This is a genomic window from Maribellus sp. CM-23, from assembly GCF_021354595.1.
Taxonomy (GTDB): domain Bacteria; phylum Bacteroidota; class Bacteroidia; order Bacteroidales; family Prolixibacteraceae; genus Draconibacterium.
This window is the reverse complement of record NZ_JADWYJ010000002.1, coordinates 633,151-748,493: the sequence shown is the minus strand read 5'-3', so window position 1 is coordinate 748,493 and position 115,343 is coordinate 633,151. Positions and strand designations below refer to the sequence as shown.

General features: G+C 41.5%; 77 protein-coding genes and 1 tRNA gene (1 of these 78 running past the window's edge). 66 read left to right on the top strand and 12 right to left on the bottom strand.

The annotated features are described in order from the left end of the window. The 3 genes in view from INQ51_RS10345 to INQ51_RS10335 are tightly spaced (at most 20 nt apart) and all read right to left on the bottom strand, a layout consistent with a single transcriptional unit that may run on beyond the window. On the bottom strand, positions 1-441 hold the 5' end (the start) of the coding sequence (locus INQ51_RS10345; RefSeq protein ID WP_233377899.1) for a phage tail sheath family protein. It extends 1,221 nt beyond the left edge of the window; 441 of the gene's 1,662 nt are visible here — the first part of the coding sequence; it begins with the start codon at positions 439-441; the stop codon falls past the left edge of the window. Between the two features lie 20 nt (positions 442-461). Further along, positions 462-1,478, bottom strand: coding sequence for a hypothetical protein (locus tag INQ51_RS10340; protein ID WP_233377898.1), 1,017 nt, complete (start codon positions 1,476-1,478; stop codon positions 462-464). Between the two features lie 7 nt (positions 1,479-1,485). Continuing rightward, a complete protein-coding gene (locus INQ51_RS10335; RefSeq protein WP_233377897.1) occupies positions 1,486-2,052 on the bottom strand; it encodes a DUF4255 domain-containing protein in 567 nt (188 codons plus the stop codon). A 438-nt stretch (positions 2,053-2,490) separates the two neighbouring features. Here INQ51_RS10335 and INQ51_RS10330 point away from each other — a divergent pair, with 438 nt between their 5' ends. After that, positions 2,491-2,721, top strand: coding sequence for a hypothetical protein (locus tag INQ51_RS10330; protein ID WP_233377896.1), 231 nt, complete (start codon positions 2,491-2,493; stop codon positions 2,719-2,721). 12 nt (positions 2,722-2,733) lie between these two features. Here the strand turns inward: INQ51_RS10330 and INQ51_RS10325 are convergent, their stop codons facing one another. Next, the gene (locus tag INQ51_RS10325) at positions 2,734-4,083 is read right to left on the bottom strand and encodes an ATP-binding protein (RefSeq protein ID WP_233377895.1); all 1,350 of its coding nucleotides are present in this window, start codon (positions 4,081-4,083) and stop codon (positions 2,734-2,736) included. A gap of 401 nt (positions 4,084-4,484) precedes the next feature. On the opposite strand from INQ51_RS10325, the gene INQ51_RS10320 reads away from it, so the two are divergent. The 8 genes from INQ51_RS10320 (at position 4,485) to INQ51_RS10285 (ending at position 19,206) form a co-directional block, all read left to right on the top strand. Further along, complete coding sequence (locus INQ51_RS10320) at positions 4,485-6,050, top strand: glycerol-3-phosphate dehydrogenase/oxidase (protein ID WP_233377894.1); 1,566 nt, start codon at positions 4,485-4,487, stop codon at positions 6,048-6,050. An 81-nt stretch (positions 6,051-6,131) separates the two neighbouring features. Then, positions 6,132-7,034, top strand: a complete 903-nt coding sequence (locus INQ51_RS10315; RefSeq protein ID WP_233377893.1) for a glycerophosphodiester phosphodiesterase family protein — start codon at positions 6,132-6,134, stop codon at positions 7,032-7,034. Between the two features lie 150 nt (positions 7,035-7,184). After that, positions 7,185-8,675: a hypothetical protein gene (locus INQ51_RS10310; protein WP_233377892.1), complete on the top strand. Its 1,491-nt coding sequence runs from the start codon at positions 7,185-7,187 to the stop codon at positions 8,673-8,675. A 36-nt stretch (positions 8,676-8,711) separates the two neighbouring features. Then, entirely contained in the window at positions 8,712-11,990 is a 3,279-nt protein-coding gene (locus tag INQ51_RS10305; RefSeq protein WP_233377891.1) for a SusC/RagA family TonB-linked outer membrane protein, read from the top strand. A gap of 11 nt (positions 11,991-12,001) precedes the next feature. Then, a complete protein-coding gene (locus INQ51_RS10300; protein WP_233377890.1) occupies positions 12,002-13,774 on the top strand; it encodes a RagB/SusD family nutrient uptake outer membrane protein in 1,773 nt (590 codons plus the stop codon). A gap of 189 nt (positions 13,775-13,963) precedes the next feature. Continuing rightward, positions 13,964-16,276: a hypothetical protein gene (locus INQ51_RS10295; protein WP_233377889.1), complete on the top strand. Its 2,313-nt coding sequence runs from the start codon at positions 13,964-13,966 to the stop codon at positions 16,274-16,276. 35 nt (positions 16,277-16,311) lie between these two features. Next, positions 16,312-17,865, top strand: a complete 1,554-nt coding sequence (locus tag INQ51_RS10290) for a calcineurin-like phosphoesterase C-terminal domain-containing protein (RefSeq protein ID WP_233377888.1) — start codon at positions 16,312-16,314, stop codon at positions 17,863-17,865. A 21-nt stretch (positions 17,866-17,886) separates the two neighbouring features. Further along, positions 17,887-19,206 carry an Ig domain-containing protein gene (locus INQ51_RS10285; RefSeq protein WP_233377887.1) on the top strand — a complete coding sequence of 440 codons (1,320 nt, stop codon included), beginning with the start codon at positions 17,887-17,889 and terminating at the stop codon, positions 19,204-19,206. Positions 19,207-19,423: 217 nt separating this feature from the next. On the opposite strand, the gene INQ51_RS10280 is transcribed toward INQ51_RS10285, so the two are convergent. Then, complete coding sequence (locus INQ51_RS10280) at positions 19,424-20,188, bottom strand: DeoR/GlpR family DNA-binding transcription regulator (protein ID WP_233377886.1); 765 nt, start codon at positions 20,186-20,188, stop codon at positions 19,424-19,426. Between the two features lie 353 nt (positions 20,189-20,541). On the opposite strand from INQ51_RS10280, the gene INQ51_RS10275 reads away from it, so the two are divergent. The 43 genes from INQ51_RS10275 to INQ51_RS10065 all read left to right on the top strand — a co-directional run bounded on the left by INQ51_RS10275 (position 20,542) and on the right by INQ51_RS10065 (position 86,587). Further along, on the top strand, positions 20,542-21,777 hold the full coding sequence (locus INQ51_RS10275; RefSeq protein ID WP_233377885.1) for an MFS transporter: 1,236 nt from the start codon (positions 20,542-20,544) through the stop codon (positions 21,775-21,777). 19 nt (positions 21,778-21,796) lie between these two features. After that, positions 21,797-23,113: a sn-glycerol-1-phosphate dehydrogenase gene (locus INQ51_RS10270; RefSeq protein ID WP_233377884.1), complete on the top strand. Its 1,317-nt coding sequence runs from the start codon at positions 21,797-21,799 to the stop codon at positions 23,111-23,113. 5 nt (positions 23,114-23,118) lie between these two features. Further along, positions 23,119-23,991 (top strand): HAD-IIA family hydrolase, encoded by an 873-nt coding sequence (locus tag INQ51_RS10265; protein WP_233377883.1) that lies wholly within the window; start codon positions 23,119-23,121, stop codon positions 23,989-23,991. Positions 23,992-24,027: 36 nt separating this feature from the next. Continuing rightward, positions 24,028-25,365 carry an MFS transporter gene (locus INQ51_RS10260; RefSeq protein WP_233377882.1) on the top strand — a complete coding sequence of 446 codons (1,338 nt, stop codon included), beginning with the start codon at positions 24,028-24,030 and terminating at the stop codon, positions 25,363-25,365. Between the two features lie 35 nt (positions 25,366-25,400). Further along, positions 25,401-26,078: an SGNH/GDSL hydrolase family protein gene (locus tag INQ51_RS10255; RefSeq protein WP_233377881.1), complete on the top strand. Its 678-nt coding sequence runs from the start codon at positions 25,401-25,403 to the stop codon at positions 26,076-26,078. 722 nt (positions 26,079-26,800) lie between these two features. Next, a complete protein-coding gene (locus tag INQ51_RS10250; protein WP_233377880.1) occupies positions 26,801-28,855 on the top strand; it encodes a DUF2264 domain-containing protein in 2,055 nt (684 codons plus the stop codon). 236 nt (positions 28,856-29,091) lie between these two features. Next, the gene (locus tag INQ51_RS10245; protein WP_233377879.1) at positions 29,092-29,679 is read left to right on the top strand and encodes an RNA polymerase sigma factor; all 588 of its coding nucleotides are present in this window, start codon (positions 29,092-29,094) and stop codon (positions 29,677-29,679) included. Positions 29,680-29,833: 154 nt separating this feature from the next. Then, positions 29,834-30,901 carry a FecR family protein gene (locus tag INQ51_RS10240; RefSeq protein ID WP_233377878.1) on the top strand — a complete coding sequence of 356 codons (1,068 nt, stop codon included), beginning with the start codon at positions 29,834-29,836 and terminating at the stop codon, positions 30,899-30,901. A gap of 209 nt (positions 30,902-31,110) precedes the next feature. Next, the gene (locus tag INQ51_RS10235; RefSeq protein WP_233377877.1) at positions 31,111-34,425 is read left to right on the top strand and encodes a TonB-dependent receptor; all 3,315 of its coding nucleotides are present in this window, start codon (positions 31,111-31,113) and stop codon (positions 34,423-34,425) included. A gap of 11 nt (positions 34,426-34,436) precedes the next feature. Then, the gene (locus INQ51_RS10230; protein WP_233377876.1) at positions 34,437-36,248 is read left to right on the top strand and encodes a RagB/SusD family nutrient uptake outer membrane protein; all 1,812 of its coding nucleotides are present in this window, start codon (positions 34,437-34,439) and stop codon (positions 36,246-36,248) included. A gap of 268 nt (positions 36,249-36,516) precedes the next feature. Further along, entirely contained in the window at positions 36,517-38,052 is a 1,536-nt protein-coding gene (locus INQ51_RS10225) for a hypothetical protein (RefSeq protein WP_233377875.1), read from the top strand. A 44-nt stretch (positions 38,053-38,096) separates the two neighbouring features. After that, positions 38,097-39,659, top strand: a complete 1,563-nt coding sequence (locus tag INQ51_RS10220) for a hypothetical protein (RefSeq protein WP_233377874.1) — start codon at positions 38,097-38,099, stop codon at positions 39,657-39,659. Positions 39,660-39,899: 240 nt separating this feature from the next. Further along, entirely contained in the window at positions 39,900-41,231 is a 1,332-nt protein-coding gene (locus INQ51_RS10215; RefSeq protein WP_233377873.1) for a hypothetical protein, read from the top strand. Between the two features lie 21 nt (positions 41,232-41,252). Next, a complete protein-coding gene (locus tag INQ51_RS10210; RefSeq protein WP_233377872.1) occupies positions 41,253-42,674 on the top strand; it encodes a sialate O-acetylesterase in 1,422 nt (473 codons plus the stop codon). Positions 42,675-42,759: 85 nt separating this feature from the next. After that, the gene (locus INQ51_RS10205; protein ID WP_233377871.1) at positions 42,760-45,273 is read left to right on the top strand and encodes a family 78 glycoside hydrolase catalytic domain; all 2,514 of its coding nucleotides are present in this window, start codon (positions 42,760-42,762) and stop codon (positions 45,271-45,273) included. Between the two features lie 393 nt (positions 45,274-45,666). Then, on the top strand, positions 45,667-46,308 hold the full coding sequence (locus tag INQ51_RS10200; protein WP_233377870.1) for an RNA polymerase sigma-70 factor: 642 nt from the start codon (positions 45,667-45,669) through the stop codon (positions 46,306-46,308). Positions 46,309-46,435: 127 nt separating this feature from the next. Next, positions 46,436-47,506: a FecR family protein gene (locus INQ51_RS10195; protein WP_233377869.1), complete on the top strand. Its 1,071-nt coding sequence runs from the start codon at positions 46,436-46,438 to the stop codon at positions 47,504-47,506. A gap of 207 nt (positions 47,507-47,713) precedes the next feature. Further along, complete coding sequence (locus INQ51_RS10190; protein ID WP_233377868.1) at positions 47,714-51,244, top strand: TonB-dependent receptor; 3,531 nt, start codon at positions 47,714-47,716, stop codon at positions 51,242-51,244. Between the two features lie 10 nt (positions 51,245-51,254). Continuing rightward, entirely contained in the window at positions 51,255-53,015 is a 1,761-nt protein-coding gene (locus INQ51_RS10185; RefSeq protein WP_233377867.1) for a RagB/SusD family nutrient uptake outer membrane protein, read from the top strand. 518 nt (positions 53,016-53,533) lie between these two features. Then, positions 53,534-54,106: an RNA polymerase sigma-70 factor gene (locus INQ51_RS10180; protein ID WP_233377866.1), complete on the top strand. Its 573-nt coding sequence runs from the start codon at positions 53,534-53,536 to the stop codon at positions 54,104-54,106. A gap of 137 nt (positions 54,107-54,243) precedes the next feature. After that, positions 54,244-55,254, top strand: coding sequence for a FecR family protein (locus INQ51_RS10175; protein ID WP_233377865.1), 1,011 nt, complete (start codon positions 54,244-54,246; stop codon positions 55,252-55,254). Between the two features lie 147 nt (positions 55,255-55,401). Continuing rightward, positions 55,402-58,725 (top strand): TonB-dependent receptor, encoded by a 3,324-nt coding sequence (locus INQ51_RS10170; RefSeq protein ID WP_233377864.1) that lies wholly within the window; start codon positions 55,402-55,404, stop codon positions 58,723-58,725. Positions 58,726-58,737: 12 nt separating this feature from the next. Beyond that, on the top strand, positions 58,738-60,435 hold the full coding sequence (locus INQ51_RS10165) for a RagB/SusD family nutrient uptake outer membrane protein (protein ID WP_233377863.1): 1,698 nt from the start codon (positions 58,738-58,740) through the stop codon (positions 60,433-60,435). 145 nt (positions 60,436-60,580) lie between these two features. Beyond that, the gene (locus INQ51_RS10160; RefSeq protein ID WP_233377862.1) at positions 60,581-62,083 is read left to right on the top strand and encodes a calcineurin-like phosphoesterase C-terminal domain-containing protein; all 1,503 of its coding nucleotides are present in this window, start codon (positions 60,581-60,583) and stop codon (positions 62,081-62,083) included. A 277-nt stretch (positions 62,084-62,360) separates the two neighbouring features. Beyond that, on the top strand, positions 62,361-63,605 hold the full coding sequence (locus INQ51_RS10155) for an MFS transporter (protein ID WP_233377861.1): 1,245 nt from the start codon (positions 62,361-62,363) through the stop codon (positions 63,603-63,605). 26 nt (positions 63,606-63,631) lie between these two features. Further along, the gene (locus INQ51_RS10150) at positions 63,632-64,591 is read left to right on the top strand and encodes a metallophosphoesterase family protein (protein WP_317207956.1); all 960 of its coding nucleotides are present in this window, start codon (positions 63,632-63,634) and stop codon (positions 64,589-64,591) included. Between the two features lie 5 nt (positions 64,592-64,596). Further along, the gene (locus tag INQ51_RS10145; RefSeq protein WP_233377859.1) at positions 64,597-65,976 is read left to right on the top strand and encodes an FAD-dependent oxidoreductase; all 1,380 of its coding nucleotides are present in this window, start codon (positions 64,597-64,599) and stop codon (positions 65,974-65,976) included. Between the two features lie 16 nt (positions 65,977-65,992). Beyond that, a complete protein-coding gene (locus INQ51_RS10140) occupies positions 65,993-66,877 on the top strand; it encodes an endonuclease/exonuclease/phosphatase family protein (protein WP_233377858.1) in 885 nt (294 codons plus the stop codon). A gap of 102 nt (positions 66,878-66,979) precedes the next feature. After that, positions 66,980-68,296, top strand: a complete 1,317-nt coding sequence (locus INQ51_RS10135) for a sn-glycerol-1-phosphate dehydrogenase (protein ID WP_233377857.1) — start codon at positions 66,980-66,982, stop codon at positions 68,294-68,296. Between the two features lie 2 nt (positions 68,297-68,298). Then, entirely contained in the window at positions 68,299-69,171 is an 873-nt protein-coding gene (locus tag INQ51_RS10130) for an HAD-IIA family hydrolase (protein ID WP_233377856.1), read from the top strand. A gap of 43 nt (positions 69,172-69,214) precedes the next feature. Beyond that, the gene (locus tag INQ51_RS10125) at positions 69,215-70,885 is read left to right on the top strand and encodes a ribulokinase (RefSeq protein WP_233377855.1); all 1,671 of its coding nucleotides are present in this window, start codon (positions 69,215-69,217) and stop codon (positions 70,883-70,885) included. 1,111 nt (positions 70,886-71,996) lie between these two features. Further along, a complete protein-coding gene (locus INQ51_RS10120) occupies positions 71,997-73,655 on the top strand; it encodes a tetratricopeptide repeat protein (RefSeq protein ID WP_233377854.1) in 1,659 nt (552 codons plus the stop codon). A gap of 207 nt (positions 73,656-73,862) precedes the next feature. Next, positions 73,863-74,261 (top strand): DUF3244 domain-containing protein, encoded by a 399-nt coding sequence (locus INQ51_RS10115; protein ID WP_233377853.1) that lies wholly within the window; start codon positions 73,863-73,865, stop codon positions 74,259-74,261. Between the two features lie 171 nt (positions 74,262-74,432). Beyond that, positions 74,433-75,065 (top strand): tail fiber domain-containing protein, encoded by a 633-nt coding sequence (locus INQ51_RS10110; RefSeq protein WP_233377852.1) that lies wholly within the window; start codon positions 74,433-74,435, stop codon positions 75,063-75,065. 12 nt (positions 75,066-75,077) lie between these two features. Further along, the gene (locus INQ51_RS10105) at positions 75,078-75,533 is read left to right on the top strand and encodes a T9SS type A sorting domain-containing protein (RefSeq protein WP_233377851.1); all 456 of its coding nucleotides are present in this window, start codon (positions 75,078-75,080) and stop codon (positions 75,531-75,533) included. Between the two features lie 28 nt (positions 75,534-75,561). Continuing rightward, positions 75,562-81,606 carry an FG-GAP-like repeat-containing protein gene (locus INQ51_RS10100; RefSeq protein ID WP_233377850.1) on the top strand — a complete coding sequence of 2,015 codons (6,045 nt, stop codon included), beginning with the start codon at positions 75,562-75,564 and terminating at the stop codon, positions 81,604-81,606. A 5-nt stretch (positions 81,607-81,611) separates the two neighbouring features. After that, positions 81,612-82,013: a DUF4279 domain-containing protein gene (locus INQ51_RS10095; protein WP_233377849.1), complete on the top strand. Its 402-nt coding sequence runs from the start codon at positions 81,612-81,614 to the stop codon at positions 82,011-82,013. Between the two features lie 525 nt (positions 82,014-82,538). Beyond that, positions 82,539-83,213, top strand: coding sequence for a HEAT repeat domain-containing protein (locus INQ51_RS10090; protein ID WP_233377848.1), 675 nt, complete (start codon positions 82,539-82,541; stop codon positions 83,211-83,213). 729 nt (positions 83,214-83,942) lie between these two features. After that, a complete protein-coding gene (locus INQ51_RS10085; protein ID WP_233377847.1) occupies positions 83,943-84,362 on the top strand; it encodes a hypothetical protein in 420 nt (139 codons plus the stop codon). Continuing rightward, positions 84,363-84,764, top strand: coding sequence for a TNT domain-containing protein (locus tag INQ51_RS10080; protein ID WP_233377846.1), 402 nt, complete (start codon positions 84,363-84,365; stop codon positions 84,762-84,764). It abuts the gene before it with no gap. A gap of 6 nt (positions 84,765-84,770) precedes the next feature. Continuing rightward, positions 84,771-85,058 carry a hypothetical protein gene (locus tag INQ51_RS10075; RefSeq protein WP_233377845.1) on the top strand — a complete coding sequence of 96 codons (288 nt, stop codon included), beginning with the start codon at positions 84,771-84,773 and terminating at the stop codon, positions 85,056-85,058. 339 nt (positions 85,059-85,397) lie between these two features. Continuing rightward, complete coding sequence (locus tag INQ51_RS10070; protein WP_233377844.1) at positions 85,398-85,778, top strand: hypothetical protein; 381 nt, start codon at positions 85,398-85,400, stop codon at positions 85,776-85,778. Between the two features lie 104 nt (positions 85,779-85,882). After that, entirely contained in the window at positions 85,883-86,587 is a 705-nt protein-coding gene (locus tag INQ51_RS10065; RefSeq protein WP_233377843.1) for an autotransporter outer membrane beta-barrel domain-containing protein, read from the top strand. A 413-nt stretch (positions 86,588-87,000) separates the two neighbouring features. Here INQ51_RS10065 and INQ51_RS10060 read toward each other — a convergent pair whose 3' ends face one another. The 3 genes from INQ51_RS10060 to INQ51_RS10050 all read right to left on the bottom strand — a co-directional run bounded on the left by INQ51_RS10060 (position 87,001) and on the right by INQ51_RS10050 (position 89,014). Continuing rightward, positions 87,001-88,224: a site-specific integrase gene (locus tag INQ51_RS10060; RefSeq protein ID WP_233377842.1), complete on the bottom strand. Its 1,224-nt coding sequence runs from the start codon at positions 88,222-88,224 to the stop codon at positions 87,001-87,003. A gap of 289 nt (positions 88,225-88,513) precedes the next feature. Beyond that, positions 88,514-88,599 (bottom strand) — tRNA-Leu (locus tag INQ51_RS10055). An 88-nt stretch (positions 88,600-88,687) separates the two neighbouring features. Next, the gene (locus INQ51_RS10050; RefSeq protein ID WP_233377841.1) at positions 88,688-89,014 is read right to left on the bottom strand and encodes a hypothetical protein; all 327 of its coding nucleotides are present in this window, start codon (positions 89,012-89,014) and stop codon (positions 88,688-88,690) included. 185 nt (positions 89,015-89,199) lie between these two features. Between INQ51_RS10050 and purL the strand changes: the two genes are divergently transcribed. Next, positions 89,200-92,889 carry a phosphoribosylformylglycinamidine synthase gene (gene purL, locus INQ51_RS10045; protein ID WP_233377840.1) on the top strand — a complete coding sequence of 1,230 codons (3,690 nt, stop codon included), beginning with the start codon at positions 89,200-89,202 and terminating at the stop codon, positions 92,887-92,889. Between the two features lie 177 nt (positions 92,890-93,066). On the opposite strand, the gene INQ51_RS10040 is transcribed toward purL, so the two are convergent. Then, positions 93,067-93,615: a DJ-1 family glyoxalase III gene (locus INQ51_RS10040; protein WP_233377839.1), complete on the bottom strand. Its 549-nt coding sequence runs from the start codon at positions 93,613-93,615 to the stop codon at positions 93,067-93,069. 167 nt (positions 93,616-93,782) lie between these two features. After that, positions 93,783-94,292, bottom strand: a complete 510-nt coding sequence (locus tag INQ51_RS10035) for an RNA polymerase sigma factor (protein WP_119436029.1) — start codon at positions 94,290-94,292, stop codon at positions 93,783-93,785. A gap of 241 nt (positions 94,293-94,533) precedes the next feature. On the opposite strand from INQ51_RS10035, the gene INQ51_RS10030 reads away from it, so the two are divergent. Together INQ51_RS10030 and INQ51_RS10025 are read left to right on the top strand one after the other, a co-directional pair. Beyond that, positions 94,534-96,585 carry a TonB-dependent receptor plug domain-containing protein gene (locus tag INQ51_RS10030; protein ID WP_233377838.1) on the top strand — a complete coding sequence of 684 codons (2,052 nt, stop codon included), beginning with the start codon at positions 94,534-94,536 and terminating at the stop codon, positions 96,583-96,585. A gap of 135 nt (positions 96,586-96,720) precedes the next feature. After that, on the top strand, positions 96,721-97,140 hold the full coding sequence (locus INQ51_RS10025; protein ID WP_233377837.1) for a DUF5606 domain-containing protein: 420 nt from the start codon (positions 96,721-96,723) through the stop codon (positions 97,138-97,140). A 10-nt stretch (positions 97,141-97,150) separates the two neighbouring features. Here the strand turns inward: INQ51_RS10025 and INQ51_RS10020 are convergent, their stop codons facing one another. Further along, positions 97,151-97,690 carry a PolC-type DNA polymerase III gene (locus tag INQ51_RS10020; protein WP_233377836.1) on the bottom strand — a complete coding sequence of 180 codons (540 nt, stop codon included), beginning with the start codon at positions 97,688-97,690 and terminating at the stop codon, positions 97,151-97,153. A 160-nt stretch (positions 97,691-97,850) separates the two neighbouring features. Between INQ51_RS10020 and INQ51_RS10015 the strand changes: the two genes are divergently transcribed. The 8 genes from INQ51_RS10015 to INQ51_RS09980 all read left to right on the top strand — a co-directional run bounded on the left by INQ51_RS10015 (position 97,851) and on the right by INQ51_RS09980 (position 110,738). After that, a complete protein-coding gene (locus INQ51_RS10015) occupies positions 97,851-99,149 on the top strand; it encodes an OmpA family protein (protein WP_233377835.1) in 1,299 nt (432 codons plus the stop codon). A gap of 118 nt (positions 99,150-99,267) precedes the next feature. Next, positions 99,268-101,058 (top strand): arginine--tRNA ligase, encoded by a 1,791-nt coding sequence (argS, locus tag INQ51_RS10010; protein ID WP_233377834.1) that lies wholly within the window; start codon positions 99,268-99,270, stop codon positions 101,056-101,058. A 247-nt stretch (positions 101,059-101,305) separates the two neighbouring features. After that, positions 101,306-101,857, top strand: coding sequence for an RNA polymerase sigma-70 factor (locus tag INQ51_RS10005; protein WP_119436035.1), 552 nt, complete (start codon positions 101,306-101,308; stop codon positions 101,855-101,857). 159 nt (positions 101,858-102,016) lie between these two features. Next, positions 102,017-103,108 carry a FecR family protein gene (locus INQ51_RS10000; protein ID WP_233377833.1) on the top strand — a complete coding sequence of 364 codons (1,092 nt, stop codon included), beginning with the start codon at positions 102,017-102,019 and terminating at the stop codon, positions 103,106-103,108. Between the two features lie 116 nt (positions 103,109-103,224). Beyond that, positions 103,225-106,572 (top strand): SusC/RagA family TonB-linked outer membrane protein, encoded by a 3,348-nt coding sequence (locus INQ51_RS09995; RefSeq protein WP_233377832.1) that lies wholly within the window; start codon positions 103,225-103,227, stop codon positions 106,570-106,572. Between the two features lie 4 nt (positions 106,573-106,576). Further along, the gene (locus INQ51_RS09990; protein WP_233377831.1) at positions 106,577-108,067 is read left to right on the top strand and encodes a SusD/RagB family nutrient-binding outer membrane lipoprotein; all 1,491 of its coding nucleotides are present in this window, start codon (positions 106,577-106,579) and stop codon (positions 108,065-108,067) included. A 43-nt stretch (positions 108,068-108,110) separates the two neighbouring features. After that, the gene (locus INQ51_RS09985) at positions 108,111-109,037 is read left to right on the top strand and encodes a PKD domain-containing protein (protein WP_233377830.1); all 927 of its coding nucleotides are present in this window, start codon (positions 108,111-108,113) and stop codon (positions 109,035-109,037) included. A gap of 81 nt (positions 109,038-109,118) precedes the next feature. Next, positions 109,119-110,738, top strand: coding sequence for a cellulase family glycosylhydrolase (locus INQ51_RS09980; protein ID WP_233377829.1), 1,620 nt, complete (start codon positions 109,119-109,121; stop codon positions 110,736-110,738). A 139-nt stretch (positions 110,739-110,877) separates the two neighbouring features. Here INQ51_RS09980 and INQ51_RS09975 read toward each other — a convergent pair whose 3' ends face one another. After that, positions 110,878-111,903: a LacI family DNA-binding transcriptional regulator gene (locus tag INQ51_RS09975; protein ID WP_233377828.1), complete on the bottom strand. Its 1,026-nt coding sequence runs from the start codon at positions 111,901-111,903 to the stop codon at positions 110,878-110,880. Positions 111,904-112,093: 190 nt separating this feature from the next. On the opposite strand from INQ51_RS09975, the gene kduI reads away from it, so the two are divergent. From kduI to ffh, 3 genes are all read left to right on the top strand, one after another. Continuing rightward, positions 112,094-112,936: a 5-dehydro-4-deoxy-D-glucuronate isomerase gene (gene kduI / locus INQ51_RS09970; protein WP_233377827.1), complete on the top strand. Its 843-nt coding sequence runs from the start codon at positions 112,094-112,096 to the stop codon at positions 112,934-112,936. Positions 112,937-112,998: 62 nt separating this feature from the next. After that, entirely contained in the window at positions 112,999-113,796 is a 798-nt protein-coding gene (locus INQ51_RS09965; RefSeq protein ID WP_233377826.1) for a gluconate 5-dehydrogenase, read from the top strand. 165 nt (positions 113,797-113,961) lie between these two features. Further along, positions 113,962-115,299 (top strand): signal recognition particle protein, encoded by a 1,338-nt coding sequence (ffh, locus tag INQ51_RS09960; RefSeq protein WP_233377825.1) that lies wholly within the window; start codon positions 113,962-113,964, stop codon positions 115,297-115,299. Positions 115,300-115,343 lie beyond the last annotated feature (44 nt).

Here is a 115,343-nt window from a genome sequence, read left to right as displayed (position 1 = left end):
TAGCAAAGTGTCGATTCCCTCTACCAGTTCTTCTTTTTTTACATCCTGCATGGTTTTGTAGGTGCCTACCGAAACCACATAGCAGGCTCCGCCGCCGTTGTCGAAAAACAACTGCATGGCCCGGTACAAGTACAAACCTTCACCTTTGGTTTGTTTGATCTCTTTGGTATTGTCGCCAATCGTGATCTCGTGCATTGCCAGTTCTCCTTCACCTACATCAGCAAGCTCGAATAGTGTCTCAGCGGGGCCGCCGAACCACTGCCTGTATTCTGATAATGAAGTAATCCTGGTGGGCATCTTTGAGATAGACTTTCCATTTCTGGAGGCTTTCTGTGTATACCCAATAAATGCAGGAATGGCTGTCGCTACTTCAACGACAGAACCGGGAAACGCATTGATTTCTTCAATGTAAACTCCCGGAGTCATTAATTTTTGTGCCATAATCTTACTACTTTAATGGTTTATATATAAATATGAGAATATTGAATTTCAGTCAATTGCTTTTCGTCGTTGTATATAAAGTCGGGGCTTGCGTTGCGTAGTCTTTTGATCACAATCCGTCCTTTTTTCAGTGTTGGTTCTTCTGCCTCTATAAGCTGGAATGAGTCGTCCAGAAGTTCGGCAATAGGAAGTTTTTCTTTCGATTCAAACACCCAGGCTTCGGTATTTTCGTGTACGGTTTGTTTTTGCGGGTCGTTAAAAACCTGTTCTTTCTTTTTATTGATGATGGCGAGGTTTTGAAACTTCTGGTAAACCGGGTTTACGATGAAGTATTTCCAAACCGTGGATCGGTTGTTAAATTTGATGCTATAATTGATCTTTCCGTTTTCCGTAAAATGCCTGTGTAGCTCGTCCGGAAAGATTTCGAGTATCCCCAACGGCTTTTTCCACATTGCTTCGCCGGTGTAATAAATCTTATGTGCTTCACTTGGCTTGAGTTGTACATTGATAATTCCTTCCGGTAAATCAGCAAACTGGTAGGCTGTTCCTGACGGAGATTGGTTGGATTTCCAGGGAGCTATTGGTGTTCCCCTGGCATCTTTAAAATTAACTTCTCCTTCCTTTTCCTTCGTTTGGATGGTTTGGGAGGCAATCGCAACAATGTCGTTTACGGATACATATTTTTCAGCGTGTAAAAACAATGTATCGGGAGTTTCGGGGCGGGGAGCGAGGTTGTTAAAGTAGAAAAGATGGTTTCTCAGGTCGAACCGGGGTAGGTCAGAGTAATTTATAAAATACGCGTCGCTACAAGTAAACCTGAATTTGAGTGATGCAGATTCTTTATCTGATTGTAGCAGGTCCGGATCGGTTGTCAGCAGGTGAAATCCTCCCGGAAATGGTTTGATGATGATTTCGTAGTTCTTGAGTAATTGGCTGGTTGGGGCGTCGTAGCTTATTTGAATGGGTTTAAACTTATTGTCATGAAAGTAACTGTGGTCAAATTGAACGGTGAGTATGTGTGTAAAGCTTTGTTTCATGACCTGTTCAATTAGCTGTTTCGGGCTTGCTGACTGCCGGCGTAATTTTCTGAATCGAGATATCATCGTGCATCACAACTCCGGCTTTGTATAAAACCGATGGCATAAGTTTGCTGCCAATTGCCGACCACAGGTGGCTAAGTTCGTCGTAACCCAGGCTACACAGCTCAAAACTGATGTATTTGGGACTGTTAGAGTTGGGAATATCGAGAGGAATGCGTTTGTTGGCATGAAAAAACCTGACAAGGGCAGACAAATAGCTTAGTCCTTCGATGTAAATATTGCTGTCGAAGTTGGAGCAAAAAAGCAATCTCAGGTTAACAGGTAAAGAGGAGCTTCGGTATGCGTAGGCTCCTCCGCCGGAATGTTGGTTGCGGTTAATGCTGTTTTTTAGGGTAGATTCTTCTTCCAGCCCCACGAGAAAAAAAACGATTTTCCCGCTTACATTTTGAGCCTCGGAACCATCCGGTTTAACAATGTTCGAAAGAACCACTTTGTTTTCCGAGATGGAGAATTCATTCCTAAAATGTTCATTCAACAGGTCTCTAATATACGTTAGCGTAACATCTATCATGTTCCACAAGGATTAATGCCCAAATGTTGTGAGAATCAAGAAATGGATTGATTTAATGGTCTATTGTCTTGATTGTCAATTAAGTGTAGTCGAGCGTGACTCGGTTCTACTTTTCAATAAGTTGAAGTAAGTTACAGAAAATATATATTAAAACCTATATGAGGATATAATTATCTTTTTTAATTAGCATTATGTATCTGTTTTGCTTTTGATCATTTTATGGGTTAACTTACATACCGCTTTTTAAGAGAAATGCTGATTATATATTTGATAAATGTTCAATACCTGATTACAATGACGACGCTTGCTTTTTTTACTACAGATGTGTTATTGGTATTGATAATCTCAGTGCTTGTAACAATAGTTGTCGCGACGGTGTTTTGGCTTCGGCTTAAAGCTGTGATCAACTATTCTTTTAAGTGGAAAGAATTGGAAATTATGTTAAATAGGCTAAATGTACGGTTTAAAGAAATTCAGGATGAAATTGTTGCTCTTGAAACCAGTATAGATAAAGGACAGGACAACCAACAGGAATTTCAGAAAAAGCTGTTGGAGTTGGAAGCCCGCTTAAAAGCCTTGGAAGAGAAAAGCTCCACTTTGCCAGGAGAAAAAAACGATGACAAACAAGATATTGTAGTGGAGTATTACATGAGCAATGCAGATTCCTGATGTCCGAAAGAACTAAACAATGCTTTTGCCTTCTTTCATTTTTTCCATTTTTAAACCCGCCTGTATGTCTTGCCAGCGAATGAGTTTGTCTTTTCTGCGCATGCATTTCAGAATACAATAATGTAACACGTTAATAATGGATGCGGCACTTAGCTCATGCTGTTCAGCTAAATTATCGATATTGATGTCTTTATCGTAGGCAAAATCAGAGGTGGTTGACTTTTCCCAGAGCTGGTGACGGAGATAAACATCCGGAATTTCAAAATCCAGAATTAGCTGGAAGCGCCTGAAAAATGCTTCATCGATGTTCTTTTTGAAGTTGGAGCAAAGAATAACCAAGCCGTCGTAATCTTCCATGCGCTGAAGTAGAAATGAAACTTCTTGGTTGGCGTATCTGTCGTGGGAATCAGAAGTATTGCTTCGTTTGCCAAACAAAGCATCGGCTTCATCAAAAAACAGGATCCAGTCTTTCGATTCTGCCAGGTCAAAAATGCGGGAAAGGTTTTTTTCTGTTTCGCCGACATATTTTGACACTACCATTGACAAGTCTACTTTGTAAACGTCCATGTTGAATTGTTTTCCAAGCAGGCTGGCTGTCAGTGTTTTTCCTGTTCCCGGAGGACCCGTGAACAAAACTTTGAACCCCGGTTTGATCTTTTTGCCAAAACTGAAATTGTTTTTCAGGTCTTTGCCGTGTTCGATGTAATCTTTTATTTCTTCCAAGCCTTGCAATAAGTTTCCCGGCAAAACAAGATCACTCCATTCCTGGCTGGTGGTAATCCTTTTGGCCGGAAAATCGGCATTAAAATCCGGCTTGTATTTTTCACCGGTGGTACAATAATACAAATACTCGGGTGTAACAGACAAAAGGCCGGAAGCCATCGGAGCATTGCTCGATCTTTTTTCGAGGTTAATAATGCCGTGCTTTCTCAGGTAATGTTCTTTGTCTAATAAATGAAGCAGATCGAACCGCTTTCCCAAATCGTGTCCTGCCAATAAGAAAAGTGCTGTTTCACCTGTCGGCAGATATCCTTTAAAGTTTTCGTTTCGTACCCCGCCAAACTCGGTAAAAGGAATGTCGTATAACTCGTTTTTCATATGCAGCAAGTCGAGCAACGATGGTTTTATGTGTGGAATTAATGCCAAAACAAGAATCAGCCTTTCTTCCATCCTCATGCCATGTTTTTTTATCAGGTCGGTATAGGGGCACATGTGTTTTTCGGCTGATGGTAAGGGGAGATTTGCAATGGCCGTTTCGTTTGCCGATCGTTCAAACGTTATTTTTCCCCGCAGCATTATAAGGTCTTGAAACCATTGAAGCTCCTGTTCAATAAAAGCTGCATTGATTGATTTAATGGTCATGTGTAAAAACGGATAAGTTCGTGTTTATTCGACGTAAATTACGGATTTCATCAGGAAAAGTCAAACCTGAAATATTGCATTCTGTTGTTTCCTCACAGTTGTTTTCTCTATAAATCATTTTTAAGTGGAGATGTTTTATCAATAAACCAATATCCTGCTTTCTTTTTCTGTTTTCAAATAAGGGGTTGTTATTTGTTTGTTTTGAGTAAATGGGGTGTTTCGATTTGTGTTGTAAATTAAATTAAAATAGAAAAAGAAGAAAAAAATAGAATAAATTATATTCTTTATTATTCCTTTTGTGTATGTTTGTTTTGTTTTTGAGCAATAAAAGAAAGAAAAGGAAAAATAAAGATATATTTTGTTTCGTTTTGGGATATTTTACTTGAAAAAATACAGTGAGCATGAAAAGAGAGGGCTTAGCCGAAAAGATTGGTTCCGGAAAGTATGAGAGTGATATTTTGGTGATCGGTGGGGGAGCTACCGGTTTGGGGATAGCAGTTGATGCAGCCGCGCGTGGATATCGTGTTGTATTGCTTGAGCAGGATGATTTTTCAAAAGGCACATCAAGCCGAAGTACGAAGCTTGTTCATGGCGGAGTGCGCTATCTTGCGCAGGGCGATGTTCGTATGGTGATTGAAGCCCTGCGGGAGCGCGGTCGTATGCGCCGCAATGCGCCTCACCTGGTTCGCGACATGCGTTTTATTATTGGTAACTACAAGTGGTGGGAGCGCTCGTTTTATACGGTTGGTCTGACCTGTTACGATTTGCTGGCCGGAAAGCTGGGGTTGGGGCGTTCTCTGCCGCTTTCAAGCTCACGCATAAAAAAAGAAATCCCGGGATTGAAACAGGACGGATTGATGGGCGGCGTAGTTTATCATGACGGCCAGTTTGACGATTCGCGGATGGCCATCACTTTGGCGCAGACAGCTTTTGATCATGGAGGTGTTTGTCTGAATTATGCTCGTGTTAACGGGTTGGAAAAAGACCGAAGTGGCCGGGTTTGTGGCGTTCGTGCAGTGGATTTGCTGAGTGACGATGAATTTACGGTCAACAGCCGGGTGGTAGTCAATGCTACGGGTGTTTTTATTGACGATGTGATGGGTATGGACAGCCGTCAGGCGAATAAGAAAGTACGTCCGAGTCAGGGAGTTCACCTGGTTGTTGACCGAAAGTTTCTGGGAGGCGATTCAGCGCTGATGATCCCGAAAACAAGGGACGGACGAGTGTTGTTTGGCGTTCCGTGGCACGACAAAGTGGTGTTGGGAACGACGGATACTCCTTTGAACGAGGCATCGCTGGAACCCTGTGCGTTGGAGGAAGAAGTTGATTTTATTCTGGATCAGGCAGGGCAGTACCTGGCCAAACAGCCAACGCGCTCCGATGTGCTCTCTGTTTTTGCCGGTCTTCGTCCGTTGGCAGCTCCTACAAACGGAGATGGTCAGAAAACGAAAGAAATCTCCCGAAGTCATAAGATTTACCAGGCTGATTCAGGTCTTTTGACCATCACCGGAGGGAAATGGACCACCTATCGCGAAATGGCCGAAGAAGTGGTTGATCGCGCGATTGGCATCGGTGGGCTTTCGCGGCGCAAGTGTGTTACGGCCAATATGAAACTGCATGGTTATGCGGTTCAGGAGCCGGAGAGTGGCTGGGATTACGTTTACGGAAGCGACCGGGAAAAGCTGCGCCAGCTGGAGCAGAATGATGCTGCCAATAAAGAATTATTGCACCCTGAATACAGTTTCCGGGTTTCGCATGTGTTGTGGGCAGTGAGGGAAGAGATGGCACAAACGGTGGAAGATGTGTTGGCGCGGCGCGTGAGAGCATTGTTTTTGGATGCGCGTGCTGCCATAGAGATGGCTCCCCGTGTTGCTTCAATTCTGGCGAAAGAATTGGGTAAAAACAATGAATGGGCCCGTGAGCAGGTTGCTGTATTTAACCAGCTCGCAAAATGTTATCTTATTTAAGCTTTTTTTATTCCAGTTTTAATGGAAGTGTAATGAATCGAAACTATTATTGCAACTTGAAACCAAAAAAAGTAATCAGAAATGAAAATAGTAAACAGTAAAGCTTTTCTTTCAAAGATGTTTGTTGTGAGCATTTTGTTGCTGGCGGGATGTTCAGCTACAGAGCGTCCGGTTAAGCACAATTATCTTGAGTTCAAATCGGCAAAAGAGATCCAGGAGTTTTTCCGCTACAAAGAAGGCGGTTCAATTATTGTGAGCGGGCATCGTGGAGGGCGCGAAAAACATTTCCCTGAAAACAGTATTGAGGGCTTTCAGAATGTATTGGAGCACATGCCTGCATTTTTTGAAATTGATCCCCGACTGACAAAAGACAGCGTTATTGTTTTGATGCATGACGTTACGCTGGACCGCACGACAAATGCAACAGGCCGGCTGGCAGACTACACCTGGGAGGAATTGCAGGATGTCCGTTTAAAAGATAGTGAAGGCAATGTTACTGACTGCCGCATCCCGACCCTGGAGGAGGTGATTGTGTGGAGTAAGGGAAAAACGGTTGTTAACCTGGATAAAAAAGATGTGCCTTTGGAAATGATTGCGGAGTTGATCGAAAAACACCGTGCCGAAACTCATGTGATGCTAACGGTGCATAACGGCGAGCAGGCAAGGTTTTACTACGATCGTTTCCCCACAATCATGTTTTCTGCTTTTTCCCGAAATGAAAAAGAGTTTGAAGACATGATGGCTTCGGGTGTTCCGGCAAGTAATATGATTGCTTATGTGGGGCGTACAATTGATGAGTCCAATAACGAAATTGTAGAAAAGTTGCGTGCAAAAGGAATTCGTTGCATGGTTTCGTATTCTCCAACTCATGATAAACTGAAAACAGCCGAAGAGCGCAAGCAGGCGTATATGGAATCGTTAAAAGCCAATCCTGATATTGTGGAATCAGATTTTCCGACTGAAGTGTTTGGGTTGCTTAAGTAAGCGATTATTGGATTGTATACCGGTAGATAAAAAAATATAGACTTCCCAGGCGAATAAGTATTAGAGATTAACGTCGACTAAGTAGGGATGTTGTTCGGGAAACAGCATCCAGGTATTCTATTGACTAATAAAAATTAAATCTGAACTTTTATGAAGAGAGCATTTATGTTAATTCTATTAGCTACAGCCTTGCTGTATTATGCTTGCGATAATTTTGATGATCCGGCAATTCCGGAAATCAATAATTGCAGCTTGTCTTTGACAAATGCGGAAGGAATTCCGTTGTCGAATGTGTGGGTAAAGGTTTATTATTCTGATAATAAGCCTGATTTCGTAGTTGATTCTACATTTACGTCGGTTCTTGGCAAAGCTAGTCTTCAAAGCCTGGAGCCAAGAGATTATATTCTGAAAGCGTTTAGAGAAAATGGAGAGGAGCTGGGGGCAACAGAAATAGTTGTTACCAGTGATAATGCCTCGAATAATGTTGAATGGGCGCTCGATGTTTTTGTCGACAATTACACTTTCACCGTAATGTTGGTTGATAATAAAGATAAACCGATTGTTGGCCGTAAAGTGGAATTGTTAACGATGGACGGAGGTGATCCTGTTTCATTAAAAGAGGGGCTTTCCGATGCTGAGGGAAAAGTCGCGTTTGCGAAAACAGTTGCCGGAACCTATAATGTATATGTTTACGACGATAATAATATCTCGGTTTTTGCCCAGGCAGTTTCAACTGTAGGAGCAGGCGAAAGCAATTCGGAAACCTTCCTGATTCAGAAGATCTATCATAATTCAGACATTGTTATTACTGGTTTTGTGCATGACCCGAGAGGATCGGATAGTCCGGTAACCGGTGCGGTTTCAGGAGATGGTCTTGTTCATCCGGGACAGTATGAATATGTACAGCTTATGGCTTTAAAAGACATTAATTTTGCTGAAACTAATTACAGTGTGGTATTTACCAATACTACATCGCCAACTGAATACGGATGGGCTGAAGGCTTGTATGATGAAGCAAGTAAAAAAGTGTACCAGATAAACCTGACAACTGGCTCGGTGAGTAAAGGGCAGTATTTCTATGTAGGAGGTAGTGCGCGTGCTATTTGTAGCTACTATCAGTTAACGGTTAGTCCTCAGTTAGATCCGGGTATTTTCTGGGGAGTTGATTATGCTGCTCAGGCCGGAGGAAATGGTAACGGCGCTGCGAAAAGTGGAAGCGGGCTTTTGGGCAATGGCAGTGGAAAATCACAATCTTCGGTTACGAAAAGTGCTCCGGATGGAATCGCTGTTTTCAAAGGAATAAATGTGGATGAAAATACAGTTCCAACTGATGCGATTTTCTTTGGAACGTCTGTTACTTATCAGGCTTACCAAATGCCCGACAATGATGTTTATAGTCGGACAAACTCAGACACCGGTGAACAACAGGCTTTATTTGGCGAGGGTACGAATACTTACTTGTTCCCGGTTGGCGCTCAGGATGTAGGTACTTTTATTAAGCTTGGTGGAAAGGTTACATCAACTGAATGGCTTACCCCAAGAAGTGGAACCGTTTTCTTGTTCAACATGAAAGATTACCCGGGGGCATCTACTGCCGATATTGAGAATTCAGCAGACTGTACAGTGTTTGTAGATAAGTAGTATCAATAAATTCTATTTTTTAACATCATGAAATTAGTGAGTAAAATAAATAATATAATAGTTGGTTCAGCTATCTTCATCTTACTGACAGGGAGTTTGACGCTCCGTGCCGAAGAGAATGGATATTCTGATCCGTCGACGGCTGTAGCTCAGCAAAACCTAACAGTATCAGGTGTTGTTGCGGATGATAAGGGAGAACCTCTTGTGGGGGCATCTATTCAGATTGTAGGCACCAGCATTGGTGCGGTTACCGATTTGGAGGGAAAATATAGTATTCAGGTTCCTGATAAAAATTCAAAGTTGTCTTTTTCGTATATCGGTTATAAAACAGTTACGATTGATGTAGCTGGTCGTTCCTCGCTTAACGTGACACTTGAAAGTGCATTGTCTGATATCGATGAGGTAGTTGTAATTGGTTATGGTACAGCCAAAAAAAGGGATTTGATTGGTGCGGTTGATCAGATTACTTCAGAAGCTTTGGAAAATCGTTCAACACCGAGTATAACCCGTAGTTTGCAAGGGCAGATTCCGAACCTTAATATTACGATGAGAGACGGAAAGCCCAACAGGGAAACGAGTTACAATATTCGGGGGGAGACTTCGATCGGAGCTGGTGGTAGTGCTTTGATTTTGATTGATGGCGTTGAAGGAGACCCAAGTACATTGAACCCTCAGGATGTTGAAAGTGTATCGGTACTAAAAGATGCATCCTCTGCAGCTGTTTACGGAGCGCGGGGTACGTTTGGGGTTGTTCTTATAACGACCAAAAAAGCAAACAAGGGAGTGCTAAAAGTGAACTACGATGGCAGTGCATCTTTCCTGACAAGAACGGTAGAGCCTTCATTTGTAACAAATGGATATGAGTGGACGACCTCGTTTTTAAATGCTTATTATGGCTATAATGACTATTCTGCTTCTGATCCAACTTCCATTAATAACGTTTTTCCTTTTACCCGTTCGTGGTACGAAGAATTGAAAAGGAGAAATGATAATCCGGAGCTTCCCCGCGTGAGGGTAAACAGTGACGGAGAATACGAGTATTTTGGAAATACTGACTGGAATCAGCTACTCTACAAAGACTGGACCCAGGGGACTGATCACAAACTGAGTATTAATGGCGGAAGCGATGTGGCAAGTTATTATGTGTCGGGAAGATATTTTGCACAGGATGGTATTTATCGCTATAACTCCGACGATATGAAAAGGTACAATTTTAGGGCGAAAGGACAGATCAAGGTAAGCCCGAAATTGACCATTGACAATAACTTCTCGATGGATTATAACAAATATCATTATCCGCTGATGTCTTATGCCGATGAGTTGGTGCAGCGAAATCTTGAACACCAGGGGTATCCTATGGCGTTAATGTTTAATCCGGATGGATCCTATACATACTCTTCTATTTATAACGGGGTAGGTGATTTTCATAATAAAACTTCTTTTCAGGATGATAATACATTGAATGTGAGAAATACAGTAGGTGCTACTTATATGCCGGTGAAAGATGTGTTAACGTTCAAAGGAGATTTCACCTATAGCTATAAAGATTATCAGCGTACCCGGGTTAACCGGTATGCCCCGTACAGTGAAGGTCCTGAGCTTTTTGCAGAAAAGGGACAGTCGCTAAGAAGGATGTGGAACCAGGAAACAAATTATTTTGCTTCGAACCTGACAGGTAACTATACCCCGAATTTGGGGGAAGATCATTCCTTGAATATTTTGGTGGGAGGAAACGTTGAGTCCTCGAAAAGAAGAAACCTGTACAACAGGCGTGATGGATATTTGTATCCCGATAAACCTAATTTTATTTTAATGGACGGGATAAATTATGTGATGGAAGAAAGAAGTGTTGACTGGGCTTTCATCGGTTTATTCTTCAGAGCAAATTATGCTTATAAAGGAAAATATTTGTTTGAGGTTAGCAGCCGTTATGACGGTTCTTCCAAATTCCCTTCCAATGAGCAGTGGGGTATTTTCCCGTCAGCATCTTTTGGCTGGCGCATTTCTGACGAAGGTTTTATGGAAGGAACCAAGAGCTGGCTAGATAACCTGAAACTAAGAGCTTCGGCCGGTACATTAGGAAACGGTAATGTGAACCCGTATTCTTATCTAGAATTAATGAATGTGGGAAAAACTTCGTTGTTGCTGAATGGGGGCTTCCAGACATTCACTGAATTGCCAACGCTTATTCCGGACAACCTGACATGGGAAAAAGCAACAACTTACGACATTGGTCTTGATGCCGATCTTTTTAAGGGAAAATTAAATGTAGGTTTCGATTGGTATCGGAGAAATACTACGGATATGTATGTTACCGGTCCTGATCTTCCGCAGGTGTTGGGGGCAAGTGCTCCGAAAGGAAACTACGCCGACCTGAAAACACTGGGATGGGAATTGACGGTAGGATGGAAAGACCGGTTTGCTTTGGCCGGAAGTGACTTTTCATACAACGTGAAGTTTATGCTTTGGGATAGTCAGAGCTGGATTACTAAATACCTGGGGAATGAAAACATGTTGCTCAGTTCTTATTATGAAGGTCAGAAACTGGGCGATATTTGGGGCTATACCGTTGAAGGTTTGTTTACAAGTCTCGAAGAGATTGCAGCCCATGCCGATCAGTCAAAAATTCCGGTGTCAAAAGGTAAAATGCTTCTTCCCGGCGATTTGAAATTCAAAAACCTGGATAATGATGATATTATTTACAGGGGAGCCAATACTCTGAATGATCATGGTGATTTAAGTATTATTGGAAATGATCAGGCACGTTATCAGTTTGGGTTTAATATGGGAGCCAATTATCGTGGATTTGGAGTGAGCGCATTCTTCCAGGGAGTTGGCAAAAAAGACTGGTATCCTGACATTGAATCCGGATATTTTTGGGGACAATACAACCGTCAGTACGGGTATTATCCAACTGACCAGGTTGGAAATATGTGGATTGAAGGCGTGAATGAAGATCCTAATGCCTATTGGCCAAGGTTGAGAGCGTATATGTCTAATTCAACCAGCAAGCCAATGGGGGTTAAGAATACCAGGTACTTGCAGGACGCGGCATACGTGCGCTTAAAAGCTGTCACTTTTGATTATACTTTGCCGGCCGATTTAGTCTCTAAAATGAAACTTACAGCTGTGAAATTTTATGTGACAGGTGAAAATCTATGGACCTGGACAGGTTTGACAAAACATACCACCAATTTTGACCCGGAAGTAATTGAATCCGGTGACCCGGATCAGGCAAGTAATACAAATACTGAAAATGGTTACAGCTATCCAATGCTGAAGAGTGTTACTGTTGGAGTTAATATCACATTCTAAATAAAAGACTTATGAAAAAAGTATTATATATATTGGTTGCCATAAGCACTGTTTTTACTGCTTGTGAGGATATGTTGGAAAAGGAACCAATACATCAGTTAAATGCTTCTACATTTTTTAGTTCTGAAAATGATCTGAAAATATATTCTTATTCATTTTACGAAGATAACCTGCCTTCGGCCAATGATATTGCACGGGGCGACGGAACTTCGGATTATGCTGCAATTAATAGTCCTTCCACCTTTCTTACCGGCGACTGGAGTTCGATAGATCAGTCGGGATGGGGAGTTAGTAACTGGAGCGCCTTGCGAAACATTAACTATTTTCTGGAAAATGCATCTGAGGCTCCTGTTTCTGAAGATGTGCTGAATCATTACATTGGCCTGGCAAGGTATTGGCGTGCTGTATTTTACCTGGATAAAGTTCAGACTTTTGGTGCCGTTCCTTGGTACGAGAATGCATTGGATCCCGATGATCCTGAATTAAATAAGGCACGGGATAGTCGTGAGTTTGTAATGGGAAAAGTATTGGAAGACATTACTTTCGCTGCCACGCATATGAAGGAGACCAAAGATACCTACAGCAGTTTGGTAAACAGGTTTACTGCTTTGGCCATGAAATCGAGAATATGCCTCTATGAAGGTACTTACAGAAAGTATCATGCCGAGCTTGGGCTTTCGGATGCAAATACCTGGTTGCGGGAAGCTGCCAGTGCTGCGAAAGAATTGATTGATTCGGACCAGTATGGCTTGTACAATACCGGGAACCCCGAGAGTGATTACCGTGACTTATTTGTTGCAGAAGATTTGGCAGGAATGCCTAAGATTGCAAGGGAAGTAATCCTGGCCAGAGTGATGAATACCGAATCAAGGGTATGGCACGATCTTACATGGAACTTCAATTCGCCTACAAATGGTAGCCGGTGGTCGCTGATCAAGCAGTTTGTTGATACCTATCTTATGCGCGATGGAAGCAGGTTTACTGATAAGGCAAATTATAGCGAAATCGAATTCTACGATGAAATGAAAAATCGGGATTATCGCCTGAGTCAATCGATACGTACCGAAGGATATTACAGGGCAGATGGTACGGTTGCTCCTCCCGATTTTGCCGTAACACTGACGGGATATCATATTAAAAAGTGGAGTCTTGATGATTCGTGGCACGATGGACAGGGGCAGTGTACAAACAGCATTCCTGTTATCAGATATGCCGAGGTGTTGTTGAATTATGCAGAAGCCAAAGCAGAGCTTGGTGAATTTGGTTCAGGAGAATGGAACCAAACGATAAAGCTCTTGAGAGATCGTGCAGGAGTGGCAAGTGCAGAACCTAAAGAGGCCGATAGCTATTTGCAAAGTATGTTTTTCCCCGGTATTTCAGATAAATACTTGTTGGAGATCAGAAGGGAGAGAGGAATTGAACTGTGCTTCGAAGGCCTGCGTTATCAAGATTTAATGAGATGGAAAAAAGGAGATTTACTTACATCGGCGAATATGCCCTGGAAGGGGATATACATCCCGGCAAAAGACGTTAATTATGATTTGAACGGCGATGGCAAGCCTGATGTTTGTATTGTTGATGCCAAGCCTTCTCCCACGGTAAGTGGGGTGAAATATGTCATCCTCGGAACAAATATTAAATTGTCCGAAGGAGATAAAGGGCATCTGATTTGGGCATGGGGAGTTGCCCGGAATTGGTCGGACAAGCAATACTTAAGGCCTGTTCCGCAAACCGCGATTACATTGAATCCGAATCTTTTGCCTCAAAATGAGGGATGGGAGTAATCTTGAAAAAGTTAGAGTACGCTATATGTTTTAGACGCTTTCAAGGAAGTCAGGTAATTAAGCTTGACTTTGAGAGGTAGTAATTAGTTTTTGAGAAGAAGGGGGATTTCTCCTTCTTCTCTCTTGCATTTAACGATATCAGATAATAACCAGTGTGCAACACTGAAGTCAGAATAAACCTAACACGATATGATTAAACCGATAAAAGATTACATGGTGCTCATGGGCTGTTTTTTGCTGCTGATCAATAATATCAGCTTGGCACGAAATGTTCAGGGATCGGACGGATCTCGTTTTTTTCAAAAAGCTGTTCCGGTTTGGGTAGATAGCCGAAATGTGAAAAACAACAAAGGAGTATATGTTTTAACCTCTTCGGGAAGACACAATTCAAAGCAGCAGGAAGAAAACCTAACAGTCAGCTTCAGGGCTAAGTTTGAAATAGAAGATTTTTTTGATGTAAGATTGAAGCTGGCAGCCTCTTCGCGTTACCGGGTATTTATCAATGGTGAGTTTTTGGGACATGGTCCCTGTGTGGCTGGTCATGGTTATTATCGGGTTGATGAGTACAATTTGAAGGATAAACTGCATTTGGGGGATAACACTGTTGCGATTGAGGTTGTTGGTTACAATGTCGACAGCTATTTTCAGATCAATCAACCAGCCTTTTTACAAGCTGAGCTAACCAGTAACAATCGGGTTATTGCTTATACCAGCACGGAAAATAGGGAGGAATTGTTTGAGGCTGCCATTTTGCAGCAGCGTAAGCAGGATGTGCCTCGTTATAGCTTTCAGCGTGCCCACGCAGAGGCTTACCTGTTAGCTCCTGATTTTCAGGCATGGACAAAAAGCGGGGATGATACCGATTTTCGGGCTTTGAAGCTGGAAAAAACAGCTGCTAAAAAATTGATTGAACGACGTGTTAAGTATCCCGATTATTCTATTCGGAAATCTCAGCATCAGGTCAATGACAGTATCTATAAGTTTGAATGCAATTCAACCGGTTTTATCGGAGCTCAGGTTGTGGCGAATACCCCTCTAAGGTTACGTTTCTTTTGGGACGAGATTTTGAATGGTGACGGAGATATTCACCCTTACCGGTTGGGATGTCAAAATGAAATTAGTTACGAACTGAAACCGGGGACCTATCATCTTGAATCTTTCGAACCATACACTTTGCAATACTTGAAAGTGAGAATTGAATCGGGTGATGGAGTCGTCAGCGAACCTTATATTCGGCAATATGTGAACGGGGATGTTGCTCGGGCAAGTTTTGTATGCAGTGATACTTCTATGAACCGAATTTTTGATGCCGCTCTGGAAACATACAAGCAGAATGCCCTGGATATTTTTATGGACTGCCCGCATCGGGAGCGGGCCGGATGGTTGTGCGATAGCTATTTCACCGCTCGCGTGGCCTTTAATTTCTCCGGGAATACATTGATTGAAACGAATTTTCTGGAGAATTTTCTGTTGCCTGGAAGCTTTGAGTTTTTGCCCAAAGGTATGTTGCCAATGTGTTACCCGGCTGATCATTCCAATGCAAACTACATCCCCAACTGGGCGATGTGGTATATTTTGCAGCTGGAGGAATATGTGAAGCGAAGTGGCGATCACCAGATGATTGTTGAATCTCGTCAGCGCGTGGTTGATCTGCTTGATTTTTTTGTTCCGTATGAGAATGAATTCGGCTTGTTGGAAAGTTTGGAAAAGTGGGTTTTTGTTGAATGGTCAAAAGCCAACAAGTTTGTTCAGGATGTGAATTATCCGACAAATATGTTATATGCCTCCATGCTCGAAACGGCTGGTTGCTTATATAATTGGCCTCAGCTTGTGGAAAAAGCAAATCGAATTAGAAGGGTTATCCGGGAACACGCTTTTGACGGGCAGTTCTTTATTGATAATGCTGTTAGGGTTGATGGAGTGCTTGTTCCTCAGCCGGAAAACCGAACAGAAACGTGTCAGTATTATGCATTCTTTTTCGAAACGGCAAGCCCTGAAAACTATCCGGAATTGTGGAAGACCTTGGTTGGTGATTTTGGGCCTGAGCGGGAGGATAAGAATCTCTATGAAGAAATTTATCCTTCGAATGCCTTTATCGGAAATTACTTAAGACTTGAGTTGCTCTCTCGTTATGGTGAGGCGGATCAGATGGTGCGTGAGTCGGTGAAGTACTTCGAGCCGATGGCTCAGCTCACCGGAACGCTGTGGGAGAATGTTCATACCCGGGCAAGTTTGAATCATGGTTTTGCTTCACATATTGCACATGCTTATTACCGGGATGTATTGGGTGTAAAAGATGTGGACTTGGAGAATAAGCGAATTTGTGTTGAGTTGAATGAAGTTGACCTTGTCTGGTGTGAGGGAAGTATGCCCCTGGAGAAAGGTGCTTTTCATCTTCGTTGGAAGAAAAAAGGAAATCGCCTGATTTATCATTATGAAGCTCCGGCAGATTACGATGTGTATGTGAAGAATAATACTGATTTGCGATTGGTGGAGGAATAGAATGGTCTTGATATAAAGATTTTAAAATACGAGAAATGAATAACGATAGAAAAGTAGGAGATCTGGTCCGGATGTTTTTGGGCTTATGGGTGTTGGCATTTGTATTTTGGAGTTGTGGCGAGAGCGCTACGGGTATTCCTGAAGACTCAGAGCCACCCGAAACTGAAATTACCCCCGCTGCGGGAATGGACTTGTATGGGCTAATAACGGATGATGCCGGAAATCCGGTTTCGAATGTGGTTGTAAGTGATGGTTACTCGTGTACCTTAACCGATTCTGACGGAGTATACCAGATGAAAAAAAATGCCGCCGCGCAATTTGTATATTATTCAACACCGGAAGAGTTTGCTGTAAATACTTCGGGAGAGTCAGGAAATATGGCATCATTTTATTCTGAGATAGGTACAGGTAAGAGATTTGATTTTGAATTGAAAAGGCTTGTCAGTGCTGAGTCAGGTTTTACTTTGATTTGTGTCGGGGACCCGCAGGTAACCAATATGGATGAATTCAATCGGTTTAAAACGGAAACCATGGAGGATATAAAGATGCAGGTAGGAGCAGAATCGTCTCCTTGTTACGGATTGTTAATGGGCGACGTGGTAGGAGATAAACCTGCATTTTTCAGTCAAATGAAAATATTGGCTGGTTCAAGCCCGATGCCCGTGTTTACAACAATTGGAAATCACGATAAAGTGGCTGGAGTGGATAAAAATTTACCGCGGACAGCCGAGGCCTTCTCCAAAGTTTTCGGGCCATTGAATTATTCGTTCAACAGGGGCGAAGTTCATTTTGTTTGCCTGGATAATATCATTTTTGAAAATGCCTCAGATTATTCCGGAGGATTTACCGATCAGCAAATGGAGTGGCTGAAAAAAGATCTGAGCTATGTTCCTAAAAGCAAAATGGTAATTGTTTATTATCACATTCCGATCAGGGGTGCAAGCAGCATTAAAAACAGGGCAAAGCTTTTTGAGGTTGTTAAAGGGTTTGCTGAAGTGCATCTGATGTGTGGACATACTCATTACAGTGAGAATTATATTCATACTTCATCCGACAATATTTACGAACATGTGCATGCCGCTGCTTGCGGTTCGTGGTGGCGGTCAACTATTAACGGGGATGGAACACCCAATGGTTATGCAGTTTACCGGGTCAATGGAAACACTATTTCTGATTGGTTTTATAAACCAACGAGGATGACTGCTGATTTTCAGATACGTTTACACAAGGGAGATGTTGCTTTTGGCGGGCAATACGGATATTATAGCTTCAACCAAAGCGAAAATGCAATTATCGCGAATGTGTGGAATGCTGATAGTAACTGGAAAGTAGAAGCTTACGAAGACGGGGTTAAGGTGGCTGACCTGGAGCCTTTGTCTAAGTCATTGAAAGATGCGTGGTCGCTTGGATACCATATTGGGGTCTTGAACCGAAATCCCGATAATTACAGCCCGGCCTGCAAGCACTTGTATCTTTATCTGCCTCAAAATTCAAATGCATCCATTGAAATACGGGCTACTGATGGATTTGGGAATGTTTATAAGCAGGATCAAATTGTGTCGGGTTTCGAAACAGCCCAGGCTTATTAATTTTAAAAGTATTTCGGGGTTATGATTAAAAATAGTATTGGTTTTGTTTTGTGTGTTTTGCTGTGTTGGCTGCTGGTTTCTTGTGGTAAGGGGGAGGATTCTGGTATCGATTCTTTAAGTTTTGCAAGGGAAACGTGGGCTTTAAGCGAAGGGGAGACTTTGCAGCTTGAGTTGTCTAAGCCCATTCCGGCTGATGTTGACTTGACCTGGAGATCCATGGATGAGTCGGTACTCGCAGTCGATCAAAAGGGCCTTGTTTCTGCCCGAAAAGGAGGAAGTGCCGAAGTCGTTGTTCAGCTGGCAGGCAGCACCATATCAGCCACGGCCAAAATACATGTGCTAATTAAAGGGTTGAGGGAGTTGGAAGCTCAGTTGTCGAACGAATTAATTTATAGTAAGGGAATATATCTTGTCCGTAACACCGTGATTCAGTGTTTTGATGTTGCATCGGACGGAACCATCTTTTATGACCAGCTCGGTGGTGGTTTGCCGCACGTGATTTTTGTTGTAAGAGGCGCGGCTAATCAGCCTTATCTCGATTACATGCAATTGAAATATTTTGGGCATGGAACCAATATGGCTATAGAGGAGCAAGGAAATGAGGTGTATCTCTGGATAAATAGTAATGCGACAAAAGGTAGTGATGGTTCATATGGAAGCAATCAAACATTTTCCAGATTGAAATATGTTCCGGGAGGGATAGTTGAGAAATTTAGCGGGGAAAGTTTCTACTTGCCCGGAAAAACGAATATTCATCCGGCCATTGATGCCGAAAACGATATACTTGCTGTTACTACGTCAGGAGGGGGAGATCCTTTCCGGTATTTTTATTTTTATAAGTTAAGCGAAGCCAGAGCTCTGTCAGAAGAGCAGGTTACTTTATCTTCGATCACATACGGCGGAGAAGAGGCTGGCGGCCCTCTTGAGCAAACAGAAAACAGAACCATACGAGTTAAAAATCTTGGAAAGCTTACTCCGGTAAATTCTTTTAAGGTTGCACAAACGGTTGATCCCGCCAGGATTGGTTATTATGCTTTTCAGGGTTTCGATGTTGCTGGTGGGTATTTGTATTTTTATGAAGGAGAAGGAAATGAAAATTCTGTTTCCAGCGGAGCTTCAAATGCTTACGTGTCGGTATTTGATACGAACGGAACCATTGTAAAAGAAAAAACAAAAGTTCGGGCCATTTCGAACCTGGACGATTTGAGCAGTTATGGGATTACCAATACCGGTTACATGGAAGCTGAAGGTATCAAAATAAAGAATGGAGCCATTTACCTGGGATTTGCTTCAAAATCAACAGATGAAAAGCGAAGAGCAAATATTCTTGTTTACAGGTAAGAGTTGTTTTCGCTGTTAAGTTGTTTTGGTCTGCTGAGTCCTGCAAATTCTTTAATGCATGCGGATGTTCAATAAGAAATTCCCGGCTTGGCATTCATTTGTTTTTCCGCAAAAACATCAGGAAATCAATTTCTTCAGCAAGAAAAAAATTAGCAGTTGCTCAGCATCGGTGGGAGACTTCTTCCGGAATGAGAGCAATGCTTATTTTCCCCCAATTTTATACAATAATCAACTCAATCCCCATTTCTTCAATGGCAGTAGCTGTGTGCTGCGCAATTCCTGAATCGGTAATTATAACATCGATTTGGTCGAGGTTGCAGATTTTGCCAAATCCTCTTCTTCCAAATTTAGACGAGTCGGAAATAATGATGGTTCTTAGGGCAGATTTCATCATCTTTTTATTCAGAATGGCTTCTTCTATATTTGAGTTGGTGATCCCGTTATCAAAGTCAATACCGTCAACACCAAGGAATAGTTTTGAGCAGGTCATGTCATCGAAGGGTTTGATGGCAAAGTCGCCCACCACCGAGAACGAGTTTTTCCGCACAATTCCGCCAAGTTGAATCACTTCAATGTTTTGCTTGCCGCTAAGTAATAACGATGTTTTGAGTGAAGCACTAACTACCGTCAGGTTTCCCTGAGGATTGAGCTCCTGCGCAAAAGTATGAGCTGTTGAGCCGGAAGCTATGATGATCGAGTCATTTTCTTCAATCAGTTGACAGGCAGCCAATGCAATCCGCTGTTTCTCTGAAATTTTCATTTTCTCCTTCTCCTGTAGGTCGATATCAGCAGTGTGCGGATTCACCGGGCTGGCACTTCCGTGTGTGCGGTACAGAAGCTTTTTTTCTTCCAGGTATTTCAGGTCCTTTCGTATAGTAACGGGTGTTACATCAAGTTCGCGCGAAATGTCAGAAACTTTGATAAAACCGTTTTTATTGAGCATGTCCAGAATGTACTTGTGTCTTTCAGCAATACTTAGCATGGCATTTTTTTATTAGTATTTGTGCAAATATAGGCTTTTCGGAGATGCTTTGTGCATTTGGTAAGATGTGTTTTGTTTCATATCATAATTTTTCATGATTGTTTTGTAGTTATTGGATAAAAAAGAATAAAAACAATTGTTGTTATTTTCTTTTTGTGTATGTTTGTTTCATATTGGATGGTGAAAGGAAAGAAAAAGAAAATATATTAAAAAAATAGTTTCGTTTTTGATTAGATGAGAGATGGCATACAAAAGACAGCCAGAGTAGAAGTATCGGTCGTAGAAAAGTGGTTATGTTTGATTCTCTCGCAAAATAGTGTCTTAATAAAAGGAAATCCAACCAGAACTAAACGATGAAAAACAGATCAAGCGCTTTTTTTAGTCATGCCGGCTTACCCAAACATCTATCATGGGGATACCTCGGAGTGTTAATTTTCATGATGGGAGATGGGATTGAGCAAGGATGGCTAAGCCCTTATTTAATTGAGAGGGGACTGAGCCTGGAGGCTTCAGCTGCTTTATTTACGGTGTATGGAATTACAATTGCCATTTCGTCCTGGTTTTCGGGCGTGCTAGCTGAAACATATGGAGCCCGAAAAACGATGTTTTACGGGCTGCTGCTATACTTATTGGGAACTGTCGGATTTGTTGGACTGGGAATTCCGGATTTGAATTATCCGGTGATGCTGGTAACCTATGCTGTTCGTGGTTTTGGCTACCCGCTGTTTGCTTATGCCTTTTTGGTGTGGATCACCTACAGCACTCCCAAAGAACAACTGGGACGAGCGGTTGGATGGTTCTGGTTTGTGTTTACCGGTGGTCTTAATGTGCTTGGAGCTTACTACTCGAGTTGGGCCATCATTCAATTTGGTCACATTTCAACTTTATGGACGAGTGTGTTCTGGGCTTTGATTGGGGCGCTGTTTGCCCTGGTGCTGAATAAGTACACGAAACTGGAACGAAAAGGCGCAGAATCGAAAATGAAAGACCTGATGAAGGGAATCACCATTATGCGTGACGAGCCCAAAGTTTTGCTGGGCGGGATCGTTCGGGTGATTAATACTACCGCGCAATTTGCATTTCCCGTCTTTTTGCCTTTGTACATGGCTGAACATGGATTTAACACAACAGAATGGTTGCAGATATGGGGAACCATTTTTACAGGTAATATTATTTTCAACCTGATTTTCGGATTTGTTGGCGACCGCGTTGGCTGGCGCAATACCGTAATTTGGTTTGGAGGTGTTGGTTGCGCAATAAGCACGCTGTTGTTTTATTATTCCCCGGTGTTTGGCAACAGTAATTTCTGGATTGTGATGGCTGCCGGAACCTTGTGGGGAGCCTTGCTGGCAGGCTATGTGCCATTGTCGGCTTTGGTACCTTCACTGGTGAAAGAAGACAAAGGCGCCGCAATGGCTGTTTTAAACCTGGGGGCCGGGCTTCCGGTGTTCGTCGGTCCGTTGCTGGTGGGTGTTTTTTATCAGTTAATCGGAAGTGAAGGAGTAATTTGGTTGCTTGCCGGACTTTATTTGGTAAGTGCCTTGCTCACTCGTTTTATTACCCTTCCGAACAATGCAAAAACAATGTAATACAAATTAGATATTTCAGATGAAGTTGAATGTAAAAGAAGCACTGGATTCGGCTCGGGATACGCGGGCTTTGCTGATAGACAGGAATATTTTAGAACAGGTTTCCGGTTTGTTTAAGGCCAATTTTGAAGGACGAAAAGCCGTTGTAGTGTGTGATGAGACTACCTGGAAGGTAGCAGGAGAAAAGGTATACGAGTGTTTGAAGAAAGAGGGAATGACCGAGATGGAGCCCTTCGTTTATGACGAACCTAAGCCGTATGCCGAATTTGGAAATGTAGAGAAGCTGGAAGCGTCTTTAAAAAAACATAATGCCATTCCTGTGGTGGTTGGGGCCGGAACTTTGAACGACCTGACAAAACTGGCAGCAGCGCGAGCCGACAGACCGTATATGTGTGTGGCAACAGCTGCGTCTATGGATGGATACACAGCTTTTGGTGCTTCTATTACATTTCAGGGAGCCAAGCAAACTTTTTCATGTCCGGCCCCCCAGGCTGTTTTGGCTGATGTCGAAATCATCAGGCAGGCTCCTCCGTTGATGACCGCTTCAGGATATGCCGATCTTTTTGCAAAAGTAACCGCTGGTGCCGACTGGATCATTTCAGATGTGTTGGAGGTGGAGCCGATTGATCCGCGGGCGTGGTCAATTGTTCAGGATGGATTAAAGGAGGCCCTGGCCGATCCGGAAGGAGCTAAGAATGGCGAATTAACGGCAATTACTCCTTTGGTGGAAGGATTGATTTTAGGCGGTTTTGCCATGCAGTGGTCGCAAACCAGCCGTCCGGCTTCCGGGGCCGAACATCAGTTCAGCCACCTATGGAACATGGAGCATCATATTTATGAAGGGGAAACGCCATCGCATGGTTTTCAGGTGGGAATTGCCACTTTAGCTGTTACCCGTTTATATGAAAAAATGCTTCAAACCCCATTGGATTTGCTGGATGTGGAAGCTTGTTGCGAGCAGTGGGATGAATGGCCCGTGTGGGAACAAAAAATAAAAGAGAAATTTCAGAATACCGACTTTCTGGAAACCGCATTGACACAGACTCAGCATAAGTACATTGGTAAAGATGCGTTGAGGGAACAGCTGCTAAAACTAAAAACAACCTGGCCGGTATTGAAAGCCCGACTGACCGAACAGCTGGTTCCTTCAGAAGAGGTCGAAAAAAGATTAGTGGCTGTTGGAGCTCCGGTTGAGTCCGAGCAAATTGGTATTTCCCGCGAGCGCCTGAAAGAATCGTTTTACCGGGCTTCATATATCCGTTCCCGTTTTACGGTTCTGGATATTGCTTTGAGAACGGGTTACCTGGACCAATGGTTGAACGAAATATTTGAATAGAAGTTATGTTGGACGAGAATGTGTTTTTATCATCCTTCCCGGATGAGCAGGCTTTGTACAACCATTTGCAAAAGATCAGGCATGTGGCGCTGGATATGGATGGCACCATTTACAGGGGAAATACCTTGTTCCCTTATACCGGGCAATTTCTGGCCGATCTGAAAGCAATGGGAATCGGCTATTCATTTTTAACGAATAACCCCTCGAAAAGTAATGCAGATTACCTGAAGCATTTGCGAAAAATGGGGATAGTAGCTGCAAAAAACGAGTTATACACCACTGCCCAGGCCACAATTGATTATTTACAGAAAAATCACCCGGGAGTAAAACGCTTGTTTATTCTGGGAACTGCAAGTATGATTCATGAGTTTGAGTTGGCGGGATTTGAATCTGTTCCAGACGATCCGCAGGAGGAGCCGGATGCCGTTGTGGTTGGTTTTGATTTAACGCTGGCATACGATCGCCTGTCGCGTGCTGCCTGGTGGGTTTCACACAAAAAACTGTATGTGGCCACCAACCCCGATTATGTTTGTCCGACAGACGAACCGGTGGTATTGGTCGACTGCGGTTCCATTTGTGCGGCGATTGAAAAGGCGGTTGGGCGCGAGCCTGATGTTGTTTTAGGAAAACCTCAACCCGAAATGCTGAACGGTATTTTAGAGCAACACAATCTGAAAAGCGATGAAGTTGCCATGGTTGGTGACCGGATTTACACCGATATTTTGATGGCGCATCGAGCCAATTGTTTAGGAGTGCTGGTATTGTCGGGTGAGGCAACAAGGGAAGATGCTGAAAAAGCAGTGCCAAAACCCAGTTTGGTGACGCCTACTATCGAAACATTTGGCAAATTATTAAAGCTCTCGTGGACAAATCATTAAAAGCGACTGAACCATATAGAACTACAAATTAAAACGATGACGAATATATTGAGTTTTCTTCGGCCGGCTCCGGAAGCAGAGCAGACCATTACTGATAAGAGTGAGTTGAATGCCAAATACAAGTATTGGCGGACCCGGGTGTTGTACACGACCATGATTGGCTATGTGATGTTTTATTTTGTTCGGAAAAACATCTCGATTGCAATGCCTGCCATTGAAGCGGATTTGGGAATCTCGAAGGCTGACCTGGGACTTTTCCTGACACTGCATGGAGTGGTGTACGGGATTTCGAAATTTGTGAACGGCTTTTTTGGAGACCAAACCAACCCGCGTTACTTTATGGCGCTGGGCTTGTTCTTTTCGGCTTCCATGAGTTTACTTTTTGGCCTTAGTAGCGGTGTGTTGGCTTTTGGTATTTTCTGGTTGCTGAATGGCTGGTTTCAGGGCATGGGTTTTCCTCCCTGCGCCAACAGTTTAACCAACTGGTTCGCCCCTTCCGAGCGGGGTGTTAAATTCGCGATCTGGAATACTTCACACTCCATTGGGGCTGCATTGGTTTTAGTGCTAAACAGCTTTTTGGTGGTATACGACTGGCGGTACTGTTTTATTGTGCCGGCTGCTTTGGCATTTGTGGGGGTGCTGTTTCTTTTGAATCGTCATCGCGACAGACCTGAGTCGTTGGGGCTTCCATCGGTTGAAGAGTATAAAAACGAAGAAGCAGAAGTGAAGCCGGAAGAGGGCGAGAAAAAGAAAGGCGATTTCAAACGCTTCATCCGGAAACATGTTTTTGGTAACCCGGCCATTTGGTTTCTTTGTTTGGCTAACTTCTTTTTGTACACCATCCGCTATGCCATTTTGGATTGGGGGCCAACTTTTCTAACCGAAATGAAGGATGTAGAGCTGCAGAAAGCCGGTTGGCTGGTGGCTGGTTACGAAGGATTTGGGATACTGGGAATGCTTTCGAGCGGCTGGATGATGGACAAAGTTTTTAAAGGCCGCGGAGGACGTGCTGCCCTTATTTATATGTTGATCTGTTCAATCGCCGTTTTCTTCTTCTGGAAATTGCCAAACGAAAGTCCGTTCTTTTACGGTGTTCTGCTTTGTATTGTGGGCTTCTTTATTTACGGGCCGCAGGCACTGGTTGGAATTATTGCTGCCAACCTGGCTACAAAAAAAGCCGCGGCTACGGCCATCGGGCTTACCGGTTTGTTTGCCTACTTAAGTACCGTATTGTCGGGCTGGGGACTTGGTTACCTGGTAACCCACTATGGTTGGTCTCTGGGCTTTCTCATTCTGGTAGTTTCCGGTATTGCTGCTACCATTTTCTTCGCTTTTACCTGGAATTCTGGTTATATCGAAGAAAAAAAAGCATGATCAGAATAACGATTATTCACTAAAAACGAAGAAAAATGAAGCAAAGACTTATTCGACTACTGATCATTATTATAGCCTTTTCAGGGGTGAAAGCGTCGTTGGCACAGGAGCGAAAGTATTCCGTTTACTGGGAGCGCCGGGCCAGCTTGTTTGAAAACCTGCCAACCAGCAAGAAGGATATTATTTTTCTGGGAAACAGCATCACGGACGGGGCTGAATGGGCTGAGCTTTTTGATAATCCCCGGGTAAAAAACAGGGGAATCAGTGGCGATATTACGCAGGGAGTATTAGATCGTCTGGATCCTATTGTAGAAGGAAAGCCGGCCAAGCTTTTCCTGTTAATCGGAATTAACGATGTTTCGCGTGGTATTTCGGCCGATTCCATTGTGGGCAACATTCGTTCAATCATTGAACGCTTTCAGCAGGAAAGTCCTAAAACGCGCATTTACCTGCAAAGCGTGTTGCCTGTTAACGATGCGTTTGATAATTATAAAAAACATGTTTCGCGATGGGAGATGGTGCCCGGGATAAATGAAAAACTGAAGGCGCTTGCCTCGGACAAAAATATTACTTACATCGACCTTTTCAGTCATTTTACCGACGAGTCAGAGGTGAAATTAAATCCTGACTACACAAACGACGGATTGCATTTGATGGGCGAAGGGTATTTAAAATGGAAAGAATTAGTTGAGCCACATGTAAATAATAAGTAATTAGTTTTTAACAGTTTGAATTAACGGGTTATTTGCACTGGTTGCAGGTAGCCCGTTTTGTTTTATGTTAGTTCTCCAGTCGGAGAGCTTCCCACTCTCTCTAACCCTGGGTTCCGATTCAAGGATCGATAAAAATAGGCCATCGGCGTTGAAGCAGTGAACGTGAAATTTGGCCTCGGGCGGTGAGCCGAAAAACAAGTGAAGTCGACGTTAAAAGAGTTCGGTTGTTTGAGGAGGTACGACGAGTTCAGAACTCTTAGTCGATAACACGTAGCTTTTTCGAGCGAAGCGGACGCAGCCTAGGCTTTTGTGTTTACTATTTGTGTCATGACAAATAGTAAAATCCGGCTGATAAGCCAAAGTTTAGCAAAGGTAAAAGCATCTTATTTCTCTGAAGAACCTGCTACCGCAAGTCGGTTGGGTACGAAATTTTATTGAATATTATTGTAACGGAGATATATTGCTTGGCTGATTTTAACTTTTTGGCTGAAAATCACTCCGTTTCCTCTTTTGCGTATTTGATGTAGAGGGAAATTCTTCTGTCTTCTCTTCAAAAATACTTACAGTATTCCCGCAAACATAGTATTTCTACATGCAAACTAAGTACTAGTGAGAGACGAAAACTTGGTCTATTTTTGAATGTGTTAAAACGATTGAAAAGATAGGTCCTGTATTATTTTCAGGACGACAATAATCCGTTAGGAACCTGTAATAGTAAGATTATGCAAAACGCATTTAAAGTAAAAGACCCCGATTTTGAATTGAGCCCACTTACGGGAATGACCAAACAGCATTATATTGATTTGGCCAAATACATGCTGGAAAGGGCTTTTACGCATATCGACAGTATTGAAACACCGCTGAATTTTCCCATTATTCCGGGCAAAACCTATCCGCAACCCAATGCGCCTGATTGGCGTTACCGTTCGGCAGAGTTTGAAGTGCTGGAAAGAACCTTTACCTTGGCTGGGCCGCTTATTCATGTCGATCCCGAAACGACCATCAACGGAATCAACCTAAGGGATTATTATTGCTTACAGTTGTACCGGGCTTTCACTCCCGGAAACGTAAATTCCTTGCCATTTCCGGAAGATCTGCCCGATTCAAATTACCAGTTTACCTGCGAGTTTGGAGGGCTGTTTAAAACGTTGCTTCTGATGCCCGACACCGTCTGGAATCATTTTACCGAAGAGCAGAAAGCCGAAATGATCCCGACTATTTCGAAATGGGCACACCACCGGACTACCCAAAATAACTGGCGTATTTTTAACATTGTTACTTTGTCGTTCCTGAAGAAATACGGCTATGAAATCGACGACGATTTACTGAAAAGCCATTTAATGTGGGTGGCATCGTATCATTCAGGTGATGGTTGGTACCTCGAACAAACCTATAATTACTACTCCATAAGTTTGTTTATCGTTTATACCACTATCTGGAACCGGACTTTTGGGGATGAATATTACCCCGAAATTGCCGGGATTATTGAGAATTCAGCCAAGAAACTGATGGAATCGATTACCAGCTTTTTCGGCCGCGATGGTTACATCAATATGTGGTCGCGAAGCATTTGTTACCGGACCTGGGTTTCTGGAGCTTTTCCGGTAGCCTTTATGCTGAAGGAAAAAACAACGCTCGATGCGGGGTGGGCACGTCGTTTATGTTCGGGATCGTTGTTGCAGTTTGTAACGCGCGAAGAGTTTTTCTGCAACGATGTTCCAAGTCTAGGGTTCTACGGGCAGAAAGAATACATGGTTCAAAATTACAGTTGTGCAGGCAGCCCGTTTTTAATGTTCTTGCCGTTTATTTGCCTGGCTTTGCCCGACGATTCTCCATTCTGGACAGCCAAAGAAAACGAGGGTATGTGGGAAACGCTGGGCGGTGCTTCGCATAAAGTTGTTTTGGAAAGTCCGGGGCTTGTATTGGTAAATCACGGGAAAACCGGCGCTTCTGAGATTATTCCGGGCAAGGTTTATTACGACGATCCCAACTATTCAAAATTGGTCTACAACACACATTTTCCCTGGGAAGATCACGACCCGCAAGGGGGAACATCGATGGAATACAGTTACCGAAGCCAGGACCCGAGGGACGTTCGCGGCGACGATGTAAACTTCTATTTAACCGGTTTGACGGTGGCAAACGATTCGGAAAAGAACCGGGCTTTCACGATTTCTCAAAGCATGTTTTTTAATGGGGTGGAAGAAGGCGTTTTATACAGGCAGGCCATTATGCGCAAACCACCCAACAACGGGGTTGGCTACATCATCGATCTTGCTGAAATAACGCTTCCGGGTGGACTTATCCGCGTAGACCGCTCGCGCCTGGCTTTTGAATACGAACTTACTTTGGGGCATTTTGGCCTTCCGCATTTAAACGGAAAGCAGGCTGAAGTAAAACAATTTGAACTGAACGGACGCAAGATTATAACCGCGAAGATCGAAGGACGACAAGTGGCTCTGATCTGTTATTCGGGCTGGGATAGTTTGCATTCGCTGGTCCATGCCAACTGCAATGCCGAAGCTGAGGAAAGCACCGTGATTTATGCCCGGAAAAAGCGAATGGAGAAAAATCCATCCATGGAGCTGATGATTGTGGCCATGCTTCACAAAACGGATGACAGCGAATGGACGGAGGAAGAACTGTCGCCCGTAAAAGAGCTGGATATTATGGACATCACTCCGGGACTGGCACCGCTGGGAGCTTCCATTACCCTAAATAATGGAGAAAAATACCTGGTCGATTTTAAAAACATTGACGGCAAGCGTTCGTGCTAGTGAGAGAGTATTAGGAATAGCTGATTAATAGTTTTCAGCATTTGATATAAAAATAAAAAGCGTTTAGAACGTTAGTTTTAAACGCTTTTTGTTGTTGCTCTTTCGTCGTTTCAGTGTTTTTGAGAATGGTTTGTTTTCGAATGTTTCGGGGACAGAAAAAAGAGTGTAAATTCTTTTAACTATTGATTTTTATGTTTGATTCGATACCTTTGCTTCGTTTGTAATTCTGTCAGTTTTTGAAGGGGAATAGACCAAATAGCGAACTAGTTAAACTTCTGAAGAAGGGAGATGTAGTGGCATTCGATGCTATTTACAACAAGTATTGCCGTAAACTGCATGGTTTCGTATTGATGTATTTAAAGCAGGAAGAGGATGCTGAAGAAATTGTGCAGGAGGTTTTTATAAAAATCTGGAATTCCAGGGATAAAATGGATGTTTACGCATCCTTTGAATCCTTTTTGTTCACCATTGCCTACAATGCAACCATGAGTCTGCTTAGGAAAAGGATGACCGAGGCCAAATCAAGGGAGTATCTGAAATCGGTTCAGCAAATAGAAGGAGCAGAAGAGGTCATTGATGAATTGCAATTCAAAGAACTAAATGATCAGTTAAAGTCGTTGCTGGAGCGGTTAACTCCCCGTCAGAAAGAGATTTTTGAGTTAAGCCGGGAAGACGGGTTGACACATGCTGAAATAGCCCAAAAATTGAATATTTCAGAAAGTACAGTAAATAATCACCTGGTAACTATCTTGAAATTCTTAAAAAATAATATTGATAGTGGTTTGGTTGTCAGTGTGTTATTCTTCTTTTTGTTTTTGTCTTGAAAAAAAAGACATTTTTTCCTTAGTTATCTTCTTTTAGTTGTGCGTACTATTATTAAACCCGATTGGATATTATGTTCTAAATTCACGGGTTTAGTTAGATTAGTTAGTGTTTTAGTACCTCCCGGTTTAGGGGAGGTACAAAGTTAAAGTGGCAATGAATAAGGAAATCCTAATAAAATATTTGAATAATAAATGCTCTGACCAAGAGTTCGAAGAGATCGCCAGGTGGATGGAAGAACAATCGGGAGAGCAGGAACGCAAAAAATGGATTTCTGACCATTGGCGTGAGTTTGAGCCCGTACCGAACACGCAAGATGAAAAAAAGTACAGAGCACTGCTTGATCGGATTCACCACGAGATTAATCTTCAAAATCAAAGAAGCGCACAAAGTAGAACTGTTACCTTTTCAAAAGTGGCAAAGTGGTTTAGCCGGGCGGCGGCAATTTTGTTTGTTCCGCTGTTAGGCATTGTGCTTTACTTGTTTTCAACCAATGATTTTCATTTACATAAATTTGCCGATTTAGCGGTAGATTCTCTTGAAGTTATTGCCCCCATCGGATCCCAAACAGTTGTTCAGCTTTCTGACGGAACAGAAGTAAGCCTCAATTATGGAAGCCGGATTAAATATCCCCGAAGTTTCAATGGCGACTCGCGGGAAATTAGCTTGTCGGGGGAAGGGTATTTTGATGTAGCTCATAATCCTGACCAACCATTTATTGTTAAAACCGGGAAGTTAAATATAAAGGCACTCGGAACAGAGTTCAACGTACAGGCCTATTCCGGCGATAATACTATTTCAACAACACTTGTAGAGGGAAAAGTTGTAATTGAAAAAATGTTGCCGGATGAAAAAATCGAGTCGGTTGGTACAATGGTTCCCGGCCAGCATGTTATTTATAATCTGAATTCAGGAGAAACGACTTCTTTCAAAGGGAACACAGGTAAGTACGTAGCCTGGAAGGATGGGAAAATGGTGTTTGATAATACTCCAATAACTTTGGTAGCAAAGGAACTTAGCCGCAAGTTTAATGTGGATATTGAAGTTGCCGACGACGTGAAGGAGTTAACTTATACCGTTACGTTTATGAATGATCCGCTCTTTCTTATTCTTGATCTGATGACAGAAACAACGCCGATAACTTACAAGCGGCTCCCAAGGATCAAATTGCCTGATGGTAGTTTCTCAAAACAAAAAATAGAAATAGAAAAGCGTAAATCTTAAATAAAAAGCGATCAGCCTATGAAACAATGAATTAAAACTATTTTGACCAAAGCAACAAGGAAGTGCGCCAACACCTCCTTGAATGTTAAAAATTTACCCGCAGAGTCGAATCAAACGGGATTTTCAAATCTTAACAATACAAAACTATGAAAAAAAATGTTTGTTTTTTTCGAGAGACGTATCCTCGAATACAAAAACTACTAAACGTAATGAAACTAACTATCTTTTTACTGCTAATTTCAGTTATTAGCGTATTTGCTAGCAAAACCTATTCACAAACAAAAGTGCTTAATATCAACAAGAAAAGCAGTACAGTAAAAGAGGTGCTGCAAAGTATTGAAAATCAGAGTGAGTTTTATTTCATGTACAGTGAAAAGCTGATTGATGTAAAACGCGAGATTTCGGTTAATTTAAAAAACAAAAGAATTGAAGAAGTTCTTGATGAGTTATTTGCAGGAACGAATGTAAGTTACAAGGTAAAGGACCGTTTTATTTTACTTACCACGCCTGATATAAGTAGCGATGTTGCTGCTTTGCAGAATAAAACAATTTCGGGCAAAGTAACCGATCCTGATGGTTTGCCACTACCCGGTGTTACTGTGGTAGTGAAAGGTACTGCTCATGGTACAACTACCGATTCTGACGGTAACTACTCATTATCAAATGTTGACGTAAGTGTTACTTTGCAGTTTTCATTTGTTGGTATGCTCTCTCAGGAAATAAAGGTGGCAAATCAAACTAATATTGATGTAACAATGAAATCGGATGCCATCGGCATTGAAGAAGTGGTCGCAGTAGGATATGGGATACAGAGGAAGGTAAATATAACAGGATCTATAGCGAGTATTCAAGCCGATGATTTAGAAAAAGTACCAGTCGCTTCATCTAGCAATGCTTTAACTGGTAGATTACCTGGGTTAATTGCCCAGCAAGCAAGTGGTCAGCCAGGACGAGATGCTGCCAACTTAAGTATTCGGGGATTTGGCAATGCTTTAATTATTGTCGACGGTATCGAATCTGATTTCAATAATATTGATGCCAGTCAGATTGAAAGTGTAACTATACTAAAAGACGGGGCAGCTTCAATTTATGGGGCAAGAGCTGGAAATGGCGTGATTCTGGTGACAACCAAAAGAGGAGAAGAGGGAAAGCCAACTATAACGGTGAATGGTACTTACACTCTACAACGACCAACTTATTTTCAGGAGCCACTTAATTCTGGGCAGTATACTACTTTAATTGCTGAGCAACATTTGCAGTCAGGACAACCAGAAGAAACAGTTCCTTACACACCGGAGCAGATTGAAAAGTATTACGAGGCAAGGGAGCCAGGATTCTATAATACTGATTGGGCAGGTAAAATATTACGGGATTATGCTCCTATGCAACATTATAATTTATCCTTGCGGGGTGGATCAGAGGCTGTAAAATACTATGCATTTCTAGGAACAATGAATCAGGAATCTTTTTGGAAAAAGAACGGAGGAGATTACAACAGGTATAACTTTCAGACAAACCTTGATGCAAAAGTGACTGATAATTTATCTATGGGCCTTACCTTGTCATACATTGTTGATGATATAAATTCGACACATCGGCCGCAAAACGGGGGCGGTTATTTATTCGCTGATTTATATAATAATAAGCCAATGTACCCTGATAACTTACCCGATCCTACAAAAATACCTTATTCTGGATCTCAGACAGGGGGAGCCCTTGTTCAGTCAAATAGGGAGTTGGGAGGCTATACTGACGATGATTTTCAGACTTTTACAGGTTCTGTTCAGTTGAATTATGATGTTAAGGCAGTAAAAGGTCTTTCGCTTAAAGCATTTGGGAACTACAAACAAATTGCTCATCAGTTAAAATCTTTTGCAAGGCCTGTTAATTTGTATACCTATAATACCGATACAGAAGCGTATACTCTTGCTTCGCAATTTAACCCTGATTCTCCTCTATTTCAGCAAAAGGCAGAAACTATCTCTATGAACGGTCAGTTTTCGATAAGTTATAAGAATACTTTTAATGAGGAACATGATGTAAGTGTAATTGCACTTTACGAGACCTTTTCTACCAAGTATAATTATATTTCAGCACGAAGATCTGATTTTTCATTTCCTACTTTAGATCAAATGTTCGCAGGTAGCTCAAGTACCCAAAGTAACGATGGATCTGCGAGTGAGATGGGACGTGTAAGCTATGTTGGTCGATTAAATTATGGATACAAACAGAAATACCTGGCAGAGATAATTTTACGTGCAGATGCATCTGCTAAGTTTTCCCCAGAGTCGCGTTGGGGCTATTTCCCCAGCGTATCATTTGGATGGCGCATGAGTGAAGAGGGCTTCATGGCAGAAATGAGTAGTCTGGATAATTTAAAGCTTAGAATAAGTTATGGAAAGTCGGGTAACGATCGAATTGGTGATTTTCAATACATAGCTGGCTATACCAATACCTTAATGCCCGCTCTTTGGGGAGGCGTACCGGTTATGGGGATTACGGCCAGAGGCCTTGCTGATGGAGCATTCTCTTGGGAAGAAATGGCTATATATAATGCCGGTCTTGATTACTCTTTCTTTAATCGTAAACTCTTTGGAGAGGTGGATGTGTTTTTCCGTGAAAGAACGGGTATGCTTGCAAGAAGAACAGTCAGCTTACCATCTACATTTGGGATTGAACTACCCTTAGAAAATTTGAATAGCCAAAATAGTAGAGGCTTTGAAATAAAGGTTGGAACTTCTGGTAAACACAATCAGCTAAAGTGGGATGTGGTTGCAAATATTGGTTGGCAAAGGGCGAAGTGGGATCACGTTGAAGAGATAGAGTATACCGATCCGGACAGTAAGAGAATTAGACAATTGTCTGGACAGTGGGTGGATCGTACATTTGGTTACATTACCGATGGATTATTTACAAGCCAGGAACAAATTGATAATTTGACTTTCTCATATCCCGGAGATCCGGTGTTGAAACCGGGCGATGTAAAATTTGTAGATACCAATACTGATGGAGTGCTAGACTGGAAAGACCAGGTAGAAATTGGTAAAAGTCAGATTCCAAACTGGACAGCTGGGGTAAGTATGAATTTTGCATATAATAATTTTGACTTGTCGGCATTAATTCAAGGTGCATTTGGTTTCTATAAGCAAGTTTCTTTGACATCCTTTTCTAAAACCTTTTTTGAAAATAGGTGGACTCAGGAGAACAATAATGCTGATGCTTTAATTCCAAGACTTGGAGGCGCCGGTCCTAATTATATATCCGATCGTAATTTTATTAAAGGTGACTATGTAAGATTGAAAAACTTTACCATCGGTTATACTCTGTCAACATCTTTGACACAAAAAGTAAACATCCAAAGTGCTAGATTCTTTATTGGGGGGACAAATCTTTTGACATTGTCAAAGTTGAATAAGTATGATATAGATGCAGAAGCGCCTTTTGCTGTTCAGGATGGACAGCCAACTACTTCGTATTATCCTCAGCAGAAGACTATTATGGCTGGCGTAAGTTTGAAATTTTAAAAATGATTAAGATGAAGAATATAGTTTTTCTTTTTTTAGCAGGTTTACTAGTTTTTAGCGCCTGTCAGGATGATATTCTGGATAAAGAACCCTTAAATATTATTGGCGATAATATTGTATGGTCTGATATAAAGGCTATTGAAGCTCATTTAGCTGGCTCTTATAGTATGATGAGTATTTTTGAGAATGAAACACCAGATAAATATGTTGGTATTCGTTCGGGAGTGGGGTGGACTATAGAAGCTCAGGTGGGAGCTTCTCTAATAAACAATATTTCGGATGAAGGAACATGGGGATTTTATAACAGTTGGTCTAACTATCGGTTTGGTGGAATTACTGTTAATGGCGGATTATTGGAATGGTGGGAGAATGCGTATGTAATTATACGCCAGTTAAATGATTTTATTGAGAACGTACCCAATTCTCCTTTAAGCGATGAACAAAAAAGTAGGCTGGTTGCGGAAGCCCGATTTTTAAGAGCCTATAATTATTTTTCGATGGTAAGAAGATATGGCGGTGTACCGCTCATTATAAAGGCACAAACACTGTCAGATACCGAGGAAAGTTTACACCCTAAGAGAAACTCAGAAAAAGAGTCGTATGACTTTGTAATTTCCGAAATAGATGATGTTTATAATGACTTACCTGAAGTTGCAGAGTCCGGGAGGGCTTCTATGTATGCAGCACTTACCTTGAAATCACGGGCAGCTTTGTATGCAGGTAGCATTGCGGAATATGGTAATGTGCAGTTAGATGGGTTACTTGGTATTCCTGCAAGTGAGGCTCAATCATATTATCAGAAAAGTTATGATGCATCAAAAATGATTATAGATGATGGCATTCACAACCTTTACGATGTTGACCCTGATAAGGTGAAAAATTTCAGAGACGTTTTTATGATTAAAGGTAATCCTGAAGCTATTTTCGTTGCGGCGCATGATACTAAGGATATGATATTTGCTGGTGGAAATGGTTGGTATTGGGATTTTATGCAGGCTCCAATGCCTCATGGATGGAGTAATGGCAATCAAAATCAACCTTACTTGTCATTTATTGCCTCCACATTTGAGAAGTCGGATGGTACTGCTCCTGATTTATCCAAGGAGACTTTGGAAGGAAAGTTATGGGATGATAATGAAATTTGGCAAGAAATGGAGCCTCGCTTTTTGGGAACAATTTATACTCATGGCACACCATGGCAGGGAGGAAAAATCGACTGGCACCAGGCATTAATAGTTGATGGAGCCGAACTAAATGACCCAAATGGGGCATACCTTGGCATTACACATAAAGGTATGCAGGCACTTAAAAATGGACCATACACTAGCTTTGGCTTGTTAAAATACCTGGATGAAGGTCGCAATAATCTTGCTTATGGTTTTGATTCAAAGCAAGATTGGCAAATCTTCAGGTTTGCAGAAGTATTACTAAATTATGCAGAAGCTGCATTTAAACTGAATAAACCTGGCGAAGCATTAAGTGCTATTAATGCGATACGCAACAGGGCTGGTGTGGCTCCAAGGGGGGATATCTCGTTTGAACTAATAAAAAAAGAACGAAAGGTAGAACTGGCGTTCGAAGGACATCGATACTGGGATCTCAGGCGTTGGCGGATTGCCGAAACCGAAATTATCAAACGGCAAACCGGATTAAGGTATGTTCGTGATTATGCTTCGGGAAAGCTCCAACTACAAGTGATCGAGAATATTGATGGGGGACCCAATGTTACTCCTGTTTTTGAGTCCCACTACTATTATTTGCCCATTACCAAAACACGCACACAGCAAAATTCTAATTTGATTGAGAACCCTGGCTATGAATAGTGAGGCGATTAGAAAATGATCAATTTCTAATTTGCATAATTGGCAGTTCTTACAAAATAGCAGAAACTGAGAGATAAATTTAGATGAAGGGGAAGTACTCTTTCTCCTTTATCTAATCTCTTATGTTTCTATCATAGAGAGGAATGAGTGTAGTTGTTTGGTCGTCATGTGGTTATAGGTGTGTTATGGGTTGCCCGGATTTTAGTTTCTGGAATAAAAAGGGCAAGGTGTATAGATTTTTGAACAATCAATTTTTAAACATAGAATGATGAAAAGACTATATATTTTATTGGTAGCAGTTCTTATTTTTTCGGGTTGTAATAAGGAAGATGATTCAATAAAACAGGATGAGATTGTCATCGGGGACAACTCTGAAAATATGTTGAAATCGGGCACTATTGATTGTGATTGGGGGTTTGAGTATGTTGACAATTTTAATGGTGCTGACGTTTCAAACAATTATGGGCTAAATGATCATTTGGCGTACAGACAATTATACGGACCATGGAAAAATACCAATTGGATAAGAAAAGAAGGGACTTGGTATGCAAAAATAATTCAGCCATGGTTTTCCCAGGTAAATCATCCGTTTAATCCCAATGCTCTGTCCTTTCATTTAGAGCATTCTGCTGTCATGTTAAATAAGCAGATTGCTGCAGGTCCTGCGACAAGGTATCGAGCGAGTTTTTCAACAGATCCAGTAAAAGGGGATGTAAGTAATAGTAGCTGGACTTCATTTATGTTGGATGGGAATTCTTCAAAAAAAGGATATGCAACTGAAACTGAGTTTGCTTTTATTATTGGCTCTAATGGTAGTGTTCAGGTTTTTCAAAATGGGAATTCAAAAAGTGTCAACGGGATAGTAACACCGGCAGCAGAATATAAAGTTGTTTTAGATATCATGCCCAACCAATTAGTTGCCACAATTAACGGTATTCAAGTAACAGCGGTTTTAGATGAGTCCTTACCTGCTTTTGCTTATGTGTTTTTAGGTGCGTATATCGAAAATCAAAGTGGGCATGTTTCATGGTTTGACGATCTGGTAATTAACACTCAACATAGTACTACAGAAGGTCATGTTAAACATTACGGATATTACTGGGCTTCTGGAGCCTATGGCGAACATTTAAGTGAGGTAGAAGATTACACTAATTTTAATTTCATAGCATCAATAACATCAAGTACACCAAATACAAGGACACATGTCTTGCAAGCAAGGTGGCAGTTTTGGGCAGATTCAAGTGGAAATCTTAGACCAGATTGGTTAACTCAATGGAATCTTCTTTTGGCGGATATTAATCAGAATATTGATAAAATAAAGGCATTGTATGTTGTAGATGAGCCATTTTGGGCCGTGAATGTAGGCCTTTCCGACTATAATACGGTGTTGAATCAGATAAAATCAGATTTACCCAATATGCCAGTGATTGCTGTATTTGCATATCCTACAGTGGAAGATATTAATGACACTCGTATTGCAGGAATAAACAGTAGCATTGATTGGGTTGGAGCTGATAAATATGTTGCTATTGACAATTTTAATCAGGTTGTCAATATGAATAATCTTTTAATGAATATCAGGCCAGATAATGATATCTTTCTAATCCCTCAAACTCATTTTGAAGGTACGCTTTCCGATGCTGAAGTTGCTGAGATAAACTGGAAGTTTTACAACGCGGCATTAGGTAATAATAAAGTAAGAGGTCTTTGGAATTTTGGTTTATGGTCACATCAACAGCCTTCTGAAGTCCCTTTGACTCTTGAAGTACAAAAATTAATCGGGAAGGCAATAGTCCTTTATTAAGCCTTCAGAAAAATCAATCAATGGATTATAGAAAAGAATAATAAATGAAAAATATAAATAGAAGATTATACTATCTGTTTCTTTTGGTCAGTATTTTTGGCTGTAGTGAGGAATCTGATGATATTCCGCAACAAGAATTACCAACGGAAGATAATGGCTGTGCTGAGAGAATTATTGATGAAATAGTACCCAATGCGAGTTCTTATGATTGGGAATTTAAACTTATTGAAACTTTTGATGATGCAGATGTAACTACCCCGGAAACGGGGTTAAACGATAATTTGGAAAACAGGCGACTGCATGGTGCATTAAAAAGTAGCTTGTGGACAAGAAAAGAGGGGGAAGAAGTTGAAAAACATCCTTCTCAATGGTATTCTCAAGTAAATCATCCCGCAAAGCCCAATGCTATCTCTTTTCATGTCGAAAATGCAGCTGTAATGTTGCTTGACCCAATAGAATCAGGTTCTGATGATGGGTATAAAGTAAGTTTTGTTACAAATCCAATAAAAGAAGACAGAGAAAGTGATAGTTGGACTTCATTTATGTTGGATGCAGTTACTGGAAAAAAAGGGTATGTAAAAGCAACTCAGTTTGGGTTCTCAATCGCTTCTAATGGCGAGGTAAAAGTATATCAGAATGGAAATCAAAAAACAGTTACAGGAACAGTTTCTGACGCAGATGAATATGAGGTAATGTTAATCATAACCCCTGGACAATTAGTTGGACATATTAATGGTCAGGAAATCTCGGCAGTTTTAGACGAAGACCTGCCTAAAACAGCTTATCTATTCTTGGGAGCTGAGATCGAAAAGGAAAGCGGAAATGTATCCTGGATTGATGAGGTGATTGTTTCTACAAGATTCAGTCAAAGCGAAAGCCACTTGCTTTATTATGGATATTATTGGGCTTCTGGTTATTATGGGGAACATTTAACAGAAGTATCGGCTTATACCAACTTCAATTTTATCGAGAAAATTAGAAATGATCTGCCAAATGAAAAAAAGCATGTATTACAGGCTAGGTGGGAGTTTTGGGGAGGCTCAGATGGTGCACTTAATTCCAATTGGCAGGCATTATGGGCTGAAAAACTTGTTCATATTAAAGCCAATATCGACAAAATAAGGGCTATCTATCTAGTAGATGAGCCGTTTTGGGCCGCCAATATAAATGTGGATGATTACAACATGGTTTTGGATCAGATACGAGCTGATTTACCGAATATGCCAATTATTACTGTTTTTGCATATCCTACCATTGAAGATACTGAAGACACTCGCATTTCTGATATTAATTGTAATATTGATTGGGTAGGAGCAGATAAATATGTGGCACTAAATAAATTTGACCAGATTGAAAATATGAATAATCTTTTGATGCAGGCTCAGCCTGAAAAAGATATATTTCTGGTCCCTCAAACATTTTTTCAAGGAACAGAAACTGATGCCGAAGTTGCTGAAATGAATTGGAAATTTTACAACTACGCTCTTCAAAATAATAAAATCAAAGGCATTTGGAATTTTGGACTATGGACACATCAACAGCCTGATCAATTGCCTCTTTCGCTAAAAGTCCAGAAAATAATAGGTAACGCAATCGTTAATAATTGATTTAGTAAGGTCGATGCAGTAGGTCTTTGTTCTAATTATTTTTTTGGAAGATAAAATGTCTATATAAGATATAGGCTAACTGAATAAGAGATACTCTGCGTGAAAATCAGTTAATAGAAAAGATAATGCTATTGGCTACACTTTTTAGACTTTTGAGTGCCTTTTATATATGATCATTCGAATAACGGTGATAGACCATTAGTAAAGAATCAATTTAGATAAACCATTAAATTTTTGTATATGACAACCAAAATATTACCCTTGATAGGCTTCTTGCTGCTTGGGTTTGTTCCGATTGATAAGAAAAAAGAAGTTCGATTTGAGCAAGATCGTTTTGTAATTAGTTTTTGGTATGATCCTCCTGTTGATGATAAAATGGATATTCGTTATAAAGAAATTGCTGATGCTCATTTTAACGTTGTTATGGGAGGATTTGGTGCTAATACTGAGGCCAATGTGAGAAAACAATTAGAGCTTTGCAAAAAATATGGAATGGCTGCTATTGTTTCTCTTCCTGGTTTTGTTAAAGGAGCTACGGAAGGGAGAAAGGCAAGCGCAGAAGTAATGCGGCACGAAAGTTTTCCGGATTATGATGCTTGTTGGGGCTATATGCTTAGAGATGAACCTAGTTCGAAAGACTTTCCAAATCTAAGTTATATGGTCAACTATTTGAAAACGAATCGGCCAGGAAAGCTAGCTTTTATAAATCTTTTCCCTAATTATGCCTCTTCTGAACAATTGGGAACCGCAAGTTATGAAGAACATGTTACTCGTTTTGTAAATGAGGTAAATCCCGAAGTTCTCTGCATGGATCATTATCCATATATGGAGCCAGATATATCTGCATTAAACCTTGATCATACGAGTGACTGGGTACTGGATAAGGAGAATCCTTTAATAGAAAAAATTTCAAGAACAGGATATTGTGAAAACCTGGAAGTACTTCGAGAAGTTTCTATGAAAAAAGGAATACCATTTTGGAACTTTTTCAATGTTATGCCATTCGGACAGCATTCTGATCCAACAGAGGCTCAACTTCGTTGGCAGGTGTATACATCAATTGCATATGGGGCTAAGGGGATACTTTATTTCTGTTATCAAAGTCCATCTGGCTCACATGGAAGTATCTTTGAAAAAGGGGGAGCTATTCTTACCGTTGATGGGAGAAAAACAAGACACTACGAAGAAGCAAAGCGCATCAATCTTGGCATTAAAAATCTTGGAAATGTCCTAATGAACTTGGAAAGTACTGGAGTTTATCGGGTTTCCAGAAATGATAATCCAAATAAGATTCTTAAAGGAACTTGTATTACAGAACTGACAGAGGGAGATTATTTAATAGGTGAGTTTATTCATTCAGATGGACGAAGAGCAGTGCTTATCAATAATTATAGCTATGCTTATACTGCTTGGCCAACAGTTGTTTTTGATGCGAATCCGGAGGAGATAATTGAGATCGATCAAAATTCTGGATTAGAGACCACCATTATTGATGACAGCCCAGATATGGACGGATTACAGATTTCCTTAAATTCTGGCGCAGGGCGGTTATTTCTATTACCTCGAAAATAAATATGTTAAAAGGAATAAGTTATGCATAAAATAACAATTTTCATTTTAGTCATTTCATTTTCAATTTCGCTGTCGGCACAAATCTCATTGCCCAGATTATTTGCTGATGGCATGGTCTTGCAGCAACAAACAGACGTGGCTGTTTGGGGTAAAGCAGCACCCGGACAAAAGGTTGAAATTTTAGTATCCTGGTCTGATACGACTTATTTAAATATTGCATCAAAAGACAGCACGTGGCAGATTAAAATAAAAACACCTGAGGCATCATATGAGAAACATAATCTGACAGTTTCATCTGGTAAAGAGATGCAGTCACTTAATCATATATTAATAGGTGAAGTTTGGTTGTGCAGTGGGCAAAGCAATATGGCATTTCCATTGAGGGGAGCACCTAATCAGGGAGTTGATGGATCGCTTGATGCCATTGTTAATTCGGAAAACGATTATGTGAGATATTTTGGCGTTCAACAATTGAGTACACTCGAGGAACAAGATGAAGTGCAAGGCATCTGGCAAATAGCATCACCAAATACAACAGGCAGTTTTTCTGCAGTTGCTTATTTCTTCGCCCGAAAACTTCAGAAGACCTTAAATGTTCCCATCGGTATAATTGTTAGTGCGTGGGGAGGATCAAGAATAGAAGCATGGATGTCTAAAGAGTCCCTAACTCCATTCCGTTTTATTAAGCTGCCAGAAAATGAAGAGGACAATAAAGTGAAAATGCAAACTCCCACAGTTCTTTTTAATGGGATGCTCAATGGAATTACAGGATATGGTATAAAAGGTGTTTTGTGGTATCAGGGAGAATCAAACCGCGATATCTACAAACAGTATCCAGACCTTTTTAAAGCGATGCATAACGATTGGATAAAAAGATGGGACATAGGAGATTTTCCAATCTATTTTGCACAGATTGCTCCTTTCGCTTATGAAAATATGGATAAAGCACCTCATAGTGCATTGATGAGAGAAGCCCAATTAAAGATAGCAAGCAAACAGCCAAACACTGGCATGGTCGTTTTGTTAGATGTTGGTGATTCGCTTTGCATTCATCCTCCGAAAAAAAGAGAAGTTGGGGAGCGCTTTGCCTATTTGGCCCTGGGAAAAACCTATGGAATGGATTTTCTTGAATATCAGTCACCACAATACAAAAGCATTGAAATCAAGCAGGATAAGATACTTGTTTCTTTTGATTCTCCTATGGGAGTGGCATTTAATGAGAATGAAAGAACAGGGTTTGAAATTGCCGGATCCGACAAAAAGTTTTACCCCGCAGAAGTGCAATTTGATGTTCATTTCGATAACGTAGTTACTCTAACATCAGAAAAAGTGTCAGAGCCTGTTGCTATACGTTATGGGTGGAAAAATTATTTTAAGGCAACATTATTTGGTACAAATGGTTTGCCTGTATCATCTTTCAGAACAGATTCTTGGGACAATTAGTACAGGTTGTGTTTTTATTAGAGCATTTTATGTTAATTATTTTCCACGTATTTTTTGACCTGGAAGCCAAATTAAAGATTTAAGAATGAAGTTTTTAGTCATAGTTTTTTTCATCGCCTCGATTTTGTGTGTAAATAAAGGCGTAGCGCAAAAAGTAAACAGTTTAGAGAATGCTTGCTGGATTGGAGATGAGAAAGAGGAACCTAAATGTGATTCACTTTTGTATAGTGATGATCCAGCTCCGTTGTTTCGTAACGAATTTACTGTTAAAAATGGTATAAAAACCGCCAAGCTATTAGTTACGGCTGCTGGTTATTATCAAGCTTCTTTAAACGGTATTGATATTATGAATGGGGTTTATTGCGACCCGGCATGGACTGATTTTCGGAAAAGAATATATTATTCGGAATATGATATTTCAAAAGAACTGCAAGAAGGCATCAATTGTGTTGGAATTTCACTCGGAAATGGCTTTTATAATTCTCTTCCAATGAAGTTCTGGGGGAAATACAATCTCCGGGATTATCTGGCAACAGGAAGACCTGTACTTATTGCAAAAATAATAGTGGAGTATACCAGTGGTGAGGTTGAAGAATTTATTTCCGATAAAAGATGGAAATATAATTATGGGCCAGTTATCCGAAATAATGTTTATCTGGGAGAGGTTTATGATGCCCGAAAAGAGATATGTGGATGGAATCGGCCCGGTTACGATGATTCTTCTTGGAATAGTGCTGTTGTAAAAGAAGGACCAGGAGGAATTCTGCAAAAAACATTTTTTCCTCCTATTCAGTTGATAGGTATTAAAAAGCCTATAAAGATTATAGAATCCTCAAAAAATGTATTCCTAGTTGACATGGGAGAAAACTTTACAGGAACTTTTAAAATCAGAATGCATGGAGAATATGGAGATTCTATTTCATTTCGCTTTGGAGAAAGAATTTATGATGATAATACATTAAATCCGATGACAGCTGTTGCAGGTCAGATAAAGTCAAAAGGGATAGGTGGTGCAGGGGCCCCGGAAGTGGCTTATCAGGGGGGAATGTTTGTCTTTGGAGCTCAAAATAATATTGAATATTCTCCAATTTTTTCTTACCGGGTATTCCGTTATATTGAGATTTCCGGGTTGAAAAAAGCACCTCTCTTTGAGGATATTAGCGGATTAGTATTGGGGACAAATGTTATTAATGGGAATTACCTGACGACCTCAAATAATCTTATTAATTCAATACAGGAAGCAACCGTGCGAACATTTCTTAGCAATTTGATGAGTGTACAATCAGACTGTCCCGGGCGCGAGAAATTTGGTTATGGTGGAGATTTAATGGTTACAAGTGAGGCATTTGTGTGTAATTTTGAAATGGCAGATTTTTACCGTAAAGTTCTTTATGACTGGGTTGACGCCTGGCGTGATTCTGTTTTTATAGATGCAGCTCCTTATGTCGGATTACAGTATTGCGGATTAAATTATGAAGCTTCATTTTTCGAGCTGCAAAATAATCTTTTTATCTATTATGGAGATACTGCAATAATAAGAGATTTCTATGATTTTAATTTACAATGGATGGAAAAGGCTTCCCGTATTCATGCTAATGGAATAGTTGATAGAGGAATCAGCGACCATGAATCTTTGGTTAATGTACCGATACAACTATTAGGGACATGTGTGTATTTAAAGACTGCACAAACAATGAAAAAATTTGCCGCAATTATGGATGATCGCGAGAATAAAAAACGGTTTGCAAAGTTGGAAAATGAAATTAGAAACAAGCTAAGACATATGTATTGGGATGGCGGATTGAAAGAGGATATGATAATTAGACAATCGTACGAGGCTTCTATGTCCTATATTAATACATTGCCAGAAGAAGAAAGAGTTAGAGCGATTGAGAAATTAGATGATTCAAATGAGAAATACAATAAACAAACGTTTTATACACTGCTTTTAGAATGTGATATAATTCCGGAGGAGGATAAAGAGCAAGCAGTTTTCGAACTTATAAAGACTATTGATGATGCACCTTCCAAACACTTAACAACAGGAATTTTTGGAACGAAATATATTTTAGAGGTACTGTCTGAGTTGGGGTATGCTGATCGGGTATTTGATATTATCAATAGTACTGAGTTTCCCGGCTGGGGGTATATGATAAAACAAGGAGCAACAACTTTATGGGAGACATGGGAAGAAAGTGATGACATATATTCTAACTGTCATCCTATGTTTGGTTCTGTTTCTGCATGGTTTTATAGATATTTGATAGGAGTTCGTCCAGATCCTGATTCCCCGGGATTTAAAAAATTTGTTTTAAATCCACTTTTCCCAAAAGATATTCACTTTGTAAACTGTACCTACAATTCTCCTTTCGGGGAAATAGTTATTGGGTGGAAAAAGGACGATAGGCAATCTCTGTCTATGGAGATTACGGTTCCCAAAGGAACTACAGCAACACTAAGGTTACGGGAAGAGTATTTGAAAGGGATGAAAGTATATCAAAGGACGGAAGGCCATATGAGGAAGATGCAGCCAGAGCGCTGTTCTGTAAATGATATAGAGTTGCCAGAAGGCGAATTTTTAATTAAAATAACCTTATGAATAGAACGATGAAAGTTCAAAAGTTTCATCGTATCGAAGTTAAACTATACCAATAAAAAGGAGTTCAGAACCGGCAAATTTTAAGACTGATCGCCATTATTGATTAAAATAAGTCTGTTTTATCAGGTTAATTGGATATTTTCAACATCTTTAATAAGTATTCTTCAATTAGGAGATGGTTTTTGACAGTATTGAAGAAGTTGAATATTTAGTATTTCTTTTCATTCTACACCCCAAATCGTAAATATTCCAAGAGGGAGAAATCACTGATAAAAAAGAAATCTGTATTTTCGTGTTGGTCGGCTCTGCTGAAATTAGAATGATTCCTTTGATTCTGTTGGTACATGGCTCTGATAGACAGAGATGGATTTAATGCCACAGTAAAACGAGGGAATGCATTTTTTTAGTCGGCATTTTTGTGATTTAAACAAATATGTGATTGAGTTGAGGGAATATAACGAACATAACCTTAAGGCAATTAATCGTTTGAAAGAAGGTGACCTGCTTGCTTTCGACGAGATTTATTTACGTTATAGTAACCGACTGTTCTGCTTTGTTTTAAAGTTGATTAAACAGGAACAGGATGCCGAAGAAATAGTTCAGGAAGTTTTTTTAAAACTATGGCGGTCAAGAGACAAAATAGAGTTGCACACTTCTTTTGATTCTTTCTTATTTACCATTGCCTATAACCATACAATGAGTATGCTCCGAAAACGTATGAATGAGCAAAAATACCTTGATCATTTGGCTGGTTTGCAACATATTCCCGAAACAGATGACATCATCGATGAATTAACCTTTCAGGAAATTCAGGGCCGCTATCTTCACTTGCTCGAACGGTTGAGCCCACGGCAGCGGGAAGTATTTTTACTGAGCAGGGACGAAAAACTTACCTACAAAGAGATTGCCGGGAGGCTTAATATTTCTGTCAATACGGTAGAAATCCACATGAACAAGGCGCTTCGGTTTATGAAAGATAACATGGGAAAGTCGCTGGTGGCTAATTCATTATTCATTAGTCTTTTTATTTATTAAAAAATCTGCTCTTCGAATAGGGGTATTTCTTTTCTCAAGCGTATCACTTAAAAAGTAAGCCAAAAGATTGCACCGTTTGGGGCAGCCGGATGGGAATCTTTGGTAGTCGGAGTACCTTTTTAAGAAAATGAGAAAAGAATTATTACACAAGTTTTTAAATGATCAATGCACTTCTGCCGAATTAAAAGAAGTAATTGATTGGCTGAAGTCGAAAGGATGGAGTGTTGCCGTCGAACAGGAGTTGTATAACGAATGGAAAAATACGGACAACACCACTTCGAACCAAAATGCAAATGAACGTTTTAATCGTTTGCTCGACAAAATTCATCACAATATCAATATTGAACGTGCCACCTCCGTTCGCAAAACGAAGCGGAAAAAAGTGCTTAACTGGATTACGCAGGTCGCTGCAATAGCTATGCTTCCTATGTTGGCGTTTTTGCTGTACACTTTCTCGCAGCATAATTTTGAAATTAGCTCGTTGGTTGCGATGCAAACTGATACGCTGGAGATTATCGCACCTGTCGGATCAAAAACAAATTTTGTTCTTCCCGATGGGTCTCGGGTATTCTTGAATAATGGAAGTAAGCTTCGTTACCCGCTACGATTCATGGATAATAAGAGAGATATTTATTTAAGTGGAGAGGCTTATTTTGTTGTGGCTCATGACGAGGAACGGCCATTCAGGGTGAAAACGCGGGATTTAAACATAACTGCACTCGGAACGGAATTTAATGTATCTGCTTATACGGATGAAGTAAGCACCGAAGCAACATTGGTGGAGGGTAGCGTAGCGGTTGAGAAAGTACTATCGTCAGGAGAAACACAGTTTATCGGAGAAATGGAGCCAAATGAACAGATTAGTTATAACCGGGTAACGGATAAGGTGTATTCCCACCGTGGCGATATTGATAAATACATTGCATGGAAAGAAGGAAAACTGATCTTCAAAAACGAGAGCATCGAAGAAATCGCACATCGTCTGAGTCGTTGGTACAATGTGGATATTGAATTGACTGACAATCGGGTAAGGCAGTTTACTTACACGGCTACTTTGATCGATGAAACACTGCCGCAAGTACTGGAGTTACTTGAGATAGCTACACCGATCAGTTATACTATCCATCCCCGGAAAGAATTGCCTGACGGTACATTTATAAAACAGAAAGTAACCATCGGATTCAAAGAAAGAAAATAAAGCTTATTAACCTAACTTAATTGCCTATGTAAAATCTTCGCTAAAAAAAGGACAGGGCAATGCGCCAACACTGCCCTGTCAAGCATTAAAAAATCCCTCGCCAAAGGGAAGTTTCTAAACTTAAATCACGTCAAAAGTATGAAAAAAAATGAATTAGATTCGGTTTGGGAAGTTCTTAACTCCCAAGCACTAAAACTGTTGAAGATAATGAGACTAACTGTATTTTTTCTTCTGGTTTCAGCGCTAAGTGTTATTGCCGGAGAAACCTATTCGCAAACTAAACGGCTAAGCTTAGAGATGGATCAAGCTTCTATAAAAGATGTTCTTACAGAGATTGAAGAGCAAAGCGAGTTCTATTTTCTTTATAGTGAAAAGATGATCGATGTCGACCGAAAAGTTTCTGTTGATATTGATAATCAGGATATAAAATCTACGTTGAACATTTTGTTTGCCGGAACCAATGTGAAACATGTCGTGAAAGACCGGATCATTGTTCTTTCTTCAAAAGACATGTTGGGAGAGAGTGAAGCTTTGCTCCCTCAGGAAAATGTTGTACGGGGAAAAGTAAATGATTCGGGCGGACAACCAATGCCGGGGGTTACGGTAATGGTCAAGAACACAACGCGCGGAACAATTACGAATGCCGACGGGGAATATGTGTTGGCGGATATACCTGACGATGCCGTACTTGTATTTTCGTTTGTAGGTATGAGGACCCAGGAGATTCCTTTTGCCGGAAAGGCAAACATTACGGTTACGATGGCGGAAGAATCAATCGGGTTGGAAGAAGTAGTAGCCATCGGTTACGGTACACAAAAGCGGGTAAACCTGACCGGGGCAGTGGAGCAGGTAACCAGCGAAGTATTGGATAACCGGCCTTTGGCCAATGCTACGCAGGGTTTACAGGGGGCTGTACCCAACCTCAACATATCTCTTACGGATGGAAAACCAATGCGTTCGGCTCAGTTTAATATTCGCGGAACTACTTCTATCGGACAAGGTGGAAGTGCATTGGTGTTGATTGATGGAGTAGAAGGCGACCCGGCTATGTTGAATCCGAACGACATTGCCAGTGTTTCGGTATTGAAAGATGCGGCATCAGCAGCTATTTACGGGGCACGGGGCGCTTTTGGAGTGGTGCTCATCACCACAAAAAGAACCGATAAGCAGAGAACATCTGTTACATATAGCGGTAATTTTTCGGTAAAATCACCTACGGTTGTCCCTGAAATGGTGACCGATGCCTATGATTATGCTACCCGTTTTGTAGAAGCTTATTCAGCTTATTACGATTATGCCCGTACTCCTTCATCTTTTCATAAAGCAGTAAAATATTCGCAGGAGTGGTACGATAATATGGCCAATCACAGGCCAGGTTCGGGGCTCCCTGATGTGGAGGTTGGCAGCAACGGTGCATATCAGTATTATGCCAATACTGATTGGTACGATCTGCTTTACAAGGACCATACTTTTGCGACAGAACATAATGTGACCATGCAGGGAGGAGGTGAAAAATTCGATTTCATGGCTTCCGGACGATACTATGACCAGGGCGGTATATTCAACTACAACAGCGACGATTACAAAATGTATAATATGCGCTCCAAAGGGTCTGGCCAGCTGTATCAATGGTTGACGGTAGAAAACAATATGGAGTTTTCTCAAATGAACTATCACAACCCGCTTACGGTGGCTGATGGAAATGTTTGGTATGGACTGGAAAGCGAGGCTGAACCAATGAGTCCGATGTTTAATCCCGACGGAAGCTTAACAATGGCTGCCGCTTACAGTGTGGGAGATTTGTGGTATGGCAAAAATGGATCGGATACTGAAAAACGGGTATTACGGAATACAACTTCTTTCAAAACTACGTTTTTCGACAATACCTTGCGAATCAACGGAGATTTCACCTATGCAAATACCGACAGGGAAGAAAAAAGACGCAGGGTTCAGGTTCCCTACAGTTCCATTCAGGGAGTGACTGCTTATCTTGGATCTTCTACCAATGATTTTAGTAAAGCAACCTCTACTACCAAATATTTGGCTACCAACGTTTACCTGGAATACGAGAAGACCTGGAATGAGGCTCATTACGTGAAAGCAATGGTGGGGTATAACTACGAACAATCGGTATACGACTACCTGCGTACAAAAAGAAACGGGCTGATCTTTGAAGATGCAAACAACCTGAATTTAGCCAACGGAAACGGGATTGAAATTGCTTCCGACTATGAAAAATGGCGTATTGCCGGTGGTTTTTTCAGGGTAAACTACGCTTTCAAAGATCGTTATTTGCTGGAAGTGAACGGTCGTTTAGACGGATCTACCAAATTCCCGACCGATCAGCAATGGGCTTTTTTCCCGTCGGTTTCAGCGGGTTGGCGCATTTCAGAAGAGCCTTTCTGGAAGGTTAACAAGAAGCTTTTTTCCGATATGAAATTCCGCGTTTCCTACGGCTCGCTGGGTAACGGAAATGTGGCTTCTTATGCTTACCGCGAGTTGTTTTCAATTTCGCAGATGAGCCACCTCATGAACGGTATATTGAATCAACAAACCTCCTCTCCATCGATTATCCCCGACGGGTTGACATGGGAAACGGTTACCATGGCCAATATTGGCTTGGACTTTGGATCGTTTAATGGCCGGTTGCGTTTTTCCGGCGATGGATATATTCGCAAAACGGTTGATATGTTTACTGTGGGGCCGGAACTTCCCGCCTTGTTTGGGGCCACGGTTCCCTATGGAAACTATGCTGATATGACTACCAAAGGTTGGGAATTGTCGCTTTCGTGGCGCGATAAGTTCGTTGTTGCCGGAAGTCCGTTAAATTACGATGTACGGTTCACGATGGCCGATCATACTTCGAAAATTGACAAATACAATAACCCGGAAAAAAACCTTGGTAATTACAACGATGCCCGTACAAACTATTACGAGGGAATGACCATTGGCGAAATATGGGGATATGTAACCGAAGGATTTTTTACTTCGGAGGAGGACGTCGCAAACCATGCATCGCAGAAGCTTTATTTTGCATCCAACTCAGGCAAATGGCTGCCGGGCGATATAAAGTTTAAAAATCTGAACGATGATGATGTAATTAGTTACGGTACCAACAAAGTAAAAGACCCGGGTGATCGGAAAATAATTGGTAACTCAACTCCGCGTTATACCTACAGTTTGAATTTGGGAGCTGACTGGAAAGGCATTTTTGTTTCGGCATTTTTCCAGGGAGTGGGTAAGCAGGATTGGTGGCCTGGAACCGACAATGCGTTGTTCTGGGGGCAATATAACCGTCCGTATAACAATATCCCAAAATCAATGTTGGGTGAAATCTGGTCTGAAGATAATCCCAATACTTATTTCCCGCGCTACAGAGGATATGTTGCTTTGCAGGGTACCCGCGAACTTTCGGTGGTTCAAACACGGTATTTGCAGAATGTGGCTTACATCCGTCTGAAAAATCTTCAGATAGGATACAGTTTACCCAAAGATTTGATTGCTCCAGTAGGTATGCAGGCTGCCCGACTTTATCTTTCTGCTGAAAATCTATGGTGCTGGTCTCCGTTGTACAAGCGCACCAAAAACTTTGATGTTGCCAATATCTATGGAGAAGACAGAGAGGCCAAATCGGCAGCTAATGATGGAGGTAAGAATTCGATCATAAGCAATGGCGGACAAGCGTATAATTATCCTGTGCTAAAAGGTATCAGTTTAGGATTATCATTAACATTCTAAATTTAAACACATGAAAAAAATACTATATACAATATTAGCCTGTGCTGTTTTATGGGCATGCAATATGGAAGAAATTCCTGAAGCACAGATCTCCGTAGAACCTGTATTTGGAAGTGAAACGGGACTTGAGATGTATACCAATTCCTTTTACGAGGTTCTTCCGACCAGAACAACCCAATATACGAATTCGTATTATATCGCTGTGAACTCGGTGATCAAATATCTGACTGAGAATGGTTTTAGTGCGCAGGAGAGCAGTGGCTGGAATTGGCGGACATTACGCAATATCAATTATTTTATTGCCAATTGCGACAACGAATCGGTTCCTGTTGCCACGCGAAATAATTACCTGGGTATCGCCCGTTTTTTCAGGGCTTACTTCTATTTCGACATGATGAAGAGGTTTGGCGATCTTCCCTGGGTAGGCCATCCACTGGATGTTAATGACCCTTTGCTTTACAGTGCAAGAGATTCCCGTGCGCTGATTGCCGATTCGATCAAAGCCGACCTGAATTTTGCGATTGCACATATCAGTACAGAGAAAGATGCTACCTGCTCAACAATTACCAAAACGGTTGCTGCTGCCCTGAAATCCAGGGTTTGCCTTTGGGAAGGAACGTACCGGAAATATCAGAGTGAAGCCGGTTTGCAGTCAACGGCCAATCAGTGGCTTCAGGAAGCTGCCGATGCTGCACAGATCGTGATGGACGAAGGTTACTCACTTTATACTGGCGGTGGTGTTGAGAATTCTTACCGGGCTTTATTTGTCGCAAAAACTCCTCTCTCTTCTGAGGTGCTTTATGCCGTGACATTTGATAGTGATTTGGGAGTGGTTCATTCGGGCAACCGGCAATGGACATCAGTAACGTTTGGATCTTGCCCCAGTTTGGTGCGTCCTTTTGTTCATACCTATCTAAAACTGGATGGCACACCTTTTACAAACGATGCCGATTATGCAACTAAATCCTTTGTGGAAGAATGTGAAAATCGTGATTATCGTTTGTCTCAGACAATTCGCACTCCCGGTTTTACACGTGTATCCGGTGGGGCAGTTGTTCCCACGGCGCCGGATTATGCATATGCAATTACCGGGTACCAAACCAGCAAATTTACGCTGGATGACACCCAATACGACAATGTGGATGTTTGTGATAACAATGTTATTCTGTTTCGCTATGCCGAAGTGCTGTTAAACTATGCCGAGGCGAAAGCCGAACTGGGAACACTTTCAGACGGGGATTGGGCCCAAACGGTTGGTGCTTTGCGTGCCCGGGCAGGAATAACAGGCGGGCTTACAACAAAACCCAAAACGGTAGATCCGTATTTGCAGGGCGAATTTTTCCCCGGAATAACAAATCCTGAAATACTGGAAATCCGGAGAGAAAGAGGTATTGAGCTTTCTTTTGAAGGATTTGAATGGTCGGACGTATGTCGGTGGGGAATAGGTGAGCAACTAACAAAAGATTGGGAAGGTATTTATATTCCTGAATTTGAGGTTCCCTATGATATGAACAGCGACGGAAAGCTGGATGTTTGTTTCACAAAACAATTAAATCCAACTGATAAGGTTGCCGGGGTTTATTATCTCTACGTGGGAGAAAAACTCGCTAACGGAGCAAATAACAACTCCCAGATTGCGGACGACGGGCATACCCTGGTTTTTATGAAAGACCAAAAAAGGACCTGGCATAACAAACTTTATTTTTATCCGATTCCGGCCAACGATTTGGTGATGAACCCCAATTTAGGGCAGAATCCAGGCTGGGAATAAAGCTTTCGGTTTGAATGTCTGATTCTAAAGCCAATGTCTGACAGTTTATGAGATGTGGCTTAGCATAAAAAAAAGCGCTTAAAACATTTGTTTTAAGCGCTTTTTATGTGCCCAGGACGGGACGATTTTGTATTTTCTTTTGCACTTTAAATCAGTTTCTTACACGTGTCTTAAATTTTTGTTCTCGATAAAGTCTCTCTTTAATTTCAACATAACAATATTCTGAATCAAAGATATGAAATTTGAAATAGAATTGTAATTGTAGAGAGATTCGAGCCTGTTCCCATTAAGATTTTTATATCAGCGATTCACTGAATTCGGATTTTACGGGTCCTTGTTTAGTTCACAACTAAAGAAGTTTTTTTTACTCATATAAAAGTAGATAAAATTGAAAGTAAGAACAACGAGTTCTTGAAAGGAGTAATTACTCATTATTGTAGTCCTTTTATTTAACACAATAGATTGTCTATATTTGTTTTGTCCAATTAAGCAACATTGATAAAACAGCATTAAGTAATATGAGCTTGTTTGATCAAATATTTCAGAGATACTATCAGCCCCTGTTATTGTATGGTTTAAAGTTCGTTGATGATGAAAACGAAGTGCACGATATTTTACAGGAAGTATTTACGATGGTATGGGAAAATCAGAAGCACAAGCTCAATGAAACACATCTTAAACCCTATCTCTACAATGCTGTCCGAAATGGGTGCCTGAATTACCTGCGCCATAAATTGGTCGTTAGTAAGCACATTGAAAAACAGCAAATTACTTTACCATTATTGGAACTCGAGTTCTACAAAAGCGGAGAAAAATCACTGATCGAGAAACAAGACCTTGAAATAATAAATAAGGCTATCGGTTCGTTAACACCTGAATACAGAGAAGTTATTGAGCTGAGTCGGTTTGAGGGATTGAAGAACAGAGAGATTGCCGAAAAATTACAAATCCCTGAAAGAACGGTTGAAACAAGACTTTACCGTGCCTTGTCTACACTGCGAAAAAAATTAACCAAGAATCAGGTTTTTGTCCTCATGAACATGATCTTTCAGACAACAGAAAAGCAGACTGTATACCTTATTGAACAATAAGTTCTATCTCTCCATCACTTTTTATCTAAGATCGAATCCATTCAACGATATATTTTTTGTGAAAAAAGATAAAAAAACTCTTCCTCGTGACGTAGTTTTTGCACTTTAGGTGTATTAGTATTATAGGAAGAGAAAAAATGAATCATAAAACGGATATAGAACCGATCATCTCTCGTTACTTAAATGGGGAATATAGCCAAGCTGACCGACAAGATCTTAATCGCTGGCTGACGGAATCGGAAGAGAACAGCAGAACATTTTTTGAAATCAAAGATGTTTGGGACGCCTCGTTAAAAAAAGAAGATAGTACAAAAGAAGCCTTGTTGTCCTTTTATAGAGAGAAAGCTTCAAATAGTAAACCATTAGTTAGTTTAGTTAGGCAATGGAAAGCTGCTGCAGGAATTGCAGCAGCTTTAACCATTGGCTTGTTTACCATGCTTATACTGAATATGACAAGAAATAGTATTCCTGATGTTCAGCACAAACAAGCAATGGTGACGGTTAATGTACCGCTGGGCTCAAAATCGCGGGTGACATTGGCCGATAGTACTATTGTTTTTTTGAATTCTGGCTCAGAACTGCAATATCCTTCCGTTTTTGTTGAAGGGAAACGTGAAGTATCACTGATTGGAGAAGCCTTTTTTAACGTAAAATCAGATACAGCTAATCCTTTTACCGTAAAAACCAACGATTATGATATTCTGGTTACCGGTACACAATTTAATGTATGTGCGTATGGGGATGACCCGTTTTCTAAAGTGTCGCTTAAGGAAGGCAAGGTTGGTATCTTGTTCACTGGAAAAAGTGAGCCTGTGGGTATTGTTCCCGGTCAGCAAATTTATTTGAATAGGGTAGAGAGGAAGTATCAGGTTAAAGAGAGTGATGCAGAAGTGGAATCTTCATGGAAAGAAGGGGAATTCAGGTATAAAGAAATTTCATTCCCTGAATTGATCAAAAGACTGGAGCGTTGGTACAATGTAACCCTGACCTATTCTTTGCCTCAGCTGGATGAAATGCGTTATAGTGGAAACTTCAAAAACCAGGAAACCATTTGGCAAGTACTGGACGGACTGAAGCTTACTACGCCAATAGACTATAAAAAGAAGGGATTTAGGGAGTTTGAAATAATATACAAGCCTATGAAATAACCAAGAAGGTGGCTGTCGGCCAGGACAAACCACCTTTAGTAATCAATAATAATTAAATCATTGTATTAACATGTCAAATTTATGAAAAAAAAACTAAACAGGGGGAGTAGTTGGCAGTTTGACACCCTCCCAAAATTTTTAAGGGTTATGAAACTAATCGGAGTGTTTATGTTTGTTGCATTGCTACAGGTTTCAGCCTCCAGCTATTCGCAAACTAAAGAACTAACAATTAAAGGGAATCATCTGACACTTGAAGAATTGTTTGAAATGATTGAAAATCAATCGGAGTTCTCCTTTATGTACAACCTTAAGCAAATTGATTTAAGCAAAAAGGTGGATGTGGATATTGAGAATCAGACCGTGGATAAAATGCTTTACCAGGTTTTGAAGGGTACAGGCATCACCTATACTATCAATAACAGGCTAATTGTAATCCATAAGCAGAGCGACATGGCACTAGAGGAGAGACTAGCTGAAAATCAACAACGAAATATTTCAGGAAAGGTAACTGATTCTTCAGGAGCATCTCTTCCTGGTGTAACCGTTGTGATAAAAGGCACCACTCAGGGTACAATTACCGATGCTGATGGTGGGTATATTTTTCCTAATATTCCAGAGGACGCCACCTTGGTTTTCTCATTTGTAGGAATGAAAACACAGGAGATTTCAGTTTCCGGGAAAACCAAGATTAATATTATGATGGAAGAGGAAGCTATTGGATTGGAAGAAGTAGTTGCAATTGGTTATGGTACCATGAAGAAAAAGGACCTGACTGGATCAATTTCGACAGTTGCCGGGGAGAGAATCGCTGAACGGCAGACCACTCAATTGTCACAGGCACTTCAGGGGGCTATGCCCGGTGTTACGGTTACCCGTAGCAATTCAGAGCCTGGTGCTAGTGCAACCATTCGCGTTCGGGGGATTACGACTATTGGTGACAGCGACCCCCTAATTATTGTTGATGGGGTACCGGTGAGCAATATTAACGATGTTAATTCAAATGATATTCAGGATATCTCGGTTTTGAAAGATGCTGCATCAGCATCCATTTATGGGGCAAGAGCGGCAGCTGGAGTGGTATTGATCACGACCAAACGAGCAAAGGCCGGACAGATAAATATGGAATATAATGCCAGTTTTGGGATTGAAAAACCAACCGATTTCCCTAAAGTGGTAGGAGCGCAACGCTATTTGGAGATGTCAAATGAGCAAACATGGAACGATGCAGGCAACAATCCTGGAGGTGAATATTCCGTTTATTCCAAGGAGGAAGTGGATAACTGGATCGAATGGAATAAAACTAACCCCGACCGTTATCCCGTCACTGATTGGGTTGACCTATTGATAAACGATTATGCCCCCCGTCAAAACCATCAGTTTTCTGTTACCTATGGAGGTGATAAAATCAAATCGAAAGCATCGGTTAACTACGAAAAGATTGGGGCATTGTATGATCACAAAGATTATGAACGAATTTCATCACGAGTGAATAATAATATAGAAATCAATAATTACTTATCCGCAAATCTTGATTTTTCATTCAATTCATCCCTTTCTAGTAGCCCGGTGGACAATCCTGTTTACGATGCGATTCGGTATGCTCCAGTGTATGCCGCTTTATGGGAGGATGGACGAATTGCAGAAGGTAAAGCCGGGTCAAATGAATATGCCCGTTTACATTATGGAGGCTTCAGTGACAGCCGGAATAATAAATTTATGGGGAAGGCTTCTCTCGAATTTAAGCCCATTAAAGGACTGACAATAACCGGTGTTCTGTCTCCCTATCTTCACTTTGCAAAAAGTAAAAAATTCGTAAAAAAAATTCCTTACTACAGTGCCGAAGACCCGACTGTATTTTCAGGATACATTGCCGGACATGAAAGCACTTCTTTGTTTGAAGGGCGAAATGAAGCCAAAACCCTTACCAAACAGTTCCTAGCCAATTATGTCAAGACAATAAGAGACATTCACTCGCTAAATTTGATGGGGGGCTATGAAGATTTTTCATCTTTTAACGAATCGCTGGACGCTTCGCGTGAGAACTATGTGTTGTCGAATTTTCCCTACTTGAATCTTGGGCCACTTGATTACCGGGATAACGCTGGTTCAGCAACAGAGTCAGCCTATCGTTCGTTCTTCGGTAGAATTATTTACGATTACAAAAACAAATATTTCTTGCAAGCCAACATTCGTTACGACGGTTCTTCTCGTTTTCATCCCGATTACCGTTGGGCTTCTTTCCCTTCTGTTTCGGCAGGATGGGCTATTTCAGAAGAATCGTTTATGCAAAATATACCTGCATTGTCTTTTATGAAGATAAGAGCTTCGTGGGGAACTTTGGGCAATGAACGGATTGGGAATTATCCATACCAATCATCCATAGGCTTCTCCAACGCTCTCTTTTACCAGGGAGATCAGATCGTTTCGGGAATAACAGCCGCTCAATTTCAATATGCTATCGAAGATATTACCTGGGAAACAACCGAAACCTGGGATGTTGGGGTAGATGCCAATTTCTTCCACAACCGCTTAATGTTTACCGGCGACTATTACAAGAAGAAAACACGTGACATGTTGCTGGCATTAGAAATACCTGACTTCATGGGCTTTGAAAATCCAGATCAGAACACCGGCATTATGAATACAAACGGATGGGAAGTACAACTTTCGTGGAAAGATAAAATAGGAGAACTGAATTATTCTGCCTCATTTAACCTATCAGATTACAAAACAGTAATGGGAGATTTGGGCGGTATCGTTTTTCTTGGAAGCCAGATAAAGCAAGAAGGTAGTGAATTTAATGAATGGTATGGATACAAATCAGATGGTCTTTTCCAAACGCAGGAAGAGGTTGATAATTCTCCTTTGTTGTACCAATCACTAAAACCCGGTGATATAAAATATGTTGATATAAGTGGACCCGATGGTGTTCCCGACGGGAAGATCACTCCCGATTACGACCGGGTTTTGCTGGGAGGATCAATGCCTCGCTTCCTCTTCGGCGGGAATATCAGTGTGAGTTACAAGGGTTTTGATCTGTCCTTGGTATTTCAAGGGGTGGGCAAGCAAAACAGTAGGATCGTTCCTCAAATGGTACAACCCTTTTTCAGCGGATGGACCAACGCTCCTGAGATTATTGATGGAAACTATTGGAGTACTTACAATACAGCAGAGGAAAATCTGAATGCAAAATATCCTCGCTTATCTTATGTCGGAGCTGAAAATAACAATTATGAGATGTCTGATTACTGGTTGTTCAACGGAGCTTATTTCCGATTGAAAAACATTACTCTTGGATATACTTTACCAAAAACACTTGTTGAAAAGATGCGTCTTAAAGGTGTTCGGATTTACGCGTCAGCAAATGATCTGTTCTCACTCGATCATTATCCCAAAGGATGGGACCCGGAAGTGTCTTATAATTCTTACATCTCAAAATCATTCAATGTTGGGCTTTCCGTTAAATTTTAAAATTTGATGAAAATGAAGAATAAAATATTTATAGCTTTTTTAAGCATTGTACTTTTGGCCTCTTGTGCTGAACTTGACCTAAATCCACTGTCAGAAGGTTCCAGTGAAAACTGGTATGCGGACGAAACAGAAATTAATATGTCTTTGAATGATTTGTATCGGGAGTATCTTTGGGACCGGGAATCAAATTTTGAGATGGACAGAATGACCGATGACTGGACTCAACGACAGGCGGTTAATTCTTTTGTGGAAGGCACAATTACAAGTGAATGGAGTGTTGGGAGAGATCTTTGGCTGAATACGTACAAGGGAATTACAAGGGCGAATACCGTTCTTAACAATCTTCACAAAGTGGAAGGAGAGATTTCTCAAAAGAAATATGAACAGTTTGCCGGAGAAGCGTATTTCATGAGGGCTGCTTTGTATGCTCGTTTAATATTTCATTTTGGAGATGTTCCTTATTATACCGAAGCGCCAACTATTGATGAAGCATTTAAAATGGGGCGAACAAACAAGGAGTTTATCCTTGAAAAGGTATACGAAGATTTTGATCTGGCAATTCAATATCTACCTGAAAAATATAGCAACAATGACTTGAACAGGGCAACCAAAGGCGCGGGCATGGCTTTTAAAGCCCGTACAGCTCTATATTTTTCCGATTGGGAAATTGTACGCGATGCAGCTAAAGCATGTATTGAATTGGGACTTTATTCTCTGCACACTAGTTTTTCTGAGTATTTTCTTTCCAAAACAAAAAATTCAAATGAGACGATATTTGCCCTGCCTCGTTCATTCGAGTTAGGATCATCCTGGAAAGCAAAAAATTTCTTTACCCGCACTGCCGGGGGGTCTGCCGTTGCACAGCCATCATGGGATTTATTGTGTAGCTTCCTCTGTACCGACGGGCTTCCGATCGACGAATCACCCTTGTATGACCCTCGTGAACCCTTTAAAAACCGCGACCCTCGTTGTGCCATGACCATTGTGGAATTTGGAACGGAGCATTTGGGGTATATTTATGACCCGAATCCTTATACTACAAAAGTGTTGAATGTTGCTACTGGAACGCTGGTGAATAATAAGGCAAATAGAGCTGTAGACCGATATGCTCCATACAATGGGCTGGAGTTGAAGAAATGGGTTGATGAAGACTGGTCGGATGATTATGAAACAGATTTTGATATTATCATTATGCGATATGCAGACGTTCTGTTGATGTATGCCGAAGCAAAAATTGAATTGAATGAAATCGATGATTTAGCTATTGATGCTATCAACCAGGTGCGCGCACGCGCTTATGGAGTTAAGTCCTTAGAAACAGGGAGCTATCCGGCTGTAACGATTGCCAGTCAGGAAAAACTAAGGAGTATTATACGAGTAGAACGACGCAGCGAATTTGGTTGGGAAAACCGAAGATATTATGATCTTATTCGTTGGAGAATAGCAGAGAAAGCTTTGACCAGACCTATCTATGGGCTACTTGATGTGACTGATCTAAAGAAAAAAGTAGTGGACAAAGGTTTGTGGTTTTTTCCTGAGACTCCGCAAATTGATGAAAACGGTATTCCCGACCTGGAACCAATGTACAATGCAGGGCTCATTAAACTGTTGGTCGAACGTAATTTCGATAAAACCAGACAGTATCTCTGGCCTATCCCATCTAAAGAAATTCTGATTAACGATAATCTGGAGCAAAACCCTGGTTATTAATCGTAGCTAGTTTCAGTATTGCACGTTCATTTGAATCACCTCGGGCTTAGCCCGGGGTGAATCCGGGATAATATTCTTAAAATTTCACGGAACAAAAACAGAGATGGTCTGGAATTTCTATGCCATTAAATAAAAAATTCAACGAATGATGATCAGAAGAACTTTCTTAACCGTATTAGGACAACTTTTGTCCATTGCGTTTTTTTTAACTGGAAACCTCGTCTTTTCGGGATGCTCCATTAAAACAGAAAAGGCTACTATCTCAGGGCGGGTCGCTGATGACGAAAAAGGCATTGCAGGTGTAGTTGTGAGCGACGGTTATGAAACCACACTTACCGACCAGCAGGGGAATTATCATCTTCCCATTCATCCGGAGGCCGAATTTGTATTCATTTCATTGCCTTCAGGATATAAAATTCCACATACTGGGGGAATTGCTAAATTCTTCGAACCTCTGGACTTCAGCAAACAGAAACAGAAAATGAATTTCAGATTACAGGAAAACGAGCTCGACGATATGCATCACGCGTTTGTTGTTTGGGCCGACCCGCAGGTAAAAACAGAATCCGACGTTAGTCGAATGATGAACGAACCTGTGCCTGACGTGGCTGCACATCTTAAGACATTGGGAAATGTTCCTGTACATGGTATCACTTGTGGTGACATCGTGTTTGACCAATTTCACCTCTATCCTGAGTACAAAATGGCAGTCAGCCAGATGAAAATGCCTTTTTTTCAGGTTGTCGGAAATCACGATATTGATTATACTGCGCCATCACGAAAAAATTCTACGAAACAATTCAAAGAGGCATTCGGCCCCACATATTATTCTTTTAACAGGGGAAAGATTCATTATGTGGTACTGAACGATGTGTTATTTAAAGGAGACGACGAAGCTTACAAAGATAAACGAAGAAAATACATCGGACACGTCTCTGCAGAACAGCTGCAATGGCTGAAAAAAGATATGCAATATATCCCCGCAGGAAGTACAGTGATTGTGGCTTTGCATATTCCAACATATGAAATTACTTTCTTGAAAAGTGCAGTCAGAACCGAGTTTGAAACCGCAACCGTGGGCAATCGCGATGAACTGTATAAATTACTTGAACCCTACCGTGTACATATAGTATCGGGACATACACATTATAACGAGACGGCAGAGCATGGTAATCGAATGGAACATAACCATGCGTCGGTGTGCAATGCTTGGTGGATAGGTAATATTTGTACCGACGGAACTCCTGGGGGATACGGCTTATACGAGGTAAATGGCGATAGTATTAGGTGGTATTACAAGCCAACGGGATTTGAGCCTTCTTATCAGTTTCGGGTCTACCCGCAGGGGTGTAGTCCTGAACGTCCTGATGAAATAGTTGCCAACGTTTGGAATTATGACACGGGTTGTAAAGTGGTGTGGTATGAAGATGGAGCTTCCAAAGGAGAGATGAAACGTTATCTGGGATACGACCCGTTAGCGTATGAAAATATGTTTGGAGAAGATGTGCCGGACGAAAAAGGTAGCTTGGAGCCTACGCGCACTGAGCATCTTTTTTCCGCTAAACCTTCCGCAATTGCAAATGAAATTAAAGTAGAAGTAACGGACAGGTTTGGTAATGTTTATGAAAATACTATAAAACTAAAATAGAAGGAGAGGAAGAACATCAGGGAGTAACGACCAGACACGGTAATAGAGCCGTTTCTAAGTAATCAAACACTACGGGTAAAAACATTTGATTAGCGAAAATGGGATACGGACTATCCTGAAAGAAGGGGTAATTTTTTACTAAGCTTCTACAGCTAATTTTAAAAACAATGAAAGGTGCTTTTTACAGAACGTGTATTGAACTCAAGGCTAATTTTTAGTAAACCTTAAAGAGAATAAATTACCAAATATTCAATTATTAATCAATCAACAACAGAATATGTCATCATTTTTAAATCCCAACAGAAGACGATGGTTTATTGTCGCAATCATTTTTGTAATTACTGTTTTCAGTTATGTCGACAGGCAGGTTGTCTCGATCCTGAAGCCCATTTTAAAGGAAGAATTTTCACTTGACGATGTTGGGTATGCTTTAATCATCAATGTTTTTACAATTTGCTATGCTTTGATGTATCCGATTTCGGGTTGGCTGGTTGATAAGTTCGGTGCTAGAAAGATCATGTTCTGGGGGGTAATTACCTGGTCACTCAGTTCAATCGGAAGTGGGCTTGCAAGGACATTATTCCCATTCACTTTTTTCAGAAGCCTGCTTGGATTGGCAGAACCAACTACCTATCCGGCACAGATTAAAGTTGTAACTAAGTGGTTTTCAGGGAAGTTGAGGGCTACGGCTAATAGTATTTCTGTAGCTGGTGGAACCATCGGATCGGTAATTGCACCGCCCCTAATAGCCTGGTTAGTGCTCACTTTCACTTGGCATGCTGCATTTATTATTCCTGGAATTGTAGGAATTGTGGTGGCGCTGGTATGGTTATTTCTATATAAAGAACCACCTCAGGGGTATGTTCAAGACACAGTTTCGTCAGAAGGTATTTCCGGTGAATCTCCCACTTTTACTTGGGGACAACTGTGGACCCGCAAAAGCTTATGGGGTATTGTGTTGATTCGGTTTATCACTGATCCGGTATGGTATTTCATTTTGTTTTGGCTCCCTGGCTTTCTGATGGAAGAATCGGGCTTGAGTCTTTCTCAGCTGGGGATGGTCGGTTGGATTCCTTTTTTGGCAGCAAGCTTGGGTGGAATTGCCTCATCGGCCTGGTCTGATTGGATGGTTCGGAGAGGAAAACCTGCCCTACGTTCCCGTAAAGTAATGTTGAGTTATGTGGCTTTTCTTGCCCCTGTGATCTTGATTCCTGATAGTCTGGGGGTGACCGTAACGATCATCAAGTTCAGCGTTTTGGCGGCAGTCGCACTTAGTTGGATTTACACGGAAAGCGTGTTAATTGCAGAAACGTTCCCAATCAACAACGTAGCCAGTGTGCTGGGTATTGCTGGAGGGTTCGGAGCTGCCGGCGCAGTTATTTTTAATTACCTGATCGGACAATTTATGGGAAGTGTGGGGACCACCTGGATTTTCATGGTAATGGCAGTTTTACATCCGCTTACTCTATTTATCCTGTGGAAAATGATACGTCCGGAAATTCCCAAGGAATCGAATTCTTAGTCTTAAACCAACAAAGTATAATAGATATGATCAAATTACATTCAAAAACAAAATTTCTAGTATTCTGCCTTTTTATGTTGTTTGTAGGAACAACTTCGGCACAAAAGGATACTTTGTCGTTTCTACATATTACTGACCTACACACGATGTTCAATTTGGAAAATTATAACCCCGAGATTGTTAAGCATCGTGAATATACAAGGGGCTATAAGAATGCAAACTCTTTTTTTGAGCAGTTCATACAGAGTATTCCCGAAAAAACCAACGCTGATCTGGTGATCGCGACCGGTGATATGATCGATTTTTTTGACGCAAAGACACCAAGTGGAAGAACCCTCGAATTTCAGGTTGAACAGTTTGCGCGTCTTTTGGACGGTTATCATTTTCCTATATTTCTGACATTAGGAAACCATGACATTTTTTCCTACAGCTGGGGAAAAGATAAGGTGATACCTGATCAGCTACAAACTGGGTGTGCGAAGGCAACATGGATTAGAAACTTTGACTGTTTCAGGAAGGGGACTTATTACAGCCAAGTATATGAGATTGGGAAAACAACTTACCGGCTTATCTTCCTTGATAACGGTTTTTACCAGTTTCGCAACGACGAAAATATGGTCAACCCATACATAGACAAGCCACAGCTTCACTGGTTGAAGGCCGAATTGAACGAATCGGATGAAGATATCGAGATCATTTTAATGCACATTCCATTTACGGAAAAGTCTTCCTTGCCGGAATCGGCGAATGAACTGTATGAGGAACTGACACAAAGCGCCTCGGTCAAATTGATTCTTGCCGGGCATTTTCATAAAGGTGAGGTGATGCGGTTCTCAGTTGGAGCCCACAATGAAATGGTACAGGTTGGGACCGACGCCCTTGTCAATACCCCTGAAAACTGGCGGTTGGTTCGGTTGACAGAAAATAACATATTGGTTTCTGCCACGGGCAAAACTGAAAATGAATTGGAAATAGCAGTAAAATAAATATCATGAAAGAACAAATAGTAAGTATTGAAGAACAAGGAAAAAATCTGCCGGTAAGGTCGCAGGTTGATGTGTTGGTAGTAGGCGGAGGTCCCTCAGGAATTATTGCGGCCAAGGCTGCTGCAGAAGACGGATTGAAGGTAATGCTGATCGAAAGTCGTAGCTTTTTAGGAGGAAATATGACGATCGGTTTGCCCATTCTTGGTTTTCTTGGGCAAAAAAAGAACCAGATTATTACTGGGTTACCTCAGAAATTTATCGATCGTTTAAGAGTGCGCAATGCTGCAAGCGAACATCGCCCATGTCCGTTGCATATGAGCATCACTATCGTTGAGCCTGAGGTTGTTAAGGCAGAAGCATTTGAAATGTTGGAAGAGAGCGGCATAGAAGTACTGCTTTACACCAGTTTTGCAGACGTAATAATGGAAGGCAGCGAAATAAAGGGTGTAACAATTGAAAGCAAGGCTGGTCGCGAAGCCATTTTGGCAAAAGTTGTTATCGATTGCTCGGGGGATGCCGATGTGGCTTACCGGGCAGGCGTACCTTGCGAAAAAGGAAACCAACAGGGCGGTGTGCAGCCTCCTACTCTGATGTTTAGTCTCGGAAATGTGGATACCGATAAACTACGGTTTAGTATTGCGGAAGAGCCACGCACTTATCTGACCGATTTTATTCCCAACGAGTATTTTGGACAGAACAACCAGTACATCGTTGTTGGTTTGAGAAGTTTGGTGCAAAAAGCAAAAGCCGATGGCCTAAAATTGCCTACCGATCGGACGATTGTAATTACCGGCCTTGAAAAAGGAGAGGCCTGGATTAATATGACTCGTGTTAATGGTGTAGATGGAACTGATCCGGTAAGCCTTACCCGGGGCGAACTGGAAGCTCGCCGACAGATTACCGACATATTTAAATACTTGAAAGGCTATGTACCCGGATTTGAGAATGCTTTTCTTTCACGCACAGCTCCTTTTCTCGGAATTCGCGAAACAAGACGTATTGTTGGGAAATACATTATGAACCGTGAAGATATTTTAAGTTGTGCCCGCTTTGATGATGCAGTGGCAGTCGCCAGTTATCCGTTGGATATTCATCACCCGGTTGGCGGCGATTGTACGCTTGAATGGAGTGGTGATTGTTACGATATTCCCTACCGGTCGCTTGTGCCACTAAAAGTAGAGAACCTGCTGGTTGCCGGGCGAACCATTTCAACAACACACGAAGCTATGTCGGCTATTCGAGTGATGGCACCTTGCATGGCTATGGGAGAAGCAGCTGGTCGTGCAGCAAAAGCAGCTGTTCGTGATGGCGTTTTTCCTTCTGAGATCAGTGTTTCAAAATTACGGAAAGAACTGCTAGACAAAGGTGCTTACTTGCGTCCTTGATCCAAAAACAACGAAAATGAAAGGTCGAACTTTTACCTTATGGTTTTCTTATGGAAAATATCAGTTTAGGAAACTGGTTCCACTAATCCTTGTCTTGTTTGTACTAGCCTGTGAAAAAAAACTTGATTTGTCAGGAGAGAATGAAGAACAGCCAGGAAAGGAGGAGCCAGTGACCGAAAAAAAGGAGTTTACGGTAATGTCCTTCAATTTGAGGAATGAAGGAAAGAATGACCCGCAAACCCTTGATCAAAGGAAAGAAAACATCCGAGAAATAATCTTAGACAATGATCCGGATGTGTTTGGGGTGCAGGAGCTGGCAGCCGACTGGATGTCGGAATGGCTGAGTCAGCAGTTGAATGAAAAAGGTTATGACAAATATCTGTCGTCAGGGCAATTCGGATCGCCCAAAATCATCTATTACAAAAGAGGCCGTTTTACACGAACAAATCAGGGAACTTTCCAAATGGAGTTTTCAGACAACCGGGCGGGGACGTGGGTAATTCTGCTCGATAAAGAAACTAATAGTCGATATTTCTTTTGTAATAGTCATTGGACAAATGCTTCTTCTATCGATCGGGAGAAAACGGCAAATGTGGTGCTAAATGTTGTAAAAGCCAATTCAAAGGGGGTGCCAGCGGTTGTATTAGGCGATTTTAATTCAGAGCCTGGTTCTATTGAAATAGGAATTATAAAAAATAGCAGTGGCCTTAACTTGACTTGTGCTCATGGAGATAAAGGCAATACCTATCATGTTTGGACCGGGATAGGGACCAAAAAAATCGATTGGATACTTCATTCGGAAGAACTCCTGGTAACGCGAGCCAGCGTAGTAACAACAAGTTTCAATGGACATTATCCGTCGGATCATTTTCCAATCAAAGCAACCTTTTTATTAAAATAAAAATGCTCGTTAAAGCAACGTTTTTATTGCCGTATTACCGGCGAAATGTTTGAAAACAAGAATGGGCATTATATACAAGTGATAATTTTAAAAAAGAAGAAAATGAAACCGAGTTTAAAAAAGGCACTTGCTTCGGCAAGTGATACCCGTGCACTTGAGATCGGACTGAATATATTGGATCGTGTGCCACAACTGATCATATCTCAGTTTGAAGGAAAGAAAGCAATTGTAGTATGTGATTTGACAACTTATGAAGTAGCAGGGAAAAAAGTTCATGAATATCTTGAGAAGGTCGGTCTGGCATACGGTGAACCTTTTGTTTATAACGAAGCACGCCCGTACGCTGAGTTTGGCAATGTTGTGCTTTTGGAAAGCGCATTGAAAAAACACGGTGCAATTCCTATAGCGGTAGGTTCTGGATCGATCAATGATATAACTAAACTCGCGGCCGCAAGAGCAAACCGTCAGTACATGTGTGTGGCTACAGCTGCATCAATGGATGGTTATACTGCTTTTGGGGCTTCCATTACTTTTGAAGGTTCGAAGCAGACTTTTTCGTGCCCTGCTCCGCAGGTTCTTCTGGCAGACATTGAAATTATCAGAAATGCGCCTCCATCAATGACTGCCTCCGGTTATGCAGATCTATTTGCAAAGGTTACAGCCGGAGCTGACTGGATTATTGCCGATGCCCTAGGCATAGAACCAATTGATACAACCGCATGGTCAATTGTGCAGGATGAACTAAAAGAAGCATTGGCAGATCCTGAAGGTGCGCGACAAGGGGAAATCGAGGCTATTACTCGTTTGATTGAAGGGCTTATTCTTGGTGGATTTGCCATGCAATGGGCAAAATCAAGCCGACCCGCATCGGGTGCTGAACACCAGTTTAGTCACCTTTGGAATATGGAGCACCATGTATACAATGGAGAAACTCCAAGTCATGGTTTTCAGGTTGGAGTGGCTACCTTGGCAGTTACGCGGTTCTATGAGCAACTATTGCAGATTTCTGTTGACGAAATTGATGCAGTCGTTTGTAGCGCTCAATGGCCCACATGGGACGAGATAAAGAAAAGGGCGGAAGAAAGATTCTGCAATACCGACTTTATCGATACAGCAATCAGTCAAACAAAAGCTAAATACATAACAAAGGCCGAACTGGAAGTTCAGATTGAGAAAATAAAAGAAATCTGGCCTGAAATGAAGATGAATCTTCAAAAGCAGTTAGTTCCTTCGGAAGAAGCCAGACAATGTTTGGTTGCTGTCGGAGCTCCTGTCGATTCCATTGAAATAGGTATTTCAAAAGAACGTCTCAAGGAGTCTTTTTACAGGGCTCAATTCATCCGTTCGCGGTTTACCATACTGGATCTTGCTTTGCGTCTTGGCCAGCTTACCACATCTTTAAATAAAATGTTCGATTAACTATGATTACTAAAAGAATACATCTTTCTTCATTTGGTACACAAGAGGCTTTGTTCGAGCGACTGTCAAGAATAAAGCATGTTGCCCTCGATATGGATGGGACGATCTATAAAGGCAGCAAAGTTTTTTCGTATACTTCTGAGTTTCTGAAAAGTCTTAAAAGAATGGGGATAGGTTATTCCTTTCTTACCAACAATCCTTCGAAAAGCACCGATGATTATCTTAGGCATTTGAACAACATGGGAATTGAAGCCAACAAGGAGGAGCTTTATACTACTGTACAGGCCACAATTGCTTATCTTCAGTCAAACTATCCCAACAAACAGCGCCTGTTTATCCTCGGGACCGAAAGTATGATTACTCAATTCGAACGGGCGGGATTTGAGTCCATTCCAGATAGTCCTAATGAAGAACCGGATGCGGTTGTGGTTGGATTCGATTTATCCCTTACTTATGATCGTTTAGCAAGAGCTGCCTGGTGGATTAACCAGGGGAAAATATATATCGCTACCAATCCCGATTTTGTTTGCCCTACCGACGAGCCCATTACTTTAGTTGATTGTGGTTCCATTTGTGCTGCATTGGAAAAAGCAACAGGAAGAATACCAGTGGTACTAGGAAAACCGCAGCCCGAGATGCTTGACGGCATATTGAAATCGCGCCATATTGAACCTTTTGAGGTGGCGATGGTAGGAGACCGTCTTTATACCGATATTTTGATGGCACATAATGCAAATGCTTTAGGAGTGCTTGTTTTATCCGGTGAAGCTACCATTGAAGATGCAAAAAATGCAGATGTTATGCCTCATCTGGTAGTAGACAACTTAGCGGTACTCGGCGAATTATTGCATGAGGCTTACGTTTATGTGGGATAACAATGATCATAACCAATTAAATCAAAAAAAGAGTAGGATTTAAATGAAAAAATATGTTTTAGGTGTTGATTACGGAACCGATTCTTGCCGTGTTGTTTTGGTCGATACTGATAAGGGAAAAATCTTGGCTACAGCGGTAAAACAATATCAGCGATGGAGTCAGCAATTTTTTTGCAAGCCAGAGAACAATCAGTTTCGGCAGCATCCTTTAGATTATATTGAGACTTTTGAAGATGCAGTAAAAGAGGTGATGCAAAACAAGACAGGAATCTCTTCTTTTGATGTGATAGGAATTGGGTTTGCAACGACCAGTTCAACCGTTGCTTTAACAGATGAGGATGGTATCCCATTAGCATTGATTCCAGGCTTTGAGGATAATCCCAATGCTATGTTTGTGTTGTGGAAAGATCATACTGCCGTTAAGGAAGCTGATGAAATCAATGATTTACTTGGAAGAGAGGAGGTGGATTACTGCAAATATTCGGGTGGGCGTTATTCTTCAGAGTGGGTGTGGTCGAAAGCTTTGCACCTGTTGCGAACCGACAAAAAAGTTAGGGAAAAGGCCAGCTCATGGGTGGAACATTGCGATTGGATGCCTAACATGCTTTGTGGTAATAATCTGCCTTCAGAAAAAAAGTATAGCAGGTGTGCCGCCGGACATAAGGCCATGTGGCACGAAAGCTGGGATGGACTGCCGCCAAAGGATTTTTTTCGAAAACTTGACCCTGTGTTTGATGATTTAAATACTCATGTTTTGGATGAAACCTACACCAGCGATACCCCCGTTGGAACTTTGTCCGAGGAATGGGCAAATCGTTTAGGGCTAAGTACTGATGTGGTTGTGGCAGTTGGTGCGATCGATTGCCATGTTGGAGCCGTAGGTGCACAGATAAAACCTGGTGTGATGGTCAGTGTAATTGGCACTTCGAGCTGCGACATTATGGTGGAAGAAAAAAAGGATTTTTATGGACAGGTTGTACCGGGGATCTGCGGGCAAGTTGATGGTTCTGTGATCCCCGGATTTATTGGATTTGAAGCTGGCCAGCCGGCATTTGGTGATTTCTATGCATGGTTTAAGAATCTTCTAATGTGGCCTTTACTTAAGAGTATGGAAGGCCTTGACTGGTTGGATAATAAATCAAAGAAGCGCCTTATGAATGAATTAGGTGAGCGCATTATTCCAATCCTTACTGTTGAAGCAGAAAAAATTGAGCCGGTGAGCAACTCTTTGCTGGCTACCGACTGGATAAATGGACGTCGTTCACCCGATTCTGATGAGTCTCTGAAGGCTACTATTTTAGGATTGAAAATTGGAACAAATACTGCGCATGTATTCAGGGCATTGGTAGAGGCAACGGCATTCGGATTGAATGCGATTGTTGAACGCTTTGCCAACAATGGTCTCTCTGTCAATGAGATTGTAGCTACCGGCGGTATTGCGCAAAAATCACCTTTTATTATGCAGGTAGTAGCTGATGTGACTGGCTTGCCGGTTCGTATTGCAGCAACGACACAGGCTGTGGCCCTTGGCTCTGCCATGTTTGCTTCGGTTGCCGCAGGGGTTTATTCCTCGGTGGAAGAAGCTCAGTGTGCAATGGGGCAGGGGTATTTAAAGGCTTATTATCCTAACCGGAAGGTACATCAGATTTATCAGAAGCAATATGAGGGCTATCTGAAATTAGGAGACTCGCAGACAATGTTCTTCAAGCTTTAACAGAGGACGAGAAAACGGGGAGATATATTGGGTAGGGTCAACTGCTGCTTTTGATTGTAGTATTGGAGAATGACTAGTGATTTTTTGTGAAGGAAAGTTCTTCTCAATGCAGTACTGTTAGAAATAAAGTTTATTACAGACAGGAAGTAAGGTAAGACAATTTTTTACGGTACCTGATAACGGACTGGGTACTAAGCCAGAAAACAAAATCATAGGATGAATTCAAAACAAAATCATTTGGTGCTTAGGAGTTCAGGAGATCAGAATCCGAAGTTCCTTCTACGTTTGGGTGATGATCACCCAAAAGACTTGCAACCTGAAAGAGCTGCCTGACAAGATGGATTTCCGTTATATCTATCACCTGAAGTCCTCCTTCTGATATAGTGTTTTTACCATTCGATATTCAAAGATAGTAGGACCTCCAGATTTATCAAGGTTAAAATGAATGGTCGATACATTGCTGAACTTTGATAATGGAATCGACCAACCTTGATAAATCTTACACTCCTTTGCTGAAAAGTGTATATCGATTGGTAAGACTCGTTTTGTACAGAATCACAGACGAAATATTTGCTTTTTAAACAGTGCGTCTTCTTTTTTCCTTTTTTCTTTTCTTTGGGGAAATGGGATTTTAACTCTGAGATATTACTTTAAACACTAAGAGAAAAAGCAAGATTAAGAGGAAGTAATTCAACGGTTTGAAAAGATTTCAATAAATCAATTGAAAGTGAGTGTGGGGGAGGGGTATGCGAGATGTGTTTATGTGGAACATAAACTCCTGTGTCTGCCGACTGCTTTATCAAACAAAATTTGCATACACTATCTTCTTAAACGAGAAATGCGGTTCCGGACAACAGATTGGATGGACCGAATGAAGCTATCAGAGGCGAATGACAATCTCGTCGAAAGCATCTGATTTTGTTTCAAGTTTACTGAACCGTACCAAGCTGGAATTTTACTCTGTTTAATTCACCGCCAGAGCAAGCATGTGATGGGCTTTTATCCCTTTTTCAGGATATTTAGGTTAATTTATTCATCCGTTTCTTTAAGAAATTATTTAACCCTATAGGCATTTTGCCTATTTTTAACATTACTAAAATACCTGCGACAAATGTACACTAGAGTATTTCTTTTTACGTTATTATTTCCGTTGTTTGGGAGCCCCAGTAAGAAAGAACAGATTGGGTACATATTTGAGAGGGCAGCAATTGCAATAGAACAATATCCTGATAGTTCCCTAATTTTATTAGAAGAAATTCCGAATCCTCAATCCCTGAAGAAATCGTTGTATTATCAATATTACCTTCTACAAATACAGGCTAAATATAAAAACTCCAAAGATATCACGGCCGACTCTTTGATCTTTACCGTTCGCGATTATTACAAAAACAAAAAGAAGACAGAAGAAACGGCTTTAGCTACATTCTATTGCGGCAGAGTTTATCAGGAGCAAAAGAAATATGAGGAAGCATTGCAGGAATTTCTTGAAACTGAACAGCAATTGAAACAAAGTAAAAATATTAACCTAAAAGGATTATGTCAGGATGCTATTGGAAATCTTTACTACAAACAGCATCTTAACAATGAGGCAATAGTTCGTTTTAAAAAAGCTTCTGAATATTTCCATCTAGCCCAGAATCATAAGAACCAGGTAATTTCTATGAAATTTATTGGCAATAGTCTGCTCATAAGCGGGAAAATCGACAGTGCTTTTATTTATTACAATAAGGGATTAAGTATGGCTGATAAATATGGGATTGAAAGTCAGCAAATTGCAATAAGGCAGGGTTTAGGAGTGGCATACAGGGAAATTGGACGCTATGAACAAGCAATTTATTTTTTCAGCCAGGCTCTGACGTTTTCTACCGATTCCCTAAATAATGCAAAGCTGACTTCCAACCTTGCCCGTGTTTATGAGCTACAGAATAAAAATGATTCAGCAATTTATTACTTGCAAAAGGCCTTAACCTATCTTCCCGGGGAGCATCAAAATTACCTTACTGCCAATATATATGCAACATGGTCGGCTATTGAAGAAAAAGATAAAAACTATGTAGAAGCACTCGACAAGTATAAACTTTATAACAAACACCTGGCTCAAATTATAAGTGACAACAAGAACGATGCAATTTTGGAAGTTGAGAAAAAATATAATTTTCAACTCATTGAAAATAACAACAAACAGCTTTTATTGGAACGACAAAGGCTTTTACTTTTTTTCTTAATGCTGTTATTACTTGCTTCTCTGCTAATAATTTGGCTTTACAGAAGAGCAGTAACCCGCGAACAAGAATTAAGAGAGGCCGAGCACAAAATATTACAAATGCATGAGATGGTTAGTAAATACGACGAAAGGGAAAATTCGTATAAAAATGTGCTAATCCGACATTTAGATATTTTAAAAAAGACAGCTTTGCTTGAAAAATACCTGAAAGAGGATGAACGAAAAAAAGGAGAACATTTGCTTCTTAAATTTAACGAAGTAGTTTATGGACGCAAAGAAATGGATTGGGATTTATTATTCGTAACACTGAATAATGCGGGTAATGGTATTTTTGAGCAATTAAGAGAACAGACATCTCAGCTCGACGAGTCTGAATTTCGTATTTGCTGTTTAATTTATGCCGACTTTAACAATACTGAAATTGCGCTGGTTTTGAATTATCGGTTAAATACTGTAGAAATTAAAAAGGGTATCATTAGAAGAAAACTAGGAATACAAAGCAGGGGCAACATTCGTAATTTTTTGAACAACAAGAATTATATTTAGTTAAGAACCATCCCCTAAATACCAATTCATACCAAATAAAAACTTTATAGTGTATCCATTCAGTTAGGGGTAATGTACTGTACGTAAGAGGATAGTGGTTTTCCTGGAGCTTTAAAAAACTTTATTCCCTATATTCTTCCTTGTTTAAAGTTTTTTCCTCTTATAGGTTTGTCCCATCAAAAACACCAACTGTTAAATCTTTAAATTATGAAAAAGTTATCCCTGGTTTTACTCATCTTGCTTGCATTGCTAACCCCAAACATTGGTGAGTCTTCTAGCTTAAATCTTCTCAACCAAAGCGATGATCAAAAAGAAATTGATCTGAGAGGTTCTTTGGATGAAACAACTAATAGATCGTTGCAGCAAACGCCAATTTATGCTTCAATTGGCTTGAATAGCCTTGACGTTGTTTTCCTTTATAATATCGGTATTATAGAAGTTGAGGTCTCTTCCGAATCCGGAGCCATTGTTCATTCACAAAGTGTAGATACACAAACACAGGAGTATTTATCAATCGATGTATCCAATTGGGATAATGGTGCCTATGAAATCCGGTTTACAAATTCCACCGGACAATTTATCTACGGTACATTCGGAATTGAATAACGATTGAAACAAAAAGGCTTTGTACAATAATCAGCATTCGTAATATAGAGAACAAGCAATCTATATCCTCTTAAGTGTTAACATAGCCCGGAAAAGTCCGGGCTTTCTTCAAAGATTACTAATAACGCTACCGGGCGGCAACCCAATAGCAACACTAAAAAACTCAAAATTATGAAAAAAACTACTTTCCTTTTCATTCTGGGCTTCTTAGCCCTTTCCTTTAATGGATTTTCCCAAATAAAAGTAAACAGTACCGGTAAAGTTGGTATCAACAATACCTCTCCAAGCTACCAGCTTGATGTTAATGGTACCTTTCGGGTTAATGACGGAGGCAGTGAATTAACTTTTCAATACGGGACTCTATCTCCCTCTTATTCAAGTTATAGTATGCTTGGCGACAATGGCTCTATGTGGGAGGAACTTTACGCGACACAAGCCTATTTTAACTACAACCCTGTAATCATGTCGGATATTAATGCCAAAACGGATATCAGGGATTTACCCAATATTAAAAGCAAGTTGCTTCTGTTACATCCTGTTTATTATAAACTAAAACCAAAGCTTAAAGGCGATGAAAAAGCGGATGCAAAAATTGCACAAAAGGCTGCAACTGAACAATTGGGCCTAATAGCCCAGGAGGTACAAAAAATAATCCCGGAGATTGTAACAGAGAAAGAAGACGGTACATTGGGTATTCGCTACACTGAATTTATCCCTGTTTTGATTAAAGCTGTACAGGAACAGCAAGCTGAGATTGATGATTTAAGGGCAAGGATTGAGAAACTTGAAGGCTCGAAAAAATAGGAGGAATAAAATATGAAGCGAAAATATTACTTTCTTCCGGTAATCTGTTTCCTGCTGCTTATTGTTAGTGTACCGTCGTTTGGGATGAGTGGGGATACTACTTTTGTGTTTACTTATGATGCAAGCGGAAACAGAACTGAAAGGGTTATTGACTTAACCAAAAGTGCTGAGATTACAGCCAGTTCTTCTGCTGCCAATGAAGAAAAAACATTTGAAGCCGAACTGTCAAGTTTCGATATCAGAATATATCCCAACCCTACAAAAGGTTTATTAAAGATTGAGATTCCTGATATTGGAGATATCAAGCCTACGTTGGTTGTATATAACCTGCAAGGGAAACAGATTATTCATAAAGTTGTTTCCGGTCCAACCAGTACAATTAATCTATCCAACCAACCTTCCGGGATGTACATCATGAAGATTGTGAACGGACAAGAATCTGTGGATTGGAAAATCATTAAGGACTAAATTACTCAAAACACTTATTTGACTAAAAATGAGACAAATATACGTTCTGTTCATCATGTTTTTGATGGGTATAGGCACTGGTTATGCGCAAGAATTTGACATTACGTTGACTTCTGCCGAATCAGGAACTAAGACTCATCAGGCCAGAAACAGTATCACCTTTGGCCCAAATTATTCTTACACCCCCAGTGGTGGTACTTTAACAGCAGAAATCGTAGCCCCTGTAGTGGGAGGAACAATTTATTACAACTACACTGTTGTTGATCCGGAGACCAGGTCACTGAATACTTCCTACATGGTTGGAACCACAAACGGAAGCTTTAATGTAAACCCTGTTGGTGGGGCTACGTATTCCATTCCGTTGGATTTACCCCCGGGAGTTGCCGGACTACAACCTGAATTGTCGCTTAACTACAGTAGTTTAGCGGGGACAGGAGTTGCAGGTTACGGATGGGATATTGGCGGACTTTCGGTGATAACCCGTAGTCCCCAGACCTATTACTATGATGGGACAAGCATAGGGGTGGATATGACTTCTACCGATAGGCTATCAATAGACGGCCAGCGCCTTGTTTGTGTATCAGGATCATACGGCGGGAATGGCTCAAAGTACCGAACAGAAAATGACATCTTCAGTAATGTTACCTGTTATACCCAATCAATAAGTTGGGGGCCGGATTATCTCGAAGTAAGAACTAAAAATGGCCTAAAGTGTAATTATGGTGAAAGCAATGGAAGCGATGCCGAACAGGTCATTGATGGTTACTCTTATTTACAGGCGATGAGCTGGTACATAAAAAAGATCACTGATGTTTATGGTAATACCATCGAATACGAATACATAAAACTTAACGGGCACAATTATATTGGTGAGATTAAATACGGACCTAACACTGTAACGTTTTACTACAAAGAACGCTCAGATAAAGAAATATCCTATCTGCTTGGGGCGAAACTGGTGCAGGACCTTATTCTTGACAAAATTGAGGTTAAGTATAATGCCAGTGTTGTTAAAAAATATGAATTCAAATACAATTATCCCTATAGCAATTACACACGCCATTCTGTGCTTAATGAAGTAATTGAGTATGGAATTGGTTCGAGCAGGTATAACTCCACAGCGTTTACTTATAGTACACCCGATGATGTTGCATTTGTTCAGGAACTTTACAATACTTCTCATAGTTATGTTACCTATAAATCAAAATTGGTAACAGGTGATTACAATGGCGATGGTAAAGCTGATTTTTTATGCCTGCCTGATCCTGGCAAGGGAGCAACCTGGACAGGAATGAAAGTGTATTACGGAGATGGTAATGATAACTTCAATTTAGGATTCTCGGAAACCACAAGTATTGATATTAATAAACTAGGGGATATTCGTGCCCTGGATATCAACGGTGATGGGAAAGATGATGTCTTGTACGAGATTGTTAATTCAGGCACTTCAACTTTTTATTATTTGCTCTTTAGTGGTACATCTTTTAATTCTCCGGTAAGTCTCACCTCTCAGACTTATGGATCCAGAACAGGTTATAGTGGAAAAGTGCGCAGACATATTAACCTGCAAGAAGATGATAATGAAATATCCGGAGCTGATTATAATGGAGATGGCATTAATGATATTTTCCTAAATGATCCCGCAGGAAACTATAAAATATTGACCATGGCAAATACCTCAGGAGGATTGGGTACATATATGAGAACCATTGCCTCCGGGGGCATAACAAGCCTGGCAGACCAAGTGTTAAGTGCCGATTTTGATGGTGATGGGAAAGTTGATATTTGGAGCATTACGGATAGTGGAACTAAAATCTATAAGTTTGACGGATCTCGGCTGACAGTGATTTATGAATCTTCCTGGCCCAAAAATACTCACCACTTTACCCTGGGTGATTTTAATGCTGATGGTAAAACCGATATGTTTGTATATGGTTATACAACTTACGATTGGTCCGATTGGCAGGTTTGTTTATCTACCGGTACCGGTTTTACGACCAATTATATCCCAAAGAAAAAGAGTAACCTTAAAAATGATTATGTACGCTTAGGTGATTTCAATGGTGACGGGGCAACAGATCTGATGGTTAGCTCTCCTGACCAAAGTTGGAGCGGAACAAAACTTTATATTACGAAAAATAATGGAACTGATTTTTATACAAATACCCTGCCTGCTTACCCTCCAACATCACACGGTTATTATGTCGCTGATTTTTATGGTAATGGCAGAACAGATTTTCTTTGTACTGATGGGGAATCGCCCTGGTGGAACGGTTACCAGATTTACAGATCAGGGAGTAAGAACAATATACTTTTAGAGAAAATTGGAAACGGTCTTAATGATCTGACAAAAATCAGCTACCAATCTATCTCAGAATACGGAACGACTTATGTGAAATGGACGGGAGCATCATTTCCTGTTATGGATTTCCAGGGACCACTGCAGATTGTTAAATCTGTATTGACCGATAACGGTCGGGGGTCACAAAATACAACCACCTATAAGTTTGAGGGGGCTAAAATTCACCGCCAGGGGAAAGGGTTCTTGTGCCACACAAAACAAACCGTTACCGATGTGGCCAATAATATGAGTACTGAAACCACCTACGGTTACAATACCAGTAAGTTTTTCCCATTTCTTTCCAGTTCAGTTAATAAGGCCGGAAGTACAATGATGAGTTCTATATTTAATTTGTGGACTTATAAAACAACATCTGGTTCTGCTATCTTTCCTTATGTGTACTCTTCTACACAAAGAAATCAATTAACGGATCATCAGGTAACCAGTTCCTTTACTTACGATACCTATGGCAATCCGACAGTAATAGGGAAAAGTTTCAACAATGGTGTTACAGAAACAACTACGAACCAATATACCAATGATGCTGCAACCTGGTACATTGGCAAACTTAACAGTTCTGAGGTCAGTTCTCAAAAATCGGGTGAAACAACCATTACCCAGACAGTAAACTATACATATTATACCGATGGTATTTTAAAACCTGACTACATAAAATATTATGAAGGAACCGACAAATATTACTATAAGAATCATGATTATTACAGTAACGGCAACCTGAAACAATTGTACGTTTATGCCGCTGATGTTGGAGCACAGCAAACCAATTATACCTACCAGACGGACGGTGTACGTGTTGCCACCATTAATGACCCGATGGGTCATGTTACTACAATGACCTATGATACATATGGGCGCTTGTCGTCAGAGGAAGATTACCTGAACAATACTGTCTCTTACACCTATGATAACATGGGCAGGCAGCTTACCCAGACACAGGCTGACGGTTTTGTTACCACCACCAGCTATAACTGGGGATTGACAGGTGGCCCCTCCTATGCTTCATTTTATGTGCAGCAATCGGGTAACGATGGTTCTTTGAGCAAAGTGTGGCATGACATATTTGGCCGTGAAATACGAAATGATGTCATTGGATTCGATGGTTCGTATATTTATACTGCTACCGAATACAATACCAAAGGCCAGTTGTACCGTGTTTCAGAACCAAGTGCATCGACTACGCCAACACAATGGAACACTCATTCGTATGACAGCTACGGCAGGATTACCGGGATTACCCGGGCATCAGGGAAAAATACAACCTATGTCTATTCTTCAAACCGCGTAACCGAAACTACCGGAGGAAAAGCAAGCTGGAAGGAAACCGATAGCCAGGGATTGTTGACCACCGCACATGATTACGGAGGGGATATTACCTATGTCTACTACCCCGACGGGAAACTCAAAACCATTAACTCGCCGGGCGGTGCAGAAACAAAGATGGAGTACGATGTGGCAGGTAACCAATCCAAACTGGAGGACCCAAGTGCCGGAACAATTATTTATACTTACGACTCTTTTGGTAATTTAAAAACACAAAAGAATGCCCGTAACCAGACCACAACCTATAACTATCATGCAGATGGTCGTGTAAGTTCTAAGGTTACACCTGAAGGAACCACTTCATACACCTATAACAGTAACGAACAATTAACCGGAGTTTCTTCGCCGGGCAGCGTAAGCCGCAGCTATACTTATGACACGAAAGGCCGGGTTTCAACAATTAGCGAAACCATACCGGGACAGCCGGCAATGTCAACTTCGTTTACATACGATACCAAAGGACGTATAAATACCCGCACCCACCCGTCAGGAATAGTTGAAACCAATAACTACAACAGTTACGGTTACCTCGCTTCAATCTCTGCGGGGGGGGCAACGCGCTACACCATCAATACCATGAATGCCCGCCAGCAGGTTACCGGGGCAACCTATGGCGGTAGCTTAATCGGAGAGTTCGGGTTCGACAGTTACGGTTATCCAACTTACTCAAAAGCCAAGGTTGGTTCAACCTACCGGCAGGATTACCGCTACAATTTTACTGGATCAACAGGTAACCTTTACTCGCGGCAAAACTACCTGCGCAGTAAAACAGAAACCTTTACCTACGATAATCTCGACCGGTTAACAGGGGTTAGCGGGCCGCAAAACCTTACCATGGCCTATGCCAGTAATGGCAATATTACGACAAAAAGCGACCTGGGACCGGGGATCTATACCTACGGACATGCCACCAAACCATTTGCGGTAACCGAGATCAATTCGGGCAACCAGGTTATCCCGTCCGCCAACCAGGTGGCAACCTATAATTCGTTTGAGCAGGTTAGTACCATCGACGAAGACGACTACCATGCAACCTTCACTTACAACAGCGACAACCAGCGGTGCAAAATGCTGGTTACCGATTTGGGGAGTGCTGTACTTACCCGCTGGTATGTAGGCAGCCGGTACATAAAACAAACCGAAGGAAGCACAACTACCGAATACACTTGGATTGGAGGTGATGCCTACTCGGCACCAGTAGTTGCCGAAAAGGTTGGTACTACAACCAATTATTATTACCTGCTGCGCGACTATCTGGGGAATATCACCCATAAAGTGAATACATCGAATACCGTTAGTGCCGAATATAGTTTTGATGCCTGGGGGCGCAGAAGAAATGTAAGCGATTGGGGCTATGTTTTAGATTCAAACGACAAAGCACTGGTGGCCGACCGCGGTTTTACAGGCCATGAACACCTTTCGTATTTTAATATTGTAAATATGAACGGGCGCTTGTACGACCCTCTGGTGGGGAGGTTTCTATCTGTAGATCCATTTGTTCAGGCTCCTGACATGACCCAAAGCTATAATCGTTATTCATATTGCCTAAATAATCCTTTGCTTTATGTAGACTACTCAGGATATAACTGGTTTAAAGATTTTGGTAAATGGGTTAGTAAAAACTGGAAACCAATAGTAACAATAGTTGCTACAGTTGCAGTTGTTGCGGCTGTTACTGTAATTACAGCAGGATTAGGCACGGCCCCCCTTATTGCTGGCATGGCGATTGGAGGTGCAGGAGCTTTTACAGGTGCAGCTGTTGGAACCTGGGTAAATAAAGGGGGATTCTGGGAAGGCATAGGAAATGGATTAGTACATGGTGTTGCAGGGGCTATTGGAGGGGCCTTTGGTGGTGCCGCAGCAGGTTGGGCCGCCAAAAGCATGGGAAGTTTTGCTATTAATGGAATAGGGGTCGCTCATCGTTCGGGCATTGGAGGGCTCGTTGTCGGAGGTATTGGTGGTGCTGCCGGTGGTGGTGCAAGTAATTTTACCATAGGAATATTATTGACGGGCGATTTAGAAAAAGCCTGGGATATGTCCAAGGAAGGTATGTTATGGGGGGGGATCGGCGGCTCTTTTACCGGTTTCATGCAAGGGTATCGTAATGCGATGCCGGGAACCAATAAATGGACTGGGAACCCACAGCGTAAGGTTGAAATACAATACCCGTCTGTAGGTGCACAAGGAAAAAAGGTTAATGCAAAGCTTATAAGTGATAAATACCTTAAAAAAAATGGCTTAGATGCTCATGGAATCAAATATGAATATCTGGGGAGAGGAGCAAAAATTAGTAATTTTGATCTATATAAGTTACCCGACGGGCAAATTGTTATATTACCTAAAGGGGGCTCGGGTAATCCCATCTGGACAGATTATAACATAAAATTTTAAAGAAGATGGCAGAAACTGAAATTAAGATTGAGTTTTCAATTTACCATGATTCGACGTTAGATCATGATGAAATAACCAAAATAATGCACTTCGAACCGACACTTACCTATAATAATGGTGACCAAGTCAGGGAAAATTTGGTTCGAAAAGAGAGTGCCTGGATTTATTCTACAGAGTACATCCGTTCTTTATATCTTGACCCTATTCTTGAGTCAATAATTCAAAGAATTGAACCTAACATTATCCCATTATCTGAATATGTTAGGAAATATGGATTGAGCTCAAAGTTTGATATTGTTTTAAGGATAGGGAATGATCAACCACCATCTTATTATTTGCCCAAAAGATTCATTCATATCTGCAGCAAATTAAATGCGGATATCGATACTGATATTTATATATTATAACTTGTGTGTTAAAGGAAATGAGATTAAGAGTAAGGCTGCGAAATTTTTAGCAGCCTTATTTAGTCAATTCTTAACAACCTTTCCCCCGCTCCCGCGCGATTTGCATCGCGTGGTGAATAAACAAGCAAAAGCTGCATGTATGCAATAGCAGCTTTTGTACTATTTAAACCATGAGCCGCAATTATAAATTTCATAATTCCGAAGGCGTCTATTTTAAATGTAAATAAATACCAGTTTTGGAGGCATAATAACAAGCCCATTGAGCTATGGAGCAATAAAGTAATTGATGAGAGAATTAATTATGTCCATCAAAACCCGGTGAAAGAAGGACTGGCTTTTCGTGCTGAAGATTATTTATACAGTAGTACTGCTGATTATGCAGGTGAAAAAGGTTTATTAGATGGAGTTATTGTTGTTGAATAGAACCACGCGATGCAAATCGCGCGGCAGCTGGGCCTTTGCAGGATTTAATCGATAACGGCTATATTAGGCATGAAATAATTCCAGGATTTTAAACATGTTAAAATGATAGAAGAAATCGAAAAAAGATTTAAAGAATTACTTCGAAAACCTAAAACAAAAGAAGAAATCGAAGAAATGGAAATCATCCGTAAACAGTTTACAGCTGAATTAAACCGTGAAACAATCGATTTATTGAATGATTTAAAAAAGGTTGACATTGACATTTCCTCGGTGTGGGACTTGGTAAATTCAAAAGAGTCGTATCCAGCTGCAATTGATATCTTGTTAAGTTATTTACCAAAGCAATTTCATCCACGTAATAAGGAAGGAATTGTAAGAGCATTAGCAGTAAAAGAAGCAAAAGGAAAAGCGGCAAAGATGTTAATTGAAGAATACAATAAAACACCAAAAGAGTTTGCTAGTCTTAGGTGGGCCTTAGGTTATTCCATCGCAATTGTTATGACAATGGAAGACGTGAATGAAATATTTGAGATTGTTTCAAACTTAAATAATGGAAGATCAAGAGCTGAATTGGTTAGGGCTCTGGGAACCATTAAAACTGAAAAGTCTGAAAATATCTTACTTTCCTTGCTTGATGACAATGAAGTTTTGGTTGAGGCTATTCTCGGTTTAAACAAAATGAAATCGATTAAAGCTAAAGATAAAATTAAATCCTTTAAAAATCATTCAAATGAAATGGTCAGAAAGGAGGTAAATAGATATCTAAAAAAAGTCTGAATGTATTTTTACATTTTTTCCCACTCCAGCAATTATACTTAAAATCAGTAATTATTTATCTTGAGTGTAATTGTTTGGGGTGGGTATATTTAGAAATAATTGTTTATAAATTAGGAGATGTAATAACTGTAACTCCGCTATAAATTATGGAACAATTTAGAATGACAGTACTATTGATTGCAACATCTATGTTGTTATGTGCCTACCCAGATGAACCCCGCTGTCCGCTGGCGCGGGTCTATGACCCGTGCCTTGTTTTGGAAAAGTAAAAGATTTTGATAAAGAGCTAGGCACAAATTACAAATTTGCGCCAGCGGGGATTTGAATATCTTTAAGGGTATACATGGTAGTTCATTTGGTCTTGAATATCAATTCACACCAAGTGTCGTTCCTCACATTTTGAAACTATTTAAAGATAATTGATATGATGTTTTGTTGCTCCGATTTTGAAGGATTTTACTCTGCTAAAAATGAACTTGCGCCTAATATTCGAATTGTTAAATTTAATTCAGAATATTTGATTTCCGAGAAATCTGCTATGAGATTCAATCTTAAAAGAAATGATGTGAAATTTTTTATAACGCTAGGTTATAATAAGTTTCAATTACTGGCACCTTTAATGAATATAAATTTTTGTCCGTTCTGTGGAAAGAATCTTCATAAATTCTACGCCAAAGATGAATATTTTAATGAAACAGAGGGGCTTACTTTCTCCTCATAATAAAAAGAATGTGGACAGGCGCAAACTGTTCACATTCTTTACTAAGGTTTAAATTTGTTGTTGTTGCTTCTTGCGGAACATTAGCTCCTTTGGCGGTGGCTGTTATTGCCGGTGCTGCGGGAGGAATGGCAGGTAACCTGTTAAATACTGCATTCGCGGGAGGGAATGCAGGAGACTTCTTACGATCTGGGTTTAATGGAGCAATAGGTGGCGCTATATCCGGTCTAGTTGGGGGAGCGGTTGGAAAGTGGGCTGTAAAAGGTCTGCAAAACTGGGGAATCAATGGACTAAATAGTCCCGTATTAAAAGGCGCAATTGTTGGTGCAGGATCAAGCTCTCTATCTGGAGGGGCAGGAGCATTTACATCAAATTTAATCTTGACAGGTGATTTAGAATCAAGTATTGATGCAGGTTTTGATGGATTTTAAATGGGTTTGGTTATAGGAACAGCAGCCGGAGGGTATAGTGCATATAAAACGGCAAAGACCAACTATGTAGATCCATGGGATGGGAAACGCATATATCCCAACAATGATGGAGCTCTTGTTAATTGGACTTCCAAAACGTTAAATCCAGGAGAAAGAATTGATAGGTATGGAATCTTAAAAGGTAACTATTTTTCTCCAGAAGGAACTCCATTAGAGATGAGGTCTTTGCATCCATACTCTAACACCGAAACTTATAACGCATTTGAGGTAGTAAAATCATTTGACGTAAGTTCATCTGTAGTTGCTCCTTTTTATAATCAACCGGGGCTCGGTATACAATATAAATCTGTAATGAGTATTGAGACTTTATTGAACAAGGGCTATATTCGTCCAATAAAATAACAATCCATGAATAAAAGAGAACTAAAAAAACAGCTGAAAAAGTTGGGAATAAATAAAGGTTATTATTCATTGGATGGATATGAGCTGCCTGACAGGATCGTACTTTCAAAATTCTCAAATGGATGGTCTGTTTTTTATATTGACGATAGAGGAAATAGATGCAATAACAAACATTTTCCTAATGAAGATGAAGCTTGTGAATATTTACTTGATGAATTGTTAAAAGAAAAAAGTCTTCAGGATAAAATAAACAGTCAATCAGACTCGAATGGCAATATTGATGGAGATTCTTGAGCCTCCATTCCCTTTTTATATAAAGACGAGGGGGATAGTTGTTTCCTGTTTGTAAAAATATGATCCCGCTGGCGCGGGTCTATGACCCGTGCCTTGTTTTGGAAAAGTAAAAGATCTTGATAAAGAGTAAGGCACAAATTGCAAATTTGCGCCAGCGGGGCTGTTCTACACAAGCTGCCAGAGGTCTTACTTTATCTGGAGTACCAGTATTTGGTTTACATCCATACTTATTACGCTTTCAGATTGCCAATGGATTAAGACCTTATATGTTTAATTATACTTATACTAATGGATTTTAAAATGAAATGTTTATTAATATTTTGTTTATTATCGTGCTGTATGAAAGAACCTTTAGAATCGCAGGTTAATCTTAATGACATTTTGGTTTTTAAGGAGTTTTATAAAGCAGGTTCAACAGCCTTACTAACCAATGTTTTCAATGATCCTATGAAACATAATAACGATACAGCCAAAATAACAGTAGAGAAACAAGACGTCAAAAATTTTGAAACATTGCTTAATAGTGCGAAGGTGAAGAAACACGTTCAGATGAAAATTAATGTTGAATTAGCATTAGTCGTTAAAATTGATAAAAAAGACCATTATTTTATCATTTCGACACCGGAGTTAATTATAGATTTAGTTTCAAACCAGAATTATGTTTTAAAGGAAGATAGCCATAAGAAGCTATTGTCGGAATTTATTGAAAAATACAAATAAATGGAAGCCTCGGTTCGCCGGGGCTTTTAAATATATTTTGTTTTCCACCAACTTAGAAGATGATATTTGTAGTTATAAGAATAACAATTAATAAACCAAATTAAATGAAAAAGAATTTAATGCCATTTTTGTTCCTTATTCTCTCTGCCTCAACAGCAATGGGGCAGATAACCAAAGGAGACATAATAATCGGGTTTAATGGCAATTATACCAATACAAGCACAGAAACCGGAGTAATAACCAACCTATCCCAAACGGATGGAAAATATTTAAATATCGGTTCTTCAGCCGGGTATTTCCTTACCGACAATTTTGTTGTAGGTATCGGGCTCGATTACATCCGGAACAAAGAAACACGTGAGAACAGCTTGTATTTTAACGACCGAGTTCATTTTGAATCTTTAGACATCAAATCGAAAGCTTTTTTGCCAAACGTTTACGTGGCAAGATATTTCTCAATTACTAACAAGTTCTATTTTTCTGCGACAATGAAGGTCAGCTACGGAAAACTTAAAACGGAATTTGAGACCGTTTATATGGAACGAGAGAACTTATCTTCTGATGGACTTTCCGATATTTCAGAAGGAACAAATCCTTCCATGACTAGCTTATCTGGAGAATCAGAGGTTGATTATTTTAGCCCGCAACTCATTCCCGAATTAACTTATTTTATCACAGACAGGTTTAGCGCCTGTTTAGGATTGGGGGGCATTAAGTATTCTATCACCGATTGGGAGAGTAGTAATTCTGATTGGAACGTCAATTTAAATCCGGTAAACTGGAGTTTGGGGATAAAAATTAGGATATAAGATTGTCTGGTTTGATATCAGAAAGCTCCACAATTACTCTTCGTAGGTAGATTTTAAGAAATTGAATCTAATAATTCCCCTTGGCTCTGCCATGGGGTTCCGCTTTTTCTCCCTCATTGAGGGGAGATGTCAGCCTCTATGGCTGACAGAGGGGTGAAATAAAGAAAATTCGGTTTTCAGCGATTTAGCTGAAATGAAGTTGGCGTAATACTCCTTGGCTCTGCCACGGGGATAGTCAACTTCAAGAATTTTCTTTATTTAGACTTTCTCCTTTTTGGAAAGGGGCTTTTGTTTGCCTTGCTTGCAAGTGATTACAGCATTGGAGCGCGCAATAAAAGTGCCATGCCCGATGAATGACATCGTAAAGAACAATGTCCATTACTACAAAGCAATGGACATTGAAATGTTAATCCTCAGATTCTAACCTTCTTCTTCTCACAGAGTTTGGTCTGTAACAGTTCCATATCTTCAGAAATTTTCTTGTCGACGATCCTCGCATATATCTGTGTGGTCTTAAGTGAAGTGTGTCCAAGCATTTTGGAAACAGTTTCGATGGGAACGCCGTGCTCTAAAGTAACCGAGGTTGCAAAAGTATGCCTGGCCACGTGCATTGTAACTTCCTTTTTGATTCCACAAATATCCCCAAGTTCTTTAAGATAACTATTCATTTTTTGGTTGGTAAGTACTGGCAGTAGTAACCCTTTACTTTGATTCTTTGGATAATTGCTGTATTGGTGTAGAATTTCTTTGGCTTTGGGAAGAAGTGGAATTCGGCATCGATTACCAGTTTTGGATCTGTCAATTATTATCCACATTTTCTCGTCAATGCCTTTTTGAAGGTGCATTATACTAAGCTTGGAAATGTCTGAAAATGATAGCCCCGTATAACATGCAAAAACAAAAATATCCCGTACTACAGCCAATCTCTCAATTTGTATTTCTTTTTCTTCAAGTTTGGATAGTTCTTCTGTTGTTAGAAATTCTCTGTGAGTCTCTTTTAATTTAACCTTGTATTTATTGTATGGATTTTTGTTTATGTGATCCATTGAAATGGCTAGGTTAAGAACACGGCGTAAGTGTTTGTGATAATTCCAGGCTGTATTTTGGTGAACCTTAAATCTCTTCTTAAGATAAACATCAAAGGCATCTAAAAATTTATAGTCAATGGATTCAACTGGATAATCCTTTTTGCTGTAGTGGTATTTAATAAAAGCAGCAAGGCGTTTTCTGGATGACTTATAATGTTTATAGGTCTCCATTGAATAGCCTTTGTTCAGTTTTTCCAGTATACTATTGAGATAATAATCGAAAATATTTACGATGCCTTTACTTTCATCAATATTTAAAAGTTTGTTTTTTATTGAGATAACATCGAACTCTTCGTTGTTGGATTTTAACTGATTGTAATAGTCCTGAATTTCGTTCTGGATATTACTCAACCTGTTATTTAAAATCTTTGCTGTCTCATTTCTGCCTTTTATTTGTTGTCCAACTTCATCCCAATTATCAGGATGACAATAAATTCCGGTAGAAAGCTCTACTCGTTTTGATTTTAGCGTAAATCTCACATAGACAGGTATCTCCCCATTGGTTTTCTGTCTGGCCTTCTTCATTAAAAAGTTAATCGTCATTCTCATTTTTCTCAATTTTAAATTTTTAAAGAAAAATTGTTCTCGATTAATGCTTAAAAGTACCCATTTTGAGGGTGATTTTCAACACCAAATCGAGTCAATTCGGGTTAATTTAAATGTTGAAATAGAGAGAGTTATGCGATTTGCCGAGAACAGTTTTCAGAAAAAAGTCTTGTTCTCGGTAAAGTCTCGGTAATATTGACTTTTTTTGTGCATTTTTGATTTCCTGAAAAATAAAAAAGCGCTTAAAATCAATGATTTAAGCGCTTTTGTTGTCTTCTGGATTTCTCCAAAGTGCCCAGGACGGGACTCGAACCTGCACGGGATTATACTCCCACAAGGCCCTCAACCTTGCATGTCTACCAATTTCATCACCTGGGCAATACTTTTAGAACGTTTTTCGGATTTACCGAAAATTGTGTGTGCAAAACTATAAAAATTTTTTAACCTGCATACGTTTCAAAAAAAATCATTGACGTTCGTATTCATTTTCTTGTTTGATATTTACGATTACGCCGTCTTTTACTGTTACATAAAGCCGTTCCGTTTTTTGTACTTTCGGGGTCACAATCGGGTCGAGAGTGAGTTTCCCCTGGTTGATCTCGGTGCCTTTTAAATCTTCTTGTTTCTCGAAAATGTACACTTTCCCCGATTCATTGTCAAATATTTGCTGTGGTTTGCCCAACTCTTCCGTCAAAGCGGCAATGGACTTTCCGATGTACGAACGCTGAAGTTGTTTTTGCTGGCTGCAGGCCATGGTTACGATCAAAAACAACAGGATTAAAAAACGATGCATTGATTGTCAATTTTTGATAAAGAAAATCAGAATATTTGAAATCCCTGATAATTTAAATCATTTTAACTTTAAGCCTTGTTGAAAACTCCGATGTAATGATGAGAACTTATCATTTTCACCCATTTTTATTTTTTATCTTTGTGGCGTGTTTTACAACATATTCGTCATAAAACTTGCCGTAAAAAATGATTCAATTCTTTAAAAATCAAAGCAACAGTATTATTGCAGTTTATTCTGCAAAACCTCTCGGAGAAGAGAACATCGAAAAACTGATCTGGCTTTTTTCGGGAGCCGAATACCTGAAAAGCCAAACACTGGAAGGTTGGTTTGTGGGGCCTCGCAAAGAGATGCTGACACCCTGGAGTACCAACGCCGTGGAAATCACCCAGAATATGGGGATCGAAGGAATTCGCCGGATGGAGGAGTTTTTTGAAGTTGAAAGCGAAACTGCGAAATACGACCCGATGCTTCAGGCGATTTACAATGGGCTTACCCAGCAGGTATTTGCAATCGACAAAGAGCCGGACCCGATTCTGAACATTGAAGACATTGCGGCATACAACGAACAGGAAGGACTTGCGTTGAGCGATGATGAAATTGAATACCTGAACGGAGTTTCGAAAGAAATGGGACGTCCGTTAACCGATGGTGAGGTGTATGGTTTTGCCCAGGTGAACTCGGAACACTGCCGTCATAAAATCTTTAACGGCACTTTTGTCATCGACGGGAAGGAGATGGAGTCTTCTCTGTTCCAGATGATCAAAAAGACATCGAAAGAGAATCCCAACAAAATCGTTTCAGCTTATAAAGACAACTGCTCTTTTGTGCAGGGACCGGTGGTGGAACAATTTGCTCCCAAAACACAGGATAAACCCGACTTTTTTGAAGTTAAGGATATTGAAACCGTACTGTCATTAAAAGCAGAAACGCATAATTTTCCCACAACCGTAGAACCGTTTAACGGGGCTTCTACCGGTACCGGAGGTGAAATTCGCGACCGTATTGCCGGCGGGAAAGGAAGTTTGCCAATTGCCGGAACAGCGGTTTACATGACTTCTTACCCCAGAACCGAAGCACAACGCTCGTGGGAGCAGGCCACCGATGAACGCGAATGGTTGTACCAGACACCGGAACAAATCCTGATCAAAGCTTCAAACGGAGCCAGCGATTTCGGTAACAAATTCGGGCAACCGATTATTACCGGCTCGGTACTTACTTTCGAACACTTTGAAAGTTTTACCAAATACGGTTACGATAAGGTGATCATGCTGGCCGGCGGTATTGGTTTCGGAAATAAAAAACACAGTTTAAAAGACGAGCCAACAGTTGGCGATAAAGTCATTCTTTTAGGAGGTGATAACTACCGCATCGGAATGGGTGGTGGTGCAGTATCGTCGGTAGCAACGGGCGAGTTTAACAACGCTATTGAGTTGAACGCTGTTCAGCGTGCGAATCCTGAAATGCAGAAACGTGTGTACAACGCTATCCGGGCATTAAGCGAATCGGATGAAAACCCGATTATTTCGATCCACGACCACGGCGCAGGCGGTCACCTGAACTGTCTGTCGGAGTTGGTAGAATCGACGGGTGGAAAGATTGATACATCAAAATTACCGGTGGGCGATCCGACGCTTTCACAAAAAGAAATTATCGGAAACGAGTCGCAGGAGAGAATGGGATTGGTGATGAAACAGGAACATGTGGACCTGCTTCACCGGATTGCCGACCGTGAAAGAGCGCCGATGTACGAAATCGGGGAAGCGACGGGAGACATGCAGTTTACTTTTGAAAACTCGGCTACGGGTGAAAAGTCGATCGACTGGCAATTGGGATACATGTTTGGGAATCCACCCAAAACGGTTTTGGAAGATGAAACCATCGAACCCGATTTTGAGGAACTGGAATACAACTGGGAAGAAATATACGATTTGGTGGAGCAAACCATTCAGCTGGAATCAGTGGCCTGCAAAGACTGGCTGACCAACAAAGTGGACCGCTCGGTAACCGGACGAATTGCCAAGCAACAAACGGCCGGAGCGCTTCAATTACCGTTGAACAACGTTGGGGTGATCACACTCGATTACCAGGGGAAAGCAGGTTTGGCGACTTCCATCGGTCATGCGCCGGTGGCGGCTTTGGTGGATGCTGAAAGAGGATCGGTACTGGCAATTGCTGAATCGCTGACCAACATTATCTGGGCACCCATGACCGATCACCTCAAAAGTGTTTCGTTAAGCGCCAACTGGATGTGGCCGGCAAAAAATCCGGGCGAAAATGCAAGGATCTACAAAGCCGTGGAAGCTGCCAGCGATTTTGCTTGCGCCTTGGGAATCAACATTCCAACCGGAAAAGACTCCATGTCGATGACACAAAAATACAAGGACGATGTGGTGCTGGCTCCCGGAACGGTGATTATCTCAGCTTCGGGCGAGGTGTCGGATGTGAAAAAAGTAGTGGAGCCGGTACTGGTGAACGACGAAAGCAAGGAGATTCTTTTCATCGATTTATCGTTTATGGAAAGAGCTTTGGGCGGAAGTGCCTTTGCCCAGTCGATCAATAAAATAGGGAAGACTGCGCCAACCGTGGCTGATCCCGAAAAATTTGTAGTTGCTTTTAATACGGTTCAGAAACTGATTGAACAGGATCTGATTCTGGCCGGACATGATATTGCTTCCGGTGGTTTGATTACCACTTTGCTGGAAATGTGTTTCAGCAACACAAAAGGCGGAATGAAGGTAGATGTAACTGCCTTTGAAGAGGAAGATTTGGCAAAGATATTACTGGCCGAGAACCCGGGGCTGGTTATTCAGTGTGCAGACAACGATGAGGTGAAAAAACAACTGACCGAAGCAGGCGTTGCATTTATGTCGCTTGGTTTCCCGGTTCCTTACCGCAAAGTGAGAGTGCTTAACCGGACGGTTGAAGCGGATTTCGATATCAACTCGCTGCGTGATATGTGGTTCAAAACTTCGTACCTGCTTGACCGCAAACAAAGTGGTGAAGAAAAAGCACTGGAACGTTTTAAAAATTACAAGAACAACGCGCTGAGTTTTGATTTCAAGGATTTCACCGGAAAAGCTGCTGACCTGGGAATCGATCTGAAACGCAGAACTCCATCTGGAATTAAGGCTGCAATCATTCGCGAAAAAGGGGTGAACGGCGATCGCGAAATGGCTTATGCTATGTACCTGGCCGGTATGGATGTAAAAGACGTTCATATGACCGATTTGATTTCGGGACGCGAGACACTGGAAGACGTGAATATGATCGTTTTTGTGGGTGGTTTCTCGAATTCCGACGTGCTGGGATCGGCCAAAGGATGGGCCGGCGCTTTCAAATTTAATGAGAAAGCCCGTGTTGCACTCGAAAAATTCTACCGCAGGGAAGATACGCTGAGTTTGGGTGTTTGTAACGGCTGCCAGGTAATGATTGAGCTTGGGGTGGTTTATCCGGAGCACAGCATTCAGCCAAAAATGTTGCACAACGAGTCGCATAAATTTGAATCAACGTTCCTGAATGTGGACGTTCTTGAAAACGATTCGGTGATGCTCGGTAACATGGGCGGTATGAAACTGGGAATTTGGGTGGCACACGGAGAAGGTAAATTCTACCTGCCGTTTAACGAGAACCAGTACCAGATTCCGATGAAATACAGCCACGAAGAGTATCCCGGAAATCCGAATGGTTCACATTTTAGTGCAGCTTCGCTTTGTTCGGAAGATGGTCGTCACCTGGTGATGATGCCTCACCTGGAAAGGGCTTTCAAACCGTGGCACTGGCCGCATTACCCTGCCGACCGGAAAGCGGATGAAATTGCTCCGTGGATCCAGGCTTTTGTAAATGCCAAAAACTGGATTGCCGAAAAAACAAAATAGATTTTTACAGAATAGAAAAGCCGCTTTTCATCATTGAAAAGCGGCTTTTCGTTTATTCCTTTCTCTCTCGGAAAGAGTGCTCGTGTGATTTCCAAAATTTCATGCTTATGTTTTCCCAATTTCATGCCTACGTTTTTTTATTTCCTAAGCATGATTTTCTGAGGCTGTTTCTCCAGGTTATTTTACGATCATTTTCTTTTTAAGCTCATCTGCCAGTTCTTTGCCTTTAAGGGTTTCCACAATCTTTAAGGCAAACTCGATGGCAACACCAGCTCCTTTCCCTGTAATAATATTTCCGGTTTGCTCTACGTCGTTTCCTGTGATAATTGCCCCGTGCAATTCTTCTTCGAAGCCCGGATAACAGGTCGCCTTTTTGTTGTTTAGCAGGCCAAGATTTCCGAAAACCATCGGTGCGGCACAAATGGCTCCCAAAGGCTTTTCATTGTCATTAAAATTCAGGATTTGTTCGCGTAACCCGCCATGGGCTTTCAGGTTGGCCGATCCCGGCATTCCCCCCGGAAGAACAAGCATCTCTATTTCTGAATAATCAACATCCTCAAATAATTTATCGGCTGTAACTTGTATTTGGTGCGCCCCGGTAACAGCCAGGTCTCCGGTAACAGATACAACAGTTACTTTCAGGCTGGCCCTGCGCAGTACATCAATAATACTGATGGCTTCTATTTCTTCAAATCCTTCGGCTAAATGAACGGCTATATTTTTCATGTCAGTGTAATGTTGTTGATTTTATTGACCTCTCTGTTCATCCTCCCACATTCCTTATGCAGGACATCTTTCTTAAAAGAAGAGAAAATAAGGAATATTTGATGATTTCAAAAATAAAAAAAGGCCTTCAAAAATTGAAGACCTAATTACCTAATCATTTATTATCATTAATTATCAGAGTATTCGTGTAGCGCTTTCTCCAGCTTTTTACGGGTGAAGAAAATGCGGCTTTTTACTGTTCCCAAAGGCAAACTCAGTTCTTCTGCAATTTCCTTGTATTTGTAACCATCCAGAAACATGGTAAAAGGCACTTTGTATTCGTCTTCCAAAGCGTTGATGCTTTTGGTAATCTCTTTTGAACTGTAAAAAGAATCCGGTGCCGGATAGACTTTATCTTTTGTAAACATCAGGTGAAAGTCGTTGTTTGAACCTTCAAAGGTGTTTTTTGTTTTCACCTTTCTACGATAGTCGTTAATGAAGGTGTTTTTCATTATTGTATAAATCCATGCCTTGAAATTGGTGTTCTGCGTAAACTTTTCACGATAGGTTAACGCTTTCAGAAAAGTCTCTTGCAGCAAGTCGTCCGCTCTCTCCGAGTCAGAGGTCAGACTAAGGGCATAGTAGTGTAATTTGTCGCTTAATCCAAGCAGGGCGTTGGTGAATTGAATTTGAGTCATGGCGCGTTATTTTTAATTTGTCTAAACAAATTTAAGCTTTTGTTCCCCTGAAAACCAAATAAATCATGACAAAAGTCAGTCGATTAAATCTATCCCATATAAAGATTTTTTATTTCCTTATCGCGCTGATTTGACATATGTTAGAAATACGGAACTTTCCGGTCTAAATCGGGTATCGGCAGTTTCTGCACGGCTGTTTCAATATCAATTTATATCTTTGCTGCTTCATAGATTTTGTATTATGAGAACAAGTAAGTTTAACCATGATGCGCAATCTGTTTTATTTTTCCGAAAGTGGGGAAGAAAGAGTTATTCTCTTTTCCTCGCACTGAGGAAAGTTGTGGCGATTTCAGTTTTGGCAGTTGTTTATTTTCTGTCAACACCGGTTATTACGCTGGCAACTACCCAGGATACTTCGGAAGTTAAAATGGAATACGACCTTGATGAGATCGAGGTGAGTGCGCAGAGAACACCTGCACTTTATTCGCAGGTAGCACGGATTGTTTCCGTGATCGAGAGAAAAGAAATTGAGGCGGTACCGGCTCAGAGTGTTCAGGACCTGTTAGAGTACATTGCCGGCGTGGATGTACGACAACGCGGAACTGAAGGTGTCCAGGCGGATGTTAGTATTCGCGGTGGTACATTCGACCAGATCTTAATCCTTCTAAACGGTATTAACATCACCGACCCTCAAACCGGCCATCACAATTTAAATCTTCCAGTCAGTTTAGCCCAAATCGAAAGAATCGAAGTCCTCGAAGGGCCCGCTGCGCGTGTTTACGGCCCCAATGCATTTTCGGGTGCCATTAACATTATTACCCGGAAAGGAGGCGGAAATTCAGCCACCGTGAATGCTTCCGGCGGAAGCTTTGGTTATTTTGATGGAAATGTTTCGGCCGGAGTGAAAACCGGTCGGCTGAATCACATGCTTGCCGTTGGGAAGAAGCGCTCGGATGGGTATACGAACAATACCGATTTTGAGGAGCTAAACGGATTTTATTCCGCTTCCCTGAACACAAAGGACGGTGATCTGGACGTTCAGGTGGGTGTTTCTGAAAAAGGATTTGGGGCAAACAGTTTTTATTCACCCAAGTATCCAAATCAGTACGAAGCCACCAAAACGTTGTTTACTTCTGCAAAATGGGCTTCTTCCGGTCCGCTTCATCTAAGTCCGGTGGTTTATTTCAGGAGACATCAGGACCGCTTCGAGTTATTCCGGGATAACCCGGCCTCGTGGTACAGCGGGCACAATCACCACCTGACGCATACTTATGGCGGTAATCTGAACTCGTGGTTTGCGTGGGGAGCCGGTAAAACAGCTTTGGGAATCGAATACCGGAGCGAGCATATTCTGAGTAATGTTTTGGGAAAAGAGATGGACCATCCCAAAGACGTTCCGGGAGAAGATGCACAGTTTACCAAATCCGATTCGAGAAACACTTTGTCTGGTTTTCTGGAGCACTCCTTATATATTAATAAGTGGGCATTTACAGCCGGGATCATGGGGAACTACATTTCCGGGAGCGATCTTGGTATTAATTTCTTCCCCGGCGTTGATGTAAGTTATGATGTTTCGGAAGGAGTAAAGCTATACTCAAGCTTTAATTCCTCGTTGCGAATGCCAACTTTCACCGATCTTTATTACCAAGGGCCAACCAATGTAGGAAACCCTGATTTGAAACCGGAGAAATCGGCAACGATTGAAGGTGGAATCAAGTATAGCAAGCCGGTGGTGAAAGGACACGTGGTCGTGTTCTACCGGAAAGGAAAAAACATTATCGATTGGGTAAAGGCAACCGAAGAGGAAACCTGGACAACCCAAAATTTAACACGACTGACCAGCCTGGGAACAGAGGCGCAAGTGCAGTTGATACTGCGTAACCGCTTTGGGGAATTTGTTCCCAATATCGATGTCAGCTATTTGTTTAATAATGTTGACAAGCAGGAAGACGATTTTATTTCGCGGTATGTGTTGGATAACCTGAAACATAAACTGGTATGTTCTTTCAATCAGAAATTGGTAAAAAATCTAAGTCTTGATTTGAAGCTGGTGTACCAGGACCGGGAAGGAAGTTATACAAAGTATGAAGAAATGGCTCCGGTTGGTGAAGTAAATTACGATCCTTTTTGGTTAGTGGATGGGAAGTTATCTTATCAGCATCGAAACGTAAGGCTTTACACTTCGGTAAATAACCTATTCAATACCACATACAACGATATCGAAAATGTGGTACAGCCCGGAAGGTGGTTTAAAGCCGGTCTTGTTTACGAACTTCAATTCAGTAAAAAATAACATACACATAATTTATTCGGGATAAATTAATTATAGAAGAAACCGGGTATTTTGAACTCTCTTGTTTTCAGGTACCCGGTTTCTGTTTTATTAAAAAGAATGACAAAAATTGTATATTCGCCAAAAATTTGAATCATGTTAAAAGGAATATTATCTGTTTCAGGTCATTCAGGATTGTTTAAGTTGGTGGCCGAAAGTAAAAACAATATAATTGTAGAATCACTGGATTCAGGAAAAAGGATGCCTGTTTATTCTACTGCCAAAGTTTCAACGCTGGAAGACATTGCAATCTATACCAACGAGGGCGATGTTCCGTTGAAAGATATTTTCAAAACCATTTCTGACAAAGAGGATGGGGGAGCAGCTATTTCGGAAAAAGCATCGGGAAGTGAACTGAAGAACTACTTCGAAACCATTTTGCCCGATTACGACAAAGACCGTGTATATGTTTCCGACATTAAGAAAGTGATCCTGTGGTACAACACGCTTCAGGAAAAAGAATTACTCGACTTTACAGAAACTGAAGAGGAAGCCGGAAGCGATAGCGACGAATAAGTCGGCGTTTTCAGAACAAGCGGTAGTTTTGAGCCGTATTTTTATTCTCGTTTTGTTGATGTTTACCCAGTAAAATCTCAAAAAGTTTGGCAGTAGCAAAGGCATCGCCGGCGGCGCGGTGTCTTCCTTCTATTGCTATATCCAAATCAGAGCATAGTCTCCCCAATGAATAGGAACGGTGACCCGGAAGCAGTTTTCGTGAAAGCTTTACTGTGCAAAGGGTTTTGCTTTTGTAGTCGTAGCCAAGCCGTGCAAATTCTTCACGGACGAAGTTATAGTCAAAACTAACATTGTGAGCGACGAATGTACGCCCCGAAGTCATCTGGACGATCTTCTTGGCTACCTCGTAAAATTTGGGGGCGTTTCGCACCATTTCGTTATCGATCCCGGTCAGGTCGGTAATGAAATAGGGAATGTCCATTTCCGGGTTGATCAGTGTCGAGAAAGAATCGGTAACACGTTGTCCGTTATGTTGAATAATAGCTATCTCGGTAATTTTCCCGTAACGGTAGCTATGCCCTGTAGTTTCTATGTCAATTATTGAAAACAAAATGTATAATATTGTGAGTTTATATAATTTTAATGTTTAGTTTTGTTAAAAAATGTTTTGTAAAAATAAACCACAACCTAATATCACTGTTTTGTAAGATTGAAATTAATTTTTAAATTGCCTCTAGAATTCAAAGAAAACAATAATAAACTGTTAGATTATGAAAAAATTTACTCTTTTCTTTCTTGCGTTGGTATTTGTAGCCGGGGCTGCAATGGCGCAGAATTCAGACAAAAAATGGGCGATAGGTCTTGGGCCTGGGATCGATTATAATCTGGAGACTGAGTCTGCTGGTTTCCTTGCTGACTTTTACCTAAGTCGCTACCTGAGTCCACGATTCGATTTGATGTTGGATACACGTGTATCTTTCGATGATCCGGGACTGGACGTAGTAAACCCGTTATTGAACTTGCGTCTTAAACTCTTCAACGAAGACAACAAAGTTCAGCCTTACCTTTTTGGAGGTGTTGGTTACATGTGGGACAACAACGATAATGGTGTAAACTTTGACGCTGGTGCAGGATTGAAATTTCCGATTAGCCCAAGTACAGCATTGTTTGTTGCCGGTTCTTATGTTAAAGGAATTGACGGAGTCAGAAGCGTAAACGGTGTTGCAAGCGACGTAAACGATGACCATGTTATGGTAACAAGTATCGTTGAATTTGCTTTAGGTGCTGGCAAAGACTCTGACGGTGACGGTGTAAAAGATAGAAAAGACGAATGTCCGAATACACCTCCCGGAGTAGAAGTGGATGAAAAAGGATGTCCGCTGGATCGCGATGGCGACGGTGTGCCGGATTACAAAGATGATTGTCCGGACGAAGCTGGCCCTGCTTCATTGAACGGTTGTCCTGACCGCGATGGTGACGGTATTGCCGACAAAGATGACGAGTGCCCGGATGTAGCTGGTTTGGCTAAATTCAAAGGCTGTCCTGATACTGACGGTGATGGCGTTCCGGATCCAAAAGACAAATGTCCTGATACACCAAAAGGTTGTGCTGTTGACGCTGACGGTTGTCCGCTTGATTCAGACGGTGATGGTGTAATCGACTGTGAAGACAAATGTCCGCAAGAAGCTGGTCCTGCATCTAACAACGGATGTCCTGACTGGTCAGATATGACAATTGAAACTATTTATTTCGATTTCGACAAATCTGAATTGAAGCCTGAATTCAAAGCCGAGTTGGACAAACTGGCTGAGCAACTGAATGCTTCTAAAGAATATGAAATCGTTGTAGGTGGTCACACTTGTAACATCGGTGGTGAAGGTTACAACATGAAACTTTCTGAAAAACGTGCACAGGCAGTTGTTAAATACTTGTTAATGAAAGGTGTTAACAATGCATACGTTGGATCACATAATTATGGTGAAAGCAAACCAGCTGTACCAAACGATTCAATGAAGCACAGAAAAGAAAACCGTCGTACTGAATTCGAAGTTGCGAAAATCAGAAAATAGTAGTTTTCAAAATACATCAAAAAGCTCTGTCGTTTGACAGGGCTTTTTTTATGCCCCGAAGCCAACCCTTCTTTGTGCTTAAAATGTTATATTTGCGCACTCAAAAATTTTCACCATCATGAGCATTGAAAAGATCATTCAGAATGCAACCGTTGAAGCGTTAAAAACACTTTATAACGCAGACATTGACATTAACCAGGTGCAGGTTCAGAATACCCGGAAAGAGTTCGAAGGAGACGTAACCATTGTCGTGTTCCCGTTTCTAAGGGCGTCAAAGAAATCGCCTGAATTAACGGCCAATGATCTTGGAAGCTACTTAAGTGAAAAGGTCGATATTGTTGATTCTTTCAATGTTATCAAGGGATTCCTGAACCTGGTGATCAACAATACTTACTGGTTGGAAGTACTTCGCGATATTTATCAAAACCAGGATTTCGGAACCAAATCGGTCACGGAAGATTCAGAGCTGGTGATGGTGGAATATTCTTCGCCCAACACCAATAAACCGCTCCACCTGGGGCATATTCGGAATAACCTCTTGGGATTTTCTATTTCTGAAATTGCAAAAGCCAATGGGAAAAAGGTGGTGAAAACCAACATTGTAAACGATCGCGGAATTCATATTTGCAAGTCGATGTATGCCTGGAAAATGTGGGGCAACGGAAAAACTCCGGAGAACTCGGGAATGAAAGGCGATCATTTGGTGGGTGAATTTTATGTGGAATTCGACAAGCATTACAAGGCTGAAATAGCGGAGTTGGTTGCCGGAGGGATGACCAAGGAGGAAGCCGAAAACCAGGCTCCATCGATTATTGCTGCCCGCGAAATGCTGCGGAAATGGGAGGCCAAAGACGAAGAGACTGTGGAACTCTGGAAAACCATGAACGGTTGGGTGTACGAAGGTTTTGACGTAACCTACAAAAACCTGGGAGTTGATTTTGACAAGATTTACTACGAATCGGAAACTTACCTGGTAGGAAGAGACGAAGTTATACGGGGCCTGAAAGAAGGGATCTTTTCACAGCGGGAAGACCAATCGGTTTGGGCCGACCTGACAGCAGATGGTTTGGACCAGAAACTACTTCTTCGCAGCGATGGTACTTCGGTTTACATGACGCAGGATATTGGTACTGCGAAAATGCGCTTCAACGATTATTCGATCGATAAGATGGTTTACGTGGTTGGGAATGAGCAAAACTATCACTTCCAGGTGCTGGCAATTTTATTGGATAAACTTGGTTTTGAATGGGGAAAAGACCTGTACCATTTTTCGTATGGAATGGTGGAACTGCCTTCGGGGAAAATGAAGTCACGTGAAGGAACGGTAGTGGATGCAGACGACTTGATGGACGGAATGACCGAAGTGGCCCGTAACATGTCGAAAGAGTTGGGAAAACTGGAATCGCTTTCTGGAGAAGAAGCCGAAAAAACGTTCCGGATGATCGCCTTGGCGGCATTAAAATATTTTATTCTGAAAGTTGATCCGCGTAAAAATATGATGTTCAACCCTGAAGAGTCCATCGACTTTAACGGTAACACCGGTCCTTTTATTCAATATACTTATGCACGTATTCAGTCGGTGCTTCGGAAAGCAACTGAAAAAGGATTGGCAATGGATGCCGGTCTTCCGGTTACTGAACTATCGGTAAAAGAGAAAGACTTGTTAAAGCGTTTGTCGTTGTTCCCTTCGGTAGTGCAGGAAGCCGGCGATAATTACAGCCCGGCAGTGGTCGCCAATTATTGTTACGAGCTGGTTAAAGAATTCAACCAGTTCTACCACGATCATTCAATTTTGGGTGAAAGCGATCCAGGTACCATGAATTTCAGGTTAATTCTGGCATCATCGGTTGGGCAGGTTGTTCAGAAAGGAATGAATCTGCTTGGAATTGAAATGCCGGAAAGGATGTAAAAAAGGGAGGCGAACCTCCCTAAGTTTCTTTTTGTCTTTGTCGCTGAGATTGATTTAATGGATAACGGGGTTTGCGACGTCCTTCCTTACATTATAAAATACTGTAAACAGCGAAAAGGTAACCCCGGATTCACAAAGAAATCGGTATTGAAAGTTGCGTGGATTAAAGGATTTCGCACATTTGTTAGCCCATTTTTTCAAACATAACTTGTATCTTGTTGGTTACAAATCGAAAACAAAGACCTGAATGTGGTTTTTTAGCCTCTATAGTCCTCGAAATAAAAAAGGCATAAGTGCTACTGAATTCCACCAACTTTTTCGGGAAATATATCCCGACCTTTGTGTTTATGTCTCCCGGTATCTGAACGACGAGGAAACCGCAAAAGATATCGTGCAGGATGTGCTGATCACTTTTTGGGAAGAAAGTGAAAAGCTTAAAGACAAGAAACTCATCAGGCCTTATCTCTTCAAATCAGTTAAACACCGGGCACTGAACCACCTTAAACGCGAAAGCCGGAAATTGCCGCTCGATGCCTTTTTTGATTCCTTTAATGAGACGCTGGCAAACAATGAAAATGAAAGTGTTGAGAGCTTTCTGGCACTCGAGAATCTGCAATCCGATCTTGAAAAAGCCATCAATGAGTTGCCCGAACAGCGACAGCGAATATTCAGGATGAGTCGTTTCGAAGAAATGAAACACAAAGAAATCGCAGCAGCCCTGGATATATCTCCCAAAACCGTTGAGACACAAATTTTCAGAGCCTTAAAGTTTATCCGCGACAAATTGGGCGGTGAGTAAAAAGGGCGCCTTTTGAATAGTTTGTTGCGTGCGTGATTGATATTTTTTGCACGGAGTTAGGGGCTTTGATGAAAAAAATTGCGTTTCAATCAAAAAAAAATTAAAATGCTGTAAGTGATTTTTGCCGCTCGTTTTCCTTACTCATATAATACCAATAAAATGAGTAAAAAAATCGAACAGTTGTTTTTGGCTTACCTGGAAGGAAGGATCTCATCTCAGGATGAAAAATTCTTGCTGGAATGGCTAAAAAATAATCCGGAAGCCGTTAAGGACTATAACGAATTCAGGAGAATTTGGAACATGTCGAAAATGCTGGCCCGGTTAACCAACGAAGACCTGGAAAAACGTTGGCAGGAGATCGTCCGGGAGATTGAAAGCTCGCCTGTACGTAGTATGTCGCCGGTGCAGCGATTCTTTTACTGGGCGCCAAGAGTGGCAGCTATTTTTCTTTTCGGAGCAGCTTTGTCATTTTTTGTTGCCTACCTGGTATTTAATAGGCCCACCCAAGATCTTGCTTTCCAGGAGATCAATACACCAGCCGGTGCCAAGTCAAAAATTACCCTGCCCGACGGAACGGTGGTGTGGCTGAATGCCAGCAGTAATTTAAAATACTCAAGTGATTTCGGAAAAAAAGGAAGAGAAGTGGAATTGGAAGGTGAAGCTTTTTTTGATGTGGAAACCGATTCTTCCAAAGTTTTTATGGTTCGGACATCGGAACTGAACATTAAGGCGTACGGTACTTCGTTCAATGTAAAATCGTATCCCGAAGAAGGAACCATCGAAACCACTCTGCTGGAAGGAAAGGTGGGCGTAGTGCGCGATGGGCTGAATGAGAAGGAAAACGAAGTGTTACTTGAGCCGAACCAGCGCGTGGTGTATTTCCGGAAAAATAAACCGGTTGAAAAAACAGTAGACGCACAAATCGAAAAACAAGCCACTGAAACCATTAAAACCCAAAAAACAAATAAGTTAACCTACCTGATCTCAAAAGGTATTGATACCCGGGAATTCACATCCTGGAAAGACGGAACCTTGTTCATTACCAGCGAATCGCTCAGTGACTTGGCGATAAAACTGGAACGTAAATACGATGTGAAAATTCATTTTGAAACCGAAGCGCTTAGGAAGCTCAAGTTTACCGGTTCGCTTGAAAATGAAACAGTGGAACAAGTGATTGAAGCCATTGGTATTGCAGCTCATATTGATTATGAAATTGAGGACCGTGACATCTGGCTAAAAGAGAAAAACTAAATAATAGATACTAACTACGTACTGCCCGGAGATAACAGGGAAGTTGTGTCGTAACGAAATCCGTGGCCACTTTTTCTACCCGTGCAGTACGCTAACAACAAACCAATTTCTAACAAATGAATTTAAAACAGCTGATTTTAATCGCCTGTGTTCTGTTGTCGTTTACTTTAAGCGCACAGGAAAAGATTAGTTTGAAGGTTGAAAACATGAACCTGGAGAACGTCTTTAAAACCATTCATGAAAAAAGTGGTTACCGGTTTTTCTACAGTGACGACCTGGTTGATCTGGAGAAGATTATTTCTCTTGATATTGCAGATGCCGGGATTGAGCAACTCATCGAAATCTTAAAAAGGAAGACCAATCTGAGTTTTCGTATGATGGAAGATCAGTTAATTGTGGTTTCTCCCGTAGGGGAAAAGCACGGAGTGGTGGTCAAGGGTCGGGTAACTTCTGCCAGGGAGCCGCAGGGACTTCCCGGTGTTAACGTTGTAATTAGAGGTACTGCAAAAGGAGTGACCACCAGTATGGACGGTACTTACAGCATTGAGGTACCCGAAGAATCGGTCGTCCTGTCTTTTTCGTTTATTGGGTTTCAGTCGCAGGAAGTTGCGGTAAACGGGCAACGCGAACTAAACGTGGTTTTAGTCGAAGATATTCAGTCGATTGATGAAGTAGTAGTTACCGCTCTTAGTATTGAACGGGACAAGAACTCTCTGGGCTATTCGATTACACAAGTAGGAAGCGACGAAATTAACCGGGCCAAAGAAAACAATCCTGTTAACTCGCTTGCCGGAAAAGTTTCGGGTTTGCAGATTACCAAATCGCCCACAGGCGTTGATGGTTCTTCGAGGGTTATTCTTCGTGGAGTAGCTTCCATGTTGGGAAATAACCGCCCCTTGTTTGTGATAGATGGTATCCCGATGGATGCCGGGTTTGGAGGTGGAGGCCGTTGGGGTGGTAAAGACAGCGGAGATGCGCTGGCCGACCTGAATCCGGAAGACATTGAATCGATGAGCGTGCTGAAGGGAGCTGGTGCTGCTGCGGCCTACGGATCGAGAGGAGCCAATGGAGTTATTTTGATCACCACCAAAAAAGGGAAAAACAAACGAGGGATCGGCATATCGTTTTCCTCGGGATACACCATGGAAAACCCCATGGTTGCCCCCGATTTCCAGAACGAATACACACAAGGTGCTTTTGGGTATTATCCTTCGTTGTCAGGAAATCCGCCGAAACCTCTGGCCGATTATCCCTGGATATGGAGTTACGGTGAAAAAATGGACGGGCAGACACTGGTTAACTGGCTGGGGCAGGAGGAACAAATGGTGCCGCAGGCCAATCCTTACGATGCATTTTTCCGTACCGGAAGCTCGTTTACAAATACGGTGTCTTTTGACGGAGGCAACGACAGAACTACGTTTCGCGCATCGATAACCCATCAGGACTCCAAAGGCATTATGCCCAACAACGATCTGTCGAAACAAACTTTCAACTTGCGCGGGTTTTCAAAACTGGGAGAGAAAGTAGAGTTCGATTCCAAGCTCACCTACATTCATTCGTCGGTGGAGAATCGCCCGTATCTTGCAGAAGACGGTTCAAATGTGGTACAGTCGCTGGCCATTATGCCCCGGAATATCACGCTCGAATCATTAAAGCAAAACACTGCCGATGCAGAGGGAAACATGTTGAAGTGGAACACCGACAACACCTTTGCCAACCCGTATTGGATACTTCAAAACAAACTGAACGAAGACGAAAAAAACCGTTTTCAGGGCATGTTTTCGATTAAATGGAATACTACGGAGCATTTTCATCTGATGGTTCGCTCGGGCCTCGATTATACAAACAGTTCATCAAAAGATTATGAAAACCCGGGACGTCCGTCCATCGCTACCGGACAGGGAAGTATTAGCAAAGGCATGGGCAATAGCATGGAGTGGAACTCCGATTTCCTGGGAACTTATGATAAAAGTTTCAACGATTTTTCGCTAAACCTGAGCTTGGGTGGAAACTACCGCTACAATAAATACAATTCTATTTCGCAGTGGGGAAGCGTGATGCGCGTGCCGGAGATGTACAACATCTCGAACTACCGCAACTACGGCACCAGTGAATGGTTCTCAAAAAAGCAGGTTTATTCGCTTTACGCGCTCGGCCAGTTTGCGTTTCAGAACTATTTATACCTCGATGTTACCGCGCGTAATGATTGGTCATCTACTTTGCCATTAGGTAATAACTCCTATTTCTATCATTCTGAAAACCTGAGCTTTCTGTTTTCTGAAGCATTCAAACTGAATTGGGAGTGGCTGACAACCGGAAAGCTGCGGGCTTCATTTGCCAAAGTGGGGAATGATACGGGAGCATACGAGATTGCACAATACTATAGTCTTAGCCAGACTCAAACCGACTATCCGCTTGCGAGTATCGGGGGGCAATTGCCGCATTTCGATCTGAAACCCGAAGAAACCAGCTCGTGGGAAGTAGGTACTAATCTTGCCATGTTCAAAAATCGTCTGGCGGTAGATTTTACTTATTACTACAGCATTTCTGACAATCAGATAATGAACGTTGACCTAACACCGTCGTCCGGGTATTCAAGCCGGAAAATGAATGCAGGCAAATTACAGAACAGGGGCGTTGAAGTACAATTGAATGCAACACCTGTTGAAACTCCGGGAGGTTTTTCCTGGGATGTGATTTTAACTTGGTCGAAGAACAGATCGGAGGTAATGGAATTGTATGGCGACATGGAATTTCTGCCGCTGGCCGAAGAGTTTCACATGAGTATTCAGGCGCGCCCGGGAGAACCTTACGGAGTGATTTATACCACCGATTACAAACGCGATTCATTTGGGCACAAACTGATCGACAAAAATGGTTTTGCGCAAGCAGGCGAATGGAAAGCCATGGGAAATATCAACCCCGACTGGATGGGCGGTATAAACAACCAGTTCAGCTATAAAAATGTTAGCCTGAGTTTTCTGGTGGATGTTCAAAAGGGAGGTGATATTTACTCGTGGGGAAAAGCCTACATGGGACTTTTTGGCACCAGTGCCGAAACCCTGGAAGGACGGGCCGAGTGGGCTGCCGGAACCGGCGGTTTTATTGAAGAGGGCAGGAGCGAATCAAACGGACAGCCCAATACCATCCCGATTGACCCGACGCTGAGATGGTACAATATTTACAACAAACAAATAGGAACTGAGTGGATACAGGATGCCACGAATGTTCGTTTGCGTGAGCTGGTGCTAAGTTACAACATGCCTTCCAGGTTGCTGGCAAAGCTGCCCATCGACGATGTGAATTTGTCGCTGGTAGGCCGGAACCTGTTCTTTTTGTATCGTGCCATGGACCATTTCGACCCCGAATCGGGCTACAACAGCGGAAATACCGGTAATGGCATCGAGCACTTGTCATTGCCTTCCACTTCGAGCTATGGTGTAAACCTTAAAATTAATTTCTAATCGGATGAAAGCTTTAAAAATAGGATTCTTGCTCGTTGTATTACTGGTGTTTAGTACAGCTTGCGATGATGAATTCGAAAGAACAAATACCAACCCCAACGCAGTAACCAAAATCGATCCGGAGTATTTATTTGCCAACGCTTGTTTACAGACTATGCGTGGAAATGGGAATAAATACTTACAGTTTCCTTTTGCAACGCAATATGCACACATCTACAGCGGTCAAAACAACAGCATGTTTATCGACCGGTATTACGATAATTTTACTTCGCACGAGTACCGGGATGTTTTCGAAGGCTTTTATTACGGGCCAATTCGTCATGTGCAGGAAGTACTCAGGTTGACAAAACCAGGTGGGGATTACGAAAATCCGGTGCGGTATGCGATGGCACGCATAATTGCCGTAATGAACCTAGTGCAGCTCAGCGATGCTTTTGGAAGTATCCCTTACCTTGATGGTGGTTTGGGGCAGGAGGGGAATCTCTACCCGGAATACGATTCGGTGGAAACGATTTACAAAGATGCACTTGACGAACTTAAAAATGCCATAGCCGTTCTGAGCACTGCCAGTTCAGCAGATGGATTTCCGGGAGCCGACCCGATTTTTGGCAATAACCTGGAAAACTGGGGGCGCTTTGCCAACTCCCTGCGTCTTAGGTACGCTATGCGGATTCGCTTTGTGAGCGAAGACAAAAGTTATGCAGAGAACATCATAAAAGAATGTCTTACAGCACCTTTAATTGAAGAGAACAGCCAGAATGTGGTGAACGAGAACCAGGACTCGGATATTGGTGAATTTCAAAACCCGGTGTATAGCCACTATGATTACTGGAAGTGGAAAATGAGTGCATTTTTTGTTGACTGGCTTAAATTGCTGAACGATCCGCGTCTGGAAGTTTTTGTGAAGCCCAATGCGGCCGGAGAATTTGTTGGTTTGCCGAACGGCATAAGCAACTCTGCTTTACCCGATTGGGATTTAAACACGGTGTCGTCGCCGGCTGATAACCTGGTAGGCAAAGCAGCACCTTTTTATTTTATGTCGGCATCAGAAATCTGGTTGCTGAGGGCAGAAGCGGCCCTGGCTGGCATTTCGCAGGAGAATGCAAGCCAAATGTATCAAACAGGTATCCGGAAATCGCTTGAGCAATGGATGGTAGATGAAACCATTATTGACGCTTACCTGGCTGAAAATGAGAATTCAACACTTAACGGAAGCACCGGGCACCAGTTCGAACAAATCTGTACCCAGTTATGGATTTCGGTTTTACCCAATGCAATGGAAGGCTGGAATACCATTCGCCGTACAGGCTATCCGAAAATACAACAACGCACAGCCCCCGATTTCGATCTGGGTGTAACCAACGGTACTTTGCCGGCACGTCTGCGCTATCCTTCGTCAGAAGTGAATATAAACCACACGAACTACCTGAAGGCTCTGGAAATGCAGGGGGAAGACCTGATTACCACTAAACTCTGGTGGGACGTAAAGGATTAGAAGACTTAACCAATAGATTCAATAAAAACTAAAGATTACCATTATGAAAAAGATTAATTATTTCCTACTCACAATGTTTGCCCTAGTGGCGTTAATGATTTCTTGTTCCGAAGACCCGGCTCCGCCCGTAGTGGAGATATTTGCAGAAGTAGATCTGAACGATTCGTACACCGTCAACTTCAATACGGTTTCGGAGAATGCCACTTCTTTTTCGTGGAATTTCGGAGATGGTGAAACCGGAAGCGGCGCAACAACCAGTCATACCTATACCATGTCGGGCGATTACACCGTAACCGTTACCGCGATGGGTGACGGAGGCGAAGCTTTGAACAGCAAATCGGTTACCATTGTCGCCTCAATGTCAGAATTATTGTCGGGAGGGCCCGGGGTTAATGGTAAAACCTGGGTACTTAGCCGCACTGCCACTCCCGGAATGGACGGAGCAGGTGCTTTTGATGCTTCTTTCCCTACAGGGATTATGCCCGGGACGGATAATCTTCTTAATGAAATAGGTCTGGATGTAGAATACGATAATGAATATACTTTTTACGCCGATGGGAAATATAAAGTAGATAATAAAAATGGAAATAACCTGGCTGGATGGGTTTATAGTGCGATGGAGTTAGGAGAAGAAAACTTCGTGACAATTACTCCTGTTGGAGTATTCTCGGTTAAAAATACTCCTTCAACAAATGCAACATGGACGTTAACTGAAAATACAAGCCTCGTTGTTGATGCAGTAGACGAGCTGGGAGAGAACAGCTTCTCACCCAAGACGGTTACTTTCGAAAATGCGGATTACCTGACCTTTGCAAACGGTGGTTTCCTCGGAATTCAGGATTATGCAGTTAATGCAATCCTTCGGGATATTTCACCTGACAGAATGGTTGTAGCTATTTATTTACACAGTGTTATTGGGGCACCGACTAAACCGTCGAACCTGATAACTCTTAGCTTCGATGCCAAGTAGCTTTATCGGAACCTGACTCTTAAAACCTGCCGGAGGACAGTTTCGGCAGGTTGTAACTAAATATCAATAAATTAAAAGTACATGTTAACACGATTATCGATTATTTTATTTATCGCTTCAGTTTTTATCTCCTGTAACGATGCCCCCAAAGGAGTGATTAGCTACGACGGATTTTTACAGGTAAAAGACCAGCGGTTTGAAGATGCAGAAGGCAGACAAGTGGTGTTGAGCGGTATAAACTTTATCAGTAAAGATTCTGCCGAAAATTACATGCCACCACAAAACGAAGAAACTTTCCGGCAGTTTAAACAATGGGGATTTAACTGCATTCGGCTGGGAATTATCTGGGACGGGCTGGAGCCGGAACCGGGTAAATACAACGAAGCTTATTTGCGCGAAATTGATAAGCGGATAGAGTGGGCCAAAGAAAATGAAATCTATGTTTTTCTGGATATGCACCAGGATCTTTACGGGGCCAGGTTTTCGGATGGAGCACCCAACTGGGCAACACTTACCGACGGACAAGATCATTACACTGGCGATGTGTGGAGTGATTCGTACCTGATCAGCCCAGCAGTTCAAACGGCCTTCGATAATTTCTGGAAAAATACGCCGGCATCCGATGGTATTGGTTTACAGGATCATTACGCAAATCTTTGGAAGCACATTGCACAGCGCTACGCCAGCAATACTACGGTAATTGGCTACGATATCATGAACGAGCCCTTTATGGGTTCCGAGGCACAAAACGTTATGCCTTTGTTGCTGGGGGCTTATGCGCAGGTTTTGGTGGAGGAAACCGGGCAGGCACCTCCTTCTGCCGAAGAGTTGGAGCTTATGTGGGGCAGTGAAGCTTCGCGTTTAAAGGCACTGGAGCTTATTTCAACACGCGAAAAATATGCGAAAGTTGTGGATGCCGTTTATGAATTGAGTGCGGCCTTTGAGAAAGACCAGTTGCAGCCTTTTTATCAGAAAGTGGCCAACGCCATTCGGGAAGTAGACGCCAACCATATTCTGATGTATAACCACAATTATTTTGTAAATACCGGTGTTTCTACTGCTTTGGAAGCTACTACTTTGCCCGATGGTACACGCGACCCCAATGTGGCTTATGCTGCGCATGGTTACGATCTGGTGGTGGATACCAAAGAGGTTGAAAACCCCAGTTACGAGCGGGTTGAATTTATTTTCGACCGCATTGCTGAAAGCGGAAAACGAATGAATATGCCGGTGTTGGTTGGCGAATGGGGCGCGCTTCATGGTAAATCGGCGAAAATGGTGGAAACAGCTCAACATCTGGTGAGCATGATGGAAAAACACAGTTTCAGCAATACCTACTGGGCTTATTATGGAGATATTGCAGATTATCCTTATTTTCAGGAGGCCATTGTGCGGCCGTATCCGCAGCAAATAGCAGGTATTTTGGAGGCCTACAATTACAATTCTGAAACCGGGGAATTTACCTGTTCCTGGAACGAAACCGGAATCGCAAAGGTGCCAACAGTTATTTATGTTCCCAATCTGAAAGCTTTGTCAGAGGAGGATGTGGAAACAGAACCATCGTCGGAGCAGTTTGTGTTCGATTATTTTGAAAATTGCGATGCGGGCCGACTGATCATTTCTCCCGGAAAAGAGAAAGCCAGGCGTCAGTTGAAATTCAAGTTGAAAACAAATACGGGGGAGGATATTTCAATAGAATAATTTCCTGCTCAGAAATGATAAGAATAAATCTGTCTTGTTCAAGGCAGATTTATTTTTTGCACATGGTCAACCGGTTACTTGTTGAAAGAATAATAGGATTGACTCAATCTACAACAATCTTTCATTGATCGTTACCCGATTATTTGCTTACCGACGAATCCCGGATAATCAACTCCGTGGGCATTGTTATCGTTTCAAAATAATCCGGAGTTTCTTTTTGATTGATCTGGCGAATAAGCAATTCAGCGGCTTTCTTTCCCATTTCAAACCCGGGCTGCTTAATGGTACTTATGGAAGGAGTCACCACTTCCGCGAACGGTTCATTACTAAATCCAACAATTGCAACTTCCTCCGGTACTTTTATGTTGTTTTCGCGCAAATAAATGATGGAGCTTAATGCCGTTGTATCGTTGGCGCAAAAAACGGCATCGGGACGGATGGCTGCATTCATTAATTTGCCGATAGCTTGCGTTCCGTCTTTCCGTGTCAGGCTATTGTGCAAAATAAATGCATCATCGGGTTGAAGTCCGGCTTCCTGCAAGGCTGTTATATATCCGGCCTGCCTGTTTTGATAAATCCTTAAATTTTGCGGACCACCAATCATGGCAATTCGCTTTCTTCCCTGCTCAATTAAATGGCGCGTGGCCAGGTATCCGCCGCGAAAATCGTCTGCAACAATTTTGTACGCATGAATTTCATCCACAATACGGTCGAAAAATACAAGCGGGATCTGTCTTTCCGAAAACAGTTTTAAATGTTCGTATGAACTCGTTTCCATGGCAATGGAAAGAATTACTCCGTCAACACGGTTGGCAAACAGGGAATGAGCGATCTTGCTTTCTTTTTCAAAATTATCGTTTGATTGCGATATGCTAACGGCAAAGCCCTGTTCGTAGGCAACTTCTTCAATGCCGCTAATAACCGACGAAAAGAAATGCCGGTTGATCAGCGGAACGATCACCCCGATGGTATTGGTTCGTTTGGTTCGGAAGTTGGCAGCCACAACATTGGGGCGGTATCCCATTTCCGCTGCCGCCTTTTTTATTTTATTGCGGGTAGCCTGGCTGATCAATGGATTATCATTAAGTGCTCTGGATACAGTTGATGCTGATATATTCAACGCTTTGGCAATGTCGTGAATGGTCGTTTCCGGTTGGTTGCTCATCCTTATTATTTTGGCGGTAAAGTTAAGATTATTTTTCTTTTTATGCAATCGATTGCATTCTCCCGAAAATTATATATACATTTGTAGCTGATTATTTATTCCTTTTTAATTGAATGATCAGATTTTTCTTCCTGGACTAATATTTTTTACGGGAGGAAAATAATAAAGCACAGACTTAAAAAGAAAAAATATGGCAACTATTTATGAAGCGCGTTACGCTTATCATCCCGAAGACTTCAAATCGTATGATACTGCAAGAATTCGGAAAGAATTTTTAGTGGAAAAACTGATGGAGCCGGGAAATGTTCGTTTGGTGTATTCGTCCATCGAGCGGTACATTGTTGGAGGTGCAGTACCGGTGAACGAACCGCTGCCGCTGGAAACCATCGATTTGTTAAAAGCAGAATATTTCTGCGAGCGAAGGGAAGTGGGAGTGATCAATGTTGCGGGGCCCGGAGTAATTGTTGTCGACGGAACAGAGTATAAAATGGATTTCAAAGATGCCCTGTACATCGGGAAAGGGAGTAAAGAGGTGATCTTTAAATCGGACAGTGCCGAAAACCCGGCGCATTATTACATCAATTCGGCACCGGCACACAAGGAATTTCCAACCAAGCAGGTGACTTTGGGCGAAGCCAACGTTCTGCATCTTGGTGCGATGGAGACTTCCAACGAAAGAAACATCAACCAGCTGCTCATCAATGGAGTGGTGGAAACCTGCCAGTTGCAAATGGGGATGACCGAACTCAAAACCGGAAGCGTATGGAATACCATGCCGCCGCATCAGCACAGCCGCCGGAACGAAGTTTATTTCTACTTTAACGTACCCGAAGGCCAGGCAATTTGTCACTTTATGGGACAACCCAACGAAACACGCCACATTTGGATGCAAAACGAGCAGGCAGTGATTTCGCCCGAGTGGTCGATTCACTCTGCCGCCGGAACCAGCAATTATATTTTTATCTGGGGAATGGCAGGCGAGAATCTCGATTACGGCGATATGGATGTGATTGCTCCGACTGATTTGCGTTAATTTTTATTCAGAAGTCCTCACATTGGTTTCTGAACTTTAAACTCAAAACTTTAAACTGAATTATGATACAGGAATTATTTGACTTAGGCGGAAAAGTTGCCCTGATTACCGGAGGAACACACGGTATTGGAATGGCCATTGGCAAAGTGCTCGGACAAGCCGGTGCCAAAGTGTGTGTAAACGATATTTCGGAAGAAAAGCTGGAAAGCTGTAAAGCCGAGTTTGCCGAAGTTGGGGTAGATGTTTATACCCTGAAATTTGATGTTACCAACGAAGAGGAAGTGGATAAAGGCATTTCGAAAATCGAAGCCGAAGTGGGTACCGTAGATATCCTGGTGAACAACGCCGGAATTATCAAACGCGTTCCAATCCTCGATATGCAGGTGTCTGATTATAAACTGGTGCTTGACATTGATTTGGTAGCCCCGCTGATTGTTTCAAAAAGGGTAGCCCCGAAGATGATCGAAAAATGCTCCGGAAAGATCATTAACATGTGTTCGATGATGAGTGTTTACGGTCGGAACTCGGTTTCAGCCTACGCATCGGCAAAAGGTGGATTAAAGCTTTTAACAGCCAACATGACTTGCGAATGGGCCAAGTACAACATCCAGATCAATGGAATTGGTCCCGGCTATATTGCCACTTCTCAAACTGCACCAATCCGCGAAGGAGGACATCCGTTTAACGACCTGGTGATGACCCGTACACCCGCCGGCCGTTGGGGAGAACCCGAAGATATTGGCAACGCGGCATTGTTCCTTGCTTCAAAAGCCAGCGATTTTGTCAACGGGCATGTGCTTTATGTTGATGGCGGAATTCTTGCCAACTTCGGCTATGTAAAAGGCGAAAACGATCTTTAATAGTCTGGGTACAAGTATATTGTTAAAAGCCGTTTCTTCATTTTCTGATAATTTGGAGGAACGGCTTTTTATATTGGTTGTTCCTTCTCTTTTATCTGCTCCGAATCCTTCCCTTTTTTCATTTTTTTCCTATTTTTGCACCTCATTTTCAAAAGAATTAAAAGCATGTTTGAGAATTTAAGTGACAGGCTGGAACGGTCCTTTAAAATGTTAAAGGGTGAGGGGAAGATCACCGAAATCAATGTGGCAGAAACATTGAAAGATATTCGTCGTGCCTTGCTGGATGCCGACGTCAACTTTAAGATAGCCAAGAAATTTACCGACGACGTTAAAGAAAAAGCACTCGGACAGGAGGTACTTACCGCTGTAAAGCCGGGGCAGTTGATGGTAAAAATCGTAAAAGACGAGTTGGCTTCGTTAATGGGGGGCACCTTTACTGATATTGAGTTAAAAGGAAAACCCGCTGTTATTTTGATGTCAGGTCTGCAGGGATCGGGTAAAACAACCTTCTCGGGCAAACTGGCCAACATGCTGAAAAAGAAAAAAGGCCGCCATCCGATGCTGGTTGCAGGCGACGTTTACCGTCCGGCTGCGATCGAACAGTTGAAAGTGCTGGGCGAACAAATCGGCGTTCCGGTGTATACCGAAGAAGGAAACATGGATCCGGTGAAAATAGCCAAAGCTGCCATACAGGAAGCCAAAGCCAAGGGCTACGACGTAGTGATTGTGGATACCGCAGGTCGTTTGGCAGTTGACGAGGAGATGATGAAAGAAATTGCGGCCATCAAAGCAGCCGTTAATCCCGATGAAATTCTTTTCGTGGTGGATTCAATGACGGGTCAGGATGCCGTAAATACTGCCAAAGAATTTAACGACCGTCTCGATTTCGACGGGGTTGTTCTTACCAAACTCGATGGTGATACCCGCGGTGGTGCAGCGCTCTCGATTCGTGCAGTGGTTGAAAAGCCAATCAAGTTTGTTGGTACCGGTGAGAAACTGGAAGCTTTGGATGTTTTCCACCCCGATCGTATGGCCGACCGTATCCTGGGAATGGGTGACATTGTTTCGCTGGTTGAAAAAGCACAGGAGCAGTTTGACGAAGAAGAAGCACAACGTCTTCAGAAAAAACTGGCAAAAAATACTTTTAATTTTAACGACTTCCTGAAACAGATTGCCCAGATTAAAAAGATGGGTAGTTTGAAAGATGTGGTTGGAATGATCCCGGGAATGGGGAAAGCCATCAAAAACATGGACATCGACGATGATGCATTCAAACACATTGAGGCGATCATTTACTCCATGACAGCGGAAGAACGCGAAAACCCGGCAATTATCAATGGCGGACGGAGAAAGCGTATTGCCAACGGATCGGGAACCGATATTCAGGAAGTGAATCGTTTGCTGAAACAGTTTGATGAAACCCGCAAAATGATGCGAATGGTTTCGCAAGGGAAAAACGTTCAGCGAATGATGGCCGGCATGCAGCAGCGTGGCCGCAGATAGAAAGTTTAGTATAAAAAGATAAGAGAAAGCAAGGCTTTCGAAAA

Coding starts and splice junctions, on each gene's coding strand:
- INQ51_RS10115 (WP_233377853.1), top strand. CDS start 73,863: ATGAAAAAGTTATCCCTGGTTTTACTCATCTTGCTTGCATTGCTAACC.
- INQ51_RS10215 (WP_233377873.1), top strand. CDS start 39,900: ATGACAACCAAAATATTACCCTTGATAGGCTTCTTGCTGCTTGGGTTT.
- argS (WP_233377834.1), top strand. CDS start 99,268: ATGAGCATTGAAAAGATCATTCAGAATGCAACCGTTGAAGCGTTAAAA.
- INQ51_RS09965 (WP_233377826.1), top strand. CDS start 112,999: ATGATACAGGAATTATTTGACTTAGGCGGAAAAGTTGCCCTGATTACC.
- INQ51_RS10295 (WP_233377889.1), top strand. CDS start 13,964: ATGATTAAACCGATAAAAGATTACATGGTGCTCATGGGCTGTTTTTTG.
- INQ51_RS10105 (WP_233377851.1), top strand. CDS start 75,078: ATGAAGCGAAAATATTACTTTCTTCCGGTAATCTGTTTCCTGCTGCTT.
- INQ51_RS10275 (WP_233377885.1), top strand. CDS start 20,542: ATGAAAAACAGATCAAGCGCTTTTTTTAGTCATGCCGGCTTACCCAAA.
- INQ51_RS10320 (WP_233377894.1), top strand. CDS start 4,485: ATGAAAAGAGAGGGCTTAGCCGAAAAGATTGGTTCCGGAAAGTATGAG.
- INQ51_RS10150 (WP_317207956.1), top strand. CDS start 63,632: ATGATCAAATTACATTCAAAAACAAAATTTCTAGTATTCTGCCTTTTT.
- INQ51_RS10065 (WP_233377843.1), top strand. CDS start 85,883: ATGAAAAAGAATTTAATGCCATTTTTGTTCCTTATTCTCTCTGCCTCA.
- INQ51_RS10030 (WP_233377838.1), top strand. CDS start 94,534: ATGAGAACAAGTAAGTTTAACCATGATGCGCAATCTGTTTTATTTTTC.
- INQ51_RS10160 (WP_233377862.1), top strand. CDS start 60,581: ATGATGATCAGAAGAACTTTCTTAACCGTATTAGGACAACTTTTGTCC.
- INQ51_RS10280 (WP_233377886.1), bottom strand. CDS start 20,188: ATGCTAAGTATTGCTGAAAGACACAAGTACATTCTGGACATGCTCAAT.
- INQ51_RS10250 (WP_233377880.1), top strand. CDS start 26,801: ATGCAAAACGCATTTAAAGTAAAAGACCCCGATTTTGAATTGAGCCCA.
- INQ51_RS10210 (WP_233377872.1), top strand. CDS start 41,253: ATGCATAAAATAACAATTTTCATTTTAGTCATTTCATTTTCAATTTCG.
- INQ51_RS10015 (WP_233377835.1), top strand. CDS start 97,851: ATGAAAAAATTTACTCTTTTCTTTCTTGCGTTGGTATTTGTAGCCGGG.
- INQ51_RS10195 (WP_233377869.1), top strand. CDS start 46,436: ATGAGAAAAGAATTATTACACAAGTTTTTAAATGATCAATGCACTTCT.
- INQ51_RS10165 (WP_233377863.1), top strand. CDS start 58,738: ATGAAGAATAAAATATTTATAGCTTTTTTAAGCATTGTACTTTTGGCC.
- INQ51_RS10315 (WP_233377893.1), top strand. CDS start 6,132: ATGAAAATAGTAAACAGTAAAGCTTTTCTTTCAAAGATGTTTGTTGTG.
- INQ51_RS10155 (WP_233377861.1), top strand. CDS start 62,361: ATGTCATCATTTTTAAATCCCAACAGAAGACGATGGTTTATTGTCGCA.
- INQ51_RS10170 (WP_233377864.1), top strand. CDS start 55,402: ATGAAACTAATCGGAGTGTTTATGTTTGTTGCATTGCTACAGGTTTCA.
- INQ51_RS10300 (WP_233377890.1), top strand. CDS start 12,002: ATGAAAAAAGTATTATATATATTGGTTGCCATAAGCACTGTTTTTACT.
- INQ51_RS10100 (WP_233377850.1), top strand. CDS start 75,562: ATGAGACAAATATACGTTCTGTTCATCATGTTTTTGATGGGTATAGGC.
- INQ51_RS10310 (WP_233377892.1), top strand. CDS start 7,185: ATGAAGAGAGCATTTATGTTAATTCTATTAGCTACAGCCTTGCTGTAT.
- INQ51_RS10140 (WP_233377858.1), top strand. CDS start 65,993: ATGAAAGGTCGAACTTTTACCTTATGGTTTTCTTATGGAAAATATCAG.
- INQ51_RS10335 (WP_233377897.1), bottom strand. CDS start 2,052: ATGATAGATGTTACGCTAACGTATATTAGAGACCTGTTGAATGAACAT.
- INQ51_RS10290 (WP_233377888.1), top strand. CDS start 16,312: ATGAATAACGATAGAAAAGTAGGAGATCTGGTCCGGATGTTTTTGGGC.
- INQ51_RS10035 (WP_119436029.1), bottom strand. CDS start 94,292: ATGACTCAAATTCAATTCACCAACGCCCTGCTTGGATTAAGCGACAAA.
- INQ51_RS10075 (WP_233377845.1), top strand. CDS start 84,771: ATGAATAAAAGAGAACTAAAAAAACAGCTGAAAAAGTTGGGAATAAAT.
- INQ51_RS10125 (WP_233377855.1), top strand. CDS start 69,215: ATGAAAAAATATGTTTTAGGTGTTGATTACGGAACCGATTCTTGCCGT.
- INQ51_RS10005 (WP_119436035.1), top strand. CDS start 101,306: ATGTGGTTTTTTAGCCTCTATAGTCCTCGAAATAAAAAAGGCATAAGT.
- kduI (WP_233377827.1), top strand. CDS start 112,094: ATGGCAACTATTTATGAAGCGCGTTACGCTTATCATCCCGAAGACTTC.
- INQ51_RS10205 (WP_233377871.1), top strand. CDS start 42,760: ATGAAGTTTTTAGTCATAGTTTTTTTCATCGCCTCGATTTTGTGTGTA.
- INQ51_RS10230 (WP_233377876.1), top strand. CDS start 34,437: ATGAAGAATATAGTTTTTCTTTTTTTAGCAGGTTTACTAGTTTTTAGC.
- INQ51_RS09980 (WP_233377829.1), top strand. CDS start 109,119: ATGTTAACACGATTATCGATTATTTTATTTATCGCTTCAGTTTTTATC.
- INQ51_RS10200 (WP_233377870.1), top strand. CDS start 45,667: ATGCATTTTTTTAGTCGGCATTTTTGTGATTTAAACAAATATGTGATT.
- INQ51_RS10110 (WP_233377852.1), top strand. CDS start 74,433: ATGAAAAAAACTACTTTCCTTTTCATTCTGGGCTTCTTAGCCCTTTCC.
- INQ51_RS10050 (WP_233377841.1), bottom strand. CDS start 89,014: ATGCATCGTTTTTTAATCCTGTTGTTTTTGATCGTAACCATGGCCTGC.
- INQ51_RS10180 (WP_233377866.1), top strand. CDS start 53,534: ATGAGCTTGTTTGATCAAATATTTCAGAGATACTATCAGCCCCTGTTA.
- INQ51_RS10225 (WP_233377875.1), top strand. CDS start 36,517: ATGAAAAGACTATATATTTTATTGGTAGCAGTTCTTATTTTTTCGGGT.
- INQ51_RS10240 (WP_233377878.1), top strand. CDS start 29,834: ATGAATAAGGAAATCCTAATAAAATATTTGAATAATAAATGCTCTGAC.
- INQ51_RS10145 (WP_233377859.1), top strand. CDS start 64,597: ATGAAAGAACAAATAGTAAGTATTGAAGAACAAGGAAAAAATCTGCCG.
- INQ51_RS10070 (WP_233377844.1), top strand. CDS start 85,398: ATGAAAGAACCTTTAGAATCGCAGGTTAATCTTAATGACATTTTGGTT.
- INQ51_RS10120 (WP_233377854.1), top strand. CDS start 71,997: ATGTACACTAGAGTATTTCTTTTTACGTTATTATTTCCGTTGTTTGGG.
- INQ51_RS10235 (WP_233377877.1), top strand. CDS start 31,111: ATGAAACTAACTATCTTTTTACTGCTAATTTCAGTTATTAGCGTATTT.
- INQ51_RS09985 (WP_233377830.1), top strand. CDS start 108,111: ATGAAAAAGATTAATTATTTCCTACTCACAATGTTTGCCCTAGTGGCG.
- INQ51_RS10340 (WP_233377898.1), bottom strand. CDS start 1,478: ATGAAACAAAGCTTTACACACATACTCACCGTTCAATTTGACCACAGT.
- INQ51_RS10085 (WP_233377847.1), top strand. CDS start 83,943: ATGTGGACAGGCGCAAACTGTTCACATTCTTTACTAAGGTTTAAATTT.
- INQ51_RS09990 (WP_233377831.1), top strand. CDS start 106,577: ATGAAAGCTTTAAAAATAGGATTCTTGCTCGTTGTATTACTGGTGTTT.
- INQ51_RS10285 (WP_233377887.1), top strand. CDS start 17,887: ATGATTAAAAATAGTATTGGTTTTGTTTTGTGTGTTTTGCTGTGTTGG.
- INQ51_RS10060 (WP_233377842.1), bottom strand. CDS start 88,224: ATGAGAATGACGATTAACTTTTTAATGAAGAAGGCCAGACAGAAAACC.
- INQ51_RS10325 (WP_233377895.1), bottom strand. CDS start 4,083: ATGACCATTAAATCAATCAATGCAGCTTTTATTGAACAGGAGCTTCAA.
- INQ51_RS10090 (WP_233377848.1), top strand. CDS start 82,539: ATGATAGAAGAAATCGAAAAAAGATTTAAAGAATTACTTCGAAAACCT.
- INQ51_RS10220 (WP_233377874.1), top strand. CDS start 38,097: ATGAAAAATATAAATAGAAGATTATACTATCTGTTTCTTTTGGTCAGT.
- INQ51_RS10190 (WP_233377868.1), top strand. CDS start 47,714: ATGAGACTAACTGTATTTTTTCTTCTGGTTTCAGCGCTAAGTGTTATT.
- INQ51_RS10025 (WP_233377837.1), top strand. CDS start 96,721: ATGTTAAAAGGAATATTATCTGTTTCAGGTCATTCAGGATTGTTTAAG.
- ffh (WP_233377825.1), top strand. CDS start 113,962: ATGTTTGAGAATTTAAGTGACAGGCTGGAACGGTCCTTTAAAATGTTA.
- INQ51_RS10175 (WP_233377865.1), top strand. CDS start 54,244: ATGAATCATAAAACGGATATAGAACCGATCATCTCTCGTTACTTAAAT.
- INQ51_RS10135 (WP_233377857.1), top strand. CDS start 66,980: ATGAAACCGAGTTTAAAAAAGGCACTTGCTTCGGCAAGTGATACCCGT.
- INQ51_RS10040 (WP_233377839.1), bottom strand. CDS start 93,615: ATGAAAAATATAGCCGTTCATTTAGCCGAAGGATTTGAAGAAATAGAA.
- INQ51_RS10000 (WP_233377833.1), top strand. CDS start 102,017: ATGAGTAAAAAAATCGAACAGTTGTTTTTGGCTTACCTGGAAGGAAGG.
- INQ51_RS10185 (WP_233377867.1), top strand. CDS start 51,255: ATGAAAAAAATACTATATACAATATTAGCCTGTGCTGTTTTATGGGCA.
- INQ51_RS10270 (WP_233377884.1), top strand. CDS start 21,797: ATGAAGTTGAATGTAAAAGAAGCACTGGATTCGGCTCGGGATACGCGG.
- INQ51_RS10260 (WP_233377882.1), top strand. CDS start 24,028: ATGACGAATATATTGAGTTTTCTTCGGCCGGCTCCGGAAGCAGAGCAG.
- INQ51_RS10330 (WP_233377896.1), top strand. CDS start 2,491: ATGTTAAATAGGCTAAATGTACGGTTTAAAGAAATTCAGGATGAAATT.
- INQ51_RS10255 (WP_233377881.1), top strand. CDS start 25,401: ATGAAGCAAAGACTTATTCGACTACTGATCATTATTATAGCCTTTTCA.
- INQ51_RS09975 (WP_233377828.1), bottom strand. CDS start 111,903: ATGAGCAACCAACCGGAAACGACCATTCACGACATTGCCAAAGCGTTG.
- INQ51_RS10130 (WP_233377856.1), top strand. CDS start 68,299: ATGATTACTAAAAGAATACATCTTTCTTCATTTGGTACACAAGAGGCT.
- INQ51_RS09995 (WP_233377832.1), top strand. CDS start 103,225: ATGAATTTAAAACAGCTGATTTTAATCGCCTGTGTTCTGTTGTCGTTT.
- purL (WP_233377840.1), top strand. CDS start 89,200: ATGATTCAATTCTTTAAAAATCAAAGCAACAGTATTATTGCAGTTTAT.
- INQ51_RS10080 (WP_233377846.1), top strand. CDS start 84,363: ATGGGTTTGGTTATAGGAACAGCAGCCGGAGGGTATAGTGCATATAAA.
- INQ51_RS10095 (WP_233377849.1), top strand. CDS start 81,612: ATGGCAGAAACTGAAATTAAGATTGAGTTTTCAATTTACCATGATTCG.
- INQ51_RS10265 (WP_233377883.1), top strand. CDS start 23,119: ATGTTGGACGAGAATGTGTTTTTATCATCCTTCCCGGATGAGCAGGCT.